Here is a 115,306-nt window from a genome sequence, read left to right on the forward strand (position 1 = left end):
CAATACAGTGTTTTGCCCTGAATGCCAGAAAGATTAAAGCCCGCAAACGCGGGCTTTAATCTTTAAATAGCGACAGCACTTATTTTTTTAGGCGTGATTTCAGCGCTTCCAGCACCTTCGGGTGCACAAAGCCACTGGTGTCACCGCCGTGCAGGGCGACTTCTTTCACCAGCGTGGAAGAGATAAAGGAGTTCTCTTCTGACGGGGTCAGGAACACGCTTTCCAGCTCCGGCATCAGGCGGCGGTTCATGTTCGCCAGCTGAAATTCGTATTCAAAGTCTGACACCGCGCGCAGGCCACGCACCAGAATATTTGCCTGGTACTGTTTGGCAAAGTCCACCAGAAGGCCGGAAAAACCCACCACTTTCACGTTATCCAGATGGGCTGTGACGGCATTTGCCAGCTCTACACGTTCATCGAGGTCAAACAACGGCTTCTTGCTCGGACTTGCCGCAATACCGACAATCACTTCATCAAACATGGCGGCGGCGCGCTCAACCAGGTCAACATGGCCGTTGGTGATAGGGTCGAAGGTACCCGGATAAATCACACGGGTCAGGGATTTTCTGCTCACAGTCTTATCCTGCAAATTTCTAAACTGGCGACATGCTATCAAAAACTCACTGAATTTGATTCCCTGCCTTGAGTCGGGGTGATGAAAATATCTGCCTGTCCGACACTTTTTCTTTTTATCCAAGGCTTAGCGGATGAAGGTGCATCAGGTATGATCGGCCAGAACGTCGGAATCAGGTATCCACCATGAAAAAAATCCTTGTCATCAGAAACGATAAAATCGGCGACTTTATGCTGGCGTGGCCGGCTTTTGCCATGCTCAAGCAATCGATGCCGGACGCAGAAATTACGGCATTGGTGCCTTCGTATACCAAGGCGCTGGCTGATCTTTGCCCCTCGATTGATAAGGTGCTGGTGGATTGCGGAAAAAAAGCCGACAAGCAAAGCAAAAAGCAGCTGGTTGCTGACATTAAGGCGCAGGGGTTTGATGCCTCAATCTGTCTATTTTCCGACAGCTACAACGCCACCTTGGTGTGGAAAGCGGGGATCCCGTTTCGTCTGGCGCCAGCGACCAAGATTTCCCAGTTCCTGTATAACCACCGCATTACCCAGCGCCGCTCGCAATCTGCCAAGCCGGAGTTTGAATATAACCTCGACCTTATCCGCGCATTTTTGGCGAAACAGTCGGTACCCGTCAAAGAGCCTTGTGCACCTTACCTGACATTCAGTTCTGAAGTACTGAGCGAGCAGAAAACCAAACTGGCCGGGACGTTGGGTCTGGATGAGCAAAAGCCATGGCTTTATGTGCATGCAGGCAGCGGCGGCTCGGCAAACAACCTGTCGCTTGAGCAGTATTGCGCGTTGGTGGCGGGTGTCTGCGAAAAGAATGCCATTGAAGTGGTGCTGACGGCTGGCCCGGGTGAAGCAGAGAAAGCGGCCGAGTTGCAAGCCTTGCTGGCACAAAACGGCGTTAAGGCGGTGGTGTATGACAAGAACAACGGGTTAGAGGATTTCACCCGCTCGATTGCCTGTGCCAGCGCGTTTATCGCGGGCTCTACGGGGCCATTGCATATTGCCGCTACCGTGGATGTGCCGACCATCGGCTTCTTCCCGGCCAAACGCAGCGCGACGCCATTGCGTTGGCAGCCAATTAACAGCGAAGGGCGACATATGGCTTTCGCGCCGCCGACGGCTAAAGACAAAGAAGAAGCGGCAGATATGTCAAAGATTGCAGTCGATGACATTCTGCCGGATGTGAATGGGTTCCTGGCGCGCGTTATTTAGCGGCGCGGCTGTCCGTGTTGCGGATCCAAAGGTCAGCGTATTTCACAAAGGTGGAGTGCGCTGACAATACCGCAATCAAAAAGCCCTGTTTGCCATCGAGAAAACCGCGTTTCAGTACATACATCTTCAAAAAGCAGCCCAATGCGTGGAGCAAGCCCTGGCTGATGCTGCTTTTCTTGCCTCTGGCTTCACGGCCGTCTGCCCAGGCTTTGGCGTAGTGGGCTGATTTCACCAGATAGTGGGTCAGATCGCGGTAGGAGTAATGCAGCAGGTCGCCGTCCAATACCTGGGTTTTCGCGCCTTCCGGGCGGATGATTTTCTCGTGCACCAGCGCATCGTCATACTGGGTGTATAAACGCGGATAAACGCGCACATGACTGTAGTACCAGCCTGAATGGCGAAGGAAACGGCCAAAGACCCAGGTCAGTTCATTCACTTCAACCAGAGTGTCTGCTGGTGGGTTTTCCAGCAGCTTTAGCAGGCTTTGTTTAAGTTCAGGAGAAACCACTTCGTCAGCGTCAATCGCGATGATCCAGTCTTTGGTGGCATAGCTTTGCGCCAGCTGCTTTTGTTTGCCAAACCCCGGCCACTCGGCATTCACATAGACTTTCGCGCCCGCAGCTTCTGCAATGGCTACTGTGTTGTCAGTGCTGCCTGAATCCACGACAACAATTTCATCGACCCAGTCGAGCGACGCCAGACATTCCGACAGGATCTGCTCTTCGTTTTTGGTGATGATAATGGCGCTGATGGTGGCGCGTGTTGTCTGGCTCATAGCAGTTCCTCTTTTTCAGTGACTTCGTCGAAACGGGCAATCACTGATTCAATCGTAATTCGTTGCATGGCGTTTTCGTCTTTGACGCGGGTACGCCAGGAAACCTCATCCACAGATTTTCCGGTTTCCGCTTTAATCGCTTCTTCGTACACACTCACCACATACTGGCGCCAGTTATAAGGGCCGGTGCGGGCAGGGTTGTGGTGGGCGTAAAGGCCAATCACCGGAGTGTTTACCGCGTTGGCAAGATGCGCAGGGCCGCTGTCTGGGGCTAAAACCAGTGCCGCGGCTTTTTCCAGTGCCAGCAATTGCAGCAGGCTGGTTTTGCCAATCAGGTTTTTGACCGGGCGGGAAAGTTGGCGCTCAATGGCCTGACCGAGTTCAATTTCGATTTTCCCCGGGCCGCCAGCCAAAATAACGTCAAAACCTTTGTGCAGCGCGTGTTCGATCACCGCGGCATAGCCTTCCGCCGTCCAGTTCTTGAAGGCTTTACTGGCCGCGGGCGCTACAACCAGCAGTGGTTTGTCGGTGAGCTGCCCGGCTGCCCATTGGGTGTCCGCGTCCGATACCGGCAGTGTCCATGATGGGGTTTGTGCTTTCAAACCCAAGGTTTCAGTGAACGCCATAAAGCCATCCAATACATGCAGCGATGTTGGCGACGGCACCTTGGTATTGGTGAACCAGGATTGCAGGTCGCTGGCGCGCACTTTGTCGAACCCGAGTTTGTACTTGGCTTTAATGCCGACAGAAAGCAGGCTGGCGCGGATAGCAGATTGCATGTGCAGCAGGGCATCAAAGCGCTTGCCATTCAGTGCGTTCCATACCGCTTGCATGCCTTTCCAGCCCTGTTTCTTGTCAAAGGCAATCACCTTCACTGAGGGGAGCAAAGGCGTCAGCAGGGCAGCTTCCGCTTTGCCTGCAATCCAGGTGATGTCGGTGTCGGGCCACTGTGACTGGATAGCCTGTACGGCGGCGATTGCGTTACAGACGTCGCCAATCGCTGAAAGACGAAGCACGCACAGTGACTGTGGAGGCGTGGAAAATAAGGCCATGGGTATGCTTATGTGGTTATGATGGCTGAAATTATGCAGTTGCCGATCCGCAATGTAAAATGCAACCGCCGTTTACGGCCAATCGACAACACGCCCAATCCCATAAAAGGAGCTTCCGTGGAGCGACTAAGCCTCAACAATACCCATATCTGGTTTGACGAAACCTTGCTGAAAGAGAAGCCGGAGCTTTGCTTTGATATTGCCTTCTGGCAGCAAAAGGATGCGGTGTTGGGCTCTGCCACAGGAAGAGGCATCACCTGGTTTGTGCAGACGGACACTGTGCCTGCTGCGCTCAGGCATTACCGCCGTGGCGGTCTGTTCGGCAAACTGGTGAAAGACAGCTATCTGTTTGCCGGCTGGGAGAGCACCCGTGCCGCTGAAGAGTTTAACCTGCTGCATTATTTGCGGGATGCGGGCATTGCCGTGCCGCGTCCACTGGCGGCGAGAGCCGTTCGCGAAGGGTTGACCTATCAGGCCGATATCCTGGTGGAAAAAATCGATGGTGCGCGGGATTTGGTTGGTATCCTGACAGAAGAAACGCTAACTACGGCGCAATACCGGGCGGTTGGCCGTCTGGTGCGCCAGTTGCACGATGCCGGGGTGTGCCATACCGACCTCAATATCCACAATATTCTGCTCGATAATGAAGGCCTGTTCTGGCTGATTGATTTTGACAAGTGTGGCCGCCGCGATGGCGACAGCTGGAAAGCGGCAAACCTGAGTCGTTTACAGCGTTCATTCAATAAGGAAGTGGGACGGTTTCAGATCCGTTGGCAGCCAGCGGATTGGGATGCCCTGATGCAAGGCTATCAGGGCCAATAAAACGGACTTAGTTTTTCAGCCAGACGCCGACAGTCTCAAGGGTTTTCGCTACCGCGCCGCGGTTTTTTTCCACAATCGCCAGCGCCGCAGCGCCTGCCTTTTCCCGCTTGCCACTGTCATTCAGCAGCGCGGTAATGTGCGCGGCAATATCTTCACTTTCCTGGCAGACTTCACAGGCACCGGCTTCAATCAGCTGCTCGGCAATCACCTGAAAGTTGAAGTAGCTTGGCCCTGTCACCAGCGGTTTGGCCAAGGATGCAGGCTCCAACAGATTGTGCCCGCCAACCTTATCCCCAATCAGGCTGCCGGCCATAAAGGTGACATCTGAAGCCGCAAACAGCTTCATCATTTCGCCCATGGTATCACCAAGGTAGACCTGGGTTTGCGGCGTGATGGCCTCCTCTTTGCTGCGTCTTGCCAGCGTAAAGCCCTTTTCCCTGACCAGTTCGGCCACGGCGCTGAAGCGCTCTGGGTGTCTTGGCACCAGCATCATCAGCGCATCTGGCGTTGTTGAAAGCAGATGACGATGGGCATCGAGCAGGATCTCATCTTCCCCCGGATGGGTGCTGGCGGCAACCCAGACCGGGCGTTCACCACATTGTGCTTTGAGTGCGGTTACCGCTTCATCGCTGGCATCAAAGGGCGGTAAATCGAATTTCACTGAGCCGGATACGGATACTTTGCTCTGCGGCACGCCAAGGGTGACAAAGCGCTGCGCATCTTCCTCAAACTGACACAGTACATGGTCGATATTTTTCGACAGCAGATTAAACAGCGGCTGGATGCGCTGATAGCCCTTCATGGATTTTTCCGACAGGCGCGCATTCATCACCACAACTGGAACAGAGACTTTCTTTACCGTCGCCAGTGTGTTTGTCCACAGCTCGGTTTCCATGATCAGCAGGATTTTGGGGTTGAGTCGACGAAGAAAGCCGCGCACGGCAAAGGCAAAATCAATCGGCATGTAGCGGTGTTCGATGCCTGCGATTTTCGAGGCAATGTCAGCCCCTGTGGCTGTGGTGGTCGTCACCAGTATGGTGTCGTCCGGATGGGCTTTTTGCAGTGCAGCGATGACGGGTTTGGCGGCAATCACTTCCCCAACCGACACCGCATGGATCCAGATTGGGCGCTTATCACTGGCGAGTGTTGGCGTGAAGCCAAAATGTTCTACCCAGCGTTTACCAACTTTAGGTTTGCCGTCTTTGGCCCGGTACAGACCGAGAAGAAGAAAGGGAGCGGCGAGGGCCAGCAACAGGGTGTAGAGAATGCGCACAATCAAGCCTTATCAGTGAATCTGACGCTAGTGTACAACAAAGGGCGCCTTGCGGAGCCCTTTCGATGTGGTTGTAAATCCGGTTTTAGCGGGTGAGCCCCTGATCACTCAGGTATTGCTGTACCTGCTCTACATAGTCGACTTTGTAGGAGTATTTATTGCTGTCGTGGGATGCCACGAGATTGACCACCAGGAAGAAAGCCGCAAGGGCAAGCACACCTTTGGCGAAACGTTCTGGCATGGTTTGCGTCCAGGACTCTGCTTTCACCAGCAGCGGGATCAGCGCCAGCGGGAAGGTCAGGATCAGGTGCCAGTACGAGAAAGTTATCGGTGACAGCATGGCGTTCACTATGATGGCCAACACGGTCGCCACGGCAAACAACAGCAGCCACTGCTGGTTGTTCTCAATCGCTGTATCGCGCTTGATGCGAGGCTTGATGGCTTTCCATGATGCCCAGTTGATGCGTGCCGACAACACAACTGTCGCTGCGCCAACAAGGTAAAGCACTGCTTGCCACAGATACTGCAAGACTGTCTGAAGCCAGCTGATGGTGGTGACCCAGTCAAAAGTCACATCCGTAATGATGCGGTTTGAGAACAGGGTAGAGCTGTACCTGAACCAGTAAAGCACAGCTTTCAGCACCGGATAAACATGCACGGCGCCGTAACCGATATAGCGGTCACTCTCACGGCTGATCTCTTCGTTAACGGCGTATTCCTGAAAATAAGGGATCAGGGAAACCAGCAATACAACACCAGCAGTGATGACACCTGCCCAGTTCGGGTGTGCCATTTTGCGGTACAGCAGATAGCAGGAAATGACTGCAAGAACCGGCCAGGAGTAGTGGAATTGCATGGCGCCGCCAATGGCCAGAACATGCAGGAAGCTGTAGCCAAATGCCGGTTTGTCACGCAGGTTAAACGCCGACCAAAAATGAAGTGCAGTAAAAAAGCAAAGGTAAGCCGGGTTATAGATAGTGCTGTCGTACAAAAGCCAAGGGTTCAGCCAGTAAGCCACCATAAACAGGACACGCACTGGCATACTGAACACGGCTTTGATTACTGCATCAAACAGCAGATAAGAGATCACGCGCAGCGCGATGATGGCCACCATCGGAGACCATGGGCTGTCCCACAGCATAATGGGGAAGCCGACAATCCAGGCTGACAGGGAGCCGGGAACATTGCCGACGGCGCTGGCCGCGTTACCAAAAGCCAGCCAGGTATCCTGATAAGCACCTAGGTAGCCTTTGTAGAGCATTTGGGTCTGGTCGCCGGTGATGATCTGGTTACTGGCATACAGCACGGCCAGAAGGAGTCCCGCAAAGAAGCCGGCGCTTTGCATCCATGTGGCATGGCGGGAAAATGAATTCAGGTTCATGGTTTGTCCGTAAAGTTAACCCTGGGAAGGGGGATTCTCGTTATAAGTCCAAAAGCGATGGATAAAATAAGTGACCAGCGGGATCATAAACACGACCAAGAGCACACGCAGGTAGCTGTTTGTGCCCTGGAACAGCTCGCTGATCAATTGTGAGATGATGAGCGCAGAAAACTGCACGGCAAAAAAGCGCGCTGCATTTTTTAATGACAGCGACTTTTGAAAGACAAACAGCGACTGCATCAAATAAGACAATCCAAACGCACAACCAAAGCCAACCAGATTAGCGATGAACACACTGGTGGTTAGAAAGCGAAGCAGAGCAAAGGCAACCACTATGTGGGTCAGTGTTGCCAGGCCGCCTGTCAGCCCAAAACGCACGAAGCGGTGAGCCAACAGTTTCTCAGTCAAGGACGCCATTATTGCGCTTCACCCTGTTTATCTGCGGAGTCGCTTTCGATGATGTAGACGGGCCGTCGTTTGGATTCCATATACAGCCTGCCAATGTATTCGCCCATCACCCCAAGCCCAATCAGTTGTATTCCTCCAAAGAAGAGAATCACAGTGATCATGGATGCATAACCTGGCAGGTCAACGCCAAAAAACAGGGTTTTCAAAATGATGGCGCTGCCGTACAGGAAAGCGATACCGGAAAAGAAGATCCCCAGGTAAAGCCAGATCCGAAGTGGTGCAGTACTGAAACTGGTGATGCCTTCAAGGGCAAAGTTCCAAAGGCGCCAGCCATTAAAGCTGGTTTCACCGGCGGCACGGGGCTGGCGAACGTATTCAACCACTGAGGTTTTAAAGCCCACCCAGGAGAAAATGCCCTTCATAAAGCGCTGGTTTTCAGGCAATAGCTGAATGGCATCGACCACGCGGCGGCTGATCAGACGGAAGTCTCCGACGTTGTCAGGAATTTCTATCTTCGCAATCTTGTTGTGGAATTTGTAGAACAGGTTCGCGGTGACTTTCTTCGCCCAGGTGTCACTGCTGCGGTCGATACGCTTTGCGACCACCACGTCATAACCCTTTTGCCACTCGCGGATAAAGTCGTGGATAAGCTCTGGCGGGTCTTGCAGGTCAGCATCAATCGGAATGATTGCTTCCCCTCTTGCATGATCAAGTCCAGCCGTCAGTGCCGCTTCCTTACCGAAATTACGGGACAGGTTGATTACACGAACGGAGCGGTTTTTTTCGGCCAGTTCATGCAGGACTTCGAGTGTTTTGTCTTTGCTTCCATCATTCACAAACAGCAATTCATAGGAAAGCCCTGTTAATTGCAAAATATCTGTGATTTTGTCGGTAAAAGTGGAGAGAACCTCCTGCTCGTTATAGCACGGGCAGATGATAGAAATGGAAGGCTTGTTATGACTGTCCATAATCTTAAAAAAGCGCCTGTTTATAGTGGAAATATGTCGCGCAAGCGAGAAAGCGCTAGATTAACAAAAAACAGGGGAGGCCACTCTAAAAATGAAAACTTGAGCCATCAAATCGTTTGATGGCTCAAGTTTTACCCCATTTATGTTCTATTCACGCCAATAGGTATTTGAACGGACAACGCGGGCGGGATTACCTGCCAGGCAGGTGTTCTCTTCCGAAAAAGGTTTTGTCACGACACTGGCTGTGCCTACAACGGTATTGTTGGGTAATACCGTACCTTTCATGAGATTTGCTCTGGCCCCTATCCAGCAATCACTGCCTATCGTGACTTTTTTATTTGGGTTTAAATGCAGCTGCGTCTGATTGTCGAAAACGGCATGATGGTCAGTATCAGTAATCAAGGTCTCCCACGAGATAAGTACATTAGAGCCAAATGTTATTTCGTCTCTACAGATAATTTTTCCTGCGGCAGAGATATGAAACTTATCTCCAAACGTTACGTTACCTGTAATGGATAAACGAGAGCCCTTACCAATTTTCGCCTTACCTTTAAAATGCATATGACCGGAGACGTAAATCACTGTGCGTTCATATTGATAGTCAACGGTTTCAACGCTGCCAAATCCAATTCTGACAATACCAGGACGGACTTTTTCAAAAGTGGCCTTTCCTTTTAAAGAAGCCAGTTTTACTTTGCGTGAAACCACAATCGGCAATTTGATAGCATCAATCGGTCGACACAAACGGAAGTTTATGAACAGGGTTTTAGGTAGACCCAATAAATAATCGACAATCTTGTTCATCTTAAGGGCTCAGACCTTGTAATCGTTATTGCTCGCTTGGCTCGAGGGACTTTCGTGTCACTTTTAGCGTTAAAACGTCTGCTACACCTTGCAAGATATCTTCCGTTGACGGAATGGTGGTATCCGCATGCATCACAATCACGTGACCCGGTTCATAACGGGGTGTGTACCGGAACGGTACCGTGGCATAGAAAATGCCGACTGTCGGTGTGTGTGTGGAAATAGCAACGTTCCGGACACCGGTATCCGGCGCAACAACCACCTGAGCCTTCGCGCAATATGTTAAAAGCTCATCCAATGGCAAGCTTGGCTGGATTTTGAAATTATCATTTTCGAGCAGGTGCGACAGGTAGTCGCCTTTTTCGTTGTCTTTTACCCCTTCCAGAAACACATGCTGGTGGTCAGGGTAGGCTTTAATTGCGTGCTTAAGCAGGTCTTCCATTTGAGCATTGTTTAATACTTTTCGTGGCTGAGAGGCGCCATTGAAGTAAACAATGTAAGGATTGACGTTATCGACCAAATCTCTGTGGTCAGGGTAAGCAAAGTCCAGGCGATGCGCTGGGTTATGGCCAAGCAGGCGCAGCATATCCAGCATAACTTCCACTTCAGGGGTGAAGTCAGAACGCCACACCGCAGCATTGTATAAGGTGCCTCGCAGCCAGCCTTTATAAGGAAAACCAACTTTCAGTTTGGCTTTGTTGAGTAAATTCACCCAATAGGAGCGATTGGTTCCCGCAAGGTCAAAAATAATATCCTGATCGCCGACTTCCTTAAAATTGGCCATTTTCTCGGAGAAGGAAATTTGTCCTTTTCTATCCCGGCCATGCAACACAACCGTGCGGTCGGCGAGATCCGACGGCATACCATATTGATAAGTCGATAATGCAACCAACGTGATTTCAGCGTTCGGAAAAAACTTCCTCGCTTCAACCAGAAAAGGACGGGTAATGACTTGATCGCCAAGCGCTGCGTGTCGAATAACCGCGATGTTTTTGATTTTGGCAGGGTCAAAATCGTTATTAAGGTAATTTTTTGCCGATTTAGACAGGTACGCGCCTTTTTCAAAACAAGCGTACTTAGACGAAATTGGGGCTTTGCTGAATTTCATTGATTATCCGGTTGAACGCTTTGCGAAGGATGTTGATAAAGATTTAATACAGTTTGTGGCGCCAGGTCTTTCAGGCACTTCAAATGTCCAAATGGGCATTCCCGTTTAAAGCAAGGGCGGCACTCAATATCGGTATTCACCACCTGGACTTTGTCCGTCAATGGAGGCGTATATTGCGGGGAACTGGAGCCGTAAATCGCGACAATGTTTGCGCCTACCGATGCTGCTACGTGCATTAACCCTGAATCGTTGGTAAAAACGGTATGACAAGCTGCAAGCATGTCTACAGCATCAATGAGTGATGTTTTACCTGCGAGATCAAAGCAGTTACGCTGCAAATCCTCGGGGATAAGGTCAACAATGCTCTGGGTAACAGAGGTATCTTTTGGTCCACCAAACAGGCAGATCTGGTTACCCGCTTCAATCAGTTTGGTGGCAACGTCAGCATAGTGGTTTTCGGGCCAGCGTTTGGCTGGACCAAATTCCGCACCGGGACAAATACCGATAAGCCGCTTGCCAGTATCAATGCCGAATTTTTCCAAACACGCCTGTTGGTTAGCTAAATCTACAGTCAGTTTAGGAAAAGGCGTATCGGCCAACGAGACTTCGGAAAGCATGTCAGATTTGCTGTGCGCCAGCGCCACATAGCGTTCAACCATGTACTGGAAGACTTTTCGGTCTGGACGCAGATCATTCAAAAGCCCGTAGCGCATTTCTCCCTTCCAGCCCGTTCGCTTGGGTATTTTTGCAAACAGTGGGATAAGCGCTGACTTGGCTGAATTTGGCAAAATATAGGCGTGGGTGTAACCATTGCTACGAAGGTTTTTCCCAAGTGTCCAGCGGGTCGCCAAATCAAACTGGCCATGTCCCACTGGCATCTCAATAGCATTGCGAACTTCTGGCATACGCTCAAGAATTGGCTTACACCAAGCCGGAGCCAGTACATCAATTTTCGCGTTGGGATGTTTTTCAAGCAGCCTCTTATAAAGGCTCTGGGACATCACCATATCCCCCACCCAAGAGGGACCGATAATCAAAATATTCATATTAGTAGGTCAGTTTTTCGTCCCAATGAATGTCGTTGCGAACCACCTTTGCCGGGGTTCCGGCTGCGATGCAACCTTCAGGAATGCTTTTCGTGACAGTGCTGTTGATACCAACTACTGAGCCATTGCCAACGGTCGCACCTTTAAGCACGACTACGCCATCGGCAAGCCAGACGCGATCACCAATAGAGATGTCTTTGGCTTGGTTTAGGCGTTCGCCTGTCGATTTGTCAGTAATGTCGTGGCCATCACTGGTCATCAGTTTGACGTTACGTGAAAACATGCAGTCGTTGCCAATGGTGAGGGTTGTGCCATTTTCCCGTGCCGAGAAATAGCATCCTTCGCCAATTACGCAGCGCTCACCAATGATCAGGGTGCAGTTGTTTCCATCTAACTCAATGTGAACGCCTTTCAGGTTCGCACCATCTTTAAAGACGAGTTTGTTTCCCGAGCCATGTATAGCGACGGTACATTTACGGATACGGTTTTTGGTGCCAAATTCCACCCGGTTGCCTTTACGAATTTTTACCTCGTTGCGGGCAAGGAACTTCCATTTGGCGAACTTGTCTTTTTTAGGACTGAGTTTCCTAAACAAATACCCGCCCGTGATTTTCCGTGCCAGGGACATCACCCCGGTACGCGGGAAAATACCGATGCGGCGAATCAAATACGGGTCTTCATGTACCGCCAGTGGCCCGCTGTTAGTGGCCACGGCGAAGGTGTAACCCAATTCTTTGGCGATGGCTTTGCTGTCTTCGTTCCAGTCACCGTAAGGGTAGGCGAATGACACCAGTTCATGGCCGAGCAATGCTTCCAGTTGGGCTTTGTTTTCCGCAATTTCCCTGAACTGCTCTTCGCGGCTGAGGGTATCGAGATGCGGGTGGGTCAGGGTGTGACCGCCGAATTCGATATGCCCGGAATCAGCCATGGCTTTGATTTCTTCTGCTGTCATCAGATCAAAGCGCTTTTCCGGGGTTTGCGGGTGTTCAACATCCCAACGGTTGAAGTCCACCCCTGTCACTGTGTAAACCACGGCTTTGAAGTTGTACTTCTTCAGCAGCGGCAGCATCAGGGTGAAGTTGTCTTTAAATCCATCATCTACCGTCAGCATACAGTAACGCTTTCCGGCTTCGAGACGCGAGATGAGATTCTTCTCTTTGAGATCTGAGAAGGTCAGCGTTTCAAAACCCAGACGTTTTAGCAGCTTGAGGTGATTTTCAAACATCTTGATGTCGAGGTAAGGGCCAATGCTGCCTTTGCCTGCGTCATTGTCGATAAAGCGGTGGTACATCAGCACCGGGATGTCTTTACGCTTGGTATAGACATAAACCGACTGATAGATGGTTTCAATATGGGTGACGATGTTTTGCAGATCGTAGCTTTGCTTGACCGTTTCCGTTGCGGCTGGGTCGCAATGCGGCGCAGCCAGCGCCTGCTCAATCTGTGCAGGAATTTCGGAAAAGTCGATATCCAGCTCTTTCTTACCGATGTCACCGAAGTTGGTTGCCATGGCCTGGCGGATGTTGTCGCCATTGACCGGGCCGATGTTGATGGCTTCACCGATAGCCAGGGTAGGGCGGCCGCACAATAGTGATTCCATCGCCACGCGGCCTGCGCCAACGACCAGGTCGGCATTGGCCATCATGGCGGGAACGTCGTCGACGTAACCCACGAAATCGGCTTTGCCTTTGAACTTGTCAAAGCGTGCATCCGGCGTCGTACCGGTAACGATTTTGACGTCGTATTTTTCGAGATCGACGCATTCATCCAGCAAGCGGTAGCAAAGGTCGCCTTTGGGGCCGCTCAGGCGGCCGATGATAGCAATGACTTTGCGCTTGTTCTGCGGTGCGTCCACCCATTGGTAGCGCGCAGTATCGATACCGTTGCGGCTGACTTCCAGCGTTTCTGCCGGTACGTTCAGATCGTCAATCAACTGGTGGTAAATGGCTTCACACACTGGCATCGCCTTGTTGCCCATGGCGTGAAATTTCTTACGCGAGGCATGCACAGGCTGGCGGCCGTGAACGGTGGTCACCATCGGTGTGCCGGTCAGCTTACAGGCGACGTGGCAGCTCCAGCTTGATGCGCGGGAGTGGGCGTGCACCATCTGGATATTGTGCTTTTTGATAAGATAAACCAGATAGGCCACGTGCCAGAAACGGCGCGGAATACTGCGCTTGTTAAAGCGCAGTTTGAAAAACGGGCCGTCGTGTGGCTTGGTCAGCGTGTCGGAGACATAAAACACATTGTGTCCGCGCTTGGTCAGCTCATTGCCCACTGTGGTCGCGTATACCTCGGCTCCGGTCACTTCCAACTGGGAGAGGGCCATCAAAATATTCATCGAATTCCTTTCCTAGTAAAGCTGGGTGCCATCCGGACGCGAGCGCAGCAGGTTCATGATCCACATGTATTGCCCCGGGTCTTGCGCCAAAAATTGCTCGATACGCTCATTCATCATGCGGGCATCGGTTTCTTCGCTGCCGGATGGGAATGGGTCAAGTGGCGGCTGCACAATCACTTCAAAGTTACCGGTTTCGCGGTTGTACACTGGCATCAGCGGTACAATCTTGGCGCGGCTGAGTGTGGCCAGTTTACCCAAGCCTGAAAGCGTGGCTTTCTGGGTAGCGAAGAAAGGCACGAACACACTGTGCTCCGGGCCGTGGTCTTCATCCGGCAGGTAGTAACCCAGGTAACCTTCACGAATTGATTTGATAAAGGGCTTAATACCGTCTGCGCGCTCGTGGGTACGGCCGCCGTATTTCAGGCGCTGCACGTTCATCAACCAGTCGGCGACTCTGTTCTTTTGCTTTTTAATCATGGCTGCCACCGGCAGTCCACGGGAAGCGAGTTGCACCGCAGGGTAATCAATCGCCCAGCTGTGAGGCACCAGGAGGATCACTTTCTCGCCTTTGTCGACCAGTTCAGTGAGGATTTCCTCATTGCGGAACAGGGTGCGTTTTTCCAGGTAGCGCTTGCTGCGCATCATGATGGTGGCAAACCCCAGCATGACGCAGCCGGCGTTGATGTAGCTTTGCTCGAGGATTGCGAAACGCTCTTCCTCGGTTTTCTCCGGGAAGCAATGTTCAAGGTTGGTTACCGCACGCTTTTTAGCGCGGTTATTCATTCTCACCAGGCGTTTGGCGAGAAACTCAGCCAGTTTGTCACGCAGGCGGAAAGGGATGAATGCCAGGATGCCGGCAAACAGAATGCCCAGCCAGGTACCCCAATAGCGTGGGTGCACAAAGGCCCACTCAAAAGTTGGCAGGTAAGAGCTGGTGGTTGAATCTTTGCTCATAGGGAAACTTGTCAGTGTGCCTGTCAGAAGAGAAAACGGGCCGGGGCGCGCTGGCCAGGGCCCGTTTTTGCCCATTACTTATTAAGTAGGGTCATGTACTCAGCGACGCCTTCCGCTACAGTTTTGAACTCATGCGGGTAACCGGCTGCGCGGACTTTGGTCAGGTCAGCCTGAGTGTAAGCCTGGTAGCGGCCTTTCAGGTGATCCGGGAATGGAATTTCTTCTACCTGGCCCTTGCCGTGGTGCTTGATCACCGCGTCTGCTACTGCGCGGAATGGTTCTGCGCGGCCGGTACCACAGTTGAAGATGCCGGATTTACCGTTTTGCCAGAACCACAGGTTCATCTTGCACACATCGCCAACGTAAACGAAATCGCGCTTGAAGGTATCGCTGCCTTCAAACAGTTTCGGGTTGTGGCCGTCTTTGATTTGGTTGTTCAGGTGGAATGCCACCGACGCCATGCTGCCTTTGTGGCTTTCGCGTGGGCCGTAGACGTTGAAGTAACGGAAGCCGGTGATTTGCGACAGGGTTTCGCCGTGTGCTTCAGCATCTGCCCAAATGCGGCGTACGTAGTTGTCGAACAGCTGCTTCGAGTAACCGTAAACGTTGAGCGCGCCTTCGTATTGTGGCTCTTCGATAAAGTCATGGTCACGGCCGCCGTAAGTTGCCGCAGAAGATGCGTACAGGAACGGGATTTCGCGCTCCAGACAGTAATGCAGCAGCTCCTTTGAGTACTCATAGTTGTTGAGCATCATGTACTTGCCGTCCCACTCTGTGGTCGCAGAACATGCACCTTCGTGGAATACTGCTTCGATAGGACCGAAGTCGTCACCCGCCATGATCTGGGTGATGAAGTCTTCTTTATCCATGTAATCAGCAATGTCCAGATCAACCAGGTTGATGAACTTGGTACCGTCTTTCAGGTTGTCGACAACCAGAATGTCGTTGTAGCCCTGTTCATTCAGCGCTTTAACCAGATTGCTGCCGATCATGCCGGCGCCGCCAGTCACTATAATCATATCTTTACCTAAATTCTGTTGACCTGAATTATGAGAAGACCCGCCATTACATTGTTGGCGGCTGTGATACTATTTCCCTTTCTGGGCTTGAGGATAGCAGTTTTACCATGAAAACCCGTGATCGCATTATTCATTCTGCGCTGGCGCTCTTTAACGAGCAGGGTGAGCCAAACGTCACCACCAATCACATCGCTGCCGATCTCGGAATAAGCCCGGGAAACCTGTATTACCACTTCCGTAATAAGGAAGAGATTATACACAGTATTTTTGATCAATACGCGCGCGATCTTTCCATGGGTTTCCAGCCGGAAGTGCCTGCGGAATCTGATGAACAGCGCCTGTTGGCATACCTTGATGCCACTTTCCAGTTGATGTGGCGGTACCGCTTTTTCTACGCCAACCTACCCGATATTTTAAGCCGCGATGCCGAGCTGCAGCAGAAATACCTGGCTGCTCAGCAGGCACTGAAAGCGAACCTGTTTACCATGTTGAGCCGATTCCGAGATACCGGCTGGCTGGATATGGATAACAAAGAGCTCGAGTCCTTGTGCAGTACCCTGAAACTGGTGGCATCAAGCTGGATTTTCTACCAAAGTGCTCAGGCTCCGGCTGCCAAAGTCACCCCGCTGGTGATCTACCAGGGCGTGCTGCAAATCCTCAATATGGTGTCGCCAATGACCACCGAAAAAGGGCGTGCCGTGGTTGCAGAGCTTGTCAGCCATTACCGCACCCGTATGGAAAGCAGCCAGACGATAAGCGGGCAGGCGTGATCCAGTGCAATAAGATGTACTAATTACATAGACGCAACCTTTCACACAACTCTATCATCGACCTTCATACTGATATGTCATACTGTAAGCTGATTCTGTTTTAGACGAATCGGCTTTTCGGTGTCACATTGCTGATAGTGTTATCAGCAAAATGCGATAATGCCCAACCTGTTCCTGTTTCCATTGATGGAGTGAGCGATGACTGCCGCTTTTTACCAGCAAATCCGCCAGCAGCTTGAAGAAGTCAAAGCTGAAGGCCTATACAAAGATGAACGCGTGATCACGTCTGCCCAGCAGGCGAACATTTCAGTGACCTCCGGTGACGAAGTCCTGAACTTCTGTGCCAACAACTACCTGGGCCTGGCAAACCACCCTGCGCTGATTGAAGCGGCGAAAGCAGGCATGGACGAGCACGGTTTTGGTATGGCCTCTGTGCGCTTTATCTGCGGCACCCAGGATTCACACAAAGTGCTGGAGCAGAAACTTTCTGCTTTCCTTGGCATGGAAGACACCATTCTGTACTCCTCCTGTTTTGATGCCAACGCCGGCCTGTTTGAAACCATTCTGGGGGCGGAAGATGCGATCATTTCCGATGCGCTGAACCATGCGTCAATCATCGACGGCGTGCGCCTGTGTAAAGCGATGCGTTTCCGCTATTCCAACAACAACATGGAAGAGCTGGAGCAGCAACTGATCGCGGCTAAAGAAGCCGGTGCGCGCAACACCCTGGTGGTGACTGACGGCGTATTCTCCATGGACGGCGTGGTGGCGAACCTGCCTGCGATTTGCGATCTGGCGGAAAAATACGGCGCGCTGGTGATGGTCGATGACTCTCACGCCGTGGGCTTTATGGGCGCAAACGGCCGTGGTACCCACGAATACCATGACGTGATTGACCGCATCGACATCATCACCGGTACCCTGGGCAAAGCCATGGGCGGTGCGTCAGGCGGTTACACCTCGGGCAAGAAAGAAGTGATCGACTGGCTGCGTCAGCGTTCGCGTCCATACCTGTTCTCCAACTCACTGGCACCGGCTATCGTGTCTGCCTCAATCCGCGTGATTGATCTGCTGGCAGAAAGCGGCGCGCTGCGTGACCAACTTTGGGACAACGCCAACCACTTCCGTGCACGCATGAGCGAAGCGGGTTTTACCCTAGCAGGTGCTGATCACGCGATCATCCCTGTGATGCTGGGCGATGCCAAAGTGGCAGCAGAATTTTCTGAGCGCATGATGAAAGAAGGTATCTACGTAGTGGGCTTCTCCTTCCCGGTCGTACCAAAAGGTCAGGCGCGTATCCGTACACAAATGTCCGCTGCGCACAGCCGTGAGCAACTGGACAAGGCCATCGACGCCTTTATCAAAGTCGGTAAAGAAATGAACCTGATTGGGTAAGTAAGACGATGACGAACAAAATGAAAGCGCTGGCAAAACTGAAAGCAGAACCTGGGATCTGGATGACAGAGACCGAGTTGCCAGAGCTGGGTCACAATGACCTGCTGATCAAAATCCGCAAGACCGCGATTTGCGGCACTGACGTTCATATCTACAACTGGGACGAGTGGTCACAAAAAACCATTCCTGTGCCTATGGTTGTCGGTCACGAATACGTGGGCGAAGTGGTGGGTATCGGTCAGGAAGTGCGTGGTTTTGCCATTGGTGACCGCGTTTCAGGCGAAGGCCACATCACCTGTGGTCACTGCCGCAACTGCCGTGCTGGCCGCACCCACCTGTGCCGTAACACTATCGGTGTGGGTGTAAACCGTGAAGGCGCGTTTGCTGAATACCTGGTGATCCCAGCGTTCAACGCGTTCAAGATCCCGGAAGATATTTCTGACGATCTGGCGTCAATCTTCGACCCGTTCGGTAACGCGGTGCACACTGCGCTGTCGTTCGACCTGGTGGGTGAAGATGTGCTGATCACCGGTGCCGGCCCAATCGGTATCATGGCCGCAGCGGTAGCAAAACACGTTGGCGCGCGCCACGTGGTGATCACGGATGTGAACGAATACCGTCTGGAACTGGCACGTAAAATGGGCGTCACCCGCGCAGTGAACGTGGCAGAAGAGAAACTGGAAGACGTGATGGCCGAGCTTGGCATGCGTGAAGGTTTCGACGTGGGTCTGGAAATGTCTGGCAACCCGTCAGCGTTTAACTCCATGCTGAAAACCATGAACCATGGTGGCCGTATTGCGCTGCTGGGTATTCCGCCATCAGACATGGGTATCGACTGGAACCAGGTGATCTTCAAAGGTCTGGTTATCAAGGGTATCTACGGCCGTGAAATGTTCGAAACCTGGTACAAGATGGCGAGCCTGATCCAGTCTGGTCTGGACCTGAGCCCAATCATCACTCACCACTACAGCGTGGATGAGTTCCAGGAAGGCTTCGACGTGATGCGTTCGGGTCAGTCGGGCAAGGTAATCCTCGACTGGACCAAATAGCTTTGTCATATGGGCATTTATACGGCGTTTTCGTTCGACTCACATAGTGGAACTATGCATCGCGAACTCTGCCTTGTCTAAACGCCCACTTGACTGCAGCTCAAGATAGAAAACCCGCTTCGGCGGGTTTTTTTAATGCTTGAGCGCCAGTGAAACCGGTACGAGTTCGACTTCATCCTGCAGATGTGGCAACGCCTCCTGCAAGGTTTGCAGCGTGACCGGAAAAGGGTGGGCGATCACCACGGCAATGCCCCGGCGCTTGGCCTGGCGGACGGCAAGGCTGATCTGTTGGTCGATGAAAGCGCGGGTCTGGATATGGTCGAGAAACACGTGACGGCGGTTGGTGGCAAGGCCGTGTGCTTTGGCGATGCGTTGGGCGACGGTTTTCGGGGTGGTGCGGCTGTCGATAAACCCCAGTTGATGGGCTTTCAGCTCGGCCATCACCCAGTGCATGGGCTGCTCTTTTTCTGTAAGCAAACTGCCCATATGGTTGTTCACCGCCACCGCCTGAGGCACCCGGTACAGGGCTTCGCGGATCGCGTGGGAGATGTCATCCTGCGTCATGGCAAGGGTGAGCGCTCCCGGCTCCTGCGGTGTACCGTCAGGACTTTGCATCGGCAAATGCAGCAGCACTTCGCGGTGCTGACTGAGGGCGGAGAGAGCAACTGCGGTGTCGAATTCGGTAAAGGGAATAACGGAAACACTGACTTGCGGCGGCAATGCAGCCACTTCGCGCGGCATCATGTCATAGCCCAGATCGTCAATGATAATGGCAAGCTTTGGCTTGGCCTGCGCCAAGGCAGACCAAGAGAGAAGGAGCAGGGCGGTGACAGTGACAATCCTTTGCATCTGTGACCTTCTTGACGCTACCGCGTCAGCCAGGGGCTGGGGTTGGTGGCGTTGCCTTTGCGCCGGATCTCGAAATAGAGCGCGGAGTCATCCTGACCGCCACTGTTGCCCACCAGAGCAATAGGGTCGCCGGCTTTTACCGTGTCACCGACGTTTTTCAGCAGCGCCTGGTTGTAGCCATAAAAGCTCATGTCACCTTTGCCGTGGTCAACCACCACCATCAAGCCGTAGCCGCGCAGCCAGTTGGACAACACCACAGTGCCGTCGTGCGCTGCTTTTACTTCGCTGCCTTCTTTGGCGGCGATCACCATGCCGTTCCAGCGCAGCTGTCCGCTTTGTGCACTGCCGTAGCTATGTAGCACTTTGCCTTTTACCGGCCATTGCATGCGGCCTTTGTATTTGGCCAGGCCATCCATTTTGACTCTGGCTTTTTCGGCGGCGATGCGTGCCTGCTCTGCTGCTCGTTCCAGCTCCTTGGTCAGGCGTTGCTGGTTGTCTTTCAGCTCAGCAAGGTAGCCTTTGTCACTGTTAATCTGGCGGCGGATAGCGCTGGCGGTTTTCTTCTGGGCGCTTTGCTCTTTTTCCAGCTTGGCTTTATCAGCAGCCAGACTGGCGATCAGCGCCTTTTGTTTGGCCGTTTGCGCTTCCAACGCATGGCGTTTGAGCTGCAATTCGGTGTCAGTGGCAGACAGTTCATTGATGGCTTCGGTACGCGCTTTGGACAGGCGCTCTGCGTAGACGGTCATCCGATCCATCTTGGCGGTGTCCTTGCCACTTAAAAGGGCATTGAGCTGGCTGTGCTCACCTTGACGGTACTGGCTGTTTAAAAGCTCCTTTAGCAGCTCCATCTGGCCAAGCTTGAGTTGTTCGAGACGCTGGCTTTCACGGTTCAGCACCTGAATTTCTTTGTCAGTGACAGCGAGGCTGGCATTGGCTTCACGCATCTGTTTGGCAATGGAAGCAATAGACTGCTCCTGCGACTTAAGCTCTGCCTGCAGTGAGTTGAGCTTCTTTGCATTGGCATTCAACTGTTGCTGCTGACGGGAGATTTCACTTTTCATCCCGGAAAGCTGCTCGTCGCTGGCTTGTATCGCTGGGCTTGCCAGCAGGCACAGCAAAACGCCAGCGCATAATGCTGCACTGGCGCGAAAAGAAGGGAGGTGACGCAGGGTTCTTTGCTTCATGTCCGGAGTATATCAATCCGCTTTTGGCTGTGCACCACTGATGGCGCGCCAGCTTCGCAAGTTAAACATTTAATTCGCCGTCTATTTTAGAAAGAAACCGGCAGGGTTTGTCAGACAGGGATAAAAAAACGCGCCCCGGAGAGCGCGTTTCTGGCTGTTTTCAGAAGCGAAGATTATTTCGCAACGAACAGAGGCTTACCAGTCATGTCTGCTGGTGCTTCAACGCCAGTCAGAGCCAGCATGGTCGGAGCCAGGTCAGACAGTTTACCGCCTTCAACCAGTTCGATCTCTTTGCTGCCCACGTAAACCAGTGGTACTGGCAGGTTGGTGTGTGCAGTGTGGATACCGCCGGTTTCCGGGTCAACCATCATTTCTGCGTTACCGTGGTCTGCAGTGATCAGCAGTTGGCCGTCAACTTCTTTGATGGCTTCAACAACACGGCCGATGCAGTGGTCGATCGCTTCAACGGCTTTTACTGCTGCATCGTATACGCCAGTGTGGCCAACCATGTCACAGTTCGGGTAGTTACAGATGATTTGGTCGAACTTGCCGCTCTTAATTGCCTCTACCAGCTTGTCAGTCAGCTCTTCTGAGCTCATTTCTGGTTGCAGGTCGTACGTCGCCACTTTCGGTGAGGCAACCAGTGCACGCTCTTCGCCTTCGAATACAGACTCAACGCCGCCGTTGAAGAAGAAAGTCACGTGCGCGTATTTCTCGGTTTCAGAGATACGCAGCTGGGTTTTGCCTTGCTTGGACAGCCATTCACCCAGGGTGTTTACCAGGTTATCTGAAGGGTATGCACATGCAGTTTTGATGTCTGCTGCATATTCAGTCAGCATGACGAAGTCAGCCAGGTCAGCCACTTTCTTACGTGCAAAACCGTCAAACTCAGGCATGAATGTGCGGGTGATTTGACGCGCACGGTCAGCACGGAAGTTCATGAAGATCACAGCGTCGCCGTCGTTGAACGATGCAACAGGCTGGCCTTCTGCACGGATTTCAGACGCTTGAACAAACTCGTCGTTCTCGTCACGTGCGTAAGCCGCTTCCAGCGCTTCAACAGCAGAGCCGTAAGTGAATGCACCTTTTGCTTCAACCAGCAGGTCGTAGGCTTTTTCTACGCGATCCCAGTTGTTGTCACGGTCCATCGCGTAGTAACGGCCAACGATTGACGCTGTGCGGCCTTTACCCAGTTTCGCGAACAGTTCGTCGAAACGTACCAGAGAGTTCTTCGCGCTGCGTGGTGGCGTATCACGGCCATCCAGGAAGCAGTGCAGGTACACTTCTTCAGCGCCGCGCTGAACCGCCATTTCCACCGCTGCTGCAATGTGGTCTTCGTGGCTGTGAACACCGCCTGGAGACATCAGGCCCATGATGTGAACCGCTTTGCCTGCTTTTGCTGCTTTGTCGACAGCACCTGTCAGTACAGGGTTATCGAAAAACTCACCATCCTGGATAGCTTTGGTGATTTTTGTCAGGTCCTGGTAAACGATGCGGCCTGCACCAATGTTGGTGTGACCGACTTCTGAGTTACCCATTTGACCGTCTGGCAGACCAACATCCATACCTGATGCAGAGATCAGGGTGCTGGTGCCCGCCATCAAGCCATCAAGAACAGGCGTTTTCGCGTTCGCAACTGCGTTGTTGCTGTTGTCTTCGCGGTAACCCCATCCGTCCAGAATAACGAGTGCCAAAGGCTTCTTAGCAGACATACGGTGTCCTCTTTATGTCAATTTCAATGTTCGTGAATTAGCGTAACTTTACTACATTTTGTTGGTTAAGCAGTAGGCAAACTTTTTCGCTAAAACTTCAACAAAATTTGCAATGAAGCCGCTCAGGCCTTGCTGTCTCTCGTGTTTCGGGGTGTCTTACCTTTTCGAAACAATCTCAGCTATGGAGAAGGCGTGACAAATTTTTGTAGTAAGTAAACAGTTCAGAGACTTACACCGCGAAAAAAGCCGTTTACGCCCGGTATAGAAGATACCTTGGGGCGAATGTGACCGAATTCAACCTTTTTGACTCTGCTGTCAGTGAGCGGGGGCATGGAAATCCAAGCCCATGCTGTATTTGCGAGATTGAGGGGTTATACTCGGGGTCGTTTTTTCTGCCGACACTAAATAGAAGCGAGCTATGCAGCAGTTTATTGAATTTGTTCAAGGCAACTTGATCCTGGCCCTGGTGTGGGCTGGTCTGGTTGTTGCACTGATTATGTCAGTCATCAAACAGAAAACCGCACCGTATAAAATCGTTACCCCAAGTGATGCAACCGTGTTGGTTAACCGCCAGAACGGTGTATTTGTTGATGTCCGTACCCGTGACGAATACCGTGCCGGCCATATTGCAGGCGCAGTTCACGTTTTGGCGAAAGAGATCAAAGCCAACAACGCCGCTGAGATTGAAAAGCACAAAAGCGACCCAATCATTCTGGTATGCAAGAGTGGCCAGACAGCAATTGAAAGTGCCAACGCTCTGGCGAAAGCCGGTTTTGAGAACGTGAACGTTCTGAAAGACGGCCTGATCTCGTGGAACGAAGCAAATCTGCCTCTGATCCGCAACAAGAAGAAAAAGTAACCACACGCGGGTAAACTCTTCTGAGGGCAGCTCGGTGAGCTGCCTGATTCATTTTAAAATGCGTGAAAGCATTTGTTCTTAATAACAAGGATTTATCACTATGGCTGAAGCAGCAAACAACCAACCAGCGCAACAGAACTTCGCTATTCAACGTATCTTCCTGAAAGATGTTTCTTTTGAAGCGCCAAACTCTCCGGAAATGTTTCAGCAAGAATGGAATCCAGATGTAAACCTGGATCTGGACACGCAAAGCCGCGAACTAGGCCAAGGTGTTTACGAAGTGGTTCTGCGTCTGACTGTGACCGTTAAAAACGGTGAAGACAATGCTTTCCTGTGTGAAGTACAGCAAGGCGGTATCTTTACCGTTGACGGTATGGAAGCGCCACAACTGGCTCACTGCCTGGGTGCATTCTGCCCGAACATCCTGTTCCCATACGCGCGCGAAACCATCTCAAGCCTGGTTGTTAAGGGTACTTTCCCACAACTGAACCTGGCACCAGTAAACTTTGATGCGCTGTTCATGAACTACCTGCAAAACCAAGCGCAGGCGAAAGACGGCGCAGACGCGTAATTAAGTAATTGATAGGTCGACACTGATGACAGAAATCGCTAAGGCCAATGTTGCCATGACCGTACTGGGCGCGGGCTCATACGGGACGTCCCTTGCCATTTCACTGGCGCGCAATGGTGCCAATGTGGTGCTGTGGGGACACGAGCCGGAGCATATGGCGCAGCTCGAAATTGATCGCTCTAACGAAGCGTTTCTGCCGGGTGTCGCATTCCCCGATTCATTGATCCTGAGTGCGGATTTACAAGAATCCGTGCAGGCCAGCCGTGACATCCTGGTGGTAGTGCCAAGCCATGTATTTGGTCTGGTGCTGGCACAGGTGAAACCTTTCCTGCGTGACGACCAGCGTATCTGCTGGGCGACCAAAGGTCTGGAGCCGGAAACTGGCCGTCTGCTGCAGGATGTGGCGCGTGAACAACTGGGCGAAGCTGTGCCGCTGGCGGTATTGTCTGGCCCAACGTTCGCCAAAGAGCTGGCTGCTGGCATGCCAACGGCCATTTCTGTCGCGTCGCCGGATGCAGCATTCTTGGCTGATCTGCAGGAGAAAATCCACTGTGCGCGTACATTCCGCGTTTACGCCAACAGCGACTTTATCGGTATGCAGTTAGGCGGCGCGGTGAAAAACGTGATTGCCATTGGCGCAGGTATGTCTGACGGCATTGGCTTCGGTGCCAATGCCCGTACGGCGCTTATTACCCGTGGCCTGGCTGAGCTGACCCGCCTTGGCGTGGCGCTTGGCGCAGAGCGTGAGACCTTTATGGGCATGGCAGGTTTGGGGGATCTGGTACTGACCTGTACCGATAACCAATCCCGCAACCGCCGTTTTGGTCTGGCGCTGGGGCAGGGTAAAGGCGTGGATGAGGCGCAGGACGAAATTGGTCAGGTGGTCGAAGGTTACCGCAATACCAAAGAAGTCCGGGCACTGGCAAAGCGCACAGGCGTGGAAATGCCGATTGTCGAGCAGATTTACCAGGTGCTTTATGAAGGTAAAGATGCCCGTCAGGCAGCGCAGGATCTGTTGGCGCGTCAGCGTACGTCTGAATAATTACCCTTGAATCGGGCGGGGCGGATTAACGTCCCCTGAAAGCGCGGGAGTCTCTCCCGCGCTTTTTATTTTTGCGACAAATGACGTGAAGCGCAGTGATCCGAGCAGTACGCCTGATCAGGAACATTGGGTTGTCCGCGCTTCTATGTCACACTAAAAAGTCTGGGTCATGTTTGCATGGGATGTGCGGCATGGCGCAAAGACAAATAAGATTAAAGTGAACCAGTGAAATAGGTACGAACAATGGTACGGACATGTGGCGAAGGCCGCGATAAGAAGTGTCAGCAAGACAAAGTGTGGAAAGCCATCAAGCAGGAAGCGAAGGAGCACTCCGAGCACGAGCCTATGCTGGCGAGCTTTTTCCATGCCACCATTATCAAGCATGATTCATTGGGCGGTGCGCTGAGCTATATTCTGGCCAACAAACTGGCCACGCCAAGTATGCCGGCAATGGCTGTGCGCGAGGTGATAGAAGAAGCCTATGCCGGAGACCCTGGTATTGTGGCCTCTGCGGCCTGTGATATCTGCGCGACGGTCGAACGAGATCCGGCGGTTGAGCTCTATTCCACACCTTTGCTTTACCTGAAAGGTTTCCATGCCCTGCAGGGATTCCGCGTCGCCAACTGGCTTTGGCACCGCGGACGCCGCGAGCTGGCGGTTTACCTGCAAAACCAGATTTCCGTTGCCTGTCAGGTAGATGTACATCCTGCTGCGAAAATTGGCCGTGGCATCATGTTTGACCATGCCACCGGTATCGTCGTTGGTGAGACAGCAGTGATTGAAGATGATGTTTCTATCCTGCAGGACGTCACCCTTGGTGGTACAGGTAAAGAGTGTGGCGACCGCCACCCGAAAATCCGCACCGGTGTCATGATTGGTGCAGGGGCGAAAATCCTCGGGAATATCGAAGTGGGTGAGGGCGCGAAAGTCGCCGCGTGTTCTGTGGTGCTGATCCCTGTGCCGCCACATACAACGGCAGCGGGTGTACCGGCCAAAATTGTGGGCACACCAAGCAGTGACAAGCCTTCGTTCGACATGGATCAGAAATTCAACGGTGGCAGCGAATTTATCGAAGGGGACGGGATCTAACCTGGACTTCCTGAATACAGTACAAACAAAAACGGAGCCGCAAGGCTCCGTTTTTTATGCAGACACAGGCTGGATTAGAACAGCTTGGTCGCGACATCGAACAGATCCTGACGGAACGGACGACGCATGTTGTCGATAGCATCAATGATGTCATGGTGAACCAGCTCTTCACGCTGGATACCCACACAACGGCCACCTTCGCCTTTCACCAGCAGTTCAACCGCGTAAGCACCCATACGTGACGCCAGGATACGGTCGAATGCGCGTGGTTGACCACCGCGCTGGATGTGACCCAGGATAGTTGCACGGGTTTCACGGCCGGTTTCTGCTTCGATGTATTTCGCCAGCTCGTTCACGTCAGTCATCAGCTCAGTGATCGCGATGATGGCGTGTTTCTTACCTTTGTAGATACCTTCTTTGATCTTCGCGATCAGGTTCTCTTTGTCCAGACCGATTTCCGGAGTGATGAAGTACTCACAGCCACCTGCGATAGAGGCCATCAGCGTCAGGTCACCACAGTGGCGGCCCATTACTTCAACGATAGAAATACGCTGGTGAGAAGAAGAGGTATCACGCAGACGGTCAATCGCTTCAACAACGGTATTCAGTGCCGTCAGGTAACCGATGGTGTAGTCAGTACCTGGGATGTCGTTGTCGATGGTGCCTGGCAGACCGATACATGGGAAGCCCATTTCAGTCAGCTTCTTCGCACCCATGTAAGAACCGTCACCGCCGATCACTACCAGTGCATCGATGCCATGCATCTTCATGTTCTGGATAGCTTGCTCGCGAACTTTCTCGTCTTTGAATTCTGGGAAGCGTGCAGAGCCCAGGAAGGTACCGCCTTTGTTGATGATGTCTGACACGCTGGTGCGGTTCAGTTTCTCAATGCGGTTCTGGTGCAGGCCCTGATAGCCGTCATATACACCGTAAACTTCCAGACCTTCGCTCAGTGCGGCGCGCACAACGCCACGAATCGCTGCATTCATACCCGGGGCGTCACCGCCACTGGTCAAAACACCAATTTTACTAACCATGGTTACCCTCTGACTTTGGGAATTGAAACTTCAAATCCATTAAGCGCATGTTGAGACAGGTTTCCTCACTCCCAGGCTTTCCCCAAGAAAAGTCTTATCGGGTAACGCGGGTTGTCTCTGCATGCGTTGACGTGCCAGTTTAGCTCGCTGACAACGTGTTTGAAACTGTAACTTTCCTACTTATGAAAGACTATTACAATTTTGCTAACGTTTTTCGTTGATAAATATCAGTAACGGTTGCAAATGTTGGCACCGTCTCGCAGATCAGACCTGCTCGCGTGGTGTTTTTCCAACGATTGAGACCGGGTCCTGATGGATCAAAATGTCGGCGCCGGGGTAAGCCACTTCCAGTCTGTCCTCGACAGCATCCGCAATCAGATGCGCATCAACCAGCTTAAGGTTGTCGTCCAACTCCAGATGCAACTGGATGAAGCGCGTTGCGCCTGCCTGACGTGTACGCAGGTCATGCACGCCCTCAACACCTGCCACTGTCGACGCCAGCATCATGATTTTTTCCTGATCTTCGAGCGGCAACTGGCGGTCAAGCAACGACTGAACCGCATCGTGCGCCATCTTCATGGCGCTGACGGTAATGAAAATACCGATGATGATAGCGAAAATGGCGTCTGCGACTGGGAAGCCATACCAGGAAATCCCCAGTGCCACGATGATGGCAATGTTCATCAACAGATCAGACTGGTAGTGCAGAGAGTCGGCGGCAATGGCCTGACTGCCGGTTTTGCGCACCACCCATTTCTGGAACAGTACCAGAACGGCAGTAATGGCCGTTGCGATAACACTGATCAGTACACCGGCTTCAGGATGGTTCAGCTCTGTAGGGTTGAACAGACGCTGTACACCGCTCAACAGCAGGAAACACGCCGAACCGACGATAAATGCCGACTGAGCCAGCGCGGCAAGAGATTCTGCTTTACCGTGACCAAATTTATGCTCTTCGTCCGCCGGTTGCAGGGCGTAACGCACCACCACCAGGTTGGTGACGGAGGCCAAGAGGTCAATGGTGGAGTCGACGAGAGAAGCGAGCAAACTGACGGAGCCGGTGTACCACCAGGTGACAAGCTTCATCAGCAAAAGGAAGGAGGCGGTGATTGTTGCGGCCCATGCGGCCGTCTGAACAAGTCGGGCGTATCTTTCTGTCATGAGAACCATCAGCGTAATTTAAGTACGGGCAGTATAACGTTTTTTTACGACGATTTAACGTGTGCTGTTGTCCGCAGGGCGAAAACGCAACATGCCGGCGGTGCGCCGGCATGGGGGGATGGTGAGGCTAACAATTAGTTATTACGGCAGTTTTTTCCGCGCTCCTGCATGCGTTCAGCCATACGCTCTGCGCGCTCCGCCATGTTCTCCTTCACCTGGGCTTTTTGCTCTGGTGTCAGAATGTTGTACATCGCGTGTTGTTGCTTCATCTTGGCGACACGGCGCTCAACCTGTTGGTCGACCATCTTCTCTGCCAGCGCGCGCACTGCGGCTTCATCGAAATTGTCAGCCAGCATCAGCTGTTGCATTTGCTGGCGCTCAGCCATCATTTCAGAGTGAAAGGCGTCTTTGTTGGCTTTCATCGCTTCGCGGTTTTGTTCACGCAGGGTTTGCAGTTCTTCTTTCTGTTCATCGGTCAGGTCGATGCCGCGCAGCATTTGTTTGCCCATCATACCGTGGTCACCGCGCATGCCTTCACCGTCGTGATGTTTGCCGCCGAACGCCATGGCGGACATTGAACCCAGCATCAGGGGAAGGGCGATAACGGTTGCTGCAATACGTTTTGACATTTTCATGGTGTTCTCTCCGGTTTGTTGTCTCGCTTGTTGTCAGTAACTTTACCCACTGGGATGTAAACCGGTGTGACTGTTACGTAAAGCAATGTAAAGGCGGGTAAAGCAGTCACTGACAGATAGCATCGCTGCGGCGAATGGCAGATACTAAAGCTAACGAAAAGGGCAAAGGCATACACCATGGCAAACATTCTTCTTATTGATGACGACACTGAACTGACCGGTCTTTTACAGGATCTTCTTGAGCTGGAAGGGTATCAGGTACGTATTGCCAACCACGGTCAGGAAGGGCTGGATAAAATCAATGAAGACACAGACATGGTATTGCTGGATGTCATGATGCCCGTGTTAAACGGGATGGAGACCCTGCGCCGCCTGCGTGAAAAATGGGAAACCCCGGTGTTGATGCTGACCGCAAAAGGCGAAGAGATAGACCGTGTGATGGGGCTGGAACTCGGCGCGGATGACTACCTGCCTAAACCGTTCAGTGACCGTGAGCTGCTGGCACGTATGCGCGCTATTTTGCGCCGTACCGCCAAAAGCAATGGTGAGGAGAAAGGCGGTGAAGAAGCGCAGGACAAACTCGAATACCAGGACATCATTATCTTCCCCGGCAAGATGGAAGTGTATTGCCAGTCCCAGTTGATTGAGCTGACCGGCACGGAAACGGCGCTGTTGGCGTATCTGGTCAAGCAGCCCGGCGTGATAGTCGCCAAAGCCGACATCAGCCTGAATGTGCTCGGTAAGCGCCTGGCACCTTTCGACCGCGCCATCGACATGCACATCTCCAATATCCGTAAAAAGCTGCCGGAACGTGCAGATGGTAAACCGCGGATTAAAACCCTGCGTGGCCGCGGTTACCTGTTGGTGGAGGCATAATGCGGCTGCCGACCATCAAAAGCCTCTATGGGCGCATCTTTGCCATTTTCTGGCTCACTCTGTTGCTGGTGCTGATTGCTGTATTGGTCGCGCAACACAGTGACCCGCGTGTGCAGCATGACGTTCCCCGATCCATGAAAGCGGAGCTGACAGCGGTTGCTGAGCGGGTTTCAACCCAGGTTGCCCATATGCCGGGTACGCTAAAGACCAAACTCACGCGGGTGCAGAAAGAGCAACCGGAGCGGGACAAAATGCGCCTGTATTTCACCTCGCTGGATGGTGAACTGTTGACGCGGGCTCATCATGGCGTGGGTCGGGCACTCAAGAATTTTGTCACCGTGGCGGATGACACCAATGACCCTTTGCAGCGCCTTTATGGACGCTGGATGTTGGCAGGCCCCTTTCTGATTGAGGATGGAAACGCCCAGGCGCTGATGTATGTCAGCACCGTCTGGCGCGATGAACCGCCAATTTTCGTGAAAATCCTGGATCGCCCGCTGCAGCTTTTGTTGGTCACTATGCTGGTCAGTACTCCGCTTTTACTCTGGTTGGCCTGGGCTGTAACCCGTCCTGCAAGACGGCTGCAGGCGGCGGCAGAGCGCGTGGCCAAAGGTAGCTTCGAAACAGACCCATCGCTGGAAAAAGGCCCAAGGGAGTTTCAGCAGGCAGGAGCGAGTTTCAATCAGATGGTGACGGCGCTGAACCAGATGATCAGTGGCCAGCAACGGCTGTTGTCGGACATCTCTCATGAGTTGCGCTCTCCTTTAACCCGTCTTCGGATGGCCAATGCCCTGGCTATCCGCAAGCAAGGGGAAAGCCCGAACCTGACGCGCATTGATACCGAAGCGGAACGCATGGAGCAGATGATTGCCGACCTGTTGTCGCTTTCACGAATGCAACTTAACAGCCATGCTGAGCGTGATGTGTATACCCTGTCAGAGTTGTGGGAAACCTTGATGGACGATGCCGAGTTTGAGGCCAGCCAACACCAGAAAAAACTGATCCATGACGTTTTGCCGAATGCCCATATCGAAGGCAATGGTAATCTCCTGTGCAGTGCGCTTGAGAATGTGGTGCGCAACGCCATCAAATATGCCCATCATGAAATCCGTGTGCAGTTCGATGTGAAAGGGCGCACCCTCAACGTATCCGTCAGTGATGATGGAGAAGGGGTACCGGAAGCCATGCTGGGAGATATTTTCCGCCCCTTCTACCGTGTATCAACGGCACGTGACAGGGAAAGCGGCGGTACCGGTCTGGGTCTTGCCATTACTGACAGTGCCATGCGTCAACACAGTGGGGAGGCCTCGGCCAGTCTGAATGAAACCGGTGGGCTGACGATCACTCTGACGTTCCGCCTGAGCGAGAAAAAAGGCAGCTGAATGTCGCCTAGTACTTTCTTCCATCTGAAAGTTAAGACAGGGGGAACAACCCGAGAGCAGTCGCAAAGGTAGCCGGCTGTTGACAGATGAAAACAAAATATCTGCGATAAACATCTCAAAAAAAAGACATTTTGCTAACCTTTGTATAAGTGCGTTTGCGGTGCGCGGGTGCACACGCAGCGAGGTTGATCACGCAGTTTTCAACGAGGTCATAGTATGTCATCCAAAAAAATGACGATTAAACAACGGCTAACGCTCTTTGTTGCCGTCGTTGTCTCCCTTCAGGTCGTGGTGGCGGCCTTCGTTTTCTTTAAGCTGTCGTCAACGGAAAACCACATCAAAGGTGTCGCCGAGCGCGACATCCCTGCGATCACTGCCCTTGCGCAGTCGGTGGAATATCAGTTGCAGCAGCGGATTGCTTACAACCGCGCATTCCGCTTTGCGATTGAAGCGCAGGCAGATCCCAAGTACACCGGCCGTTACGAAGCGCAAAAATCCGAATTCCTCTCGACCGGTGAGAAAGTGGGGCAGCAATTTCAGAACATAGAGCAGTTCTTGTCTGCCGCGGCTCTGAAAGGTTCGCCGGAAGAGCAGCAGATGTTCAAGCAGACCAATACAAAGCTGGGTGAGTTGGCACAGCGCCACAACCAATGGGAGGCGAAAGTGCAGGAAGCGTTTGTTGCCTTGAATGCAGGAAACATTGCGCAGGCTGAGGCGATAGACGAAACCATTGGTGAAGAAGGACAGTCATTAAGCCTTTATGCAGATCAGCTGCTGAGGGACATTGAGGTTTTTACTGAAGAGGCCGTCCACAGCATTGAAGCGCAGGCGGTGTTGCTTGAAGTCATCGTGGTTGCAGCTGCCTTTGTGGCTGCGCTGGTATCGATTGTCATCTCACGCATCATCCTCGCGCGCATCTACGACGGTCTCAACAAAGTGTCCGATGCGTTACATGTTCAGGCGGAAGGTGACTTTAGCCATGTCACCGTGATAGATGAGCCCGGGATCATCGGTGAATTGCAGAAAAACCTGGAAGGGACGCGACAGAGTACCAACAAGATGATCGCCAAAGTCGCGCAGGATGTGTCTGCCGCTATAGCTGTTCTTGAGCAGGCGGCCGATGCAGTGAAATTCAACAGCGACGCGCAAAGCGGTGAAATTATGCAGGTCGCGACGGCGGTCAACGAAATGTCGGCAACCGCGCAAGAGATTGCCAGTAATGCTTCGCAAACCCAGCAGGCAACGGAAGAAGCATCCGGTAAATCGTCAGAATGTCAGCGGGTGAACAGCGAAGCTGTCAGCCAGACCCAGCGTCTGATAGAGAGCCTGACCCTAAGCAGCGCCGCATTGACTGAGCTGGAGAAAAACAGTGCCAATATCACCTCGGTGCTGGATGTGATCAAAGGCATAGCCGAGCAAACCAATTTGCTGGCGCTCAATGCCGCCATTGAAGCCGCGCGAGCGGGTGAGCAGGGACGTGGCTTTGCAGTGGTGGCTGATGAAGTCCGTAGTCTGGCGCAGCGCACCCATGACTCCACCTCGGAAATTGAAACCATGATCACGCAGCTGACCGGTGTGACCAAAGAAGCGGTGGATACCATGCAGAAAAGCTGTGAGATGGGGGACAGGACAATTTCCTTGTCCCAACAATCTGCGGACTATCTGAACCAGGCCAGCCAGGCGACATCCGTTGTTACCGACATGAACTTGCTGGTGGCGAGTGCTGCGGAAGAGCAAAGCGGTGTGGTGGAAGAAATTAATATCAATGTTAACAAGATCAGCGAGATGGCAGAAGAAAGTGCCTCTCAGGTCGACAGCCTGTTGGCGGCAACCCACCGTCTGACCGATATCGCTCAAAACCTGCGGCAATCGGTGGGCTTGGCAGCCTGATAGCAAAAGAGCAGGAAAATCCTGCTCTTTCTTTTTATATCCCGCCTTCAAATCCCATCTGACGCCAGGCTTCATAGCAAATCACGGCTACCGAGTTGGCAATGTTCAGGCTGCGGCTGGCCGGCATCATAGGTACGCGGATGCGGTGATCCGGTGCAAAGGCATCACGCACAGAATCCGGCAGACCACAGCTTTCTGAACCGAACAGGAATACGTCATCGGCCTGATAGCTCACATCCGAGTGCGGGCGGCTGCCTTTGGTGGTGCAGGCAAAAATGCGGCGGTTGCCCATGGCTTCCAGAAACGTCGCGTAGTCCGGATAGCGGGTCACATTGGCAAGATCGTGATAATCCAGCCCGGCGCGGCGCAGTTTCTTCTCTTCAAAATCAAAACCGAGTGGTTCAATCAGGTGCAACTGGCAGCCGGTGTTGGCCGCAAGACGGATAATGTTGCCGGTGTTCGGCGCGATCTGGGGTTCGTGCAGTGCAATGTGAAACATGGTGCGAATTCGCCGTTGCTGGAAAAAGCGCAGTATAGCGAGCGGTGGGACAGGGATAAAGAAACAAAAAAGGAGAAGCCTAGGCTTCTCCTTCTCAGTGTCAGCGAGCGTTAAATTACGCTTTTGCTGCCGCTGCTGCTTTCGCGATGGCTGCGAAGCTAACTGCGTCCAGCGCTGCGCCACCAACCAGTGCACCGTCGATGTCTGGCTGTGCGAAGTATGCTTCTGCGTTTTCTGGCTTAACAGAACCGCCGTATTGAATAACAACGTTCTTCGCCACTTCTTCGCTTTTCGCTGCGATGTGTGCGCGGATTTCTGCATGGATGCGTTGTGCATCTTCTGCAGTTGCTGCTTTACCGGTACCGATTGCCCAGATTGGTTCGTACGCGATAACTGCGCCGTTCAGTGCTTCAACGCCTTGGGTGTTGATCACTGCGTCGATTTGACGTGCACATACTGCAACGGTTTCGCCCGCTTCGTTTTGCGCTTCAGATTCACCGATGCACAGAACTGGTACCAGGCCGTGCTCTTTCAGGAATGCAAATTTCTTCGCAACGAACTCATCTGACTCTTCGTGGTACTGACGACGCTCAGAGTGACCGATGATGATGTGGGTCGCACCGAAGTCTTTCAGCATTTCTGGAGAAATGTCACCGGTGAACGCGCCGCTTGCGTTAACGTCTACGTTTTGAGAGCCCAGCAGGATTTTGCTTTCCGCTTTGCCCAGCAGTTGCTCTGCCAGATCCAGGTACATCACTGGTGGTGCGATAGCAACGTCAACACCTTCAACGCCAGCAAGTTGTGCGTCCAGACCTTTGATCAGATCTGCTACCATGGCTTTACTGCCGTTCAGTTTCCAGTTACCCATTACCAATGGACGGCGCATAGGAATTCCTCCGTAATCCAATTATCGAAATTCAGTTTCGGCAACGATAACAGCGCGGCTGTCAGCGTTCCCTGTTCAAAATCATAAATGCCATCGTTTGTACTCGTTTTACGGTCAAATGTGAACCTTTGAGTAACAAAATTTCGTTATAAATTTTCGCTTCGGTACCTGACGCGAAACGTCGATGGGGTGTGATCGGGTGAGAATATTCACTGTCTCAGTAACCATCGTCTGAAATGCTGGGGTAAAGTGGCTCATTATCGTAACAAGGAGTCAGTTATGCCCCATATTGTGATGGAATACAGCGACCCGGTCACCGAGCGGGTGAACGTGGGTCAGCTATTGGAGGATTTACACCAGACAGCAGTCGGTAGTGGTATTTTTGATGCCTCGGACGTGAAATCCCGCGCCTATGCCTGCCATGACTGGCTGGTGGGAGAGCGGGAAGATGAGGTCAATTTTATCCATGTCACCCTGTGGCTGTTGGATGGCCGTGACGAAAGCCAGAAACACAACCTGAGCCATGCGTTGCTTGATGTTTTGCAACAGCATGCCCCGGAGCTGGCGAGCCTGAGTGTGGATGTCCGAGACATGGACAGGCGCTGGTACGCCAAGGTAAAACGCTAGTCGCGGCTAACCGCTGTTGGCGTGGAAGAAAGAGGGCGGCGGTGGTAAACCACCGCTCAAAAGTGTGGGTTAGCCTTCCACGGCCATATTTTGGGTTTCGCGGGGACGGAATGCCGTCACGGTCGCGGTGCGCTCTGTCAACGCCGCCGGGTTGTTCAGGGCAGTCGAGAAACGGTCAAACTGACGCATCAACTCTTTCATCAGCAGCGCATTAACGTGGTTAGGATTCTTCCCCGTGGCAATGACGCGGTTGATGTGAGTCATCTGAGCGCGCAGTTTCGGCTGCATCTGCTCACTGGCACTTTCAATCACTTCTTCGCTCAGCTTGATACGCAGTGCTTCCAAGGCCTGTGGATCCTTTTCCGCCAACGCTTTTAATTCGTCAAATGAAGGCAACGTTTTCATGGCAAATACTCCTGTGGTTGCGCATGGATTGCCTTTGACTATACGGTGGAAAAATGAGCACACAATCACGCTTTTGACTCATAAATGAGACGATAACTGTTGACTGGCAGGGTGTGTTTTTTCTTTGATACAGATAATTATCTGATTGAAACCAAAAAACATGGCGTACGGTTAATTGCGGTCTCAATATTAAGAAAAATGAAAATAGGGATTCACATTTCGCTGGAATGAAAAAAACGGAGCGAGGTGCTCCGTTTCAGGATTTGTAGACGCCCGGCTTACCAATACTGCTCGGTGGTAATGTGCCCCGGTTTCTTGCGCAGGTTTTTCTCAAGCCCTTTCTCCAGCAACAGCGCCCGCACGTCTTTCACCATCTGTGGGTTGCCACACAGCATGACCTGACTTTTTTCCGGCGTCAGTTTCAGCCCCACCGCACGCTCCAGCAAACCATCTTCCAGTGCATGGGTGATGCGGCCAGACAATGCGCCAATGGTCGGCTCCCGGCTGACAAAGGGCTGGACGATGATTTGGTCGCTGCGTTTTTGCTGCAGTTCATTGATTTCTGCCTGATAGCTGAGATCGGCGGAAAAGCGCACCGCGTGCACCAGCACGACTTTGCGGAAACGCTGCCAAACGGCTTCTTCACGCAGTATAGACAGGTAAGGGCCAATAGCAGTGCCGGTGGAAAGCAGCCAAAGGTGCTCGCTTTGTGGCACTTCGTCCAAGGTAAAAAAGCCGCTGGATTCTTTGGTGATCAGGACTGAATCGCCACCTTCCAACGCATGGAGCCGGGGGGACAACAACCCGTCCTGAACCCGGGTGGCATAAATTTCGAGGTGCTTGGCACCGGGAGGATTCACGAAAGAGTAGGCGCGCTGGATGATTTTGCCGTCAATCTCCACTCCGAGTTTAGTGAACTGGCCAGCGGTAAAGGGATCAACATCAGCGTGGAGAATGAGGCTGAACAAATCTTTGTTCCAGCGACGATTTTCAATGACTTCCGCTTTGATCCAGTTGGCCATATGTCCTCCTCAGAACAGTGGTGAATTACCTGCTACTCTCTCGCACGTACTTTGTAGGTACAGCGGCGCTGCCCTTGAATAATGTGTTCTTCACGTGTGACCGAATATTCATTACCCAGTACCGTGGTGAATATCTGCTTTTCAGAATTGCACAGTGATGGACAGCGCTTGGCGGCCTGACAAATCGGACAGTGGTTTTCAATCAGCAGGAAGCCATCATCGGTTTCCTGCAACTCCGCCATGTAGCCTTCTTTCTCTCTAAGATACGCCAAGGTTTCAAGTTTGGCCTTTAAATTATGGCAATCTTTGAGCATGTCGCGGTAATGCTGCAAGGTTTTTTCCTGGCGTTGCTGGATGACTTTTTCCAGCCCTTCGTCGCCAAACAGGGTTTGCACTGAATCAATCACTGACACGGCCAAATCGCCATGGCTGTCGGCAAAACGGCGGTGTCCTTCGGCAGTCAGTGACCAGTGACGGGTCGGACGGCCGACTTTGACGCGAATATCACTGAAGTCCACCAGTCCATCATCTTCCATGGCCTGCAAGTGTTGGCGGATCCCCATGGTCGTCATGCCCATTTCATCAGCCAACTGGCGAGCGGATACCGCACCTTCTCGCTTAATTCTTTGCAGGATTTTATCGACGGTTTTCATCGCGCTGTTGTCACTCCCTCTCTTTGGCTACCCGCCGTAATTGATTAAAACCGGCGTGTTTTCACTTCATTATGAGGGCGGGGTGGTAAATAAAGCAATGTCTTTACTTATTTATTTCGGTGTAAATATTCCGCTCATGCGGTGAAAATTACGCCGGATTCCATGCGTCACGCTGCATGTTGCTGTCATTAAAGTGAGAAGTAATGTTGCAACTTTAAAACTGGGTGATAAATGCAATCAGATCGCATAATGCGTTCCCCCTGATAAATATTCCCTGACTAGACTCTTTTCAGATCACACAGACAACGGGTCTGTCATAAGGAAAATCGCCGCACCCGCCGGGAGGATGCATGTCGAATAAAAAACCATTCCCTTTTCGCAATGTTGCCATTTTTGCTGCCGTATTGGCGGTGTTGGTGATTGCGGCTTTCTTCTACGTCCGTCACCAGGATCAATACCCAAGTACCGATGACGCTTATGTTCACGGCAATATTCTTTATGTCGCGCCACAGATCAGCGGCCAACTGACAGAAGTCAACGTGGTGGATTTCCAGCACGTGGATAAGGGCACTGTGATTGCCCGGATTAATGCGGCGCCGTATGAGGCGAGAATGCAGCAGGCAAAAGCAGCCTATGAAAACGCTTTGGCGGAAAACAAAGCCACGGGCGATGCGATTGTTGAAGCCAGCGCGCAAATCCAGTCTGCCTCGGCACAGCTTCTGGATACGCAGGAAAAATACACCCGTAACATGGCGCTGGTGGCGAAAGGTCTATTGCCGGCACAAACCGGTACGGATTTAAAAGCCGAGCTCGCTTCGGCACAGAACAATGTGAATGCCGCGCGGGCGCGCATGGCGCAATTGATCAGCCAGCAAGGCGCCATCGGCAGCCAGGCACCGGCCGTGAAACAGGCTGCCGCTGCGTTGTCTGAAGCCGCTATTAACCTTTCTTATACCAACATTGTGGCACCGACGTCTGGCACCCTCGGGGATGTGAATGTGCGCCCCGGCAGTGTGGTTTCTCCCGGCCTTTCCATGATGCCGCTGATTGAGGACAACTCTTTCTGGGTTGAGGCGAATTACAAGGAAGATGCGCTTGGCTATATCACGCCCGAAATGACGGCCAACATTGTTCTGGATATGTATCCGGACACGACCTACTCCGGCGTGGTGCAGGCGATCTCCCCGGCCAGTGGTTCGTCGTTTTCCCTGCTGCCGCCGGAAAATGCCACCGGTAACTGGGTGAAAGTGCCGCAGCGCTTCCCGGTCAGACTGAAAATCAATCCAGCGGACGCTGCCCACCCTTTGCGTGTGGGTGCTAGTGCGACAGTGACTATCGATACCCTGAGCAAGGTTAAAGCCGATGACAGCCAGTAAGGCCGCCGATGCACCACTGGCGATGGAGCCCGGCTCTGCGCGCCTGATGGTCACGCTGGCGGTGATGCTCTCCGCCATCATGGTGCTGCTGGATATGACCATCGCCAATGTCTCTTTGCCGCACATGATGGGGGCACTGGGCGTCACCTCCGAGCAAGTGACCTGGGTGCTGACCTCGTATTCCATGGCCGAAGCGATTTGTATTCCGCTGGCGAGTTATCTCAGCCTGAAATTCGGTGTGCGACGCTTGCTGCTGGTGTCAGTCGCGGGCTTTATTACCACTTCTGCACTGTGTGGTCAGGCCGATACGCTGACCGAAATGGTGACCTTCCGCATCATGCAGGGGGCGTTCGGTGCTTCGGTGATCCCGCTTTCCCAGTCGATCATGGTACAGATATACCCGAAGGAAGAGCGCGGTAAAGCCATGGCGCTCTTCTCTGTCGGGGTGCTGCTTGGCCCCATTCTTGGCCCGACCGTGGGTGGCCTTATTACCGAGAACATGGACTGGCGCTGGATATTCTATGTGAACGTCCCAGTGGGATTTTTGTGTCTGGCCCTGCTGTACTTTTTTGTCCACCTCGATGGTAAAGGCAAGGCGACCGTCGATTGGCCGCTGGTATTTGGCATGGCAATCGGGATTGGCCTGTTACAGATGGTGCTGGAGCGCGGGAACCAGGACGACTGGTTTGCTTCCAATACCATTTTGTTTGCGACGGTGATTTCCGCCATCGCCTGGGTCTTTTTCCTCACACGGTCGTTCCGTACCAAAGGCGATATTGCGCCGATGTGGCTGCTGAAAGACCGAAACCTCGCGCTGTCGTGCATTGTGATGACCGGCTTTTCTATGGGCATGTTCGGTATTGTCCAGCTGCAGCCGATGATGCTGGAGCAGTTGCTGAATTATCCGGTGGAAATCACGGGCTTTATGATGGCGCCGCGCGGGCTGACGTCGGCCATCGTGCTGCTATCGCTGTCGCGGATTATTGACCGGCTCGACCCGCGCATGTTGATTGTGGCGGGGCTGATCCTTAACGGCATCGGTAGCTTCCTGATGATGCGCTATTCGCTGGATATCGACATGTTCTGGGTGCTGATGCCGAGTATCGTGCAGGGCGCTGGTATGGGGCTGGTGTTTGCACCCTTGAGCCAGCTGGCTTACGCCACACTGGCACCGAACCAGGCGGTGGGCGGGGCAGTGATTTTCAACCTGTGCCGTACACTGGGTGGTTCGTTCGGGATTTCCATCGTGAACACCTATTTCAGCCAAATCCAGCAAAAAGAGTGGAATGCACTGGGCGGTGGACTGACACCGGATAACCCATTGGTTCAGCAGTACGCCGCCACACAGGGCACCAGCGTGACCAATCCGGACTTTATCGCCAACCTGACATCCATGCTTCAGCAGCAATCAACCCTGCTGGCCTTCGTCTACACCTTTGGTTTTATTATGGTGTCCTATTTCGTGCTCATTCCGTTACTGGCACTGTTCAAGCGGGTGAAAAAAGGTGAGCCTCCGGCGGCAGACAAAGCCTGACACTGTTGGCTGGGCACAAAAAAGCACGCCATTGGGCGTGCTTTCTTTATTCGTTCATCCGGCAAAATTACAGGATGATAGCCTTTACCGCGTCATCTTTACGATCCAGGTAGTGGGTCGATTTGATACGGCGGATGGTGCGGCATTTACCACGGATCAACAGGGTTTCTGTGGTGGCGATGTTGCCCTTGCGGGTGATGCCTTCCAGCAGATCACCTTTGGTAATACCGGTGGCAGAGAAAATCACGTTGTCGCTGCTCGCCATGTCTTCCATGGTCAGGCGGACATTGGTTTCAATGCCCATCTCTTTGCAGCGCTCGATTTCGATTTCACCCAGACGGCGGTTTTCTTCGCTGTCTTCTTTCACTTCGTGACGCGGGATTAGGCGGCCATTCATGTCACCACCCAGCGCGCGGATCACGGCCGCAGACACCACACCTTCCGGTGCGCCGCCGATACCGACCATCACGTCCACTTCGCTGTCTGGCATACAGGTCAGGATAGAGGCAGCTACGTCGCCGTCAGGAATCGCGAAAACTTTTACGCCCATTTCCTGCATTTCACGGATAGTGTCATCGTGGCGTGGCTTTGCCAGCGTGGTGACGACCAGTTCATCCAGCGATTTACCCAGTGCTTTGGCAATGTTGATCAGGTTGTCACGCAGTGGCAGTTCGATGTTGATAACGCCTTTGGCTTCCGGACCGACAACCAGTTTTTCCATGTACATGTCCGGTGCTTTCAGGAAAGTGCCTTTTTCACCTGCAGCCAGCACAGCCAGAGCATTTGACTGGCCCATTGCGGTCATGCGGGTGCCTTCGATTGGATCAACCGCGATATCTACGGCATCACCACCCAGACCCACTTTCTCACCGATGTAGAGCATAGGGGCTTCATCGATTTCGCCTTCGCCGATAACAATTTCACCTTCAATGTCGGTCTTGTTCAGCAGAATACGCATTACTTCAACGGCGGCACCGTCTGCTGCATTTTTGTCACCGCGGCCCAGCCACTTGTAACCCGCCAGTGCAGCGCCTTCCGTGACGCGTGAAAAAGCCATCGCCAAATCGCGTTTCATCCGATCTCCAGAGAATTTTTTTAGTGAAAATGGGGTGTTACACGCCACCACGGCGGGTAACTGAAAACTCGGCGCGGATTCTAACACAAGCAAAAAGGAAACGTTTGCGTTTTTGGGCGGGTAGCTGACGTCGGTCAGATACCCGCTGGTTTATCAGTGCTGTACCCAGCCTTTGGCACACTCAATCGCGCGCTGCCAGCCACGGTGACGGCGTTCGCGTTTGCCGTCGTCATCACACGGGGTGAAGACGCGGTCTATCTGCGCTTTGTCTTTCAGTTCATCAATCGATGACCAGTAACCGACAGCCAGACCGGCGAGGTAGGCGGCGCCAAGGGCGGTGACTTCGGTAACCTGTGGACGCTGCACTTCGGTGTTGAGTACGTCAGACTGGAACTGCATCAGGAAGTTGTTGGCCACAGCGCCGCCGTCAACTTTGAGAAAGTCCAGCGTGATGCCGGAATCTGCTTCCATGGCGGTCAGCACATCAAGGGACTGGTAGGCAATGCTTTCCAGCGTGGCGCGGATGATGTGGTTGGCGTTCACGCCACGGGTAATACCTACGATGGTACCGCGGGCGTAAGGGTCCCAGTGTGGTGCGCCGAGGCCGGTGAAAGCCGGTACCACATACACGCCGTTGCTGCTGTCGACCTTGGTGGCGAAGTATTCGGAGTCCTTCGCATCGGTCAGCAGTTTCATTTCATCACGCAGCCACTGGATAGAGGCGCCGCCCATAAATACTGCGCCTTCCAGTGCATAGGCAACGTCGCCTTTGGGGCCGCAGGCGAGGGTAGTCAGAAGGCCATTGCGCGACGCGACCTTTTCCTTGCCAGTGTTCATCAGCAGGAAGCAGCCGGTGCCGTAGGTGTTTTTGGCCTGGCCTGCTTCCACACACATCTGGCCGAACAGGGCCGCCTGTTGATCCCCTGCGATCCCTGCGATCGGCACCCGGGTTCCGCCTTTACCCCCAAGGTTGGCCTTACCGTAGACTTCAGACGAGGCTTTCACTTCGGGCATCATGGACGCCGGAATGTTAAGCGCCTTGAGCAAGGTTTCATCCCATTCCAAGGTGTTGATGTTGAACAGCATGGTACGGCTGGCGTTGGTGTAGTCAGTGACATGGACGCGTCCCTGGGTCATTTTCCAGATAAGCCAGGTATCAATGGTGCCAAACAGCAGGTCGCCTTTTTCTGCCAGTTCATGCGCTCCCTCGACATGGTCGAGTATCCATTTGATTTTGGTGCCGGAAAAATAGGGGTCGACCACCAAGCCTGTAGTGTCGCGGATATAGTCTTCGTAGCCATCGTCTTTAAGCTGCTCGCAGATGGCGGCAGTACGGCGGCATTGCCAGACAATGGCGTTGTAAATCGGTTTGCCGGTGTGGCGGTTCCAGACCACTGTGGTTTCGCGTTGGTTGGTTATACCGATAGCGGCTACTTCGTCCGAACGGATACCGACTTTCCCCAGCGCCTCCACCAGTGTCGCCATCTGGGTGGCGTAAATTTCCAGCGGATCGTGTTCTACCCAGCCTGTGTGTGGGTATATCTGCGCAAATTCCCGTTGGGCAACCGTGACAATATTGGCGTCATGGTCAAGGACTACGGCGCGGGAGCTGGTGGTGCCCTGATCGAGTGCGACAATATATTTTGGCTCGGTGCTCATGGCGTCTCCTTGCAGTTTTCTTCTTAGCATAGCGTTGGTTGGTGGTGCCGGTAGCACCGGATGTTGGATCTTACTTTAAAGGGGAAACCTGTTTCGTGAAGACGCGAAAGCATAAAATGTGCGTTCGCTCATTAATTGAGCGTTTGATGAGCGTTTAAGGTTCAAAGTGATATGCAGCAGGGTGCGCTAAGGCACTTACATGGACAAAGTCAGTTGCATACGGGAAGGCAGAAAAGAAAAAGGCTGACACGCGATGGCGGTCAGCCCGGCCGATTCCGGCAAGTCTTGGTGTCAACCAAGAGAGATACGATCCTGATAACCCTATCATGACATGAGTGAATAGAAATTGAGTGATATCGCATTTTTAGTCATTTATTTGGCGTCAGGTGTCAAGCCCCGTCAAAACAAAGGGTTATTGATGCGAATAAATGCTGATTTTTTGCTCGTTTGTGTGAGAAATATTGATTCCAAAGGTGCGACCGGCGTCCTGCGCAGTTAGAATAGCCTTCTGGGACGCACAGGGTGCCAGAGCCTGCTACAGCAGGCCCAGCCTTACCGGGTAAGCCTTGGCGAATATTGCGCGTAGCGCTTGGATGTTGGAAAACATAGGTGGCCTTGATGTCATTGGAAATTTTAGAGCAGCTTGAAGCCAAAGTTCAGATGGCAGTAGATACCATTTCTCTGCTGCAGATGGAAATCGAAGAACTTAAAGAGAAAAACGAAACGCTGGGCCGTGAGTCGGACACCGTTCGTGAAAGCCGTGATGCGCTGGAGCAGGAAAATGCGCGTCTTAAAGCGGATCAGGAAGCGTGGCAACAACGCATCCGCAGTCTGCTTGGCAAGATTGAAGAAGTTGAATAACAAAAAACAGAGCCTTCAGGCTCTGTTTTTCTATCAGCGTTTTACTGTCACTCGATATCGATAGGTTCTTGCGACAGGATGACGCCTGTGGTGTCGGCGTAGAGATGATCTTCTGGAATAAAGGTGACGCCACCGAAATTCACCGGTACATCACTCTCTCCGATGCCGTGGCCATCTGCGCCAACCGGAATAGACGCTAGCGCCTGGATACCGATATCCAGCTCATCAATGGCATCCACGTCACGCACACAACCGTACACAACCAGACCTTCCCAATTATTCTCAGCCGCCAGTGACGCGATTTCTGCGTCCACCAGAGCACGGCGCAGTGAACCGCCGCCGTCAATCAGCATCACGCGACCTTCGCCGTCCTGCTCCGCCATCTGACGGATAAGGCCGTTGTCTTCAAAACACTTGATGGTAGTGATTTGGCCGCCAAACGAACTACGACCGCCATATGAGCTCATCATTGGCTCGAGAACATCAACCTGATCCAGGTACATGTCACACAGTTCAGAGGTATTGTATTCCATAGTCAGACTTCTCTTTTTGGCAGTAAGGGGCCGAAAGTTGGCAGGATCTGCAGTTGCGAGACGCTGCCTATTGCAAAAAAGTATACGACAAGCCGGGGCTTTGCAATGACTGACCACACAAATCCCCCGGGCGCCGGGTTTACTGTATTAGTTTATTAAGATGCCAGCCGCAAACAGGGCGTTGGTCAGCAGCGCCACTTTGACCATGTCTCCCATCATCGGACGCAGGGTTTCGCCATCCGCCGAGGTGAAAACCGCGATGCCATGCTTGATGGCCAGCGGCAGAGATAGCATAAATAGCCAGCCATATACGCCGCCCGGGTTGGTCAGAGTAAAGAGTGTCAGGCAAAGGTAGGCACTGCCAAGCAATACCAGATGATAAAAGCGTCCCCAGCGCGGGCCCATGCGCACCACCAGGGTGTGTTTGCCACAGGCGCGGTCGTTGTCGATATCACGAAGGTTGTTGATGTTGAGCACGCCAACGGCCAACAGGCCACAGGCCGTCGCTGGCAACCAGATGTCAGGGCTTATCATGCCGGTTTGCAGGTAGTAAGTTCCTGCCACACCCAGCCAGCCAAAAAAGATCAATACTGAAAGGTCACCGAGCCCTTTGTAGCCATAGGGTTTGTTGCCGACGGTGTAGCAAATAGCGGCAATGATGGCGAGGGCGCCGAGGCCAATAAAGCTCAGGATATCGGCGGCTTTGTCAAAAGCAGTCAAAACCAGTGCCGCACCGACGACGACAGTCAGTGCCACATTGAAAATCATGGCTTTTTTCATGGTATCGGGCGTGACCAGGCCTTGCTGGATAGCGCGCTTTGGGCCGAGACGGTTGTCGTTGTCCGTGCCTTTTACGGCATCGCCATAATCGTTGGCAAGGTTTGAAAGCACCTGCAACAGCAGGGCAGTGATCAACGCCAGCGCTGTCAGGGCAAAAGAGAAATGGGCAGACTTGGCCGCTACTGCGCTGCCGGAAAGAATGCAGGCCACAGCCAACGGCAGGGTTTTTGGACGCGCAGCGTCAAGCCAGGTTTTAAACGTGGAAGCAGACATAGCCTTGGCACTTAAAGTTGGAAGCAGGCGACATTATTGGTGTTTTTGCGATGCGGGGCAATGCCAAACCTGTATAGGGAGCATCCAGAAACGAGAAAGGGCAGCGATATGCTGCCCTTTTGATTTCAATAACCTGAACCGTTACAGAATAAAGCGGCTCAGATCTTCGTCGTCAACCAGCTCTTCAAGGTGACCACGCACGTAGGCGGCGTTAATCTCAAACGCATCGCCGTTACGCTCGCTGGCGTCGAAGGAAATTTCATCCATCAGACGTTCCATCACAGTGTGCAGACGGCGGGCACCGATGTTCTCTGTCTTCTCGTTCACACGCCACGCAGCGCTTGCAATCTCTTCGATACCGTCTTCGGTAAAGCTGAGGTTCACCTGCTCTGTGCCCATCAGTGCCATGTACTGCTCGGTCAGCGATGCATTTGGCTCGGTCAGGATGCGTTTGAAGTCTGAAGACGACAGTGCTTCCAGCTCAACGCGGATTGGCAGACGGCCCTGAAGCTCAGGGATCAGATCAGATGGTGCTGCCACCTGGAACGCACCGGAAGCAATAAACAGGATGTGGTCAGTTTTCACCATACCGTGTTTGGTTGACACTGTGCTGCCTTCAATCAGTGGCAGCAGGTCGCGCTGAACGCCTTCACGGGAAACGTCTGGGCCTGAACTTTCGCCGCGCTTACAGATCTTGTCGATCTCATCGATAAACACGATACCGTTGTTTTCTACCGCGAAGATGGCTTGTTCTTTCAGCTCTTCCTGATTCACCAGCTTAGCCGCTTCTTCTTCGGTGGCTGCTTTCAGGGCTTCTTTCAGCTTCATCTTGCGTTTTTTCGAGGTGTTACCACCACCCAGGTTCTGGAACATGCTTTGCAGCTGGCTGGTCATCTCTTCCATGCCAGGAGGCGCCATGATTTCCATGCTCATCTGGGGTGCAGCTACATCGATTTCGATTTCTTTGTCGTCCAGCTGACCTTCACGGATTTTCTTACGGAAGCTCTGGCGGGTCGCTGAGTCTGCTTTTGGCTCTTCGTTCTGGCCCCAGGCATCACGCGGTGGTGGCAGCAGCACATCCAGGATGCGCTCTTCCGCCAGCTCTTCTGCGCGGAATTTCACTTTTTCCATCGCCTGCTGGTGGGTCATTTTGATCGCCACGTCGGTCAGGTCGCGGATGATGCTTTCCACTTCTTTACCGACATAGCCCACTTCTGTGAATTTGGTCGCTTCTACCTTGATGAAAGGTGCGTTCGCCAGTTTTGCCAGACGGCGGGCGATTTCGGTTTTACCCACACCGGTAGGGCCGATCATCAGGATGTTTTTCGGGGTTACTTCCGCGCGCAGATCTTCATTTAGCTGCATGCGGCGCCAGCGGTTACGCAGGGCAATCGCCACCGCGCGCTTGGCTTTGTGTTGGCCGATAATGTGTTTGTCCAGCTCAGAGACAATTTCGCGTGGGGTCATTTCAGACATACTGTGAATCCTGCTTAGTAATCTAATTCTTCGATGGTGTGGAACTGGTTGGTGAACACACAAATGTTGCCAGCGATAGTCAGCGATTTTTCCGCAATCTCGCGTGCATCCAGTTCGGTGTTTTCCAGCAGTGCGGTTGCCGCTGCCTGGGCAAAGTTACCGCCTGAGCCAATGGCAATCAGGTCATGCTCAGGCTGAACCACATCACCGTTACCCGTGATGATAAGAGATGCCGTTTCATCCGCGACTGCCAGCAGGGCTTCCAGTCGGCGCAACGCGCGGTCTGTACGCCAGTCTTTCGCCAGCTCTACTGCCGCTTTGGTCAGGTGACCCTGGTGCATTTCCAGCTTGCGCTCAAAGCGTTCAAACAGGGTGAAGGCGTCAGCGGTACCACCGGCAAAACCTGCCAGTACCTTGTTGTTGTATAGGCGGCGGACTTTGCGGGCATTGCCTTTCATGACGGTATTACCCAGTGACACCTGGCCATCACCGGCGATCACTACTTTGCCGTTGCGGCGAACAGAAACGATAGTTGTCACGGAAGAACCTCTTTCTTTGCGATCTGGCGTTTTGCCAGAGTTGGGCTGTTACTCACAAAGGTGGGGGTAGGGAAAAGGAAAATCAAGGGCAATCCGCGGCAGAAAAGCGAGATCACCCTTCAAGTGGTTGGTTTGTTATCAGTTCCAGTACCAAATGGCGCATGGCTCGATGCCAGAGCGTTGCAACAGGTTACGGTCACGCTCTGCTTCGCGCTTCATGGTGTAAGGACCAAGCACGACACGGTACCAAATCCCTTTTTCACCCTGGCTGGTTTTGATATGACTTTCCAGTCCCTGGAATGCAATCATGGCCTTGCGTTCATCAGCCTGGCTTGCGCTGCGGTAAGCGCCGCATTGCATCAGGTAAGGGCGGCTGGAGACTTCCGGTGCGTTGGCTTCCACCACCACTTCCTTGTTTTCCAGCTCTTCAATGTAGGTCCACTTCTCTTCCGGTTTCGGCGGAATGTCTTTCTCGGCTTTTTTCACCGGCTTGGAAACAGGTTTCGCTGGCGCGACCACTTTTTCTTCCGCAGGGGGTTCACTGGTCGCCAGATAATAGAGGCCATAACCAAAGCCTGCGACCAAAGCGAGGGCGATCAGCGTCCATTTGAGGGGAAAGGCCGATTTTGGAGGCTGCTTTTTGGTATTGCGGGCGGGTTTACGTGGTGCTTTGCCGCGTTTGACGTAATCTCGGGTTGCCACTGAATTGAATGTCTTTTTCTGCTCAATAAAGCGTATATGGTACTGGCTTGCGCTTGCGCATGCCAGTACCTCTCAGTGCCGATTAGCGTGACGGTGGTGCCACACTTTCGCGGATGACCAGTTGGGCATCCAACAGGCGTGAACCTGCTTGCACATCATTGCCTTTCAGGATCTTCAACAACATTTGCATTGCCTGACGCCCGATGTCATAGCGTGGCTGCGACACCGTCGTCAGCGCCGGATCGCAGTATTCAGCGAACTGAATGTCATCAAAACCGACGATTGAAATGTCATGCGGTACTCGGAAGCCCAGGCGTTTTGCCTGTTGCATCGCACCAATCGCCATCACATCAGAGTGACAGAACACCGCGGTTGGCGGGGTTGGTAGCGACAACAAGCTGGTCATGGCGCGGGCACCACCGGCGAAGGTGAAGTCTGCAGTGACGGTATACGCGGGGTTGATGGTGACACCCCCACGGCGAAGCGCCTGCTGGTATCCCTGTGTACGGAACTGGGTCAGCGCCGCATCCGGCTCACCGGTGATCTGCGCAATCTGCTTGTGACCGACCTGGGTCAGGTAGTTCACGGCTTCAAATGCTGCGGTTAGGTTGTCGATATGCACGGTTGGCAGTTCGAGTTCCGGCGCATATTCGCACGCCATCACCAGCGGTGGCAGGTTCTTTTGTTCCGGTTTGCTGACGTCGAATGGAAGATCGGTACCTAAAAGAAGCATGCCGTCAGCTTGTTTGGTAAACACCAAATTCACGAAAGAACTTTCGCGGCTTTCCTGTTGTCCGCTGTCGCCCAGCAGCACCAGATAGCCATTTTCCATCGCCGCTTCTTCGATGCCGCGGATGATTTCGGTAAAGTAGGGATCGCAGATGTCCGGGACGATTGCCACGATGGTCTTTGATTCGTTACGGCGCAGGTTACGGGCCAGGGAGTTAGGGCTATAGCCTGCTTCCATTACGGCCTGTTCTACTTTCTTGCGGGTCGACGCTGAGACTTTTTCCGGGTTCATCAGCGCACGGGATACCGTCGCCGTGGAGACGCCGGCGAGATGGGCAACATCCTTCATTGTCGCCATAGTGTTAATCCTCTTGCTCGTTATTTAATGGCAATGCTTCCCAGACGGGACCTACAGCAGTGAGACATTTCTTGTCCAGTTGCCATATCTTAATCTGATGACGATGTATTAAACATGGTCATGTTAACAGTAATTGCAAGAATACTGTGATCTCAGTCGGCTTAACTGAATGAAATTTGCTCAGCTCATGTCCTGGGGTTCGATATCGACGGACCAGCGCACTTTTTTTGCCAGTGGAAGCTGGCGGATGGAGGGCAAAGCAACTGACAATCTCTGTTGCAAAATCCGTCGGTTAGGTGCCTGGAAGATCAACTGCCAGCGATACCGCCCGGCACGACGGTGCAGCGGTGCCGGTGCCGGTCCCATCACTGCGCAATCTTCATCATGGATGGGGAATGCCTCCAGTGCCGTTCGCGCCTGATGGAGGAACTGTTCTACTTCGTGGCTCTGGTGCGCTTCAGCCCGTAGCAGGGCAAAGTAGCTGTAAGGCGGCAGGTGAGCCTGCTGGCGCTCTTTCAGTGCATCGGCGGCAAAGGTGTCATAGCCTTTTCGGATCAGTGACTGCAGCAGGGCATGCTCCGGATGATGGGTTTGCAGCAATACGTACCCGGGTTTGCTGGCGCGTCCTGCACGTCCGGCGACTTGGATAAAGAGCTGCGCCAGGCGCTCCGGGGCGCGGAAGTCATTACTGAACAGCGCGCTGTCGACATCCACCAAGGCCACCAGGGTGACATCCGGGAAATGGTGGCCTTTGGCCAGCATCTGGGTGCCAATCAGTATCTGGTATTCCTTGTTGTGGATGGCATTGAGGTAAGCCTCAAGCGACCCTTTACGCCGCGTGTTGTCACGGTCGATACGGATAGTCTTGTATTCCGGAAACAGGGTGGAGAGCTGCGCTTCCAGTTGCTCGGTTCCGACGCCTACGCTGATGAGCTGGGTCGAGCCACAGCTTTCGCATTGGTGCGGAATAGGGCGTTGCGAACCGCAGTGGTGGCAACGCAATTCGTTGCTGCTCTGGTGCAGGGTATAGTAAGCATCGCAGCGTTTGCATTCGGCCAGCCAGCCACATTCATGACACATCAGCGCCGGTGAATAACCACGGCGATTCAGAAACAGCATCACCTGATTGCCCTGCGACAGGTGTTTGCGCATCTCAGCGATCAGCGGCGCTGAAAGCCCAGCCTCCAGATACAGCCCGCGGATATCCAATACGCCATTTTGGGTTTTCACTGCGTTGCCGGCACGGACCGAGAGCGTCAGGTGGTGGTACTTCCCGGTTTTGGCGTTGTGCAGGCTTTCAAGGCAGGGTGTCGCTGAGCCCAGCACTACGGGGATATTTTCTTCGTGCCCGCGCATCACTGCCAGATCGCGGGCGTGATAACGGAAGCTGTCCTGCTGTTTATAGGAGGCGTCGTGCTCTTCATCGACGATGATGATGCCAAGGGACTTGCAGGGCGAGAACAATGCCGAGCGGGTACCGATAATGATTGCCGCTTCGTTGTCGCGCGCAGCCAGCCAGGCATTTAGACGCTCGGTCTCATTCAATGCGGAATGCAGTACCACGACAGGCACATTAAAACGGCGCTTGAAGCGGTTGATGGTCTGTGGCGTCAGGCCGATTTCCGGTACCAGGATAAGCGCCTGCTGACCCCGCTTTAATACCGGTTCCAACAGGTTCAGGTACACTTCCGTTTTCCCTGAGCCCGTCACCCCTTCAATCAGGTAGCAGGCAAATTCCGGGTTGGCGTTGATGGTGGCTACCGACATAGCCTGTTCGTGGTTAAGCTTCGGTTTTTCCTCGACCACCGCATAGCCCTGCTGCCAGGGCTTCGCCGCTTTCTCTTCAACCGCTTCAATCCAGCCCTTTTCTTCCACGGTTTTTAATACGGTGCTGTTAAGCTCTTCTTCCAGCAGGGCACTGTGGCTCATTGCGCCGTGGCGTAATAAAGAGAGTACCCGTGCCTGCTTGGGCGCGCGGGTAAGGGCGGCGAGCGGTTGCGTTTTGCCGGACTCGGTTAGTTGCCAGCATTTTTCCCGTTCACGGTGTGCAGGCTTGCCTTTGCGAAGGGCTCCCGGCATCACAGTGGCCAGTGCATCACCGAGTGGATACTGATAGTAGCGGCTGGCCCAGTTGAGCACCTTATATAAAGGAGGCGTCCAAAGGGGAGCTGTGTCCAACACAGCATTGATAGGCTTGAGTTGCTCTAGGGGAAACTCTGAGGTGTTACCCAGACCTGAGACAATGCCCACTTTATATTGCTTACCAAAAGGCACACGCACCCGCCCGCCTACCACCGGCATGTCATGGGCAACAAGGTAGTCGAAGGTTTTGTGCAGCGGCACGGGCAGCGCGACGTGGGCAATGGTTGGCGTCATGGGTATTTTCAGGGTAACCGTTGAGTAGTTTGGCTGGCCACAGTGTACCTAGGGCAGGGCAAAGCGGAAAGGCGAGGTTGAATTTTCTTTGCAGGCAGACGGTTAGATAACGGCGAAAAAGAATTGAACAAAAAAGTTGCGATCACAGGTCTCCTTGATTAGAATTTCGCGCCTTACAAATGTTTGTTAACCACGTGTGGTGCCCGATAGCCTCGGGAGAGCGACACGGCCTTTAAATTGAGGTTATCCCTATGAAAGCTGGTATCCATCCAGAATACAAAGCAGTAACTGCTAAGTGCTCTTGCGGCAACACTTTTGAATTCAACACTACTCTGGGTCGCGACATCAACCTGGACGTATGTGACAAATGCCACCCATTCTACACCGGTACTCAGCGTGTAGTTGACACTGGCGGCCGTGTTGATCGCTTCACTAAACGTTTCGGCGTTCTTAGCAGCAAGTAATTGCGGTTTTATGAAAAAAGGGTGCGAAAGCACCCTTTTTTTGTTGCCTGATACAGCTTGTAAGACCTTTTACAACCTCAGTATAGGTAGACTATTACAGTTTATCCAAGTGAATAGCTGGTTCTGCTATTCACGCTGCGTTACCATTTTGTAGTCTTTGTTTCGCCAGTGTTGACTCCATTGCGTCATACTGAATTGCTACACTCGTTAAGACAGGGTGGAAAGCCAAATAGGGAAGCAATGCAGGCTATGCCCTGAGCAAAGACTATCTGCATGAAGATGCCGTTTGAGCATCCACGTGGGAATGCGCAATGCCGTACCTTGTTGATTGTTTTTACCTCTGCTTGCGGGGCAATCAAACACAAGGGTATTCAGCCAATAACAATTACAGTCAGGAACATATTCATGTCTGAAGACAAACGCCAACAGGCGCTGGACTATCATGCGTATCCAGTACCGGGCAAAATCTCTGTAGAACTTACCAAACCGGCAGACACCGTTGAAGATTTGGCATTGGCTTACAGCCCGGGCGTGGCTGAGCCGGTGCGTGAGATCGCGCAGGACGCTGACAATGTTTATAAATACACTGCAAAAGGCAACATGGTTGCAGTGATCTCGAACGGTACCGCAATCCTGGGTCTGGGTAACCTTGGCCCGCTGGCGTCCAAGCCGGTAATGGAAGGTAAGGCGCTGCTGTTCAAACGCTTCGCAGGTCTCGATTCTATCGACATCGAAGTGAAACACCGCACCATCGAAGAGTTTGTTGATACGGTTGCCAACATTTCTGACACCTTTGGTGGTATCAACCTTGAAGACATCAAAGCGCCTGACTGTTTTGAAATTGAAAAACAGCTGATTGAGCGCTGTCATGTACCTGTTTTCCACGATGATCAGCACGGCACGGCGATCGTTACGGCGGCAGGTATGCTGAACGCACTGGAGCTTCAGGGCAAAGATATCAACGAAGCCGTGATCGTATGTCTGGGTGCAGGCGCTGCGGCTGTGGCGTGTATGGAGCTGCTGATCAAGTGTGGTGCACAGCGTGAGAAGATCTACATGCTGGACCGTAAAGGTGTTATCCACACCCGTCGTGACGACATTAACGAATACAAGCAACTGTTCGCCAACAACACCGATAAGCGTACGCTGGAAGATGTGATTGAAGGTGCGGATATTTTCCTGGGTGTGTCTGGCCCGGATCTGCTGCCGCCTGACGCGCTGAAGCTGATGGCTGACAAGCCTATCGTGTTTGCGTGTTCAAACCCGGATCCGGAAATCAAACCGGAACTGGCTCACGCGGTGCGCGATGATCTGATCATGGGTACCGGCCGTTCGGATTACCCGAACCAGGTGAACAACGTGCTGTGTTTCCCATTCATTTTCCGTGGTGCACTGGACGTACGTGCAAGCCGCATCAACGATGAAATGAAACTGGCAGCGGTAGAAGCTATCCGTGCGCTGGCGAAAGAGCCTGTGCCTGCATCAGTACTGGCGGCGGCGCGCGTTGACAAGCTGGAATTCGGTCGAGAATACATCATTCCAAAACCGATGGACCCACGCCTGCTGCCACGTGTAGCTAAAGCGGTTGCGGTCGCTGCGGTGGAGTCGGGCGTTGCGCGCATCGAGATGCCAGAAAATTATATGGCTGACAACGAAGCGTAATTCGCCGCGTTTCTTCAAGCACAAAAAAACCAGCCAATTGGCTGGTTTTTTGTTGGTATTCTGTCTCGGCGCTAACGAAATCAATACTCTTCTTCGTTAAACTCAATGCCGAGTTCTTTCATAATCCGCTTCACTTCAGCAGGGACACTGTCGGCTTTGTCTTTACGGATATCATCATCCGTTGGCAGGGGCTGACCGGTGTAAGCGTGTAAAAAAGCTTCGCACAGCAGTTCACTGTTGGTGGCATGGCGCAGATTGTTCACCTGACGGCGGGTACGCTCATCAGTCAGGATTTTCAGCACTTTCAGCGGGATAGAAACGGTGATCTTCTTGACCTGCTCTTTCTTTTTACCGTGCTCGGCGTAAGGGTTAATATATTCGCCATTCCAGTCTGCCATTGTTCACCTTCTTAGCAGTATAGGGTCTAAATCGCTGCCAACGCCGGAGACAACGCGCCCAGGTTGGATGAAAACCAAATTCTAGCGATGTTAACCGCTATATGTAAAGACATATAGACGTCTAGAGGGATTGACGTCTTGGTCTTGAGTGGTTAAGGTTGAACAAATTGTCATCAGAGCGCGCTCAATAAAACGCCGCGCCATACGATCAAATTCAGACAGGGAAGCACACCATGAGCGACAAGAAGTCCGCGACCATCGCCGTCCGTACCGGCATCACCACTGATTCACAGCATCACGCCGTTGTGCCTCCACTTTACCTTTCCACCAACTACGAGTTCCCAGAATTTGGGGCGGTGCCGAAATACGATTATGCCCGCGGCGGCAACCCAACCAGGGCGTTGCTTGAAAGCGCACTGGCGGATCTGGAAAACGGCGCAGGCGCTGTCGTTACCAACTGTGGCATGTCTGCTATCAACCTTTTACTCGCGCTATTGTCTCCTGACGACCTGATCGTGGCGCCGCACGATTGCTACGGTGGTACCTACCGACTGTTTGATTCACGCGCCAAAAAAGGGGCATTCAAGGTGTTGTTTGTTGACCAGAATGATGCCCAGGCGCTTGAAGCAGCCTTACTGCAAAAGCCCAAACTGGTGTGGGTGGAAACGCCTTCCAACCCGCTGCTGCGTGTGGTTGATGTGGCGGCAATTTGCAAACAGGCCCATGCTGCCGATGCTTGGGTAGGCGTGGACAATACTTTCCTGTCACCGGTGCTGCAGCAACCCCTGAATCTTGGTGCGGATTTTGTCGTGCACTCGACCACCAAATTTATCAACGGTCATTCCGACACCGTCGGCGGCGTTGTCGTTGCCAAAGAAGTGGAGCTGTATGAAGAATTGAAGTGGTGGGGGAATTGTATCGGGGCAACCGGCAATGCCTTTGACAGCTATATGACACTGCGTGGACTGCGTACCCTGGGAGCCAGAATGCGCATGCATGAAGAGAACAGTGGCGCAATCCTTGAGTTCCTGAAACAGGAGCCTTTGGTCAGTGTTATCTATCATCCGTCGCTGCCAGCCCACCCGGGTCATGAGATTGCGAAGAAACAACAAGCAGGTTTTGGCGGAATGTTGAGCTTTGAACTCAAAGGTGACGAAAGTGAGCTGAAACTTTTCCTCGCCTCACTTAAGCTGTTCACTTTGGCCGAATCATTGGGCGGCGTGGAAAGCTTAGTCACGCACCCAGGCTCAATGACCCACCGAGCCATGTCGGACGAAGCGCAAGCAGAAGCGGGCATTGCAGCGACCTTGCTGCGCCTGTCCATCGGTCTGGAAGACAAGGCCGATTTGATCGCCGACCTGAAACAAGCATTCGATATAGTAAGAGAGAGCCAGCAATGAGTGCGGTTGAAGTAGTATCCCCTCAGCAGTCGCCATCCCGTCAGTTACATAAGTTCGGTGGCAGCAGCCTTGCCGATCCTGACTGTTTTCGCCGTGTTGCCCGTATCCTGGGTCAATACAGTGGCGACACAGACATCATAGTGGTGTCTGCGGCCGGAAAAACCACCAACCACCTGATTGAGTGGATTGGCCTGTTGGGCAAAGATGGCCGCCTGGCACATGAAAGCCTGCAAAGCTTGCGTAAATACCAGCAGGACTTGATTGAAAACCTGATTGAAGGCGAGCAAAAGCAGGTGCTGGTGGATGCGCTTTATAAAGATTTCAGCGCTTTGGCTCAAGCGGGCGAAAACCCGCTGACGGAAGCGCAGCGTGCGTGGAGCCAGGGTTTTGGTGAAGTCTGGTCTGCGCGCCTGTTGTCTGCGTTGCTCAGCCAAAGCGAGTTACCGGCAGTACAGCTCGATTCACGCCGCTTCCTGCGCGCTGAACGTGGCGCACAGCCGGAAGTAGACCGCGCAAGCTCCTGGCCTCTTCTGAAAGAACAACTGGTTCAGCACACCAAACGCCGCATCGTGATCACCGGATTTATGGCGCAAAACAGCGCCGGTGAAACCGTCCTGCTTGGCCGTAACGGTTCGGATTACTCCGCCACCATTATCGGTGCCTTGGCTGATGTCAGCCGTGTGACTATCTGGAGTGACGTTGCCGGTGTCTACAGCGCGGATCCGCGCACAGTGGGTGATGCCTGCCTGTTGCCTTTGCTGCGTCTTGATGAAGCGGCAGAGCTTGCCCGTCTGGCAGCGCCTGTGCTGCATACCCGCACACTCCAGCCGGTGGCACAAAGCTGTATCGATTTGAACCTGCGCTGCAGTTACGACCCGGAATCCGGTTCTACCCGTATTGAGCGGGTACTGGCATCTGGTCGCGGCGCAAAAATTATCACCTCACTGGGTGAGGTTTGCCTGTTGCAGCTGGATGTACCGAAATCCCATGACTTCGGTGTAGCCCGTCAGGACATCGAACGTTTGCTGGTACGCAACCAAATTCTGCCTTTGGCTTCTTCTTACAGCGCCGATCAGCACCGTATCCAACTGGCCTATACGGCTGAGGTGGTCAACAGTGTGCTCGAACAGTTGCAGGATGCCGGTGTGCCCGCAGATATCCGTCTGCGCGAAGGCTACAGCATGGTTGCCGCCGTGGGAGCAGGGGTGACGGCTAACCCGGTGCATTGCCACGGTTTCTACCAGCAGCTTCGCAGTCAGCCCATTGAGTTTATTTCTGAATCTGCCAGTGGCCTGAGCATTGCGGCAATCCTGCGCAAAACCAATACCGCAGCGCTGGTGTCGGACATTCACCGCGCCCTGTTTCAAGCGCAGCGGAGCATTGGTCTGGTACTGCTTGGCAAAGGTAATATCGGCAGCCGCTGGTTGTCGCTGTTTGCCGAGCAAAAAGCGGCGTTGGAAAAGCGACATGGCATGAGTTTTGAGCTGATATCTGTCCTCGACAGCGACAGCCTGTGGGTGGACTTTAACGGCATAGATGCAGAAAGCGTGATGACACGCTTTGATGAAATGGCTACCCCATACCAAGGTGGCGAGTGGCTGACACACCTGCTCAACCATCCTTACGATGAAATTGTGGTGTTGGATGTGACGGCGAGTGCATCGCTGTCACTGCAATATCCGGATTTGGCAGAACACGGCTATCACCTGATTTCTGCCAATAAGTTTGCTGGCTCTGCGCATGGCGATTTGTACCACCAAGTGCAGGATGCATTTGCGAAAACCGGACGTTTCTGGCTCTACAATGCAACCGTCGGAGCTGGTCTGCCGGTTAACCACGCGGTGCGTGATCTTCGTGAAAGTGGCGATCAGATAACGGCAATCTCCGGCATTTTCTCCGGCACCCTGTCTTGGCTGTTCCAGCAGTACAACAGTGAAATCCCATTCAGTGAGCTGTTGGAGCAGGCCTGGCAACAGGGGCTGACAGAGCCGGATCCGCGTGAAGATTTAAGCGGCGCGGATGTCATGCGAAAATTGGTTATCCTGGCACGTGAATCAGGTCTGGATTTAGAGCCAGAGCAGGTACAGGTGCAATCCCTGGTGCCGGAATCCCTCAGCCAACTGTCACTCGATGCCTTTTTGGATCACAGCAGCGAACTCGACGATGTGCTGGAGGAGTGGTGGAACAAAGCACGTAAAGAGCACGGGGTGCTGCGCTACGTGGCACGGCTGTCACGCAAAGGCAAAGCACGCGTGGGAATCGAAGTGTTGCCTGAAGAGCATCCGCTGGCCAATCTCCTGCCTTGCGACAATATCTTTGCGATTGAAAGCCAGTGGTATCGTGAGAATCCGCTGGTGATCCGCGGGCCCGGAGCCGGGCGGGATGTAACCGCCGGGGCACTGCTGTCCGATCTCAATCGCATAGCGGCACTCCTTAAATAGGAATGTGAAAAAAAGCGGAGGGAAACCTCCGCTTTTTTTATATGCTGAAGACGATGCATGATCATCATGAATAAATTTCAATTTAAGTCAGTTGACTTTAAATTGACCGCAAGACAATATCTAGACATATAGACGTCCAAATGGATGTCGACATTGAAAAGGATTTCTCGGCGCGGAATGCCGAAGTAGGGAGACGTTATGGGTTACTCACACGCCAGCCACCTGGATGCGCTGAATCAGAATTTGTCCGACTTGAACGGCGACATCAATGTCTCCTTCGAATTTTTCCCCCCAAGCTCTGAAGCGATGGAGCAGACGCTCTGGGCATCAGTACAACGCCTGAAAAACCTCAAGCCAAAGTTTGTGTCCGTGACATATGGCGCCAACTCCGGTGAGCGTGACCGTACCCATGGCATCGTCAAAAGTATCAAACAGGAAACGGGCATCGAAGCGGCACCGCACCTGACCTGTATCGATGCAAGCCGTGATGAGCTGCGTGAAATCGCCCGCGATTACTGGAACAGCGGTATCCGCCATATCGTGGCGTTGCGTGGTGATTTGCCTGAGAAAAGTCAGAAGCCGGATATGTATGCCGCGGATTTGGTTGAATTGCTCAAAGGTGAAGCTGACTTTGATATTTCTGTGGCGGCGTATCCGGAAGTGCACCCAGAAGCCAAAAGTGCACAGGCTGATCTTATCAACCTGAAACGCAAGGTGGATGCCGGTGCCAACCGCGCCATCACCCAGTTCTTTTTTGACGTGGAAAGCTACCTGCGTTTTCGTGACCGCTGCGCAGCAGCAGGGATTGATGTCGAAATCATTCCAGGCATTTTGCCGGTATCCAACTTCAAGCAGGCGTCACGATTTGCCACGATGACCAACGTGCGTATTCCTGCCTGGATGCACAAGCAGTTTGAAGGGTTAGATGATGACCCGGTTACCCGTCAGATGGTGGGTGTCAGCAACGCCATTGATATGGTGCGCGTGCTGAGCCGTGAAGGCGTGAAAGATTTCCACTTCTACACCTTGAACCGCGCAGAGCTGACGTATGCGCTTTGCCACACTCTGGGTGTCAGACCTCAGGGTTAACTGAAATAACGTGGCTCTGCAGACATAAAAAAACCGTCGTTTCAGCGACGGTTTTTTTCGGTTAACCCCAGTAAACATCTGGGATCAGTTGTGGGCGGCAATCTTGTGGTTTGCCACCATGGTTTCCATGGCGCTGAGCTCGATCAGTACTTCTTCAGCCCAGGTCAGCCACGCTTCCTGACGCAGTATATTCCTGCGCAGTGTCAGTCTTTCTAACCGGCCTTCACGGGAAAGCAGGGAAAGATCGGCATAGTGGTGGCGTTCCATATCGCGATACTGGCTGAGTTTTAAGCGTGCCTCCTCCATCAGGGCATTGATGTGCTCGATCATAGGAGCCGGGTCAAAGATGCTGCAGGTCAGCAATTTGGCGGACACCTCGTCGCGGTCAGTCGGGTGCTTGGCCGGGATCAGAAACCATTCATACAGGCTTTGTTTGCCGATATCTGTAATGGAATAGACCTTGCGATCCGGTTTGCCATCCTGAGGTTCGAGACGACAACTTACCGCGCCCATATCGGCGAGCTTGTTGAGTTCACGGTAGACCTGTTGGTGGCTGGCTTTCCAGAAGTGGCCGATAGCGTTAGAAAACTCTTTGGTTATATCATAACCTGTTGCGTCACGGTGGCTGAGCACCGTTAGAATTACATGCGGTAGTGACATCTCTTCTATCCAAAATATCAAAAAAGGCGATCCTCGCCCTGGGATGTCGCTCTTTGGCGATGTGTTTATCTTCCCAACACTGGGTGGATCGTCGCGTTTTTCTATGTCTGTAGAGGGCGTATGTTGCCAACAGGTCACCCAAAAAGAAGGGTGAAAAATGCGCTCTATCAAACACCAAAACGGCAATTTAATTGTCGGTATTACCAGTAAGTACTTGGTCGAGGCGACTTTGCACACTGGCTACTCAACATACTAATAACATTATCAATGCAACAACAAACGAAAAAGGCTTACCAAAAATAAAAAAGGCTGCAACTTGGCAGCCTTTCTTAATTTTGAATCGATTTCTCATTTATCCGGTGTTGCGCATGCCCGCAGCGATACCGGCAATGGTCACCATCAATGCTTCGTCCAGATCGCTGTGCTCGCCTTCTGCCGCGCGGGTACGGCATAGAAGCTCAGCCTGCAGCATGTTAAGTGGCTCAACATAGATGCTTCGCAAGCGGATGGACTCGGCGCCCCATGGGTTTTGTTCCATCAGGTGGTCACTGTTTTCTACCATCAGCACGGCTTTGATGTCCTGTGCCAGGCGGTCGCGCAATTGCTCGCCCAAAGACCACAGGGATGGGTCAACCAGCTTCTCGTCGTAGTATTTGGAAATCGACGGATCCGTTTTGGTGAACACCATTTCCAGCATACCCAGACGGGTTGAGAAGAATGGCCATTCGCGGCACATTTCTTCCAGCTGGTTGAGGTGGCCATGGTCAACGGAAAACTGGATCGCCTGACCGGCACCCAGCCATGCCGGCAGCAGAAGACGGTTCTGGCTCCAGGCGAAAATCCATGGAATAGCACGCAGGCTTTCTACGCCCCCGTTCGGGTTACGTTTCGATGGGCGAGAACCCAACGGCAGTTTGCCCAATTCCATTTCAGGGGTGGCGGCGCGGAAGTACGGCACAAAGTCTTTGTGGCCGCGCACGACATCACGGTAGGCTTCGCAGGAAACCTCACTCAGGGTTTCCATCAGGTCACGCCACTCTTGCTTCGGCTCTGGTGGAGGCAGCAGGTTGGCTTCCAAAATCGCGCTGGCGTAGAGGTTGAGGCTCTGGATAGCGACATCTGGCAGGCCAAGTTTAAAACGAATCATCTCGCCCTGCTCAGTCACGCGCAGGCCGCCTTTCAGGCTGCGAGGTGGCTGTGAAAGCAGTGCTGCATGAGCAGGCGCACCGCCACGACCGATGGAACCGCCACGGCCGTGGAACAGCACCAGATCGACACCGGCGTCTTCACACAGCGCGACCAGTTGTTCCATCGCTTTGTACTGGGCCCAGCCTGCGGCCATCACACCGGCATCTTTGGCCGAATCGGAGTAGCCGATCATGACCATCTGGAAGTTCTGGATAAAGCCGCGGTACCAGTCGATGCTCAGCAACTGGCTGATGACGGATTTGGCGTTGTTGAGGTCATCCAGGGTTTCGAACAGCGGGCAAACGTCCATACGGAATGGGCAGCCAGCTTCTTTGAGCAGCAGATGCACAGCCAGCACGTCAGAGGCGGTGCGCGCCATCGATATCACATAGGCGCCTAGGGCTTCGCGTGGCTGTTGCGCCACGATACGGCAGGTATCAAGCACTTCCTGTACGTTGTCAGACGGCTCCCAGTCACGTGGCAGCAATGGACGTTTTGAACTCAGTTCGCGGATAAGGAATGCTTGCTTGTCCTGCTCGCTCCACTGACTGTAATCGCCCATGCCGAGACAACGGGTCACTTCAGAAATAGCGTCTGCGTGGCGGGTGCTCTCCTGGCGAATATCCAGCTTGATGAGATTCACACCGAAGGTGCGGATACGGCGCAGGGTATCGAGCAATAAGCCATCGGCAATAATGCCCATGCCACACTCATGCAGAGACTGGTAGCAGGCATGCAGTGGTGTCCACAGCTGGTCGACGTTGGTAAGAATATCCTTCTCGTCGTTACGGCGACCATGGATTTGTGCATCCAGATATTCCAAGGTGTTGTTCAGTGTTGTGCGCAGCGATTTCAGGATAGCGCGGTACGGTTCATGCTCGTCACCGGCCATGGCACGGACCACGTCATTGCAGCGGGTCATTGAAAGCTCGCTGATGAGTTCCTGAATATCGCCCAGATACAGGTCTGCGGCTTTCCAGCGTGACAGCAACAGCACTTCACGGGTGACTTCAGCGGTGACAAACGGGTTACCGTCCCGGTCGCCGCCCATCCAGCTTGAGATCTGGATAGGGGAGGACTCTACGGCCAGGCTGCGGCCAAGGTGGCGCTTCATCTTTTGGTCAAATTGACGTAAGAATTCCGGCACGGCCTGCCAAAGGCTGTTTTCGATGACGGCATAACCCCATTTGGCTTCATCCAACGGGGTCGGGCGCTGCTTGCGGATAACATCCGAATGCCAGGCCTGAGCGATAAGTTGTTCCAGACGCAGTTCAGCTTTGTCGCGCTCGCTGGAAGAAAGATCGCCAAGTTCCAGCTTGGACAGGCACTTGTTGATCTGCACCAGTTTATGAATGGTGGTACGACGCGCAATCTCGGTCGGGTGGGCAGTCAGGACCAGCTCAATTTTCAGGTCATCAACCGCTTTTTGCTTGTCACTGTCGGTCACATCAGCGTTTTGCAGACGCATGAATAGGTCGTCCAGGCTATCTGGATTACAGACCGCTTCTTCGCAGTGACGGGAGACAGAGTGATATTGTTCGGCGATGTTGGTGAGATTGAGGAACTGGCTGAATGCGCGCGCTACGGGCAGCAATTGGTCATTGGGCAGGTTTTGCAGGACATCGATCAGTTTGGCGTGATCGTCACTGTTTCCTGATGAGGCAGACTTAGAGAGTTGTCGTATCTCTTCTACCTTGGCCAGCAATTCTTCACCGTGAGCACCTTTAATGGTGTTGCCCAGCAGGTGACCCAGCATGCTGACATTGCTTTTTAGAGCGTCGTACTTGTCATTCATAAGGCATCCGTTTCGTAACTTTGTTACATCCAAATTGCAATCGTAATGGCTCAATCTAGCCAATCAGCCTACCCAAGGTCAATCATAGTCATATTAATTATGTTCATTTTTACCGCAAAGCCCGTAAATACAGGGGCTTTGGGAGATGTAAAAAAATTACACATGACATACAGCGAACCGGGGTGAATGTGGCTGTTTTGTTCCCGTTGGGTTTATTTTGTCCAAGGTGTTGACATGGCGCTTCGTTCACGTTAAAAATCACATATAAATTCATTATAAATGAATAAAAAATTATAAAAAGCTTGTGAAAGCGCATGGATGCAACAAAAAGGTACGATACTAAGATGGAAAAACTTTTCACACCCCTTCTCCAGCGACGACGCCGACGTTAAACCGTTGGGCGTGCCTGCCCCCTTGCAGCTGAACAAGCTGAATGTGTCATCATTCAATCGTTTATAAAAATGGAACTTTCATGCTAAAGACAGTGATTGTCGGCGCCAGTGGATATACCGGTGCTGAGCTGACCAAAATGGTACACCTGCATCCGTCGCTGGCCTTGACCGGCCTGTATGTCTCTGAAAACAGTTCGGATGCCAACAAACCTATCAGTGCTTTGCACGGTAACTTGAAAGGCCTGGTTGACCTGCCGCTTTTGCCGTTGGTTGATGTGGATGCCGTAGCCGAAGAGGCTGATGTCGTCCTGTTGGCGACAGCCCATGAGGTGAGTCACGATATTGCGCCGCTGTTCCTCGCAAAAGGCTGCAAAGTCTTTGACTTATCAGGGGCTTTTCGCGTGCAATCAGACAGCTTCTATACCGATTTCTATGGTTTTACCCATCAGTTCAATGATTGGCTGGACAAAGCGGTTTATGGTCTTGCTGAGTGGAATGAAGCGGCAATTGCCAATGCCGATTTGGTTGCTGTTCCGGGTTGTTATCCAACGGCATCCCAGCTGGCGCTGAAACCTTTGGTAGAGGCTGGGTTGCTGGATTTGGCGCAGTGGCCTGTGATCAATGCGGTCAGTGGTGTTTCCGGTGCAGGCCGCAAAGCGTCCATGACTAACAGTTTTTGTGAAGTGAGCCTGCATGCGTATGGGGTGTTTACTCACCGCCATCAACCTGAAATTGCTGCCCACCTGGGATGCGATGTCATTTTCACCCCGCACCTTGGCAATTTTAAGCGTGGCATTCTGGCGACTATCACCGCCAAACTCGCAGACGGAGTCAGTGAGGCTGATGTTTCCAAAGCGATTGAAAATGCATATCAAAATACACCGCTGGTTCGTCCATTGGGCGCCGGTGAAAGCGCGAAGCTGCAATCTGTTCAAAATACCGGATTTTGTGATATTGGCTGGTCGGTGAAAGGCCAGCACGTGATTCTGACATCTGCTATCGATAACTTGCTCAAAGGTGCTGCAAGTCAGGCAATGCAGTGCATAAACATTCGCTTTGGATTCTCGCCACTCACGGCGATTGTGTAGGAGAGTTGCAATGAGTTTACGTCCGTTAGTAGTAAAGCTGGGTGGTGCGGCACTGTCTTGCACAGAAACCTTGGATAAGCTGTTTGCTGCCATTAGCCAGTATCAGCAATCTGCCGCACGCGATCTGGTGATTGTTCACGGTGGCGGTTATCTGGTGGATGACTTGATGAAAGCACTGAACCTGAAGGTGGAAAAAAAGCAGGGTTTGCGAGTCACGCCAAAAGATCAGATCAATGTGGTCGCGGGTGCGCTAGCGGGTACATCAAATAAACTGCTGCAAGCAGAAGCGATTAAATGTGGCATCAATGCGGTTGGATTGAGTCTTGCCGATGGTGGCCTTTGTAAGGTGACTCAGCTTGACCCTGAGCTTGGCAATGTGGGTAATGCAGCGCCGGGTGACTCTGCTGTGCTGCAAGCGGTATTGTCGACTGGCGCAGTGCCTATCATCAGCTCTATCGGAATCGATGCTGAAGGCGAGTTGATGAACGTCAATGCCGATCAGGCAGCGGTAGCGGTAGCAGCGGCACTGGATGCCGAGTTGGTTCTGCTGTCTGATGTCAGTGGGGTACTGAATGGTAAAGGCAAGCTGATGCCAAGCCTGGATGAGAAATCTGCCAATGAATTAATAGAAAGCGGCGTTATCACTGACGGCATGATTGTCAAAGTGAAAGCGGCTTTCGAAGCGGCAAAAGCGCTGGGACGTCCTATTCAGGTCGCCAGCTGGCGCTATCCCGACAAGCTGGCCGAATTGTTCGGCGGCAGCAACATCGGCACCCGTTTCACAGTTTAACTACACAATATTTATTAGTCGTTACCGCCTGTACTGACCGTCAGAGCGGTGAACAAGGAGAAGTTGAAATGAGCGATATCAAAAAGGTAGTACTTGCATATTCTGGCGGTCTGGATACGTCGGCAATCATTCCATGGCTGAAAGAAAACTATGACTGTGAAGTGGTGGCATTCGTTGCGGATGTGGGTCAGGGCGAAGAAGAGCTGGTGGGCATTGAAGAGAAAGCCATCGCATCTGGCGCATCAGCGTGTTACATCGCTGACCTGAAAGAAGAGATGGTGGCGGACTACATTTACCCAAGCCTGAAAACCGGTGCTATGTACGAAGGCAAATACCTGCTGGGTACCTCCATGGCGCGCCCAATCATCGCCAAAGCGCAGGTTGAATGTGCTCTGGAAGTGGGTGCAGATGCCTTGTGTCACGGCTGTACCGGCAAGGGTAATGACCAGGTGCGTTTTGAAAGTGCCTTTGCAGCACTGGCGCCGCACCTGAAAGTGATTGCCCCTTGGCGTGAGTGGAACCTGCGCTCACGTGAAGCACTGCTGGACTACCTGGCGGAGCGCAATATTCCGTGTACTGCATCACTGGAAAAAATCTACAGCCGTGACGCCAATGCCTGGCACATCTCCACCGAAGGTGGCGTACTGGAAGATACCTGGAACGCACCTAACGAGCACTGCTGGGTGTGGACGGTCGATCCAGAGCAGGCTCCAGATCAGGCCGAAACGGTTTCACTGCTGGTAGAAAAAGGTGAAGTGGTTGCGGTTGATGGTGAACGCCTGAGCCCTTATCAGGTGCTGACGACCCTGAACGAGAAAGGTTCGCGTCACGGTGTCGGCCGTATTGATATCGTCGAGAACCGTCTGGTTGGCATGAAGTCCCGTGGCTGCTACGAAACCCCGGGAGGCACCATCATGATGGAAGCGCTGCGTGGCGTTGAACAACTGGTACTGGACAAAGACTGCTTTGAATTCCGTGAAGAGCTGGGCTTGAAAGCATCCCACCTGATTTACGATGGCCGTTGGTTCACCCCGCTGTGTAAATCGATTCTGTCGGCAGCAGATTCCCTGGCGGAAGCTGTGACCGGTGAAGTGGTAGTGAAACTCTACAAAGGACAGGCTACAGTAGTGCAGAAGCGCTCGCTCAACAGCCTGTATTCGGAAGAATTTGCCACCTTTGGTGAGGATGACGTTTACGATCACAGCCATGCTGGCGGCTTTATCCGTCTCTACTCGCTGTCGAGCCGTATCCGTGCGCTGAACGAACAAAAGAAAAAATAGCAGCTGGAAGCAATCGAGTTTAAGGAGAAGTAAGTATGGCGTTATGGGGCGGAAGGTTTAGTCAGGCGGCCGACACACGGTTTAAGCAGTTCAACGATTCGTTGCGTTTTGACTATCGCCTCGCAGAGCAGGATATCGTTGGGTCGATTGCCTGGTCGAAGGCACTGCGCTCGGTAGGCGTGCTGTCAGAGATTGAGCAACAGCGCCTTGAGCTTGCGCTCAACGAGATCAAGCTGGCGGTGATGGAAGATCCCGAGCAAATCCTGCAATCTGACGCCGAAGACATCCACAGCTGGGTGGAGCAGCAACTGATCGCCAAAGTGGGCGATTTGGGGAAAAAGCTGCACACCGGCCGTTCCCGTAACGACCAGGTCGCCACTGACCTCAAGCTGTGGTGTCGCCAGCAGGGACAGCAACTGCTTCTCGCTCTCGACAAGCTGCAAAACCAGATGGTGAAAGTCGCGGCAGAAAACCAGACTACGGTTCTGCCGGGCTATACCCACCTGCAACGTGCCCAGCCAGTGACATTTGCTCACTGGTGTCTTGCCTACGTGGAAATGTTTGAGCGTGATTACTCGCGCCTGAGCGATGCCATGAGCCGCCTCGACACCTGCCCATTGGGCTCAGGTGCATTGGCGGGCACGGCTTACCCGATTGACCGTGAATCCCTGGCGCACAGCCTGGGTTTTCGTCGCGCCACCCGTAACAGTCTGGATTCGGTTTCTGACCGCGACCACGTGATGGAGCTGATGTCAGTGGCGTCTATTTCCATGTTGCACCTGTCGCGCATGGCCGAAGACCTGATTTTCTACAACTCCGGCGAGTCCGGTTTTGTGGAGCTGGCTGATGCGGTCACTTCCGGTTCATCACTGATGCCACAGAAGAAAAACCCGGACGCACTGGAGCTTATCCGTGGTAAGACCGGCCGCGTCTATGGCGCCATGTCAGCCATGATGATGACGGTGAAAGCCCTGCCACTGGCCTACAACAAAGATATGCAAGAAGACAAGGAAGGGCTGTTTGACGCGCTCGACACCTGGTTTGATTGTATTGAAATGGCAGCGCTTTGCTTTGACGGCATCAAAATCAACAAAGCCCGTACGCTGGAAGCGGCGATGCAGGGGTATTCCAATGCCACCGAGCTGGCGGACTATTTGGTTGCCAAGGGTATTCCGTTCCGTGAAGCGCACCATATCGTTGGGGTAGCCGTTGTTGCCGCGATTGAAAAAGGCTGTGCATTGGAAGAGCTTTCGCTGGAAGAGATGAAGCAGTTCTCACCGGTGATTGATGAAGATGTTTACCCCATCCTGACTATTGATTCCTGTCTGGAGAAACGCTGCGCCCTGGGTGGTGTGGCACCGAATCAGGTGGAATACGCTATCAGCCAGGCAGAAAAACGTCTGGAAAAACGTTACTCACCGCAGGTAAAAGTGCGCGGTGCCCGTCTCACCGATCTCGATGCCATTGAAGGTATGGTGGCCTACTGGGCGGGGCTGGGTGAAAACCTGCCGCGTGAGCGCAATGAACTGGTGCGTGATATTGGCTCTTTTGCTGTGGCAGAACATCAGGGCGAAGTGACCGGTTGTGCCTCATTGTATGTTTATGACTCCGGACTGGCTGAAGTGCGCTCTCTTGGCGTGGAAGCCGGCTGGCAGCATCAGGGGCAGGGCAGTGCCATCGTCCAGAACCTGCTGAAAAAAGCCAAGAACATGGCGATCAAAAAAGTGTTTGTTTTGACCCGTGTTCCCGAGTTCTTTATGCGTCAGGGCTTTATTCCAACATCAAAATCTCTGCTGCCGGAAAAAGTCATGAAAGATTGCGAACGTTGTCCACGCCTGCACGCGTGTGATGAAGTGGCGCTTGAGTTTACCTTTGATCAGGACAGGCTGATTGCTAAAGCCAATGTAGCTTGATCCTGGTTGCATCCTTTCACCGGCCCCAGTGGCCGGTTTTTTTATTCTGTCGTCCGGCTAGGAGGCTGTTGTCTGGGTTGCCGTGTGTGGCTTATGGCTTGGGGTCTGGCGCTTTGCGAAAAGGCATCAGAATCAGGTGTGCTGCCAGCAGTATGGCGCTGGCACCTGCGGCAAACAGTAGGGAAATCGATTCTACCGACGTTGGCGTGTCACTGAATCCGAAAAACCAACATGGCCAGAGGATCAGGTTCATGATGGCGAGCTGGATCATGCAGCGCTTACAGCGCCCGAGTTTGGCGCGGATGGAGTGGGATGCGTCTTTGCAAAAGCGACAACTCATGATGGATCAGGCAATTAGTCAGGACTGCCAGCAGACTACAAACAAAAAGACCCGCCGTAAAGGCGGGCGAATGAGATACCCAATCCCACTCAGGGATGTTGGGATATCTACCGACTCTTGGGGAGAGTGCGGTGTCAAAGTTGCAGTGCGTGCAACGTAAGGGGATGAAAAGGCGTTTTTTTAATTAGCAGCCCGGACCGCAATCCAGGCAGTGCTTAATCATTTCAGGGCCAAGGTGCAGCTTGGCGTTCAGGTCACGCAGTGCAGTGCGGACGCCTTCTTCAATCACCGGATGATAGAACGGCATGTCCAGCATCTGCGAAATCGTCATCTGATTCTGGTGTGCCCATGCCAGCAGGTGGGCAAGGTGCTCAGCATTTGGCCCCATCATTTCCGCGCCGAGGAAGCGGCCGGTGCCTTGCTCGCCATAGACATGCAGGATGCCTTTGTTGCGCAGCATGACACGTGAGCGTCCCTGGTTTTCAAACGACACCACACCGGTTTCAAAACATCCGCATTTACCCAGACGTTCAGTGATTTCTTTGTAGCTTTCACCCACCATGGCGATTTGTGGATCAGAAAACACGGCAGCTATTTTGCTGCGGCGAAGTCCGGCCCGGATATCCGGGAAGCGGCCTGCGTTGTCACCGGCAATGCGTCCCTGATCTGCCGCTTCGTGCAGCAGAGGGACTTGGTTGCTTGCATCACCCGAGATGAAAATCGAAGGCACACTGGTCTGCATGGTGTACGGGTCTGCGGTTGGTACGCCACGCGCATCAAGTTCGATATTGGTATTTTCAATATCCAGCTTATCCACGTTTGGACGGCGGCCGGTTGCAGCGAGTACATAGTCCACTTCCATTCGCTGAGGTTGACCTTGTTTGTCGAGGTAGCGGATATGGACCTTGTCACCTTCGCGTACCATTTCCTCTACCTTGGCATCCGCATCAAGATAAAATTCTTCGCTGAATGCTTTGTCGGCGTATGCCATGACTGTCGGGTCAGTCAATGGGCCTACCTGACCACCGACACCGAACACTTTCACATCGACACCAAGGCGGTGCAGAGACTGACCCAGCTCCAGACCTATAACACCTGGGCCAAACACAGCGACAGATCCTGGTAAGTCATTCCACTCAAAGACGTCGTCGTTCACAATCAGGCGATCACCCAAATCATTCCAGGGTGCTGGCCAGGTTGGGCGCGAGCCAGTGGCAATCACAATGCGCTTGGCTTCAACGCGGATGTGGCCATCTACCACCAGGGTGTTGTTGTCGATGAACTTGGCATAGCCTGCGACTTTGTCTTGCGCCGGGATTTCATCCACGCCTTCGAGGACAAATCCGACAAAGCGATCACGCTCTCGCTTAACGCGATCCATCACTTCACGGCCGTTGATTTTGATCTCACCCTGAGGGTAGACACCGAAGCCCGGTGCTTTTTCAATGTGGTGAACGGCCTCCGCAGCAGCGATGAGCAGTTTTGACGGCATGCAGCCAACCCGGGCACAGGTGGTGCCATAAGGACCGCCTTCGATAATCACGACACTGTCAGTGTGCGCTTTCGCAGCGCGGTATGCGCCCAGACCTGCGGTACCACCACCAATCACTGCTACGTCGACATTCAAGGTTTTCATTGTTGTTCTCCAATTCAATCCAGTTACCCACAACCTCAGGAAAAGTAAGGGCAGCCAACGCTGCCCTGTTCGGTGTTATGCGAAGTATGCTTCCAAGTCGTCGCTGCCACCGATGTGCTTACCGCCAATGAATACCTGAGGAACGGTGTCGCGACCGCTGACTGCACGCAGGCTCACCGTGGTTGCATCCTGACCCAGTACAATTTCTTCAAACTGTAGCTTGTTGTCGATCAGCAGCTGTTTTGCTTTTGAACAGTATGGACAACCTGGTTTGGTGAATACCGTAATTGATTCTTGCAGTTTGTGCTGTGGTGCTACATAAGCCAGCATGGTATCTGCATCCGACACTTTGAACGGGTCGCCTGGCTCGTTTGGTTCGATAAACATCTTCTGCACTACGCCGTCTTTCACCAGCATGCTGTAGCGCCATGAACGCTCACCAAAGCCCAAATCATCTTTCGCAACCGCCATCCCCATGCCGCGGGTAAACTCTGCGTTACCATCTGGAATGAAAGTGATGTTTTCTGCTTCCTGATCGGCTTTCCAGGCGTTCATCACGAAGGTGTCGTTGACTGATACACAAAGGATGTCATCAACACCGTGCTCTTTGAACACTGAATACAGCTCGTTGTAGCGAGGCAGGTGGGTTGAAGAACAAGTTGGGGTGAAAGCACCTGGCAGACTGAAAACAACCACCGTTTTGCCTGCAAACAGTTCGTCGGTAGTCACGTTAACCCACGCATCGCCCTGACGGGTTGGGAAGGTAACGTTTGGTACTTTCTGACCTTCTTTGTTGATAAATTCCATGGTAATACCCCTTAAGATTGATTGATTTATTAATTTTTTAACCCGGTGTTCCCGGTCGATGTGTGTATATTAGAGGGATTGGGGTGGATAGATCTAATTGATTGGGTTTATCATTTTGATAAGTAATTCCTATCAAAGGGGGCGGTGTGAATATTCGCGATCTCGAATACCTGGTGGCTTTGTCTGAGCATCAGCATTTTCGCAAGGCGGCTGAGGCGTGCTTTGTCAGTCAGCCGACACTCAGTGGGCAAATCCGGAAACTGGAAGATGAACTGGGCGTGGTGCTTTTGGAGCGCACCAGCCGCAAGGTACTCTTTACCGATGCCGGGATGCAACTGGTGCATCAGGCGCAAAAGATCCTGATGGAAGTGAAAGTGCTGGAAGAGATGGCAAGCCAGCAGGGTGAGGATATGTCTGGACCGCTGCATATCGGGTTTATCCCGACAGTGGGCCCTTATCTCCTGCCTCACATTGTGCCTGCAATTAAAAAGGCGTTTCCTGATTTGGAACTCTTCCTGCACGAGGCGCAAACCCACCAGTTGGTTCAGCAATTGGAAGAAGGGAAGCTGGATTGCATTGTGTTGGCCTCGGTGAAAGAAACCGAACACTTTAAAGAGATCCCGCTTTACCTTGAGCCTATGCTGCTGGCGTTGCCGGAAGGGCACAAATGGGCGAAAGCCGAGTCGGTGCCGATGGAAGATCTCCACGGCGAGACCCTGTTGATGCTGGCGGATGGCCATTGCCTCCGTGACCAGGCCATGGGCTTTTGTTTTGCTGCCGGGGCCAACGAGGATACCCGGTTCCGGGCGACCAGCCTGGAAACCCTGCGTAACATGGTGGCTGCTCAAACCGGGATCACCTTGCTGCCGAAACTTTCCGTTCCCAAAAGCATGCACCGTGATGGCGTGGTGTATGTGAAAGCCGTCGATCCTGAGCCGCAACGTCTGGTGACACTTGATTACCGCCCCGGTTCACCGCTGCGTGCTCGCTACGAAAAACTGGCTGGCGTAATCGCCGAAGCAATGCAGGGCACCTGCAACCCCGCCGCGGCTTAAAGGTAAAAGAAAGGCGCCATCCGGCGCCTTTGTTCATTTCAGGACAATCAGAACAGCTCTTCGCCTTCTGATTCATAGATATTCCCGCTGGTGGCAGCGGATGAAACGTATTCTGTCGGCTCCGTGCCTTTCACGAAATACTCAAACATCGAGCTGGCATCGTCTTTACGGGTCAGCAGGCCTGTCGCTCTGTCGATACGTACCTTCACGATATCAGCCGGGACGTCTTTACGTTGCTCTGGTACATCCACCAAGGCGTCGACCATAAAGTCTATCCAGGCTGGTTGCGCGGTTTTCGCGCCCGCTTCCGCGCCGGATACCTGTTCTTTATCCAGGTTGGCGTTGTAGGAGGTTCTGCCAAGCTCGCGTGAGTGGTCGTCAAAACCGACCCACACCGTGGCAACCAGACCCGGCGCAAAACCACTGTACCAGGTGTCCTTGGAGTCATTGGTTGTACCGGTTTTGCCGCCAATGTCACGACGGTTCAATGGTTTCTGTGCACGCCAGCCTGTACCGTTCCAGCCTGTACCCTGACGCCAGTCGCCACCACCCCAGATATTCGCTTCCATCATCTCGCGCACCAGAAACGCATTTTGTGCACTGATCACCTGTGGGGCAAACTCGGGTTCGTTTTCCATGTCGGCCGTTTGATCCAGCAGGTTTTCTTCTTCCTTCAGGTTGTCTGAATGCAGCTTGGAGCTGTTGTCGCAGTCGCTGCGACAGATAGTCTGCGGATGCGCGGTGTAAAGCGCCTCACCGAATGGGTTTTCAACCTTGCCTATGTAATAAGGCTTGAGGTAGTACCCGCCGTTAGCAAACACGCTGAAGCCCTGCGCCATTTCCATCGGGGTCAGGCTACCCGCACCCAGTGCAAGGGTTTCAGAGCGCGGAAGCTCGTCATTTTTAAATCCGAAACGGGTCAGGAAGTCGATGGTTTCATCCAGACCAACACGGCGCAACACGCGCACCGCCATCACGTTTTTGGACTGCGCCAGACCGATACGGGCGCGGGTTGGACCACTGTATGTCGGTGGTGAGTTCTTCGGACGCCACGCGGTGCCTTGGCTGGAATCCCACTTGTTGATCGGGGCATCGTTAACCAGAGTTGCCAATGTCATGCCCTGATCCAGCGCTGCCGAGTAGATAAATGGCTTGATGCTGGAGCCGACCTGACGCACAGACTGGGTTGCACGGTTGAATTTGCTGTGAATGAAGTTAAACCCACCTACCAGCGCTTTAATCGCTCCGTTTTCCGGCGACATTGCCACCATGGCAGTGTTGGCATCCGGTACCTGGCTCAGGTGCCATGCTTCATTAACCTGGCGTACCCAAATTTGCTCGCCTGCAGCCAGAATATCTGCCGCCTGTTTAGGTGCAGGCCCCTGGCGGGTATCGGTTTTATAACGACGTGCCCATTTCATGCCATCCCACGGTAGGGTAGCAATCTGTCCGTCCTGAAGCTCAACCTCTGCCGTTTTGGCGTCCACTTTGATGACTACCGCTGGTTTCAGTTCACCATAGGTCGGTTGGTTGTCCAGATGCTTTTGAATTTTCTCAGCGTCCCATGGTGCAGCGCCATCCTTCCATAGGGTCGCCACTGCGCCACGGTAACCGTGTCGCTCGTCGTAACCCAGCAGGTTGTTGATCGCGGCTTTTTCCGCGGCCACCTGCAGCTGTGAATCAACAGTGGTGTATACCTTAATGCCTGACTCGTAGACATCTTCGCCGTAATGCTCCACAGCCCATGCGCGCGCCATTTCGGCGATGTAAGGGGCGTTGAGCTCAATTTCCGCGCCGTGGTAGCGGGCAACGATGGGCTCAGCTTTGGCTTGCTCGTATTCAGAGCGGGTGATGTATCCCTCATCCAACATACGCTTCAGCACCACGTTACGGCGGTTAGTGGCGCGTTCTAGCGAATAGATAGGGTTCATGGTCGAGGGTGCTTTTGGCATACCGGCCAGGGTGGCGATTTCGCTTAAGGTCAGATCCTGCAAGTTCTTACCAAAATACACCTGCGCGGCAGCGCCGAAACCATAGGAGCGGTAACCCAGGAAAATCTTATTGACGTAAAGCGTCATGATTTCCTGTTTTGACAGCAGTTGCTCAATGTGGATAGCGATGAAAATCTCTTTGATTTTTCGCATGATCTTCTTCTCGTTGGAGAGGAAGAAGTTACGCGCCAACTGCTGGGTGATGGTGCTTGCACCCTGCTTGGCACTGCCCGACAGGGCAACAACGACCGCTGCACGGGTGATACCGATTGGGTCAATACCCGGGTGGTCGTAAAAACGGCTGTCTTCTGTTGCGATCAGCGCGTCGATCAAATCCTGCGGGATCTCTTCATAAGTCACCGGAATACGGCGCTTTTCACCGAACTGGGAAATCAGTTTGCCATCGGCGCTATACACCTGCATGGGGGTCTGCAGTTTCACGTCTTTCAGTGTGGCTACATCCGGCAATTCTGGTTTCACATACATGTAGAAACCAAAAATTGTACCCACTCCAAGTAATATGCAAATTAATGCAAGAATAAGCAGTCGCTTAATGAACTTCACTTGATGTTTCCCGTAATTTTTATATCGCGTCGTTTCAACCTTTAGTGTCCGTAGTATAAAGAGAACTGAACAAAAAATAACGAATCTGCGGAGAGAACTTTCAAAAAAGTTACTTGATGCTGACTTTTTAGATGGTGGCATTTTTGATGTTCGGTGGAACAACGGCCATGGGGATCGACGTGGGCACGAAAACGGTGCGAGCGGCAATGATCCAAAGGCGTGGTAAAGCTTTAAAACTCCAGGCGTTGGTTGCTGCTCCCCGCGGCAACGGCTCGCTTGATGATGCGCTCAAGTCGGTAAAAAAACAGCTGCGAAAAGCCTGCAAGGCACCCTGGCAGTGGCCCAAGCATCAAATTATGGGCGTGCCGCAAAGCAACGTCGCTGTGAAACGTTTTCCGGCGTCTTTGGATATCCCGGAGCACGAGCAGTATGTGCAGGTTGGGCTTCAACTCTCTGAAAGTCTTGGCATCTCAATGGATGAGCTGCTGTATGACTACCGGGCGTTACCCGAAACCGAAGGCGTGGAGGTGTATGCCTGCCGTAAGCCGCTTATCGCCGACACCCTCAAAGGGTTGTCAGAAAACGGTTATAAGCTTTCGGTGATTGAGCTGCAGACACATGCATTGATGCGCCTCTACAGCCAGCATTCAGCATCGCGGCATAGCGGTGAAGTTTCCATGATGATCGATATTGGCGCAGAGCGCCTGCAGATCTGCCTTGGAAATGGTGAAGGTGGACAGTTCTACCGGGAGCTGGCTGCACCTTTTGATGGCATGGGACTGGTCACCGATGAAGCAAGGGAGAGGTATACGGAAACCCTGGCCGATACGGTGCAGCGTCAATATCAGTTAGCTGCCACCCAGGTTCAAGGTGCGCCGGTCTCCTCTGTCTGGCTGTCGGGAGACAGCGCAGGAAAAATTGATATTTTCCAGCTTGAAAAGCTGCTGAACTGGCGTGTCAGGGCGCTGAATCCGCTTCAAGGACTGAGTTACTCCCCCAAACTGATAGATAAGCTTTCTGAGTCTACAGCGGCTTGGTCCACGTCCATTGGCCTCGCATTGAGGGGAGTAGAAAGTGATCACTAATATCAACTTGCTTCCCTGGCGCGAAATGTCACGCCAGGCGACGCGTCAGCGGTTTTTTAACAAAGCCGGTTTTGCTCTGGTTCTGGTGATGCTGGCGACTGGCGGTGCCTATTCGTTTGTTGATTGGCAACTGAGCAAGCAAGAAGCACGGAATGCCCGGATTCAACAGGAAATAGATGCGTTAAACGTCACCTTGAAAGATTTTGCCCGCCGCGAAGTCGAGCGGGACGAGCTTCATCGCCGTCTCATGCTGGTGAACTCACTGCAGAAACAACGCAATAACTCCACGTTGTTGTTCAACCTGTTGCCTCAAGTGACACCGGACGGTGTGGTGTTGGACAGAGTGACATTGACCAAAGGCAAGGTCGCTATCGAAGGGCGCAGTCGTGACAATGCCAAGCTGGCCAGCCTACTGGCCTTGCTGGAAGGCGACAACGGAGCCTCGAATGTGCAAATCCATTCCATTATCAATGATGCAGGCAGCCCTGCGATGGTCGCCAAGAGTTTCCGGGCTACGTTCGACTTAAACGGTTATATCGTTCCCGAATTGCCGAAGGAGCAAGAAAATGGCCGCTGATTGGCGTGACTGGGAGATTGATGAAATACCTGAATGGCAGGCTGCTGCACAAAACGTGCTGCTGTTTGTTATTGGCTCGCTGGTGTTAGTGGGGATGTTGTTTCTGCTGATATTACCGTTGAAACAGGATGTGGATTTGGCCAAACAGGAAGAAAGTCTGCTTCGCACCCAGTTCCGGATCAAGGCGGAGCAGGTTGCCGCGCTGCCCGATGTCGATGAACAGGTCGAGGAGCTGAAACGTTTCTATGCTCACCTGACCCAGCAACTCCCTGCGGAGGATGAACTGGCGTTGCTTCTGGCTGGCATTAACGATACGGGCCTTCAATACAATCTGAACTTTGAAAAATTGAACTGGAAGAAAGGCCAGAATATTGGCTGGTTGCATCAGGTTCCGCTGGATATTGAACTGACTGGAGCATATGGAGACATGGGGCAGTTTTCAGCGGCTTTGGCGAGAATGCCCCGTATCGTGACCCTGCAGGATTTCACCTTACAGCGCAAAACCGATGACAGCGATACCTTGCGCCTGGCCGTTGAAGCGCACACTTACCGCTATGAAAAACCGCAGGAGGTGACGCAATGAACCTGTGGCGGATTTTGCCTTTCACCCTGCTGTTGAGTGGGTGTTGGCAGCACGGCCAACAGCAGGATTTGGAGCGTTTTATTGTCCAGACCTATGCTGCGGCAAAAGTGACGGCGACACCATTGCCTCCTGAACCGACGTATTTCCCGATGGCATTTTCACCGAGCCTTGACACCGATCCTTTTGTGTTGCCGGTGGCGACCGAAACGGAACAACTTGCGCAAGGGGATTGTTGGCAGCCGGAAAACTTGCCGGGTAAAGATCTGTTGGAAAGCTATGAGCTCTCCTCTTTGGCTTTCAAGGGTGTTATCGGTCTGCCAGGCAGCTATTGGGCACTGGTTGAAGCGCCGGACACTTCTATTCACCGTGTGGGCGTTGGACGCGTTCTGGGTAACAACCGAGGACGGGTAGACAGCATCAGTCAACACACACTCTCTATCACTGAACATTTGCCGGACGGTTTGGGTTGCTGGCAGGTGCGAAACGTCAGATTGGCTCTGAATAACAACTAAAAAGGAAACATCATGATCAGCCGGAGGAAAGGAAGCCGAGGAGTATCCCGTCGGTTTATGCCGTGGGTTTTTGCAGCGTTGATGCTGTCACCCTTGGCGATGGCAGCCAACCAGTTGCACCATGTAGAGGTAACGGCCGGAGAGAACGGCAAAGCCTTGTTGTCTCTGACGTTGGAAGACAAATCTGTTGTCACCAACTTCAACAAAAAAGACGGTGTACTTGAAATTGTACTGAAAGGCACTGAGGTTGAAGACAACCTGATTGGCTCCCGCAGTCTGCTGGAGCTGAAAAAGGCGGTGCAGAGACTGGATGTATCTTCCCGAGACGACGATGTTCTTCTGAAACTAGTCACCAAAGACCCCTTTGGCTATGACTACTACCAGAACAATAATGTCCTGACCGTCGAGGTGTTTCCTTTTACCTCATTACCGTCTGGGGAAAGTGCTTCGATTAAGCAAAGTCGTCAGGGTAAGAATATTTCCATCAACTTCCAGGATATCCCGGTTCGCTCTGTGCTGCAGATGGTGGCTGAGCACAATGGCTTTAACCTGGTCGTCTCCGACACGGTGCAGGGCAGCCTGACGTTGCGACTGGACGATGTGCACTGGCAAAAAGCACTGGATACCATCCTTAAGGTAAAAGGGCTGGATAAGCGCCAGACGGGCAATATTTTGCTGGTGGCACCCAAAGCAGAACTGGATGAGCAGGAGCGACTGGTACTGGAGAAACGCCGCCAGGAGCGCGAACTGGCGTCCCTGCGCTCGGAAGTAATCCAAATCAAATATGCCAACGCTGAGGTTCTCGAAGAGATGCTGGGCGGCGGCAGCAACAGCGATGACGACGATGAAGGGATTTCCCTGTTGTCAGAACGTGGCAGTATCGCGGTGGATCCACGCACCAACTCGCTGGTGATTAAAGATCTGGCCGACAATATTGAAGTGATTAAATCGATGATTCAGGCGCTTGATGTGCCGGTTGATCAGGTTGAAATCGAAGCGCGTATCGTGACGGTCGATGAGGGTACACTGGATGAAATCGGTGTACGCTGGGGGATTGCAAACACCAACGGTGACTTCACTGTCGGTGGTTCGATTGAAGGCAATATGGGTTGGGATGACAGCCTGGACTTCAATGCAGACGGAGAGTCTGATGGTATCTCTGTTGACGACTTCCTCAACGTGAACCTGGCTGCGACCAGCCCAAATGCCGCCAGTATTGCGTTCCAGGTCGCCAACCTTGGCAAGGATTTACTGCTGGATCTTGAACTCTCCGCGCTTCAGGCCGAATCCCGAGCGGAAATTATCTCCAGCCCACGCCTGCTGACCACCAACAAGCGTGCAGCCTATATTGAGCAAGGTACGGAGCTGCCTTATCTTGAGGCATCTTCCAGTGGTGCGGCAGCGGTGTCGTTCAAAAAAGCGGTACTGAGCCTGTCAGTAACGCCACAAATTACCCCGGACAGTAAACTGGTGCTGGACTTGCAGGTAACCCAGGACAAACCAGCGGGGACTGTTAAAGCGGGCACTGGCGAAGCGATGGCGATTAACACCCAGCGTATTGGAACTCAGGTTCTTGTGAATGATGGCGAAACTGTCGTTCTGGGTGGCATATTCCAGCATGAGATGATGGAAGGCGTGGATAAAATCCCATTGCTTGGTGATATTCCCGGTCTGGGTCAGTTGTTCCGCCGGAACTACGAAACTATGGGTAAAAGGGAACTGCTTATCTTCGTGACACCGCGAATCATTACGCAGTAATCGTTTGCCTTTCATGGTGTTATCGTTCAACAGTTAGATTGTTTCTGCAGGGGCAGGAAGTCACACTAAAGGTGAGTTTCTGCCCCTTTTGTTTGTTCTTTCCCAGCAAACTCGAATTTAAACCTGCCTTCTGGCGCATTTAGAGTTGCCAAAAGACCAGTTGACCTGAGATAATTTTTGGTCTGATCACGAAATATCTGTGAGGAAATTGGCGCCTCGGGCTTTCGAATTACGAGCCTGCGGGCGGTGTTGTTTTCATTTAACCGCGCGTAAACTGCTAAAAATGGCTGAAAAACGAAATATCTTTCTTGTAGGTCCAATGGGGGCTGGCAAAAGCACAATTGGTCGACACCTGGCACAGCAACTACACATGGAATTTTTCGACTCTGACACTGTGATCGAAGAGCGCACAGGTGCAGACATTGCATGGGTTTTCGATGTTGAAGGTGAAGAGGGGTTCCGCGTTCGCGAAGAGAACGTCATCAACGACCTGACTGAAAAACAAGGTATCGTTCTGGCAACCGGTGGTGGTTCCATTAAGAGCCGTGAGAGCCGTAACCGTCTGTCTGCACGCGGTATCGTGGTTTACCTTGAAACCACCATTGAGAAACAACTGGCGCGTACCCAGCGCGACAAAAAACGTCCTCTGCTGCAAACCGAACAACCTCGTGAAGTGCTGGAAGCGCTGGCAGAAGAGCGCAATCCACTGTACGAAGAGATTGCGGACTACGTTGTGCGTACTGATGATCAAAGTGCCAAAGTTGTGGCAAACCAGATCATTGAATTGCTGGAAAATCACTAATTACTGAAGGGAATCCATGGAACGGATCAATGTAAGTCTGGGCGACAGAAGTTACCCCATCTCAATTGGCGCAGGGTTGCTTTCCGACCCTGCCTATTTCTCTGATGCCAACGGGCGTCGTGTGGTGGTGGTGACCAATGATGTTGTGGCGCCTCTTTATGCTGATCGTTTAATGGATACCCTGAACAAAGCTGGCGGCATGCCAGCTTTGTTAACTCTGCCGGATGGCGAGCAATACAAAACGCTGGAAACATTCAACATCATCAATACCTTTTTGCTGGAAGGCAATTATGGCCGGGATGTGCTTATTGTGGCACTCGGTGGTGGGGTGATTGGGGATGTTGTCGGGTTTGCGGCCGCTTGCTACCAGCGGGGTGTTGATTTTATCCAGGTACCTACCACCTTGCTGTCTCAGGTAGACTCATCGGTTGGCGGTAAAACGGCAGTCAATCATCCGCTTGGCAAAAATATGATAGGGGCATTCTATCAGCCAAAAGCGGTAGTGATTGATATTGATGTCATGCAGACGCTTCCTGCCCGTGAATTCGCGGCCGGTATGGCGGAAGTGATTAAGTACGGCATTATTGCAGATCGCGACTTTTTCATTTGGCTGGAAGACAACTATCAGGCGCTCAATGCGTTGGAGCCGGAAGCACTTGTGACAGCCATAAAACGTTGCTGTCAAATTAAGGCGGACGTTGTCGCCGAAGATGAAAAAGAGTCCGGCGTACGTGCCCTGCTCAACCTTGGTCATACTTTTGGTCACGCGATTGAAGCGGAAATGGGGTATGGCGTCTGGTTACACGGTGAGGCAGTGTCAGCCGGTACTGTCATGGCGGCAGTGACAGCGATGCACCAACAACTGTTGGTGAAAGAAGATGTTAGCCGCATCACTTCCTTGCTCGAAAAAGCCAATCTTCCCGTGAAAGCTCCAACAAGCATGGGCTATGATGCCTTTATTAAGCACATGAAACGTGACAAAAAAGTGCTTTCCGGGCAACTACGCTTTGTGCTGCCAACGTCGATTGGTACGGCGGAAGTAGTTGCGAATGTGACACCCGAAACGCTTGCTGAGGTCATCAAGACACACTAAGCGGGTTTGTATATGACAGGCTCTCATGAAATGATCGCTTTGGATCTGGATAGTCAGATCCAACTCTTGTCGAGAATTCAGTTTCTTACCCGATTCAGCTCGAATCTTGTTCAAGTTACCGGCGAGCCCGGTGCGGGCAAGACCTGGCTGAGCGAGCGTTACCTTGAAAACTGGGCCAATGAACCGGTTCAGTCACTCCTCTTATGTAATCCCAGTCAGCAAGACGCACAGCACCGTGCGATCATTCTGCGTCAGATCGTGCGCGATGGCGTCTTCAACGAACAAGATCCTATGCTGCAAAGCCTTGACTATATGCTCGAAGGCCGCAGTGTCCACGCCCTGATTGTGATTGATGATGCACAGCGCCTAAGCGCCAATCTCATTGCCGAACTATGGGCTTTGGTGACTGAAGCTCAACGCCGTGATAATTGGCAAATCAACATATTGCTGTTCAGCCTGCGGGGCAAACTGAATAAGTGGCTGCACAAAGTCTCTTACGGTCAGGGCGTCAAACCGCTGGAGCTTGAGATAAGCCCGCTGTCTGACAGTGAACGCGAGATGTTCATTGAAGTCATGATGGTGAGCCGACAGTTGGATGCCGCCCAGCGACGCGCCCTCAAAGAAAAAGCCGCATCGCTACCTTCCTTACCCGGAGCCCTTAAAGGGCTGGAACAGCAGGAGACCGCTTCCATGGAAGAAAAGAAACGCCGCTCCCCCTTACCGCTGATTTTGCTGGTTCTGTTGTTATTGCTGGTTGGTGGCGGACTGGTCTGGTGGTCAATGTCACCCAACCTGACCGGTAACAGTGAGAATATCGCTGAGACTATGCCGGATGGTGTCAAAGAACTGGCCGCTATTTTGGAAGAACACGAAAAGCCGTCAGCGACAGCAAGTGATGGCGGTACGGGTGAAGAAAATGGCGATAACCCATCCACGCTAGAAGTGGCAGAGGATACCATCCAGTTGCCGCTGACACCGGCTGTAGAGGGCTTGACCGTCGGCCGTCGCGATGAAAACCGCCGCATCGTCGTGCCGGATAAAGTTGTCGATGCCATTATTGATGAACAGGAAGTGGGTGGTGATGGTACCGGTGCCGTTGAAGAGCCGCTCATTCCGGAGCTGGTTCAGGTTAACCCTGAGCCTCTGGTGCAAGAAACCGTCAACATTGGGCCTGAACCTGTTTCTGCACCTGCTGCACCAGCGGCGGCCGCAACAGAAGTGCCAATGGCAAACCAGATGCTTTTGACTGTGCCAACATCCCGCTACGCGTTGCAACTGGCCGCGCTACAATCTAAGCCCGCGGCCGTCGAATTCCTGCAGCAGTACGGCATTGAAGACAGCGCTTTGGTGTATGAAACCCGACGGAACGGTGAGCCATGGTTTATGGTGTTGCTGGGGGACTATCCTTCTGTTGCCGAAGCGCGCCGCGCAGAATTGCAGCTGCCGGCAAACATTCAGGCGTTGGGACCGTGGGCGAAGTCATTCGTCCAGATCCACAAAGAGATAGCATTGGTTAACTAACCCGCTTGCGCACGCGCCAGGCACGAAATTACGCTGATTGATGGTTAAAAATAAGATACAATCCGCCACCTTTCGAACAGCTGTGGTGGTGGATACACATTCATGAAAAAGCATCGTGCCTTTCTTAAGTGGGCCGGGGGAAAATATTCCCTGGTTGATGATATCCGCAAACACCTGCCGGAAGGCAAAAAGCTGATTGAACCTTTCGTTGGCGCTGGGTCGGTATTTCTCAATACCGACTTCGAACAGTACCGCCTTGCGGATATCAACCCGGATCTGATTAACCTCTACAATCTGCTAAAGCAGGAACCTGAGCGTTACATCGAAGACGCCAGAAAACTGTTCACGCCGGAATATAACCAGAAACCGGCGTACCTGTCAGTGCGCGAAGAATTCAACCAAAGCAAAGACCCTTATCTGCGCTCGTTGTATTTCCTGTACATGAACCGTCATGGTTTTAACGGCCTTTGCCGTTACAACAAAAAGGGGGGGTTCAACGTCCCGTTTGGTTCGTACAAGAAGCCTTACTTCCCGCAGGCAGAGCTGGAGTTCTTTGCTGAAAAAGCCAAGAAAGCCACCTTTGTGTGTGAAGGCTATCAGCAGAGTTTCAAAAATGCCCGTCGCGGCAGTGTGATTTACTGCGATCCTCCGTACGCGCCGCTGTCGACCACGGCGAATTTCACCACTTATGCCAGTGGTGGTTTCAGCCTCGATGACCAGGCTTTGCTTGGCGAATGGGCACGTAAGGTGAGTATTGAGAAAAACATCCCGGTGTTAATTTCAAACCATGACACTGCGCTGACCCGAAGCCTTTATCACGGGTCGCATTTCAACATGGTGAAAGTGAAGCGCACTATCAGCCGCAATGGCGGTGGGCGCAATAAAGTCGACGAACTGTTGGCACTGTTCGCCCCGGAACTGGTTGAGTTGCCTTAACTGGGCGCAACCAGTGACACCAGACCGATAAGTGCCACCACGAACAACACCACAAATACAAAACCGACCAGCAGATAGGGCACCATACTGGTTTGCCTGAAATCCCGCTGGCGGTTTTTGTCTGACTGCACGCCGAACATGGCTGCCACCACACTTTTCACTACGCCGAGCAAGCCGACTTTTTCTTCCTGTTGCTCCTTATCCTGCATCCCGTATCCCGTTTTGTTTGTTCTCTCCGAAGCTTAGTCCAGCCCAGTGGCATCAGCCTACAGGGGCGTCAATTTTCTCCGGTTATGGTTTGAATCAAAGGATCTGATAAGACAGGGGCGAGCCAATCGGGTAGAATTGCGCCGAATTTTCGGGTAATGACGATACCCCAATCACCGGCCGGTCGTTTGGGCATATCTACAGTGAGGCTATAGGATGAAGGATTTTCTCATTGCACCGTCGATCCTCTCGGCGGATTTCGCACGTTTAGGTGAAGACGTAGAAAAAGTACTGGCAGCAGGCGCTGATGTGGTGCACTTCGATGTCATGGACAACCACTATGTACCTAACCTCACGTTCGGTGCGCCTATCTGTAAAGCGCTGCGTGATTACGGCATTACTGCGCCGATCGATGTCCACCTGATGGTGAAGCCGGTTGACCGTACCATTCCGGATTTTGCCAAAGCCGGTGCAACCATGATCACCTTCCACGCGGAAGCCAGTGAGCACATCGACCGCAGCTTGCAACTGATCAAAGAGCATGGCTGTCAGGCGGGTTTGGTCTTTAACCCAGCGACCCCGCTGCACTACTTAGATCATGTGATGGACAAGCTGGACATGATCCTTTTGATGTCCGTTAACCCGGGCTTTGGTGGTCAATCGTTCATTCCTGAAACCCTGAATAAACTGCGTGAAGTGCGTCGTCGTATTGACGAGAGCGGCCGCAATATCCGCCTTGAAATCGATGGCGGCGTAAAAGTTGATAACATCCGTGAAATCGCAGAAGCGGGCGCTGACATGTTTGTGGCAGGCTCGGCTATCTTCGGTCAGCCTGACTACAAAGCAGTGATCGACGAAATGCGTGCGGAACTGAGCAAAGTAGGTAAATAAGCCGTGACGGTAAACTTTGAAGCGATCAAATACATCGCGTTTGATTTGGACGGTACCCTGGTAGACAGCGTACCGGATCTAGCAGAAGGCATTCGCATGGCGCTGGCCGACAATAACCTGCACACAGTGACTGACGACGAAGTGCGTCACTGGATTGGTAACGGCGCAGAAATCATGCTGAAACGCGCCCTGAGCCAGAGTGTCACCATCAAGGCGGATATCGACCAAGCGCTGTACGAAAACGTGCGCGAGCGTTTTGATTTCCACTATGCCAACAACGGCCATGGCAAGACCATCGTTTACCCTGGCGTAAAAGAAACCCTGGCAACGCTGAAAGCAGCGGGTTACACCCTGGGTATCGTGACCAACAAGCCGTATCAGTTTGTCCCGGAAATCCTGGCGGATCTCAATCTGGCACAGTACTTCACTGACGTGATTGGCGGCGATTCGCTGCCAACCAACAAGCCACATCCGGAAGGTCTGTTCAGCCTGCGTGACAAGCACGGCCTGAGCAACGAAAACATGCTGATGGTGGGGGATTCGAAAAACGATATCCTTGCCGCGAAAAATGCAGGTTTTGCTTCAGTAGGCCTGACATACGGATATAACTATGGTGAGCCAATCAGCGACAGCGCACCGGAGTTTGTGGCTGACCACTTCAACCAGCTATTAACGGTTCTCAGCACCGAAAAAACAGCGTAAATTAAAGCTTCGATTTTTCTCGATATTACAGCCAGCGTATCCCGCTGGCTGACTTAACTGACAGGAACGGAAAGAACATGAGTAATCCTTCGACCAAACCCATTGTACTCAGCGGTGTTCAGCCATCAGGCGAACTCAGTATCGGCAACTACATTGGAGCTTTGCGTCAGTGGGAACAGATGCAGGACGATTACGATTGCCAGTACTGCATCGTAGACCTGCATGCGATCACCGTCCGTCAGCAAGCAGAAAAACTGCGTGAAGCGACTCTGGACTCACTGGCACTGTGTCTGGCCGTGGGTGTAACCCCTGAGAAAAGTAACCTGTTCATCCAGTCTCACGTGCCAGAACATGCACAACTGGGTTGGGTACTGAACTGCTACGCGCAAATGGGCGAGCTGAACCGCATGACCCAGTTCAAGGATAAATCCCAGCGCCACGCAGAAAATATCAACGCTGGCCTGTTTGGCTATCCGGTACTGATGGCGGCGGACATCCTGCTGTATCAGGCAAACCAGGTACCAGTGGGCAACGACCAGAAGCAACACCTTGAGCTGGCGCGTGATATCGCGACCCGTTTCAACAACATCTACGGTGATGTGTTCACTGTGCCAGAGCCTTACATCCCACAAGTGGGTGCGCGTGTGATGAGCCTGCAGGATCCGACCAAGAAGATGTCGAAGTCGGATGACAACCGCAACAACGTAATTGGCCTGCTGGAAGACCCGAAATCCATCGCCAAGAAAATCAAACGTGCAGTGACCGACTCCGAAGAGCCGCCACGTGTGATCTTTGATATCGAAACCAAACCGGGCGTTGCGAACCTGATGGGTCTGATGTCTGTTGCAACCGGCAAGTCTTTCGCGGAAATCGAAGCGGAATATGAAGGCAAAATGTACGGCCACCTGAAAGTGGATACCGCAGATGCCGTGGTTGCGATGCTGGAGCCGGTTCAGACCCGTTACCAGGAATTCCGCGCTGACCGTGCGTACTTGGATCAGGTAATGAAAGCCGGTGCGGAAAAAGCCTCTGCACGTGCGGCTGTGACACTGAAGAAAGTGTACGAAGCCGTGGGTTTTGTGGCGCGTCCATAAGTCCTCTCTGAATTTCCCCAAAAAGCAGCGATGTGTCGCTGCTTTTTTTTCGTCTGTCTATTGGGTCAATAGACGATTCCTGAATGTGTTGAAGAGCTGATCTGGCGCTGGTTTTTGCTTTACACCGGCTGTCCAGAAATGGCGAATTCACTGAATTATCACGGAATTGACATCCCTGTTTCTGGAGGGTTTGTAAGGTTTAAGTCTTCACTTGCAAATTTTCTATTCCGCACCAGTAAACAAGGACAGCACATGAAGACCCTAACATGGAGCCCGGTGGCTCTTGCACTTGCCATGGCACTGCCTGCAAGCGCAGATATTTTGATCACCGAATATGTTGAAGGCTCGTCTAACAACAAAGCCATAGAACTGACTAACACTGGCACCTCATCAGTATCGCTGGATGACCTCTCGCTCAAGATCTCTTTTAATTCCAACACAACCTACGGCGCGACGATTCCACTGTCTGGCTCACTGGCTGCCGGTGAAAGTTATGTCCTCGCCAACAGCAATTCCCCGCAGCTCTCGGCCATTGCCCAGCAGACATCAAGTTCGCTGACCTTCAACGGCAATGATGCGGTTGCCTTGGTCGATAGCAGTGACAATGTGCTCGACAGCTTGGGGCAATTGGGCAACAACAGCAATTTTGCGCAGAACGTTACTTTGCGCCGAATCGACGGCAGCACAGGCCGCACCGACCCAACCACTGACTTTGATGCGTCTGCCGAGTGGCAATCTTTTGCGACAGATACCTTTGATGGCCTCGGCTGCAGTGGCGTAGAAGCCTGTGACGGCAATGGCGGTGGGGGTAACACCTTCAGCTGTGAGGGTGAAACACTCACGCCTACCTACGCGATTCAGGGCAGTGGTGAGCGCAGTCCACTGGTACCGGAAGGCAGCTTTGAAGCTGATGGCACCTACTACACAGAGGGCGTAGTTACCGCCGTTACCACCAGTCTCTACAAAGGCTTCTGGCTGCAAGACGCAACCGGTGATGGCGATACATCAACCTCTGACGGCCTGTTTGTTTACACCGGCAGTGCGCCGGATGGCATTGAGCCCGGCATGCAGGTTTGTGTCGCCGGGACAGTGAAAGAGTATTTCAACCTGACTGAACTTGATGCTTCCGCCAAACAGTGGGAAGTCATTGATACCGTCGGTGAGCTTGCCGCGACGGAGCTAGAGGTTGAAGAGGGCGAAACCCTGGATGATGCCCTTGAGCGTTATGAGGGCATGAAAGTGCGCCTGACCCAGGACAGTGCGCTGGTAGTGACCCGCAACTTCGGCTTTGACTACGATGCCTTCCGCAACAACATGGTGTTGTCGCACCAGGCGCCAAACGTCAAACCTACCCAGCTGTATATCGCAGGTTCTGATGAAGCGGCCGCGTTGGCCTCCGCAAATGATGCCAATCAGCTCTTTATCGAAACAGACCAAAAAGCGCCGGATGGCGTGGTGCCATACTTCCCTGGGCTGGATGCCGATCAGGGTTACATCCGCATCGGCGATACCGTTACCAATATGGAAGGCGTGATAGGTTACAGCTTCAGTGATTACCGTCTGGTGGTGACCAACGAGCTGGTGGCGAGCGACTTTGTCCGCGAAGAAGATCGCACCGCAGCGCCACAGGATTTTGCGGGCACCAACCTTAAAGTCGCCAGCTTCAATGTGCTCAATTACTTCACCAGCGCCAGCGCGATTGGCGGTGATCTCAATATTACGTGTCAGGATCAGGCGGATGCAGATGCCTCCCGCGGTTGTAACCGTGGTACCAAAGATGCTGCGGAGTTTGCATTGCAGCAGGCGAAAATCGTCAATGCACTGACGGCCATCGATGCCGACATCGTGGGCCTGATGGAAATCGAAAACAACGGCTTTGGTGAAAACGGCGCGTTGGCCAATCTGGTGACAGAATTGAACGCCCAGTTTGCGGATGAAGCGGATCACTACACCTATATCACCCCAGCAGTGGCAGATTTGGCAGAAGGCGCATTCCTTGGCACTGACGCGATACAAGTGGCATTGATCTACCGTCCTGCACGGGTTGGGCTGAAAGGGGAGGCGGTCGTTGTCCGCATGCCTGAGCAGCACATCAGTGGTGACAGCCCTGGTGGTGAGACCCGACAGTTGGACAAATACCAGCGGGACAGCCTGATGCAGACCTTTAGTCTGGCTCGCGGAGAAGCGCTGACAGTGGCCGTCAGCCACTTCAAATCCAAAGGCTCAGGTTGCTATGAAGACTGGGTTGCCGGTGAGTTTGATGATGATCCGGCAGACTTGCAGGGACGCTGCAATGAATTCCGTGTCTCCGCCGCTGAAACCCTCGGCAATGCCCTGGCTGACGTAAAAGGCGATGTGATTGCACTGGGGGATTTCAATGCCTACGCACAGGAAGACCCAATGCGTGTATTAACCGATTACGACGCAGCGAGTGCTGAGCGCAAGATTGTGACTGCGGCGGGCACCTCAATTGCGGGCGTGACCTTGGATGATACCGCTCGGGAGGTTGGCAATGGCTTTGGCTACATTAACCTTGCGGGTTTCGCGCTGGGTGACGATGCCTTCTCATACTCCTTCGACGGTGAGCTTGGCAGTCTCGACCATGCAGTCGGTAATACCAGTGTGCTGGAGAAAGTCACGGGCGTGGAAGATTGGCATATCAATGCGGTGGAAAGCACTTTGTTTGAATATTCCAGCCGCTTTACTGGCGATCTGGTGAAATCCACCAACCCGTATTCATCGTCGGATCACGATCCTGTGGTCATCAGCCTCAACTATCCGGACAAACCGCAGAAATTCAAACTGCGCTTTAAAAACAAAACCTTCTTCTGGGTGCAGCCGACGGTGAACGGCTATGCGGATAAATTCCGCCCTTGGCTGAGAGGCTTTGGCAACCGTAAATACGATCAGGACAGTGGCTTCTTCTCACGACTTGGCGTCCAGTACGGAGATTCCGTGGAAGTCGGGTACCGGATTTGGGGGCTGTTTGAGATCCCTTGTGGCACCACAACCCTGGATACCAATACCCGGGCGGTGCTGCGTGGCTGGCAATGCAAGTTGAAATAATGCTGTAAGCGCCCACACTTTATCTTCTTATTCACCCCGGACAGGCTTCCCAGGAAGCCTGTTTTTTTGTGCCCGTTTAATGGGTTGCCTGCAAATTCTCGACTAAGCTTTATGAATATCTCAACACTGAATCAAAGTGTTGATTTTGCGAATGTGCGGCGGTTTCTCGTCGCCTGATAAAGTTTCGGAAAGGTGCATGTCGATAATCGAGTCACTCTCGCTGTTTATTCTGCCTCCGGTCACTACCCAGCCTTTGCTGGACGGATATACCGATCCCTGGCTGCTGTTGTTGGCGGGTTTGGCAACGTTTATCGTCACCACGCTGGCCTTTTTGAACCGGCCTTTGCAACAGCAGAAAATCGGGGTGCTTGAAGCGTCACCGACGCCGGTTAATGCGTTCACGCTTTCCATTGGCATGGCCATCATGGCTATGGCCAATGTTGTCTCTTCAACGTCGTATCAGGCACTGGGTTTCCATCCCGGGTTCATTGCTATTTCTTTGTTGATTACCTTCGCCCTTAATTTCTTTGCCCTGCGCATGGTGGCTTTTGAAGTCAATCCACCAGTTAAAATTTTTATCACAAGCACTTTGGTGTCGGTTGCCTTGCTGCTGCAGACCCTGTTTGCCTTTGCCAGCATCAACAAAGTCGCGATTGTTGAGTTTGATGCCGCATTGTTCTCTCTCACCGTCGGCGGAATTGCTTTGCTGGTGACGTTGGCCGTGTGGACCCGCTTTTCCGATAAGAAGCGGGCCAGCTGGGAGCGTAACGTTTCCGGCGCCTTGATCAGCGGGTTAAGCATTGCCCTGGCACTGTTGCTCAGTGCGCTGATGGCAAGAAATTCGCTGATGCTGACGCTGCAACCTGCCCGCGAAAGTGATTTCTTTTTTGCCGCCCATGATGTTCTCCTGACGCTAATCTATGCGTTCGTTTTTACCGTCGCTTTCAGCCAACTGGCGAATGGCCTGCTGCGGATGCGGGTCAGAAACCAGGAGCTGTTGGAGGGGGAGAGAAAGCTGAGCCTGATCCTGCACACCTCAACAGAAGCCATTGTCGCCATTGATTCCAAAGGCACCATCACTTTCTTCAACCGGGCAGCCGAAGAGATGTTTGGATGGGACGCTTCAGAGGCGATGGGAAAAAATGTCCGCATCCTTGTGACAGACGAGCACCAGCACCGCCACGACATGTACATCCACAACTACATTGAACGCCGTGCGACATCTGTGGTGGACACTGTGCGGGAAGTAACGGGGAAGCGGAAAGATGGCACCTATCTTCCCGTCCGGCTCTCGATTGGTCACCATGATAATTCGGGCGAGCACGAGTTTGTCGGCATCATCTCTGACATTTCAGAGCAGCGGAATATGGCCTGGGCACTGCGTGAAAATGCCAAACAATACCGTTCTCTGGTAGCAAACCTGCCGTGTATGGCATTTCGTGAGATGACCGGTGCGACCCGGCATATTGTCTATATCAGTGATGCGGCAAAATTTATGACCGGATACAGCGCCTCGGTGCTGACCGGTGAAAATGGCGTCTCCCACTTCACAGACCGCATCCACAAGGCTGATACTTCTCAATACCGACAGGTGCGTGAAGTGGCATCCCGGCGAAACGGGCGTTACGACTGTGAGTACCGTTTTATGACCCGGGATGATGAGCAGAAGTGGTTTTGGGAAATCGGCCATACCTACCGGGCGGAGGATGGTAGTACTTGGATAGACGGCATCATTCTGGATATCACCGAAAAACGTGAAGCTGAAGAGGATCTGGAGGAGAAAATACGCCTGGCAGAAAAGGCCTCCCAGTCAAAAGCCTCTTTCCTTGCCAACATGAGTTACGAATTCCGCTCGCCCATGAACTCGATTCTTGGCCTGACGGAAGTGCTGATCAGCGATGAAGTGGACGCATCACGCCGCCATCATCTGGAAGTGATCCGTGAATCAGGTAACAGCCTGCTCAAGCTTATCAACGATATCCTCGACACTTCCAAACTGGAAAGCCAGTCACTGCCGCTGGATGTGTCTGAATTTTCATTGGTACAGCTTTGTCGCCAGATTGAGTTTGTATCCCGTGAAACCGTCCAGACGCGGGATTTGCACGTCAGCCTCAACTATGACGACACCCTTTGGGAACAATATGTCGGGGATTCCCGGCGCATAAAGCAGCTTTTGCAGAACATGATGCGCAGTGCGTTGACCAAAACTGAAAGCGGCTATGTTGCACTTCATGTGCTGCCGATGAATGACATGGTGCGGTTTGCGGTGGCGAGTTTTTCCACGGTCGCGCGCGATGAGGACGATGAAGCGGGCGCAAAAACCGGGCAGACATTGTCAGCGACGCTTATCACCCAGCTTATCGAACTGATGAGCGGTCACCTGTGGTTTGACGGTGAAACGGTCAACAATTCGGTGGTCTACGCCGACCTTCCCCTGATCCCAGCCCAAAGTACCAATAAAATCCGTGAAGACAGGGTGGTTCATTATGCCTTGCCCCCCCTTGAAGTGCTGGTGATCGATGATGTGCAGCGCAACCAGCAGGAGCTGAGGGATATGCTGCTGCGTCAGGGCGTTAAAGTGCTCACCTTTACCAACATCGAATCGGCGGAGGATGTACTGAAAACCCAGCCGGTGGATGTGGTATTCCTGGATGCTTACCTGGATGAGAAGCTGTATCCGTCACCCGACACATTGCGTAACTGGGCAGCTCAATGCCGCGACGATCCGTTGACCGTCGTTGCCATGAAGCTCACTGCGGATCCCAAACCTGAAGATGATTGGCTCAGACAGGGATTCAACCAGGTTATCGACAAGCCCTTTGTACGTGACGATGTGTTCAGCATGCTGGCACGATCCTGTTGTGGTGAAGAAAATCCGCGGGTCACTGTCATGCCAACACCGAGTAATGAGAAAGAATATTTCGATGATGCCTGGGCATTCCAGCACTGGCCGACGACGGAAATCCTGCTCAGCGTGATCCGGGAGTTCAGGGTGAACTATCTCGACTTACCCCAAGCGGTAGGCCGCATGCTGCTGGAGCAGCCAGAAGCGCTTGGCTATGAACTTAAATCGGCAGCAGATGCGGCGCACAGCATCGGCTTCCAATGCATCGAGCTGGAGCTGCTGAAAATTCTGGGGTATGTCGAAGCCGGTGACGTTGTCAAGGCGGAGTCGCGTTTGTCTGAGCTGGAAAAATGCCTGCAGGCGACATTCGATTGTGCGCTGGCTTACCTTGGGGTCAGGGAGCATGAGCTGGAAGAGGAAGCACAGGCTATCCAGCTTCCGCCTGACGTGTTTGAACGTAAAACCGAGTTGTTTGTCAGCAAGCTATCTGACGGACAGTACGACGATAAACTCTACCGCGAACTGGTACCGATGATGGCGCGTTTTGTCGCGCCACCTCTGTTGGGTGAGTTTGTGGAAGCGGTGGAAAACTTTGATCTCGATGAAGCATATCGACTGATTCTTACTGTGATGGAGCAGATGCCCACATCACAGAATACGGGAGTGCAAGGCTATGGCGTATAAAGTGTTGGTGGTGGATGATGAACCGAGCAACCTGCATGTCATGCGGACGATTTTGCAGGACCAGTACACCCTGATCTTTGCCAAAAATGGCGAACGTGCTATTGAGCTGGCTTCGCAGCAACGTCCTGATCTTATCTTGCTGGATATTATGATGCCGGGCATGAACGGCTATGAAGTGTGTCGCGCACTGAAAAATGAAAAAGGGCTGTCCCACATCCCGGTGATCATTGTCTCGGCACTTGATGAATACCAGAGTGAAGTGGAAGGGCTGAAAAGCGGGGCGGCAGATTTTCTCATCAAACCCGTTTCACCTGAGCTGGTGAAAAGCCGGGTCGCTAACCTGCTGGGCGAAGCCCGTGCCAACATCATGCGTGAAAACTACCAGATGGTGATGAACCAGATTTCGGCGGTCGCGGCGTTGAAGAACAATGACGTAGAGGTCGCGACGCCGCGCATAGCAGAGCTTTGCGAGTGGCTGTCGTTGAAATACGGCCTGACCAGAAGTAAATCAGAGGACATTTGTCTGGCCTATCCGCTCTGCAGTATTGGGCAACTCTGGGAAGATGAAGAGGACAAGACCAGTGCAGAAAGCCGCAGCCTTTTGCTGCTTTCTGAGGCCACCAAAGGGTTTGCCAGTGTCGCTGTGACCTTGCTGACCTACAAAAACACCCGTTGGGACGGTTCTGGTTTTCCCGAAATCCAGGGGGATAAAATTCCTGAAGAGTGCCGGGTGGTGACCTTGGCGGAGGCGCTGGACAGTGAAATAGAGCAGCGCACAGGCAGTATCGAAGAGCGCGTGCTGGCTGCGATAGAAGCCTTGACCCTGACGGCAGGTACATTGGCCGACCCACGCCTAATACACATCATCGACGAAAACAGTGAAGAGCTTTGCCAGCGTTACTTTGAGTGGCTGGGCTCCCCCTGGCCTACGCCTATCCTGCCTACCAGTGACTACTGATGCAGCCATAGTCACCCTGTGGTAGCATTTGCGCCCAGTCCCGCTGTTGCTGTGCGGGAAGGACGCTATGGGACCGACAGTGCTGCTAATTATCGATAACTACGACTCGTTCACGTACAACCTGTACCAGTATTTTTGTCAGTTGGGCGCAGAGGTTGAAGTGCATCGCAACGATGCCATTACCATCGCCGACATTGAAGCGATGGCCCCCAGCCACCTGGTGATTTCGCCGGGGCCCTGTACCCCGGATGATGCGGGGATCTCCCTTGAGGTTATCGAACATTTCGCGGGAAAACTGCCTATCCTCGGTGTTTGTCTCGGCCATCAGGCGATGGCACAGGTGTTCGGTGCGAATGTGGTTCGTGCGAGGCAAGTGATGCACGGCAAAACCAGTCCGGTGATACACAAAGACACGGGTGTATTTCGTGGGCTCAACAATCCACTGACGGTGACCCGTTATCATTCGCTGGTGGTAGAAGCCGCCTCATTACCTGATTGTTTTGAAGTCACAGCCTGGACAGAGCGTGACGGACAGTTTGACGAAATCATGGGTATCCGCCATAAAACGCTGGCACTTGAAGGGGTGCAGTTCCATCCGGAAAGTATCCTTACCGAGCAGGGTCATGCACTGCTGAATAACTTTCTGACCGCCTGAATCCCCGCTTTGTCATTCCGGCTCTCACCGTATTTCCCAGCGGTGAAAGCCGATCTGTATCACTCTTTTTACATTTTCAACATCTCTCAAACCCTCATCCCACAGTGAAAGCTTATTCACTCGAATCAGCCCGCCAAAGTTTTATTTCCCTCCAGGAAAGACACTCTTACCGCTTGTAGTATTAATAAGTTGGGCGTAATTGCGCATAACTATGGCATGCGGGTGAATTTCCCTGATGCAAACAGATTGGGATTTAAAATTTTCTGCTATTGATGTGGTTAATGAAATGTAAATACTATGCTTATAGCAGGATCGACAGAAGGATATGAGCGATGACGGCTGGAAATAAAGTGGAACGTAAACTCTTCGATGAAGTCATGGTGCCGTGTTACGCACCGATGGCGATGATCCCTGACAGGGGACAGGGCTCCCGGATCTGGGATCAGGATGATCGCGAATATATCGACTTTGCCGGCGGGATTGCGGTGAGCTGTCTCGGTCACTGCCATCCGGTGATGGTAGATGCGCTGAAAGCGCAGGCAGACAAACTGTGGCACCTGAGCAACGTAATGACCAATGCTCCGGCACTGCGTCTGGCGAAGAAACTGACGGAAGTGAGCTTTGCCGAGCGCGTCTTTTTTGCCAACTCGGGCGCGGAAGCCAACGAAGCGGCACTGAAACTGGCACGTCGCTGGGCTGTAGATGAATTTGGCCCGGAGAAAAGCGAAATCATCGCTTTTACCCAGGGTTTCCATGGCCGCACCTTTTTCACCGTCACTGTGGGTGGGCAGGCGGCATACTCTGACGGCTTCGGGCCTAAACCGGGCAACGTCACCCACCTGCCATACAATGATTTGGACGCTCTGGCAGCTGCCATGTCAGATAAAACCTGCGCCATCATGATGGAACCTCTGCAAGGTGAGGGCGGTATTGTGTCTCCGGATGCTGCATTCCTGCAGGGTGTCCGTGAACTGTGTGACAAGCACAATGCGCTGCTGATCTTCGATGAAGTCCAGACCGGCAATGGCCGTACCGGCACTTTCTATGCCTACCAGCAAACTGGCGTCACGCCGGATATCCTGAGCACGGCAAAATCCCTGGGCGGCGGCTTTCCTATCGGCGCCATGCTGACGACGGAAAAACTGGCGGCGCACATGAAAGTGGGCGTTCACGGTTCAACTTACGGCGGTAACCCGCTGGCTTGTGCTGTTGCAGAAGCGGTGGTCAACGAAATCAGCAAGCCTGAAGTGCTGGCCGGTGTCAAAGAGCGTGAGGGCTGGTTCCGTGAAGGGCTGGAAGCGCTGAATGCCAAATACGATATGTTCAGTGAAGTGCGCGGCAAAGGCTTGTTGATCGGTGCTGCGCTGAACGAGAAATGGCAGGGTCGTGCCCGTGATGTGCTGGTGGCTGCCGGGGAAGAAGGCCTGCTGGTGCTGGTCGCGGGTACCAATGTGGTGCGTATGACCCCATCACTGGTCATCACCAAAGAAGAAGTTGAAGAAGGAATGGCGCGACTGGATCGCGCACTGGCCAAACTGGCGGCGGCGTAATCGCCGCCCCTCAGGCCGGATAACGCATCAGGAGGATGTAGGATGCTGGTAGTTCGCCCAATCAGGGACACGGATTATGATGCCTTGATGCTGTGTGCCGAAGAGTCTGGCCACGGTTTTACTTCACTGCCGGTGGATGAAACCCTCATCCGCGGCAGAATTGATCATTCACTGGAAAGCTTTGCCCATGATGCGGTCTGGCCGGGGCCGGAAGGGTATCTGATGGTGGCAGAAGACACCGAAACCGGGGAAGTTGCCGGTACCACAGGTATCGAAGCGGCCATTGGGACTGACACGCCGTTTTACAGTTACCACATCAGTAAAATCGTCCACCACTCCCGCCGCCTCAATGTGCACAACGTGGTGGAAGTGCTGACCTTTGGCAACAATTACACTGGGGCGACAGAAATCTGCACCCTGTTTTTGCGCCCGGAGTTCCGTGGTGGCCTGAATGGGAAGCTGCTTTCGAAATGCCGCTTTTTGATGCTGGCGCAGTTTCCGGAAAAATTTTCCGACGTGATTTTTGCCGAGATGCGTGGCGTGTCCGATGAAGCAGGTAATTCTCCCTTCTGGGCATGGCTCAAAGAGCACTTTTTCTCGATTGATTTCACACTGGCCGATTACCTGACCGGTACCGGACAAAAAGGCTTTATTGCCGATCTGATGCCCAAACTGCCGATTTACGTCAGTCTGCTCAGTGACGAAGCGCGCGCCGTGATAGGGCAGGTACACGAAAAAACCCGTCCCGCACTTAACTTGCTGCAGAAAGAGGGGTTCACCTGTCGTGGCTATGTCGACATTTTTGATGCCGGCCCAACGGTTGAGTGTCTGCGTCAGAATATTGATTCTATCCGCCGCTCTTTCACCGCGAGGGCGCGTATCACCACCCATAGCAGCGCCCAGGATTACCTGATCTGCAACAGCGACTTCCAGAATTTCCGAGCGACGGCCGCCAAGATTGGTGTGGATGAAGAGCGCAACGAAGCCCTGATGAGTAAAGAGGTGGCTGAAGCCCTGATGGTAAATGACGGTGATACTGTGCGACTGGTGTCGGTGTAGGAGAATAGAGAATGACACAATGGATTGATAACAAAGCCATTGAAGGGCTGGGCGAGGAATTTGAATCGCTCAACCCCTTTAACAGCGAAACCGTCTGGTCTGGCAAGGCAGCCACACCGGAGCAGGTTGAGGCGGCGGTGACTTCTGCCCGCACTGCTTTCATCAGTTGGAAAAACACCCCTTTCGCTGAGCGTCAGGCGCTGGTGGAACGTTTCGCCGAAAAAGTAAAAGAGAACAGTGAGCACATCGCGACCGTGATTGCCGAAGAGACCGGTAAGCCGTTGTGGGAGACCCGTACCGAAGCTGCCGCGATGGTCGGCAAAATCGGCATTTCCCTGCGCGCCTATGCGGAGCGCACCGGCGAGCGCAGCAAAGATGTTGCAGGCACACAGGCGGTGCTGCGTCACCGTCCTTTGGGTGTCATGGCGGTGTTTGGCCCTTATAACTTCCCCGGGCATCTGCCCAACGGACATATTGTTCCAGCCTTGCTCGCAGGCAACACCGTGGTGTTCAAGCCGTCAGACATGACGCCGAAAACGGCCGAAGAAACCTTAAAGCTCTGGATTGAAGCCGGTTTACCTCAAGGGGTGATCAACCTGGTTCAGGGCGGACGTGAAACCGGTGAAGCGCTGGCTCAGTCCAAAGGCATTGATGGTCTGCTGTTTACCGGCAGTGCCAACACCGGTCATATCCTGCACCGTCAATTTGCCGGTCAGCCGGGTAAGATGCTGGCGCTGGAAATGGGCGGCAATAACCCTATGGTGATTTCTGAACACTTCGGCGAGGTGGATGCGACGGCTTACACCATTATCCAGTCTGCGTTTATCAGCGCTGGACAGCGCTGCACCTGCGCCCGTCGCCTCTACCTGCCTAAAGGCGGGAAAGGCGATGCACTGCTGACCCGTTTGGTGGACATGACCCGAAATATCCGTGTCGGTGGCCAGTTTGACGAGCCTGCTCCGTTTATGGGTGCACAGGTGTCTGTACGTGCGGCAGAAGGCATTCTCGCGGCACAGGCAAACCTTGAGTCCCTCGGCGGAGAGCCTTTGCTGAAGGCGGAGCTGTTGCACGATGCGGTCGTGACGCCGGGGATCATTGAAGTCAGCAAGATTGCCGAGTTGCCGGATGAAGAATACTTCGGCCCATTGCTGCAGGTTGTCCGTTACGACACGCTGGAGCAAGCCGTTGCGCTTGCCAACGACACCCGGTACGGGCTTTCCGCCGGGCTGGTGACAAAGGATGATGCTGAGTGGGAATACTTCCTCGACCATATCCGTGCCGGGATTGTAAACCGCAACCGCCAACTTACCGGTGCCAGTGGTGATGCGCCATTCGGTGGTCCCGGTGCATCCGGGAATCTGCGTCCGAGTGCTTACTATGCGGCCGATTACTGCGCATACCCCATGGCCTCCATGGAAGGGGAAGACGTGTCGTTGCCCGCACAACTGAGCCCAGGGCTCTCGCTATAAGTTAACCGCTCACACCGTTCAGGAGGATGTGATGGAACGCGTTCAGGCTTTATTTGATGAGTTATGGAAAGACTATACTGCGCGGCTTTGCCCTTCGGCGGCAAAAGTTCACGCGCTGCTTGAAGAAGGCGCGCCGCTTTTAAACGACCATATTGCGCTGCGAACCTTTGCCCTGCCGAAAGTCGGCCTGGATCGTCTCGCCGCGCCTTTTATTGCTCTTGGTTATGAGCCCAAGGGTGAGTACCTGTTTAAAGCCAAAAAGCTGTTTGCGCGCCATTTTGAGCACCCGAATCCCGAGGCTCCGAAGGTGTTCATCAGTGAGTTGCTGGTGGGGCAGTGTTCAACGCCACTGCAGCAGACTGTGCGCGGTCTGGTCGATCAGGTCGAGGACAGTGCGCTGAACAATCCGGCTTTTCTCAGTGGCGGGCGTTTGTGGGAGGTGGATTTTGCCACCTACCAGATGTTGTCAGCGGAAAGTGAGTACGCCGGCTGGTTGGCGGCACATGGCTTTGGCGCGAACCATTTCACGGTAAGCGTCAATCAGCTCAGTTCGCTGGAATCGGTGAAAGCGGTGAATGATGTATTGCGTCAGGCCGGTTTCGCTATCAATGAATCTGGTGGGGAAGTAAAAGGCAGCCCGGAGGTATACCTGGAGCAGTCGTCAACCATGGCAGATAAGGTGCCGGTTGCGTTCAGTGACGGACAACAAACGGTACCCGGTGGTTTCTACGAGTTTGCCAAGCGCTATGAATTGTCCGACGGTACGCTGTACCAGGGCTTTGTCGAAGCGTCAGCAGACAAGATTTTCGAAAGTACCGACCAGTAGGCTTTGAAAGTGGCTCTCTTACGAAGGCAGTGAGAAGGGCCATTCATCCCCGGCGGTGGCGATATCCAAACGGCGGGCTTCCTCTCCCAGCAAACGCTGCATTTGGTAATGGGAGGGGTCTGAAAAGCCGGTGATTTCAGTACTGACCTGACCCCAAGGGGCCATTTTCGGTGTTTGTCTGGCGTTGCTGGTGACGATGTGGTGTTCCATATCCATGTCGGTGATCCTGCGCGCAATTGCATGCAAAGGTATACATTCCTGAAATGAAAATTAGCACCGAAATATGAAATGGAAAGGAAAATCCGCGCGATCACGATCACGCTATAAATAGAAAAGCCATCGCAAATGCGATGGCTTTTTATTTGGGACAGATTCGCGTTAGCGAGTGCCGTATACCACGATAGTTTTGCCGTGTGCAGAAATCAGGTTCTGCTCTTCCAGCATCTTCAGAATGCGGCCTACGGTTTCACGGGAACAACCCACGATTTGACCGATTTCCTGACGGGTGATCTTAATTTGCATACCGTCTGGGTGAGTCATTGCATCTGGTTGTTTCGCCAGGTTCAACAGCGTTTGTGCGATGCGACCGGTTACGTCCAAGAACGCCAGGTCACCCACTTTTTGGCTGGTCACTTGAAGGCGACGAGCCATTTGGGAAGACAAACGCATCAGGATGTCAGGGTTAACCTGGATCAGCTGACGGAATTTCTTGAAAGAGATCTCTGCAACTTCACAAGGTGATTTTGCACGAACCCAGGCAGTACGCTCTTGGTCTTCTTCGAAAAGACCCAGTTCGCCAATGAAATCGCCCTGATTCAGGTAAGAGAGGATCATCTCTTTGCCTTCTTCGTCCTTGATCAGTACTGCAACAGAACCCTTAACGATGTAGTACAACGTCTCTGCTTTCTCACCAGCGTGGATCAGCGTACTTTTTGATGGGTATTTGTGAATGTGGCAGTGTGAAAGAAACCACTCTAGTGTTGGGTCTGTTTGAGGTTTTCCTGGAACCATAATTTCTCATTTCCTCTGCAGTTGTTGCCTGATGAGTCTTCCTTAGCCCACCGTCCTGCGGCAAGTTTCCACTCGATAGCATAAAGTGTCGGCAGTCAGGCTACAAGCTCTCTGTTTGAGTCATTGAGTTTATCCTTTTTCCAGCACGATTTCTTGATTTTGATATGGACTTAATGCCCTATTAAAGGCTAAAAACGTGGACAAGATCACGACCCTGAAAGTAAGTGGAGGAAAGCGATGCAAGCAAGCGTCAAGTGGTGCGGAGATAAGACATTTTTAGGTCTGTCCAATTCGGGCCATAACATTGTAATGGACGGTAATGGCGGTGCGCACGCCCCAAGCCCAATGGAAATGGTGTTGATGGGAGCGGGCGGTTGCAGCTCGGTGGATGTGGTTGCTGCGCTCGAAGAAGGAAAGCAACAGGTTGTCGGCTGTGAAGCGCAGCTTTCTGCAGAGCGACGCGAGAAGGCGCCGCGCCTGTTTACCCGCATCCACATCCATTTTGTGGTGAAAGGAACGGCACTGGACGAAGCGCTGGTGGCATCAGCCGTGAAAGACAGTCTGGAGAAATACTGTTCTGTATGCCTGATGCTGGGCGCAGGCATTGAGATGACACATTCCTACGAAATCATTGCGGCCTGACAGTGATACAACGCCGGTCGAGCACCGGATAAATGAGAAGGAGGGATAAGTCCCTCCTTTTGCTCGCTATTTTTAGTTCATCGGCGGCATGTCAAGATCTTCAGACAGTGCCAGCTGCACCGCCGTGTCGACAGGTTGGCTGACATTCATCGCCGGATGATCGACGCCTGCATAGAGGGCTTCGCCCTTTTTAAGCGCCGCTATCATAGGGGGTGTTAGTTCAAACCGCAGGAAGTGCACACTGGAGGTTTTTTCCTCGTTGTCACGCTCCAGATCCTCATCACAGATGGGATAAACCTTTTCGTCATCGCCCACCTGAAGCCACACTTTGTTTTCCACGCCAATGAGTTTTGCCAGCGCCACTTTGCGCACATCGGGATCCGCGTATTCCAGCATCAGGGTGGCTTTCAGATTGCTGCCATCAGGGATCAGCGGGTTGTAGGCACTGAGTTCTTCTTCGATGCCTTCAGGTTCAAAAATGCGTTCGATGCGCAGCATTTCCTGGATCTGGTATTGGATGGTCTGGCGGTTTTCAAACAACAGGCGCGCATGAGCCCCGAGGGCGATAAAGCGGTGCTTTTTTTGCTGCATCACAGTGTGGCGAAACTGGGCTCGGGCACGGGCATAATCTTCCAGCGACATCAGATCGTTGACGGTCAGTTTTTGCATAACGGGCTCCTGTCAGTTAAAGGCCATAGGCCTTTCTCAGCAATGTCATCGGATGAATGGGCTTATCGACGTCCGCCAGCTTGGCGATGTGTGAAGCCGCCATCGGGCAATCACTGGCAAAGTGATCGGCATTGGCTTGCTTCACTTTTTTGGCGACTGGACGGCCTATTTTCACCGCTTTGTCATGGGTTTCGACTTTTACCGCATAGGTGCCGTCATGACCCGAGCAACGCTGCTCCGGCGCGACGTTGGTGTCCGGTACCAGCCTTAACAGCTCGGCAGTTTTCAGGCCAATGTTCTGCACCCGCAAATGGCAGGCGACGTGATAACTGATATCGCCAAGCGGCTGGGTAAAATCGGTGTTCAGTTTGCCTGCCTTGTGTCGCAACATCAGGTATTCGAACGGGTCATAGAAAGCGTCCCGCACTTTGGCGACATCCGGATCGTCGGGAAACAGCAGAGGCAACTCCTGTTTGAACATCAATACACAGGAAGGTACCGGAGCGATGAGGTCAAAACCTTGCTCCACCATCGCCAGCAACTGGGGAATATTTTCCTCTTTGGCGCGCCTGACACTGTCGAGATCGCCCAGCTCCATTTTCGGCATGCCGCAGCAACGCTCTTTGCCAACCACCTCGATATGAATGCCATTTTTCTGGAACACGTGAAAGAAATCTTCGCCCAGCTCGGGGCTGTTGTAGTTGCCGTAGCAAGTGGTGAAAAGTGCCACCTTGCCTGTGGTGCCATTGGCTGGCTCCGGGGAAAGGTTACGCGCCAGCGGAGCAACGCGCTTTCGCATGGTTTTACTGTCGTAGGTGGGCACAATGGCGTCTTTATGGATACCGGCTTTTTCCATTATTCCCCGGACAGTAGCGTTGCGGTTCAGGGCATTGACAGTGATATCCACCACCGGAATGGTGGCCAGCCCACCGACCAAATCGGTGTTGGACAGCAGTTTGTCGCGCGGAGAGGCGCCGTTTTCACGAAACTTCACGGCTTTGGCGCGCAGCATCAGGTGGGGGAAGTCTATCTCCCACTCATGGGGCGGCACATACGGGCATTTGGTCATGTAGCACATGTCGCACAGGTAACATTGGTCGGCGACTTTCTGGTAATCCTTCTTGTCGACACCGTCGACTTCCATGGTTTCCGACTCGTCGATAAGGTCAAACAGGGTCGGAAACGAATCACACAGGCTGACACAGCGACGGCACCCGTGACAGACATCGAACACCCGCTCAAGCTCGGCATTAAGCTTGTCGCGATCGTAAAAATCGGGGGATTGCCAATCAATGGCATGGCGAGTGGGGGCTTCAATTCCGCCTTCACGTTTTTCTTTCATCACAGCTCCTTGGCGTCGCAGCGTTGAGGGTGAAACGTTGTCGGGGTGGACGCAGGGCGGCAGTGTGCCGCCCGTTCAGGTTCAGCTGTCGAGGTTGTCGAGTGCTTTCTGGAAGCGGTTGGCGTGGCTTCGCTCCGCTTTTGCCAGTGTTTCGAACCAGTCGGCAATTTCGTCAAACCCTTCGTCACGGGCAGTCGCAGCCATTCCCGGGTACATGTCGGTGTACTCGTGGGTTTCACCGGCGATGGAGGCTTTCAGGTTCTCTACCGTGTTCCCCATGGGTAGACCGGTTGCCGGATCGCCCACTTCCTCCAGGTATTCCAGGTGCCCGTGAGCGTGACCGGTTTCCCCTTCGGCCGTTGAGCGGAAGACGGCGGCAACATCGTTGTAGCCTTCGATGTCAGCTTTTGATGCGAAGTAGAGGTAACGGCGGTTGGCCTGGCTTTCTCCGGAAAAGGCGTCTTTCAGATTTTGCTCGGTTTTAGATCCTTTCAGTGACATGGCTCTGTCCTCTTTGGTGACATTGCTTTCTGAATAAGTGTGGCGACGGAATAACAGCCGCCTTATCAAGTAAAGGACAGGATCGGTTATCGGGCTAATGAGTAAAAACGTAACCTGTCATCGTGTTTTTCGATGACAGGCTTGGGCGGGTGGACGGTGGCTTAACTGATCTTCCCTGTTTCAATCAGTTGCTGGATCAGCGGGCGGATAATCAGCTCCATGGCAAAACTCATTTTGCCGCCGGGCACCACCAGGGTGTCATGGCGGGACATAAATGAGCCTTGGATCATCGCCAGCAAATACGGGAAATCGACCTTCTTGATGCCACGGAAACGGATCACCACAAAGCTCTCATCGAGGCTTGGAATACCCTTGGCATTGAGCGGATTGGAGGTGTCCACCGTCGGTACGCGCTGGAAGTTGATATGGGAGCGGCTGAACTGGGGCGTGATGTAATTGAGGTAGTCATCCATGGAGCGGACAATGGAATCCATGACTGCTTCACGAGAGTGGCCCCGGTCGCGGGTGTCGCGGACAAATTTCTGGATCCATTCCAGGTTGACGATGGGCACCATGCCGATCAACAGGTCGACATGCTGGGAGACGTTGATATCACCGTCAACAACGCCACCGTGCAGCCCTTCGTAGAACATCAGATCGGTGCTGTCCGGCAAATCCTGCCATGCAGTAAAGGTACCGGGCATCTGGTTGTAAGGCACAGCTTCATCAAAAGTGTGCAGATAGCGGCGGAATTTCCCCGTGCCTTGCTGACCATATTCTTTGAAAAAGGATTCCAGGCGTGGAAAGTCATTCGCCTGTGGCCCGAAGTAGCTGATGTGGCGGCCTTGTTCGCGCGCCTTGCGGATTTCCACATCCATTTCTGGACGGGTAAAACGGTGAAAGCTGTCACCCTCCACCCAGGCTGCGCTGATATCCATCATGTTGAATATTTTGCGAAAGGCATCTGAGGTGGTGGTCGTTCCTGCGCCGGATGAACCGGTGACTGCAATAATGGGGTGCTTTGCAGACATGACAAACCCTGTCAATTTAGAAAGATGCAATCAGTTAACAGGGTCTTGGTGGCTTGGTCAAGAAGGGGGTATTAACCGAGTGATCGCGTCGGTTTGATATCCACGGTTTCGTGCAGTTCTGAGTAGACGACGACGGCCTCACGGTTTTTCAGCAGGGTATAGACCTGCTCTACCTTTTCCTCAAAACTCGCTTCCTGCTCACCGTAATCGGTGCCCTCGCGCAGCACAAAGTGCTCGATGAGGTTTCGCAGTGTTTCTTCAGGAATCTCCTGCCAGGGAATAATCATCAGCCAGCCCTACTACTTAAATTGACTATAAAAACCGGTGTCGGAAGGTCGCGCTAAACACGATATCCGTGCTGTTATCGTGATTGAACATATTCTCGAGCGCGACCAATTCTAGCGCACTGTTGCCAAAAAGGTAGCGGTAGCCATAGGCAAACTCATGTACCGGCTTGGTCAGGTCGCTGAGCTGGGGATTTTTCGCCTTACCCTGTGACAACAGGTATTCACCGACAAGTTCATGATGTTTAAACAACCGGTACCGGTAGCTCACACCCGCACTGATCCCCCACGGTTCGACCTGGACAAAATGCTGGGGTTTATCGGGGCGGTGGGTAAGCGAGACACTGGCAGTTAACCGGTGTTTCTCTTGCTGATAACCATAATTGGCCTGCAGTGCCTGTTCAAAAGAGGTGTGGGTGAACACGCCATGGTTGACGCGATTGAAGAAAAGCGTCACGCCAAGGCTGAGTGCATGGTGGGCGTTTTGGAAAAGTTGCTGCTCGCCATAAAGGTTGATGGCACTGAGCAGCGCGTCTCCGACAAAATCCGTCGCAGGCTTGCCGTTAAGTTGTGGCGCATCGATATAGAACCTGTCTTCTTCAACGTCAGTCCGGCCATTTTGCTCGATGCCGAAAATGTTGTGGAATTTCTTGGTGACGCCATCAAGTCGGTTGTTGGCGGCGTAGCGGTATTGTAGCCAGACACCATAACGCTGTGTGGAAGAATGGGCGCGGATAAACCCGGCCAAGAACTGGTTATGGTAATAATCAAAGGTGTACTCCGGTGTGGAGGCCCAGACACTGCCGAACGTCGCGCTGGCGAACAGATCAGTCTGGCCTTCCTGGAGAGAAAAAGGGTCGTGCAGCATGGGGGTGAGCCCCGTCGTTTGCAGCGGGGCCTGGGACTGTATAACCAGAGGCCCGAAATCTGTGGTCGGGTTTTCGTCAGGTGCCACAGCCGCTGCAGCGGCCAACGGGAGCAGGAAAGCGCCGAGTGATATGGTCATTATCCACCTCTCTCACCCCACGCTTTGGATTATCGGGCAGTTATGCCTTTTTTAGGTGTGGGGCCAACCAACGCGGTACTTCACGTTCCAGCCAGAGTTCAGGGGCGTGAAGTGTTCCGGTGACAAAGCCGACGTGACCGCCATACTCCGTCAGATGGTACTCAATATTGTCAGGAAGCACTGTCTTGGGGATCACCGCTTCCGTCATAAAGGGATCATCTTTAGCATGGATCACTTTGAGTGGTGTCGCAATTTCCTGCAACACATCTAACCCACTGCATTGTCGGTAATAATCTTCAGCATCCTCAAAACCGTGCAGGGGGGCCGTGACGGTTTGGTCAAACTGATAGAGTGTTGAGATAGCGACTTTCTCACCACTTTTCCACTGACCGATCTGCGGATGGCGCGCCAGTTTGTTGCTGAGTGTGCGGTTCATGGAGCGCAGCAGATACGCCTGATAAACCTTGGAAAACCCTTGCTGGATACGGCTGGAGCAGGCCGCAAGATTGAGCGGAGGGCTTACCACACACGCTGCTTTGACGATGGGGTCATGGTTGAACTCGGCCAGATAACGTACCAGCATGTTTCCGCCCAGGGAGACACCTGCTGCAGCGATCGGCGTATCAGGAAATTGCTGGCGCAGACGTTCCAGGAAAAAGCGTGCGTCGCCGGTTTCACCGGAGTGATAACTGCGTGGTTGTTTATTCAGCGAACCGCTGCAACCGCGGAAATGCATTAGCACACCCAGCCAGCCTTGCTGCTTAAATGCGTTTAGCAGGCCATTGGCGTAAGGACTGTAAAAGCAACCTGCCAGACCATGAAACAGCACCGCCACTGGCTTACCCGAAGCGTTGGCAGGGGGCTCAGTCCAGCTTAAATCCAGAAAATCCCCATCCGGCGTTTCAATACGTTCCCATACTGGCTCAAAGACCGCTTTTCGGCGTAAAAAACGTGGCAACAGAGTTTGCAGATGCGGGTTCTTACCCCATGCCATGGGTTTGAAGTCGTGGCTCATGTTTCTCTCTTACAGGGAAAATTCCGTTAATGGCGGGTTGGCAAGCAATGCGGCCAACTGGCGACAACCTTGTTGCAGGGTATCACGTGTGGGGGGCGCACTCACTGCCAGCCTGACCGCCGGTGGCGCGGCGTACCCCGGTGGTATAAAGAGCTCCGAGGATTTCACTTCCAGACCTTGTTCCTTGGCAGCAACGAGGAATTCACTGAGTGCCCAGCCATCAGGCAGCGTCAGCCAGCCATGAAAGCCATTAGGATGATAGCGAAGTGTTTCAGTGCCCAACAATTCAGTGACAAGTTGCCAGCGCGCTTCCATTTCGCAGCGGATAGTTTCCAGTACCTGATTGGCGGCGCCATTCTCCAGCAAGATGGACGCCATGGCGGTCAACAGCGGGCTGATCATCCAGCTGTAGTTTTGCAGGGCATTGACGAAATGAGGATAGAAGCGGTCAGGCAGGTGCAGGAACCCAAGGCGCAGGCCAGGCGCCAGGGTTTTTGCCAGCCCGCCTATGTAGATAACGCTGTCCGGCGCAAGGTTAACCATAGGCTCCGGGCGCTTGCGGGGCAGAAGTCCGTTAACGTCATCTTCGACAATGGTGATCTGTGCCTTCTGACAAAGGGCAATGATCTCTTTTCGCCGCTCTGTGCCCATGATGGCAGTCGTCGGGTTTTGCAGTGTCGGGGTGAGATAGACCAAGCGCGGCTGGTATTGCTGACAGGCCGATTTCAACGACGCCGGTGTTATCCCTTCATCGTCCATTTCCACCGGTTTGACCGTCAGTTGCAGTTGGCGGGCAAGACTCATCAGGCCGGGGTAGGTGAGTTTGTCAGCTAGGATAGTGTCGCCAGCACGGCAAAGAGTGAGTAGGCAAAGCTGCATGGCGTTCTGTGCCCCGGAGCAAAACAGTAACCGCTCAGGTGAAGCGATCACCTGATGCCCGGCAAGCCAGGACGCCAGGATTTCCCGGTGCCTGACAATCCCCGAGGGCGGCTGGTAGAGCATGAGATTGTTGAGCTCATTCGGGTGTGCCGCCAGTTGTTGCAGCGCTTCGGAAAACAGATCGGCGCGGTTGATGGCGGGGGGCACGTTGTAGCCAAAGCTCAACACACCCGGACGCTCGGGGGCGGCAAAGGTCCAGAGTGGTTTATCGCTTTGGGTGATATAGGTGCCAGCCCCAACACGGGCTTCCACAATGCCGCGGCGCTCGGCTTCGGCATAGGCGCGGGTAACGGTACCCACAGTGACCGACAGTGCATCGGCCAGGGCCCGGTGAGTGGGCAGCTTGGTGCCAGGCATCAGTTCCTGCAACTGCACTTTCTGCGCAATTGCATCTGCTATCTGGCGGTAGAGCGGCGCGCCCTGTTTATCCAGTGTCATCGTCATAATTGTCATGGTGACAATAAACCTTTTGATCCATTTTTCGATCCCTGTTAGCGTGAATTTTGAGCAGTAATGGCGATTAATTCAACGTTTTTATGTGAATTGTATCGATACAATGTGAGCAGGGAGACAATTCATGATGGAGCTTTCATTTCTGGCAACACTGGCTGTGTTTGCCGCGACCATGACGGGCACGCCGGGGCCTAACAATATGATGCTGACAGCATCCGGTGCGAATTTCGGTTACCGAAGGACGGTACCTCATCTGGTAGGGATCACTCTGGGTGTTGCGTCATTGATTGCCGTCGTGGCGGCAGGGCTTGGCGTGGTATTCAAACTCTACCCCTGGGTGCAGGAAGGCATGAAAATGGTCGCCAGTGGCTATCTTTTGTATCTGGCGTGGCGTATTGCCAATGCCGGTGCGCCTTCTGAAAAATCGTCACCGGACAGACGGCCGATGACCCTGTTGGAAGGAGCATTGTTCCAATATGTGAACCCAAAGGCATGGGCGATGGCCGTGAGTGCTGTGGGTACCTTTACCCTGGCGGGGGGCGATTACTGGTGGTCAGCCCTGGTGATTGTACTGACCTTTATGGCGGTAGGTTTTCCGTTGACGTCCCTTTGGGCGGGGTTTGGTGTTTGGGTCGGCAGGGTGCTGTCGAGCGATAAAAGTTGGGTGCGGTTTAACCGTGTGATGGGTACCTTGACGGCTTCCTGCCTGTTCTTTATCTGGTTTTAGCGCAGCCCTTTGACCAGTGTGGGATAAAGGGAGCGGGCGGCAGGGTCAAGCTGGGTGCAATAAAGCTCCAGTGCTGACGGCGCTTGCTCTTCCCAAGGCAAATGGTTGATGCAAGCGATGAGCGCCTGTTGCTGGAACTTCTCCAGTGTCAATTCGTAATTGAGCATCTTCTGATAAGCCCCGCGGGAGAGTTGGGGTTTGAGTTCGCGGCGCATCAGGCGATACCGGCTGAGCAGGGTTTCTGATGGTGCCAGAGCCTGCCGCAGGGTGGCCAAGGAGGAGGGCGACAAGGTAAAGCCGGCGCTTTCCACCCACACCAATAATAGGGCAAGGTTTACATTGCCCTTAAACGCATCCTGCAGCTTCAGGCAGGCGTGTTTGATCTCCTGGTTACCGTAGTGGTGCAGGCAAAACTGCCACAGCCCGTCGGCTGTGGCATGTTGTTTCAGCGGGCTTGGAACTCCGCTTCCATTTGCTCCAGTTGTTCCTGAAGATCCATCCATTCCAGTTCGACCTCTTCGAGCGATGATTTTGCGTCTGCCTGTCTGCGCAGTAGCTCGGTCAGTTTTTCTTTATTGGCGGCTTCATAGAGAGAAGGCTCTGCCAGTTGAGACTCTACGTCGGCGATTGTGGCAGAAAAATTTTCGAGCTGTGTGTCCAGCGCGTCAATTTTCTTACGAAGCGGTGCGGTCTGGCGGCGGAACTCCGCTTCCAGACGCTTTTGCTCTTTGCGCGCAGCCTGGGTGTTGGCACCTGCCGGTTTGGCGGTTTCTGCCTGCTCCTGACGACGCTCGGAGCGTTGCAGTTCGTTCAACCACTGATGATAGTCATTCAGGTCGCCATTGAATTGTTCGACCTTGCGATCGTGCACCAGATAGAGGTCATCCGTGGTGGCGCGCAGCAGGTAACGGTCGTGGCTGACGATAACCATCGCGCCTTCGAACGATTGCAGAGCGATTGTCAGTGCCGCACGCATGTCGAGGTCAAGGTGGTTGGTCGGTTCGTCGAGCAGCAGCAGGTTCGGTTTTTGCCATACGATCAGAGCCAGTACCAGACGGGCTTTCTCGCCACCGGAGAACGGGGCAATCACATCCAGCGCTTTGTCGCCATGAAAGCCAAAGCTGCCAAGGTAATCGCGGAGCTGTTGTTCGGTTGCCTCTGGCGCCAGACGCATCAGGTGTTGCAGTGCGGTTTCGTCGTCACGCAGGGTTTCCAGCTGGTGCTGGGCAAAGTAACCGATCTTCACGCCTTGAGAGTAACGCAGTTCTCCCGCCTGCGCAGGCACAGTGCCGGAAAGGAGTTTGATCAGGGTAGATTTACCCGCGCCGTTGCGGCCAAGCAGACCAATGCGGCTGCCGGGAACCAGGTTGAGGAAGATTTTCTCCAGGATCAGTGTGTCGCCGTAGCCTGCGCAAACATCCTCCATCATCAGGATAGGGTTAGGCAGGGCGGACGGCTCGCGGAACTCAAAGCTGAACGGGTTATCAAACTGCGCCGGCAGCATTTTCTCCATGCGTTCCAGTGCCTTAATACGGCTCTGCGCCTGACGCGCTTTACTCGCCTTGTAGCGGAAGCGGTCAATGTAGGACTGCATGTGTGCCATCTGCTTTTGCTGCTTCTGGAACATAGCCTGTTGCAGGGTCAGCTTTTCTGCGCGCATCACCTCGAACGCCGAATAGTTACCGGTGTATTCGTTCAGGGTTTCGTTTTCGATGTGGATGATGCGGTTAACAACCGGGTCAAGGAAGTCACGGTCATGGGAGATCAGGACCAGGGTTCCTCGGTAATTCTGCAGCCATTTTTCCAGCCACATCACGGCATCCAAATCCAGGTGGTTGGTTGGTTCATCGAGCAGCAGCAGATCGGAGCGGCAGATCAACGCCTGCGCCAGGTTAAGGCGCATACGCCAGCCACCGGAGAACTGGGTCAGGTTCCAGCTCATCTGTTCCTGGCGAAAACCCAGGCCGTCCAGCAATTCTGCTGCGCGGGCGCGGATACTGTAACCGCCGACAGCATCGATCTTATCGTGCAGCATCGCCACCTTGTTGCCATCATCGGCTTCTTCTGCGGCGCGCAGTGCCTGCTCCAGTGCGCGGTACTCGCGGTCACCGTCAATCACATATTCAATGGCCTGGCGTTCCAGCGCCGGGGTTTCCTGTGCCACCCACGCCATCTGCCAGCCGCTCGGGAAGTTGCAACTGCCGGCATCCAGGGTCAATTCGCCTTTAAGCAGGGCAAACAGCGAGGATTTCCCGCAACCGTTTTTGCCTACAAGACCTACTTTATCACCGGGATGGATAGTGGCAGAGGCCTGGTTCAGCAGCGGTTTACCGCCGCGCAGAAGCTGTATATCAGAAATCGTGATCATGACTCGAGGCGGCTCCGGCCGCAGAAATAGGAGGTCGAAAAACTGGCGCTGTTATATCACACGACAGCCATTTACTTAAGAGAGGCGCAAAAATGTGCCGCCGTCAGACGGTGAAAAATTGCGGCTTTTACCGTATGGTGGAAGGTGTACACCGGATACCGCAAGAGCCGGTGTTTTGTGTCATGCTAAGAAGACAATAAAAAAGACGGACTTATCGCGAATAGACACAATCATTCGCGCCAAATTGTACAAAAGGATTTTGCTGCCAGATGGGAACCCCGACAACGTCGCTTTTCCGCTCCAAGGTATTGGTTATCTTCGCCCACCCCGATCCACAGGAATCGGTGGCAAACAAACGCATGCTTGATGCTGTGCGTCCGCTCGAACACGTCAGGATCCACGATCTTTACGCCACCTACCCAGACTTTATGATTGATGTGCATCATGAACGCCAGTTGTTGATGGAGCATGATGTGATCGTCTTCCAGCACCCGCTTCAAATGTATTCCTGCCCGTCACTGCTCAAAGAGTGGATTGATGTCGTGCTGGGTAAAGGCTTTGCCCACGGTGGCGGCAATGCGCTGGCGGGAAAAACCTGCCGTTTTGTTATCACCACCGGTGGTGCGGCCGAAGCTTTCAGCAAAACCGGTTATAACAAATACAGCATGGAAGAGTTGCTGCAGCCTTTTGAGCTGACGGCGCTTCTGTGCCAAATGCGCTGGGTAGAACCCATGGTATTGCACTGGGCGCGCAGGGTCACTGATGATGATCGCGCTGCCCACGCTGAGCTTTATGTGGACTGGCTGTGTAACCCTGTTTCGGAGGTGGTGTGATGGAAGGTCATAACTATCTCCTTGATGCGGTCATTTTCCTGGCTGCGGCAGTGGTCGCGGTTCCTTTTGCCCAGCGTCTCGGATTCGGTTCCGTGCTCGGTTATCTCATCGCCGGTATCGCGATTGGCCCCTGGGGGCTCGGTCTTATCAGTGACGTAGAAGCCATCCTGCATTTTGCCGAGCTTGGTGTGGTGTTGCTGCTGTTTCTGATTGGCCTTGAACTTAATCCGAAAAAGCTAATGCAGATGCGAAAGCCTATTCTGGGTCTGGGTGGCAGTCAGGTCTTGATCAGCGCCGTGGTTATCGGTCTCGTCGTACTGGGATTTGGGGTCAGCAATACCGATGCTGTGGTGGTTGGGATGGGGCTGGCTCTCTCTTCAACGGCCATTGCGATGCGCATTATTGAAGAACAGCGTTTGATGCGCACAGAGACCGGACAATCCGGTTTTGCGGTACTGCTGTTTCAAGATATTGCTGTGATCCCCATGCTGGCAGTGCTGCCAGCACTTTCCGGCGGTGCCAGTGGCAGTTGGCTGGATGTGGCAATGATGTTGGGTGCCATTGCGCTGCTCTTGGTCAGTGGCCATTACCTTCTGCGCCCGTTACTGCGCTGGGTAGTGATGAGCCGGGTCAAGGAGATGTTTACAGTGACCGCGCTGCTGGTGGTGGTGGGGATTGCCCTTGGCATGCAATCGCTTGGCCTTTCCATGGCGCTGGGTACTTTCCTTGCGGGGGTGTTACTGGCAGAAAGTGAATACCGCCACGAGCTTGAAATTGCTATCGAGCCCTTCAAAGGGTTGCTACTGGGGCTCTTCTTTATCGCGGTCGGTATGGCGGTAGATTTGGGGCTGCTGGCGCAATATCCGCTGCAAATTCTCGGCGCGGTACTGGCCTTGATTTTGGTGAAAGCCGCCATCATATATGGCTTGGTTCGCCTGTTTGGCGGAACAGCGAAATCCCGGAGTCAGGTCGCTTTACTGCTCAGTCAGGGCGGCGAATTTGCCTTTGTTCTTTTTACAGCGGCGCGCACGGAAGGGTTGCTGGAACCTTCACTGAATGCTTTTTTGCTGGTGGTGGTCAGTTTGTCGATGATGACGACGCCATTGCTGTTGATAGCCCAGGCGAAGTGGTTTGCCCGCACGATCAATGCGGACAGTGCCATACCAGAAAACGAACAGTTTGATGAAGACAGTGCCCGCGTGATCATCACCGGCTTTGGCCGTTTCGGTCAGGTTGTGGGTAGGCTGCTGTTTGCCAATAAAATCAAGCTGACGATTTTAGAGCGGGATCCGTCGCAAATCGCCTTTCTACGCAAGTTTGGCTACAAGGTGTATTACGGCGATGCCACGCAGCTTGATTTGTTGCGTGCGGCGGGAGCGGCGAGCGCGGAGGCCATCATTGTGTGTGCCGACTCGCCGGAAGAGGTCATGGAAATCGTTGAGCTTTGCCAACACCATTTCCCGAACCTGAAAGTGCTGGCACGCGCACGAAGCCGGGTAGAAGCGAACCAGCTGCTGGGGCGCAATGTGGATGGGTTTGCCCGGGAGACGTTTTTAAGTGCGCTGGATTTAGGGCGGCAAACATTGATCGCCCTGGGTATGCACCCGTACAAAGCCAAGCGGGCAGAAGCTTTTTTCCGCAAGCTGGATGAAATGCGCCTGCATGAATTGCAACCTCAGCATACCGATGATGTCACTGCCGTGACCCGTACCAAGGAGGCGCGGCTGGAATTGGAAGAGTTGTTCGATCTGGAAATGAAAGGCGATTCAGAACGCCACCAGAGTTGGAACAGAGACAGTTAGGCAAGGAAGTTATGGCCAAAAAAAGATTTATTGCCGGTGCGACGTGTCCCTCCTGTAAAGAAGGAGACACACTGCGTTGGTGGCAGGAACACCACGTGGAAGTGGTGGAATGTGTGAAATGTGGTCATACAGACCGCCGTTCTCCGACAACTTCGGAAGCGGACGTGCCAGTGGAACCGGCGCGTGACGCACAGGTGATAGGGATATTTAAACCAGAGTAATAGTCGTTAGGCAGAGTTTTCTGTATTATCGGCGCCGAAATAAGCAGGTGCCGCTTTGCCTGATTGCATTCAGCGACACCCAGACTTAAATAACCGCTTCCGGAGCTAAGATGAAAATCACTAAAGACGTGGTCGTAAGCATTGCTTACCAAGTAAAAAATGAAGACGGCATTGTGGTTGATGAATCAACCAAAGAGATGCCACTGCAATACCTGCAGGGTCACGACAACCTGATCGTGGGTCTGGAAAACGCACTGGAAGGCCGCGAAGTCGGTGATGCGTTTGAAGTGACTGTAGCGCCGGAAGAGGCATACGGTGAGTACCTGGACGCAATGGTTCAGCGCGTACCTGCGGAAGTATTCCAGGGCGTTGATGAGATCGTTGTGGGCATGCGCTTCCTGGCGGACACCGACATGGGTCCAATCCCAGTTGAAGTCACTGAAGTAGACGGCGACGAAGTGGTTGTTGATGGTAACCACATGCTGGCTGGCCAGACCCTGACGTTCAACGTGGAAGTTGTTGCAGTGCGTGAAGCGACTGAAGAAGAGATCTCGCACGGTCACATTCACCAGGCGGGCGGCTGCTGTGGTGGTCACGACCATGACCACGACCACGAAGGCGGTTGCTGCGGTGGCGAAGACAAAGGCGACGACCACGTATGTTGTGGTGGCGGTGGTTGCGGCTCTCACTAATCGCCCAGCCTTAAAGCATCTCGCTTTTGATTGATAAAAACGCCATCCGGGAAACTGGGTGGCGTTTTTGTTTTTTTAAGATGGGGCCTAGGTTCTGGGGAAAGAAGGTCCTGGGAAGAGCGAAGAGCGGAGAGCGGTCCTGGGAATTTAAAAAGCGGTCCTAGGACCTTGGAAGAGCAAAGAGCTTGACTCTATAGTGGCACCATCCAAAATCTTGCAGTACCCAGTACCCAGTACCCAGTACCCAGTACCCAGTACCCAGTACCCAGTACCCAGTACCCAGTACCCAGTACCCAGTACCCAGTACCCAGTACCCAGTACCCAGTACCCAG

At 53.1% G+C, this 115,306-nt stretch carries 106 protein-coding genes and 1 pseudogene (1 of these 107 cut by a window edge); 53 read left to right on the forward strand and 54 right to left on the reverse strand.

Annotated elements, in window-relative coordinates; translation table 11 throughout:
- On the forward strand, positions 1-37 hold the 3' portion of the coding sequence (gene mutM, locus KU854_RS12625) for a bifunctional DNA-formamidopyrimidine glycosylase/DNA-(apurinic or apyrimidinic site) lyase (protein ID WP_218358882.1). The gene continues 776 nt to the left of window position 1, outside the view; the window shows 37 of its 813 coding nt (coding positions 777-813); the start codon falls outside the window, past its left edge; it ends in the stop codon at positions 35-37.
- 42 nt (positions 38-79) lie between these two features.
- Here the strand turns inward: mutM and coaD are convergent, their stop codons facing one another.
- The gene (gene coaD / locus KU854_RS12630; RefSeq protein WP_218358883.1) at positions 80-574 is read right to left on the reverse strand and encodes a pantetheine-phosphate adenylyltransferase; all 495 of its coding nucleotides are present in this window, start codon (positions 572-574) and stop codon (positions 80-82) included.
- A gap of 185 nt (positions 575-759) precedes the next feature.
- Between coaD and KU854_RS12635 the strand changes: the two genes are divergently transcribed.
- The gene (locus KU854_RS12635) at positions 760-1,797 is read left to right on the forward strand and encodes a glycosyltransferase family 9 protein (protein ID WP_218358884.1); all 1,038 of its coding nucleotides are present in this window, start codon (positions 760-762) and stop codon (positions 1,795-1,797) included.
- On the opposite strand, the gene KU854_RS12640 is transcribed toward KU854_RS12635, so the two are convergent.
- Together KU854_RS12640 and KU854_RS12645 are read right to left on the reverse strand one after the other, a co-directional pair.
- The gene (locus tag KU854_RS12640; RefSeq protein ID WP_218358885.1) at positions 1,790-2,572 is read right to left on the reverse strand and encodes a glycosyltransferase family 2 protein; all 783 of its coding nucleotides are present in this window, start codon (positions 2,570-2,572) and stop codon (positions 1,790-1,792) included. The two genes, KU854_RS12635 and KU854_RS12640, sit on opposite strands and share 8 nt — an antisense overlap.
- A complete protein-coding gene (locus KU854_RS12645; protein ID WP_218358886.1) occupies positions 2,569-3,624 on the reverse strand; it encodes a glycosyltransferase family 9 protein in 1,056 nt (351 codons plus the stop codon). The genes KU854_RS12640 and KU854_RS12645 overlap by 4 nt, the downstream gene beginning before the upstream one ends.
- Positions 3,625-3,741: 117 nt before the next feature.
- Between KU854_RS12645 and KU854_RS12650 the strand changes: the two genes are divergently transcribed.
- The gene (locus KU854_RS12650; RefSeq protein WP_218358887.1) at positions 3,742-4,446 is read left to right on the forward strand and encodes a 3-deoxy-D-manno-octulosonic acid kinase; all 705 of its coding nucleotides are present in this window, start codon (positions 3,742-3,744) and stop codon (positions 4,444-4,446) included.
- Between the two features lie 7 nt (positions 4,447-4,453).
- Here KU854_RS12650 and waaA read toward each other — a convergent pair whose 3' ends face one another.
- The 11 genes and pseudogenes from waaA to rfaD all read right to left on the reverse strand — a co-directional run bounded on the left by waaA (position 4,454) and on the right by rfaD (position 15,748).
- Complete coding sequence (waaA, locus tag KU854_RS12655) at positions 4,454-5,725, reverse strand: lipid IV(A) 3-deoxy-D-manno-octulosonic acid transferase (protein ID WP_218358888.1); 1,272 nt, start codon at positions 5,723-5,725, stop codon at positions 4,454-4,456.
- 79 nt (positions 5,726-5,804) lie between these two features.
- Positions 5,805-7,100, reverse strand: a complete 1,296-nt coding sequence (locus tag KU854_RS12660; protein WP_218358889.1) for a 3-deoxy-D-manno-octulosonic acid transferase — start codon at positions 7,098-7,100, stop codon at positions 5,805-5,807.
- Positions 7,101-7,115: 15 nt separating this feature from the next.
- Positions 7,116-7,517 carry a GtrA family protein gene (locus tag KU854_RS12665; RefSeq protein ID WP_218358890.1) on the reverse strand — a complete coding sequence of 134 codons (402 nt, stop codon included), beginning with the start codon at positions 7,515-7,517 and terminating at the stop codon, positions 7,116-7,118.
- Positions 7,517-8,476 (reverse strand): glycosyltransferase, encoded by a 960-nt coding sequence (locus KU854_RS12670; protein WP_218358891.1) that lies wholly within the window; start codon positions 8,474-8,476, stop codon positions 7,517-7,519. Before KU854_RS12670 ends, KU854_RS12665 begins: the two co-directional genes overlap by 1 nt.
- Before the next feature lie 147 nt (positions 8,477-8,623).
- On the reverse strand, positions 8,624-9,280 hold the full coding sequence (locus KU854_RS12675) for an acyltransferase (RefSeq protein WP_218358892.1): 657 nt from the start codon (positions 9,278-9,280) through the stop codon (positions 8,624-8,626).
- A 25-nt stretch (positions 9,281-9,305) separates the two neighbouring features.
- Positions 9,306-10,388, reverse strand: coding sequence for a glycosyltransferase family 9 protein (locus KU854_RS12680; protein ID WP_218358893.1), 1,083 nt, complete (start codon positions 10,386-10,388; stop codon positions 9,306-9,308).
- Positions 10,385-11,434 (reverse strand): lipopolysaccharide heptosyltransferase II, encoded by a 1,050-nt coding sequence (gene waaF / locus KU854_RS12685; protein ID WP_218358894.1) that lies wholly within the window; start codon positions 11,432-11,434, stop codon positions 10,385-10,387. The genes KU854_RS12680 and waaF overlap by 4 nt, the downstream gene beginning before the upstream one ends.
- A gap of 1 nt (position 11,435) precedes the next feature.
- Positions 11,436-12,029, reverse strand: a complete 594-nt coding sequence (locus KU854_RS24855; protein ID WP_336245247.1) for an acyltransferase — start codon at positions 12,027-12,029, stop codon at positions 11,436-11,438.
- Positions 12,018-13,775: pseudogene (locus KU854_RS12690) on the reverse strand (polysaccharide deacetylase family protein); the annotation flags it as partial. The gene KU854_RS24855 and the pseudogene KU854_RS12690, both read right to left, overlap by 12 nt.
- 12 nt (positions 13,776-13,787) lie before the next feature.
- Positions 13,788-14,729 carry a lauroyl-Kdo(2)-lipid IV(A) myristoyltransferase gene (lpxM, locus tag KU854_RS12695; protein WP_218358896.1) on the reverse strand — a complete coding sequence of 314 codons (942 nt, stop codon included), beginning with the start codon at positions 14,727-14,729 and terminating at the stop codon, positions 13,788-13,790.
- A gap of 74 nt (positions 14,730-14,803) precedes the next feature.
- Entirely contained in the window at positions 14,804-15,748 is a 945-nt protein-coding gene (rfaD, locus tag KU854_RS12700; protein ID WP_218358897.1) for an ADP-glyceromanno-heptose 6-epimerase, read from the reverse strand.
- Positions 15,749-15,855: 107 nt separating this feature from the next.
- On the opposite strand from rfaD, the gene KU854_RS12705 reads away from it, so the two are divergent.
- The 3 genes from KU854_RS12705 (at position 15,856) to tdh (ending at position 18,962) form a co-directional block, all read left to right on the forward strand.
- The gene (locus KU854_RS12705) at positions 15,856-16,518 is read left to right on the forward strand and encodes a TetR/AcrR family transcriptional regulator (protein ID WP_054779473.1); all 663 of its coding nucleotides are present in this window, start codon (positions 15,856-15,858) and stop codon (positions 16,516-16,518) included.
- Between the two features lie 198 nt (positions 16,519-16,716).
- Positions 16,717-17,913, forward strand: a complete 1,197-nt coding sequence (locus KU854_RS12710) for a glycine C-acetyltransferase (RefSeq protein WP_218358898.1) — start codon at positions 16,717-16,719, stop codon at positions 17,911-17,913.
- Between the two features lie 8 nt (positions 17,914-17,921).
- A complete protein-coding gene (gene tdh, locus KU854_RS12715; RefSeq protein WP_218358899.1) occupies positions 17,922-18,962 on the forward strand; it encodes an L-threonine 3-dehydrogenase in 1,041 nt (346 codons plus the stop codon).
- A 132-nt stretch (positions 18,963-19,094) separates the two neighbouring features.
- On the opposite strand, the gene KU854_RS12720 is transcribed toward tdh, so the two are convergent.
- From KU854_RS12720 to gpmM, 3 genes are all read right to left on the reverse strand, one after another.
- Entirely contained in the window at positions 19,095-19,811 is a 717-nt protein-coding gene (locus tag KU854_RS12720; RefSeq protein WP_218358900.1) for a divergent polysaccharide deacetylase family protein, read from the reverse strand.
- A gap of 17 nt (positions 19,812-19,828) precedes the next feature.
- Complete coding sequence (locus KU854_RS12725; RefSeq protein WP_218358901.1) at positions 19,829-20,995, reverse strand: peptidoglycan DD-metalloendopeptidase family protein; 1,167 nt, start codon at positions 20,993-20,995, stop codon at positions 19,829-19,831.
- Positions 20,996-21,168: 173 nt separating this feature from the next.
- The gene (gene gpmM, locus KU854_RS12730) at positions 21,169-22,707 is read right to left on the reverse strand and encodes a 2,3-bisphosphoglycerate-independent phosphoglycerate mutase (RefSeq protein ID WP_054779475.1); all 1,539 of its coding nucleotides are present in this window, start codon (positions 22,705-22,707) and stop codon (positions 21,169-21,171) included.
- A gap of 418 nt (positions 22,708-23,125) precedes the next feature.
- Here gpmM and KU854_RS12735 point away from each other — a divergent pair, with 418 nt between their 5' ends.
- The 4 genes from KU854_RS12735 to cysE all read left to right on the forward strand — a co-directional run bounded on the left by KU854_RS12735 (position 23,126) and on the right by cysE (position 26,268).
- Positions 23,126-23,566 (forward strand): rhodanese-like domain-containing protein, encoded by a 441-nt coding sequence (locus tag KU854_RS12735; protein ID WP_054779476.1) that lies wholly within the window; start codon positions 23,126-23,128, stop codon positions 23,564-23,566.
- A 100-nt stretch (positions 23,567-23,666) separates the two neighbouring features.
- Positions 23,667-24,137, forward strand: coding sequence for a protein-export chaperone SecB (gene secB, locus KU854_RS12740; RefSeq protein WP_218358902.1), 471 nt, complete (start codon positions 23,667-23,669; stop codon positions 24,135-24,137).
- Between the two features lie 25 nt (positions 24,138-24,162).
- On the forward strand, positions 24,163-25,179 hold the full coding sequence (gene gpsA, locus KU854_RS12745) for an NAD(P)H-dependent glycerol-3-phosphate dehydrogenase (protein ID WP_054779477.1): 1,017 nt from the start codon (positions 24,163-24,165) through the stop codon (positions 25,177-25,179).
- Positions 25,180-25,422: 243 nt separating this feature from the next.
- Positions 25,423-26,268 (forward strand): serine O-acetyltransferase, encoded by an 846-nt coding sequence (cysE, locus tag KU854_RS12750; protein WP_054779478.1) that lies wholly within the window; start codon positions 25,423-25,425, stop codon positions 26,266-26,268.
- A gap of 74 nt (positions 26,269-26,342) precedes the next feature.
- On the opposite strand, the gene pfkA is transcribed toward cysE, so the two are convergent.
- The 3 genes from pfkA to KU854_RS12765 all read right to left on the reverse strand — a co-directional run bounded on the left by pfkA (position 26,343) and on the right by KU854_RS12765 (position 29,101).
- Complete coding sequence (pfkA, locus tag KU854_RS12755) at positions 26,343-27,305, reverse strand: 6-phosphofructokinase (RefSeq protein ID WP_218358903.1); 963 nt, start codon at positions 27,303-27,305, stop codon at positions 26,343-26,345.
- A 264-nt stretch (positions 27,306-27,569) separates the two neighbouring features.
- A complete protein-coding gene (gene fieF, locus KU854_RS12760; RefSeq protein ID WP_054779479.1) occupies positions 27,570-28,466 on the reverse strand; it encodes a CDF family cation-efflux transporter FieF in 897 nt (298 codons plus the stop codon).
- A gap of 134 nt (positions 28,467-28,600) precedes the next feature.
- Positions 28,601-29,101 carry a CpxP family protein gene (locus tag KU854_RS12765; protein ID WP_218358904.1) on the reverse strand — a complete coding sequence of 167 codons (501 nt, stop codon included), beginning with the start codon at positions 29,099-29,101 and terminating at the stop codon, positions 28,601-28,603.
- Between the two features lie 177 nt (positions 29,102-29,278).
- Here KU854_RS12765 and KU854_RS12770 point away from each other — a divergent pair, with 177 nt between their 5' ends.
- The 3 genes from KU854_RS12770 to KU854_RS12780 all read left to right on the forward strand — a co-directional run bounded on the left by KU854_RS12770 (position 29,279) and on the right by KU854_RS12780 (position 33,249).
- Positions 29,279-29,977: a response regulator gene (locus tag KU854_RS12770; protein WP_218358905.1), complete on the forward strand. Its 699-nt coding sequence runs from the start codon at positions 29,279-29,281 to the stop codon at positions 29,975-29,977.
- Entirely contained in the window at positions 29,977-31,359 is a 1,383-nt protein-coding gene (gene cpxA, locus KU854_RS12775; RefSeq protein WP_218358906.1) for an envelope stress sensor histidine kinase CpxA, read from the forward strand. Before KU854_RS12770 ends, cpxA begins: the two co-directional genes overlap by 1 nt.
- 216 nt (positions 31,360-31,575) lie before the next feature.
- Positions 31,576-33,249, forward strand: coding sequence for a methyl-accepting chemotaxis protein (locus KU854_RS12780; RefSeq protein ID WP_255555546.1), 1,674 nt, complete (start codon positions 31,576-31,578; stop codon positions 33,247-33,249).
- Between the two features lie 34 nt (positions 33,250-33,283).
- Here the strand turns inward: KU854_RS12780 and KU854_RS12785 are convergent, their stop codons facing one another.
- Both KU854_RS12785 and tpiA read right to left on the reverse strand, forming a co-directional pair.
- A complete protein-coding gene (locus tag KU854_RS12785; RefSeq protein WP_054779482.1) occupies positions 33,284-33,748 on the reverse strand; it encodes a tRNA (cytidine(34)-2'-O)-methyltransferase in 465 nt (154 codons plus the stop codon).
- Positions 33,749-33,863: 115 nt separating this feature from the next.
- Entirely contained in the window at positions 33,864-34,634 is a 771-nt protein-coding gene (gene tpiA, locus KU854_RS12790) for a triose-phosphate isomerase (RefSeq protein ID WP_218358907.1), read from the reverse strand.
- Positions 34,635-34,913: 279 nt separating this feature from the next.
- Between tpiA and KU854_RS12795 the strand changes: the two genes are divergently transcribed.
- Positions 34,914-35,261 (forward strand): 5-carboxymethyl-2-hydroxymuconate Delta-isomerase, encoded by a 348-nt coding sequence (locus KU854_RS12795; RefSeq protein ID WP_218358908.1) that lies wholly within the window; start codon positions 34,914-34,916, stop codon positions 35,259-35,261.
- A 69-nt stretch (positions 35,262-35,330) separates the two neighbouring features.
- Here KU854_RS12795 and KU854_RS12800 read toward each other — a convergent pair whose 3' ends face one another.
- The 3 genes from KU854_RS12800 to KU854_RS12810 all read right to left on the reverse strand — a co-directional run bounded on the left by KU854_RS12800 (position 35,331) and on the right by KU854_RS12810 (position 37,341).
- Complete coding sequence (locus KU854_RS12800; RefSeq protein WP_054779484.1) at positions 35,331-35,666, reverse strand: DUF3135 domain-containing protein; 336 nt, start codon at positions 35,664-35,666, stop codon at positions 35,331-35,333.
- Positions 35,667-35,944: 278 nt separating this feature from the next.
- Positions 35,945-36,688 (reverse strand): ferredoxin--NADP reductase, encoded by a 744-nt coding sequence (locus tag KU854_RS12805; protein ID WP_218358909.1) that lies wholly within the window; start codon positions 36,686-36,688, stop codon positions 35,945-35,947.
- Positions 36,689-36,720: 32 nt separating this feature from the next.
- Positions 36,721-37,341, reverse strand: coding sequence for a helix-turn-helix transcriptional regulator (locus KU854_RS12810; protein WP_218358910.1), 621 nt, complete (start codon positions 37,339-37,341; stop codon positions 36,721-36,723).
- Positions 37,342-37,691: 350 nt separating this feature from the next.
- Between KU854_RS12810 and KU854_RS12815 the strand changes: the two genes are divergently transcribed.
- Both KU854_RS12815 and KU854_RS12820 read left to right on the forward strand, forming a co-directional pair.
- Positions 37,692-38,717: an HlyD family secretion protein gene (locus KU854_RS12815; RefSeq protein WP_218358911.1), complete on the forward strand. Its 1,026-nt coding sequence runs from the start codon at positions 37,692-37,694 to the stop codon at positions 38,715-38,717.
- Entirely contained in the window at positions 38,704-40,251 is a 1,548-nt protein-coding gene (locus KU854_RS12820; protein WP_218358912.1) for a DHA2 family efflux MFS transporter permease subunit, read from the forward strand. The genes KU854_RS12815 and KU854_RS12820 overlap by 14 nt, the downstream gene beginning before the upstream one ends.
- 67 nt (positions 40,252-40,318) lie before the next feature.
- Here KU854_RS12820 and glpX read toward each other — a convergent pair whose 3' ends face one another.
- A complete protein-coding gene (gene glpX / locus KU854_RS12825) occupies positions 40,319-41,326 on the reverse strand; it encodes a class II fructose-bisphosphatase (protein WP_218358913.1) in 1,008 nt (335 codons plus the stop codon).
- Between the two features lie 153 nt (positions 41,327-41,479).
- Positions 41,480-42,985, reverse strand: coding sequence for a glycerol kinase GlpK (gene glpK / locus KU854_RS12830; RefSeq protein WP_218358914.1), 1,506 nt, complete (start codon positions 42,983-42,985; stop codon positions 41,480-41,482).
- 618 nt (positions 42,986-43,603) lie between these two features.
- Between glpK and zapB the strand changes: the two genes are divergently transcribed.
- A complete protein-coding gene (zapB, locus tag KU854_RS12835; protein WP_218358915.1) occupies positions 43,604-43,846 on the forward strand; it encodes a cell division protein ZapB in 243 nt (80 codons plus the stop codon).
- Positions 43,847-43,893: 47 nt separating this feature from the next.
- On the opposite strand, the gene rraA is transcribed toward zapB, so the two are convergent.
- The 7 genes from rraA to priA form a co-directional block, all read right to left on the reverse strand.
- Complete coding sequence (gene rraA, locus KU854_RS12840; RefSeq protein WP_054779487.1) at positions 43,894-44,379, reverse strand: ribonuclease E activity regulator RraA; 486 nt, start codon at positions 44,377-44,379, stop codon at positions 43,894-43,896.
- A 147-nt stretch (positions 44,380-44,526) separates the two neighbouring features.
- On the reverse strand, positions 44,527-45,432 hold the full coding sequence (locus KU854_RS12845) for a 1,4-dihydroxy-2-naphthoate polyprenyltransferase (RefSeq protein ID WP_218358916.1): 906 nt from the start codon (positions 45,430-45,432) through the stop codon (positions 44,527-44,529).
- 141 nt (positions 45,433-45,573) lie between these two features.
- Positions 45,574-46,908: an HslU--HslV peptidase ATPase subunit gene (gene hslU, locus KU854_RS12850; protein ID WP_218358917.1), complete on the reverse strand. Its 1,335-nt coding sequence runs from the start codon at positions 46,906-46,908 to the stop codon at positions 45,574-45,576.
- Between the two features lie 14 nt (positions 46,909-46,922).
- The gene (hslV, locus tag KU854_RS12855) at positions 46,923-47,447 is read right to left on the reverse strand and encodes an ATP-dependent protease subunit HslV (RefSeq protein ID WP_054779488.1); all 525 of its coding nucleotides are present in this window, start codon (positions 47,445-47,447) and stop codon (positions 46,923-46,925) included.
- Positions 47,448-47,585: 138 nt separating this feature from the next.
- Positions 47,586-48,149 carry an SPOR domain-containing protein gene (locus KU854_RS12860; RefSeq protein WP_218358918.1) on the reverse strand — a complete coding sequence of 188 codons (564 nt, stop codon included), beginning with the start codon at positions 48,147-48,149 and terminating at the stop codon, positions 47,586-47,588.
- An 82-nt stretch (positions 48,150-48,231) separates the two neighbouring features.
- Positions 48,232-49,245 (reverse strand): DNA-binding transcriptional regulator CytR, encoded by a 1,014-nt coding sequence (cytR, locus tag KU854_RS12865; protein WP_336245248.1) that lies wholly within the window; start codon positions 49,243-49,245, stop codon positions 48,232-48,234.
- 171 nt (positions 49,246-49,416) lie between these two features.
- Positions 49,417-51,612, reverse strand: coding sequence for a primosomal protein N' (gene priA / locus KU854_RS12870; protein WP_218358920.1), 2,196 nt, complete (start codon positions 51,610-51,612; stop codon positions 49,417-49,419).
- A 251-nt stretch (positions 51,613-51,863) separates the two neighbouring features.
- On the opposite strand from priA, the gene rpmE reads away from it, so the two are divergent.
- On the forward strand, positions 51,864-52,076 hold the full coding sequence (gene rpmE / locus KU854_RS12875; RefSeq protein ID WP_218358921.1) for a 50S ribosomal protein L31: 213 nt from the start codon (positions 51,864-51,866) through the stop codon (positions 52,074-52,076).
- Positions 52,077-52,481: 405 nt separating this feature from the next.
- Entirely contained in the window at positions 52,482-53,738 is a 1,257-nt protein-coding gene (locus KU854_RS12880; RefSeq protein WP_218358922.1) for a malic enzyme-like NAD(P)-binding protein, read from the forward strand.
- Between the two features lie 80 nt (positions 53,739-53,818).
- Here KU854_RS12880 and metJ read toward each other — a convergent pair whose 3' ends face one another.
- Positions 53,819-54,136, reverse strand: a complete 318-nt coding sequence (metJ, locus tag KU854_RS12885) for a met regulon transcriptional regulator MetJ (protein WP_054779491.1) — start codon at positions 54,134-54,136, stop codon at positions 53,819-53,821.
- 233 nt (positions 54,137-54,369) lie between these two features.
- On the opposite strand from metJ, the gene KU854_RS12890 reads away from it, so the two are divergent.
- The 3 genes from KU854_RS12890 (at position 54,370) to metF (ending at position 59,066) form a co-directional block, all read left to right on the forward strand.
- On the forward strand, positions 54,370-55,536 hold the full coding sequence (locus KU854_RS12890; protein WP_218358923.1) for an O-succinylhomoserine (thiol)-lyase: 1,167 nt from the start codon (positions 54,370-54,372) through the stop codon (positions 55,534-55,536).
- Positions 55,533-57,977, forward strand: a complete 2,445-nt coding sequence (locus KU854_RS12895; RefSeq protein WP_218358924.1) for a bifunctional aspartate kinase/homoserine dehydrogenase II — start codon at positions 55,533-55,535, stop codon at positions 57,975-57,977. The genes KU854_RS12890 and KU854_RS12895 overlap by 4 nt, the downstream gene beginning before the upstream one ends.
- Positions 57,978-58,175: 198 nt before the next feature.
- Complete coding sequence (gene metF, locus KU854_RS12900) at positions 58,176-59,066, forward strand: methylenetetrahydrofolate reductase (RefSeq protein WP_218358925.1); 891 nt, start codon at positions 58,176-58,178, stop codon at positions 59,064-59,066.
- An 84-nt stretch (positions 59,067-59,150) separates the two neighbouring features.
- Here the strand turns inward: metF and KU854_RS12905 are convergent, their stop codons facing one another.
- Together KU854_RS12905 and ppc are read right to left on the reverse strand one after the other, a co-directional pair.
- Complete coding sequence (locus KU854_RS12905; protein ID WP_218358926.1) at positions 59,151-59,726, reverse strand: PadR family transcriptional regulator; 576 nt, start codon at positions 59,724-59,726, stop codon at positions 59,151-59,153.
- 352 nt (positions 59,727-60,078) lie between these two features.
- Positions 60,079-62,709: a phosphoenolpyruvate carboxylase gene (ppc, locus tag KU854_RS12910; RefSeq protein ID WP_218358927.1), complete on the reverse strand. Its 2,631-nt coding sequence runs from the start codon at positions 62,707-62,709 to the stop codon at positions 60,079-60,081.
- 472 nt (positions 62,710-63,181) lie between these two features.
- On the opposite strand from ppc, the gene argC reads away from it, so the two are divergent.
- The 4 genes from argC to argH all read left to right on the forward strand — a co-directional run bounded on the left by argC (position 63,182) and on the right by argH (position 68,172).
- Positions 63,182-64,189 carry an N-acetyl-gamma-glutamyl-phosphate reductase gene (gene argC / locus KU854_RS12915; protein WP_218358928.1) on the forward strand — a complete coding sequence of 336 codons (1,008 nt, stop codon included), beginning with the start codon at positions 63,182-63,184 and terminating at the stop codon, positions 64,187-64,189.
- A 10-nt stretch (positions 64,190-64,199) separates the two neighbouring features.
- Complete coding sequence (argB, locus tag KU854_RS12920) at positions 64,200-64,979, forward strand: acetylglutamate kinase (protein WP_054779493.1); 780 nt, start codon at positions 64,200-64,202, stop codon at positions 64,977-64,979.
- A 68-nt stretch (positions 64,980-65,047) separates the two neighbouring features.
- Positions 65,048-66,259, forward strand: a complete 1,212-nt coding sequence (locus tag KU854_RS12925) for an argininosuccinate synthase (RefSeq protein WP_218358929.1) — start codon at positions 65,048-65,050, stop codon at positions 66,257-66,259.
- Between the two features lie 35 nt (positions 66,260-66,294).
- The gene (gene argH / locus KU854_RS12930) at positions 66,295-68,172 is read left to right on the forward strand and encodes an argininosuccinate lyase (RefSeq protein WP_054779495.1); all 1,878 of its coding nucleotides are present in this window, start codon (positions 66,295-66,297) and stop codon (positions 68,170-68,172) included.
- Between the two features lie 91 nt (positions 68,173-68,263).
- On the opposite strand, the gene KU854_RS12935 is transcribed toward argH, so the two are convergent.
- The 3 genes from KU854_RS12935 to KU854_RS12945 all read right to left on the reverse strand — a co-directional run bounded on the left by KU854_RS12935 (position 68,264) and on the right by KU854_RS12945 (position 70,955).
- Entirely contained in the window at positions 68,264-68,512 is a 249-nt protein-coding gene (locus KU854_RS12935; RefSeq protein ID WP_218358930.1) for a DUF3624 domain-containing protein, read from the reverse strand.
- Positions 68,513-68,696: 184 nt separating this feature from the next.
- Positions 68,697-70,148, reverse strand: a complete 1,452-nt coding sequence (locus KU854_RS12940; RefSeq protein WP_218358931.1) for a dihydrolipoyl dehydrogenase — start codon at positions 70,146-70,148, stop codon at positions 68,697-68,699.
- 75 nt (positions 70,149-70,223) lie between these two features.
- Positions 70,224-70,955 carry a glutathione peroxidase gene (locus KU854_RS12945; RefSeq protein WP_218358932.1) on the reverse strand — a complete coding sequence of 244 codons (732 nt, stop codon included), beginning with the start codon at positions 70,953-70,955 and terminating at the stop codon, positions 70,224-70,226.
- A 146-nt stretch (positions 70,956-71,101) separates the two neighbouring features.
- On the opposite strand from KU854_RS12945, the gene oxyR reads away from it, so the two are divergent.
- Complete coding sequence (gene oxyR, locus KU854_RS12950; RefSeq protein WP_218358933.1) at positions 71,102-72,010, forward strand: DNA-binding transcriptional regulator OxyR; 909 nt, start codon at positions 71,102-71,104, stop codon at positions 72,008-72,010.
- 47 nt (positions 72,011-72,057) lie between these two features.
- Here the strand turns inward: oxyR and KU854_RS12955 are convergent, their stop codons facing one another.
- Positions 72,058-74,565: a penicillin-binding protein 1A gene (locus KU854_RS12955; RefSeq protein WP_218358934.1), complete on the reverse strand. Its 2,508-nt coding sequence runs from the start codon at positions 74,563-74,565 to the stop codon at positions 72,058-72,060.
- Positions 74,566-74,711: 146 nt separating this feature from the next.
- Here KU854_RS12955 and pilM point away from each other — a divergent pair, with 146 nt between their 5' ends.
- The 9 genes from pilM (at position 74,712) to dam (ending at position 83,432) form a co-directional block, all read left to right on the forward strand.
- Entirely contained in the window at positions 74,712-75,650 is a 939-nt protein-coding gene (gene pilM, locus KU854_RS12960) for a type IV pilus biogenesis protein PilM (protein WP_218358935.1), read from the forward strand.
- Entirely contained in the window at positions 75,640-76,227 is a 588-nt protein-coding gene (locus KU854_RS12965; protein ID WP_218358936.1) for a PilN domain-containing protein, read from the forward strand. The genes pilM and KU854_RS12965 overlap by 11 nt, the downstream gene beginning before the upstream one ends.
- Complete coding sequence (locus KU854_RS12970; RefSeq protein ID WP_054779500.1) at positions 76,217-76,810, forward strand: type IV pilus inner membrane component PilO; 594 nt, start codon at positions 76,217-76,219, stop codon at positions 76,808-76,810. The genes KU854_RS12965 and KU854_RS12970 overlap by 11 nt, the downstream gene beginning before the upstream one ends.
- Positions 76,807-77,322 (forward strand): pilus assembly protein PilP, encoded by a 516-nt coding sequence (locus tag KU854_RS12975; RefSeq protein WP_218358937.1) that lies wholly within the window; start codon positions 76,807-76,809, stop codon positions 77,320-77,322. The genes KU854_RS12970 and KU854_RS12975 overlap by 4 nt, the downstream gene beginning before the upstream one ends.
- 57 nt (positions 77,323-77,379) lie before the next feature.
- The gene (locus tag KU854_RS12980; protein ID WP_218358938.1) at positions 77,380-79,080 is read left to right on the forward strand and encodes a type IV pilus secretin PilQ; all 1,701 of its coding nucleotides are present in this window, start codon (positions 77,380-77,382) and stop codon (positions 79,078-79,080) included.
- 283 nt (positions 79,081-79,363) lie between these two features.
- On the forward strand, positions 79,364-79,882 hold the full coding sequence (gene aroK, locus KU854_RS12985; RefSeq protein WP_054779502.1) for a shikimate kinase AroK: 519 nt from the start codon (positions 79,364-79,366) through the stop codon (positions 79,880-79,882).
- 16 nt (positions 79,883-79,898) lie between these two features.
- Entirely contained in the window at positions 79,899-80,975 is a 1,077-nt protein-coding gene (gene aroB, locus KU854_RS12990; protein WP_218358939.1) for a 3-dehydroquinate synthase, read from the forward strand.
- A gap of 30 nt (positions 80,976-81,005) precedes the next feature.
- Positions 81,006-82,496: an AAA family ATPase gene (locus tag KU854_RS12995; RefSeq protein ID WP_218358966.1), complete on the forward strand. Its 1,491-nt coding sequence runs from the start codon at positions 81,006-81,008 to the stop codon at positions 82,494-82,496.
- A 102-nt stretch (positions 82,497-82,598) separates the two neighbouring features.
- On the forward strand, positions 82,599-83,432 hold the full coding sequence (gene dam / locus KU854_RS13000) for an adenine-specific DNA-methyltransferase (RefSeq protein WP_054779503.1): 834 nt from the start codon (positions 82,599-82,601) through the stop codon (positions 83,430-83,432).
- Here the strand turns inward: dam and KU854_RS13005 are convergent.
- Positions 83,429-83,641, reverse strand: a complete 213-nt coding sequence (locus KU854_RS13005) for a DUF2970 domain-containing protein (protein WP_218358940.1) — start codon at positions 83,639-83,641, stop codon at positions 83,429-83,431. The two genes, dam and KU854_RS13005, sit on opposite strands and share 4 nt — an antisense overlap.
- Positions 83,642-83,855: 214 nt before the next feature.
- Here KU854_RS13005 and rpe point away from each other — a divergent pair, with 214 nt between their 5' ends.
- The 11 genes from rpe (at position 83,856) to KU854_RS13060 (ending at position 99,438) form a co-directional block, all read left to right on the forward strand.
- Positions 83,856-84,530: a ribulose-phosphate 3-epimerase gene (rpe, locus tag KU854_RS13010; protein WP_218358941.1), complete on the forward strand. Its 675-nt coding sequence runs from the start codon at positions 83,856-83,858 to the stop codon at positions 84,528-84,530.
- A 3-nt stretch (positions 84,531-84,533) separates the two neighbouring features.
- On the forward strand, positions 84,534-85,232 hold the full coding sequence (locus KU854_RS13015) for a phosphoglycolate phosphatase (protein ID WP_218358942.1): 699 nt from the start codon (positions 84,534-84,536) through the stop codon (positions 85,230-85,232).
- Between the two features lie 77 nt (positions 85,233-85,309).
- On the forward strand, positions 85,310-86,326 hold the full coding sequence (trpS, locus tag KU854_RS13020; RefSeq protein ID WP_218358943.1) for a tryptophan--tRNA ligase: 1,017 nt from the start codon (positions 85,310-85,312) through the stop codon (positions 86,324-86,326).
- A 252-nt stretch (positions 86,327-86,578) separates the two neighbouring features.
- Positions 86,579-89,392, forward strand: coding sequence for an ExeM/NucH family extracellular endonuclease (locus tag KU854_RS13025; RefSeq protein ID WP_218358944.1), 2,814 nt, complete (start codon positions 86,579-86,581; stop codon positions 89,390-89,392).
- A 196-nt stretch (positions 89,393-89,588) separates the two neighbouring features.
- Positions 89,589-92,921 carry a PAS domain S-box protein gene (locus tag KU854_RS13030; RefSeq protein WP_218358945.1) on the forward strand — a complete coding sequence of 1,111 codons (3,333 nt, stop codon included), beginning with the start codon at positions 89,589-89,591 and terminating at the stop codon, positions 92,919-92,921.
- Complete coding sequence (locus tag KU854_RS13035) at positions 92,911-93,879, forward strand: response regulator (protein ID WP_218358946.1); 969 nt, start codon at positions 92,911-92,913, stop codon at positions 93,877-93,879. The genes KU854_RS13030 and KU854_RS13035 overlap by 11 nt, the downstream gene beginning before the upstream one ends.
- Before the next feature lie 79 nt (positions 93,880-93,958).
- The gene (locus tag KU854_RS13040) at positions 93,959-94,534 is read left to right on the forward strand and encodes an aminodeoxychorismate synthase component II (protein ID WP_218358967.1); all 576 of its coding nucleotides are present in this window, start codon (positions 93,959-93,961) and stop codon (positions 94,532-94,534) included.
- Between the two features lie 332 nt (positions 94,535-94,866).
- Entirely contained in the window at positions 94,867-96,084 is a 1,218-nt protein-coding gene (locus KU854_RS13045; protein ID WP_218358947.1) for an aspartate aminotransferase family protein, read from the forward strand.
- 42 nt (positions 96,085-96,126) lie between these two features.
- Positions 96,127-97,143, forward strand: a complete 1,017-nt coding sequence (astA, locus tag KU854_RS13050; RefSeq protein WP_218358948.1) for an arginine N-succinyltransferase — start codon at positions 96,127-96,129, stop codon at positions 97,141-97,143.
- Positions 97,144-97,154: 11 nt separating this feature from the next.
- Positions 97,155-98,612, forward strand: coding sequence for a succinylglutamate-semialdehyde dehydrogenase (gene astD / locus KU854_RS13055; protein ID WP_218358949.1), 1,458 nt, complete (start codon positions 97,155-97,157; stop codon positions 98,610-98,612).
- A 31-nt stretch (positions 98,613-98,643) separates the two neighbouring features.
- A complete protein-coding gene (locus KU854_RS13060; RefSeq protein ID WP_218358950.1) occupies positions 98,644-99,438 on the forward strand; it encodes a DUF1338 domain-containing protein in 795 nt (264 codons plus the stop codon).
- 18 nt (positions 99,439-99,456) lie between these two features.
- Here KU854_RS13060 and KU854_RS13065 read toward each other — a convergent pair whose 3' ends face one another.
- Together KU854_RS13065 and crp are read right to left on the reverse strand one after the other, a co-directional pair.
- Positions 99,457-99,654: a hypothetical protein gene (locus KU854_RS13065; protein ID WP_054779517.1), complete on the reverse strand. Its 198-nt coding sequence runs from the start codon at positions 99,652-99,654 to the stop codon at positions 99,457-99,459.
- A 162-nt stretch (positions 99,655-99,816) separates the two neighbouring features.
- Positions 99,817-100,449 (reverse strand): cAMP-activated global transcriptional regulator CRP, encoded by a 633-nt coding sequence (gene crp, locus KU854_RS13070; protein WP_002535199.1) that lies wholly within the window; start codon positions 100,447-100,449, stop codon positions 99,817-99,819.
- Between the two features lie 237 nt (positions 100,450-100,686).
- Between crp and KU854_RS13075 the strand changes: the two genes are divergently transcribed.
- Positions 100,687-101,091, forward strand: a complete 405-nt coding sequence (locus KU854_RS13075; protein WP_218358951.1) for an OsmC family protein — start codon at positions 100,687-100,689, stop codon at positions 101,089-101,091.
- Between the two features lie 72 nt (positions 101,092-101,163).
- Here KU854_RS13075 and KU854_RS13080 read toward each other — a convergent pair whose 3' ends face one another.
- From KU854_RS13080 to KU854_RS13115, 8 genes are all read right to left on the reverse strand, one after another.
- On the reverse strand, positions 101,164-101,760 hold the full coding sequence (locus KU854_RS13080) for a DUF3501 family protein (protein ID WP_218358952.1): 597 nt from the start codon (positions 101,758-101,760) through the stop codon (positions 101,164-101,166).
- Positions 101,761-101,776: 16 nt separating this feature from the next.
- Complete coding sequence (locus KU854_RS13085; RefSeq protein ID WP_218358953.1) at positions 101,777-103,102, reverse strand: heterodisulfide reductase-related iron-sulfur binding cluster; 1,326 nt, start codon at positions 103,100-103,102, stop codon at positions 101,777-101,779.
- An 81-nt stretch (positions 103,103-103,183) separates the two neighbouring features.
- Positions 103,184-103,603, reverse strand: a complete 420-nt coding sequence (locus KU854_RS13090; RefSeq protein ID WP_054779508.1) for a rubrerythrin family protein — start codon at positions 103,601-103,603, stop codon at positions 103,184-103,186.
- 161 nt (positions 103,604-103,764) lie between these two features.
- Positions 103,765-104,634: a phosphoribulokinase gene (locus tag KU854_RS13095; RefSeq protein ID WP_218358954.1), complete on the reverse strand. Its 870-nt coding sequence runs from the start codon at positions 104,632-104,634 to the stop codon at positions 103,765-103,767.
- 71 nt (positions 104,635-104,705) lie between these two features.
- Positions 104,706-104,921: a YheU family protein gene (locus KU854_RS13100; protein ID WP_218358955.1), complete on the reverse strand. Its 216-nt coding sequence runs from the start codon at positions 104,919-104,921 to the stop codon at positions 104,706-104,708.
- Positions 104,922-104,946: 25 nt separating this feature from the next.
- A complete protein-coding gene (locus KU854_RS13105) occupies positions 104,947-105,924 on the reverse strand; it encodes a DUF3187 family protein (protein ID WP_218358956.1) in 978 nt (325 codons plus the stop codon).
- A 40-nt stretch (positions 105,925-105,964) separates the two neighbouring features.
- Complete coding sequence (locus KU854_RS13110; RefSeq protein WP_218358957.1) at positions 105,965-106,939, reverse strand: hydrolase; 975 nt, start codon at positions 106,937-106,939, stop codon at positions 105,965-105,967.
- 9 nt (positions 106,940-106,948) lie between these two features.
- The gene (locus tag KU854_RS13115) at positions 106,949-108,331 is read right to left on the reverse strand and encodes an aminotransferase-like domain-containing protein (RefSeq protein ID WP_218358958.1); all 1,383 of its coding nucleotides are present in this window, start codon (positions 108,329-108,331) and stop codon (positions 106,949-106,951) included.
- Positions 108,332-108,455: 124 nt separating this feature from the next.
- Between KU854_RS13115 and KU854_RS13120 the strand changes: the two genes are divergently transcribed.
- Entirely contained in the window at positions 108,456-109,058 is a 603-nt protein-coding gene (locus KU854_RS13120; protein ID WP_218358959.1) for a LysE family translocator, read from the forward strand.
- On the opposite strand, the gene KU854_RS13125 is transcribed toward KU854_RS13120, so the two are convergent.
- Together KU854_RS13125 and KU854_RS13130 are read right to left on the reverse strand one after the other, a co-directional pair.
- Entirely contained in the window at positions 109,055-109,561 is a 507-nt protein-coding gene (locus tag KU854_RS13125) for a TIGR02444 family protein (RefSeq protein ID WP_218358960.1), read from the reverse strand. The two genes, KU854_RS13120 and KU854_RS13125, sit on opposite strands and share 4 nt — an antisense overlap.
- Complete coding sequence (locus KU854_RS13130) at positions 109,504-111,426, reverse strand: ABC transporter ATP-binding protein (protein WP_218358961.1); 1,923 nt, start codon at positions 111,424-111,426, stop codon at positions 109,504-109,506. Before KU854_RS13130 ends, KU854_RS13125 begins: the two co-directional genes overlap by 58 nt.
- A gap of 269 nt (positions 111,427-111,695) precedes the next feature.
- On the opposite strand from KU854_RS13130, the gene kefG reads away from it, so the two are divergent.
- The 4 genes from kefG to slyD all read left to right on the forward strand — a co-directional run bounded on the left by kefG (position 111,696) and on the right by slyD (position 114,974).
- A complete protein-coding gene (gene kefG, locus KU854_RS13135) occupies positions 111,696-112,259 on the forward strand; it encodes a glutathione-regulated potassium-efflux system ancillary protein KefG (RefSeq protein WP_218358962.1) in 564 nt (187 codons plus the stop codon).
- Complete coding sequence (gene kefB / locus KU854_RS13140) at positions 112,259-114,061, forward strand: glutathione-regulated potassium-efflux system protein KefB (RefSeq protein WP_218358963.1); 1,803 nt, start codon at positions 112,259-112,261, stop codon at positions 114,059-114,061. Before kefG ends, kefB begins: the two co-directional genes overlap by 1 nt.
- Before the next feature lie 11 nt (positions 114,062-114,072).
- Positions 114,073-114,282 carry a YheV family putative zinc ribbon protein gene (locus tag KU854_RS13145; RefSeq protein ID WP_054779513.1) on the forward strand — a complete coding sequence of 70 codons (210 nt, stop codon included), beginning with the start codon at positions 114,073-114,075 and terminating at the stop codon, positions 114,280-114,282.
- Between the two features lie 110 nt (positions 114,283-114,392).
- Positions 114,393-114,974 (forward strand): peptidylprolyl isomerase, encoded by a 582-nt coding sequence (gene slyD, locus KU854_RS13150; protein ID WP_218358964.1) that lies wholly within the window; start codon positions 114,393-114,395, stop codon positions 114,972-114,974.
- Positions 114,975-115,306: the final 332 nt, after the last annotated feature.

Origin of the sequence: Enterovibrio paralichthyis, assembly GCF_019209835.1 — a bacterium.
Lineage (GTDB): Bacteria > Pseudomonadota > Gammaproteobacteria > Enterobacterales > Vibrionaceae > Enterovibrio > Enterovibrio paralichthyis.

What these genes read in the sequence shown, in the direction of transcription:
- KU854_RS12635 (WP_218358884.1), top strand. Translation starts at nt 760, where the DNA reads ATGAAAAAAATCCTTGTCATCAGAAACGATAAAATCGGCGACTTTATG.
- KU854_RS12640 (WP_218358885.1), bottom strand. Translation starts at nt 2,572, where the DNA reads ATGAGCCAGACAACACGCGCCACCATCAGCGCCATTATCATCACCAAA.
- KU854_RS12645 (WP_218358886.1), bottom strand. Translation starts at nt 3,624, where the DNA reads ATGGCCTTATTTTCCACGCCTCCACAGTCACTGTGCGTGCTTCGTCTT.
- KU854_RS12660 (WP_218358889.1), bottom strand. Translation starts at nt 7,100, where the DNA reads ATGAACCTGAATTCATTTTCCCGCCATGCCACATGGATGCAAAGCGCC.
- KU854_RS12665 (WP_218358890.1), bottom strand. Translation starts at nt 7,517, where the DNA reads ATGGCGTCCTTGACTGAGAAACTGTTGGCTCACCGCTTCGTGCGTTTT.
- KU854_RS12670 (WP_218358891.1), bottom strand. Translation starts at nt 8,476, where the DNA reads ATGGACAGTCATAACAAGCCTTCCATTTCTATCATCTGCCCGTGCTAT.
- KU854_RS12675 (WP_218358892.1), bottom strand. Translation starts at nt 9,280, where the DNA reads ATGAACAAGATTGTCGATTATTTATTGGGTCTACCTAAAACCCTGTTC.
- KU854_RS12680 (WP_218358893.1), bottom strand. Translation starts at nt 10,388, where the DNA reads ATGAAATTCAGCAAAGCCCCAATTTCGTCTAAGTACGCTTGTTTTGAA.
- waaF (WP_218358894.1), bottom strand. Translation starts at nt 11,434, where the DNA reads ATGAATATTTTGATTATCGGTCCCTCTTGGGTGGGGGATATGGTGATG.
- lpxM (WP_218358896.1), bottom strand. Translation starts at nt 14,729, where the DNA reads ATGAGCAAAGATTCAACCACCAGCTCTTACCTGCCAACTTTTGAGTGG.
- rfaD (WP_218358897.1), bottom strand. Translation starts at nt 15,748, where the DNA reads ATGATTATAGTGACTGGCGGCGCCGGCATGATCGGCAGCAATCTGGTT.
- KU854_RS12705 (WP_054779473.1), top strand. Translation starts at nt 15,856, where the DNA reads ATGAAAACCCGTGATCGCATTATTCATTCTGCGCTGGCGCTCTTTAAC.
- KU854_RS12710 (WP_218358898.1), top strand. Translation starts at nt 16,717, where the DNA reads ATGACTGCCGCTTTTTACCAGCAAATCCGCCAGCAGCTTGAAGAAGTC.
- tdh (WP_218358899.1), top strand. Translation starts at nt 17,922, where the DNA reads ATGACGAACAAAATGAAAGCGCTGGCAAAACTGAAAGCAGAACCTGGG.
- KU854_RS12720 (WP_218358900.1), bottom strand. Translation starts at nt 19,811, where the DNA reads ATGCAAAGGATTGTCACTGTCACCGCCCTGCTCCTTCTCTCTTGGTCT.
- KU854_RS12725 (WP_218358901.1), bottom strand. Translation starts at nt 20,995, where the DNA reads ATGAAGCAAAGAACCCTGCGTCACCTCCCTTCTTTTCGCGCCAGTGCA.
- gpmM (WP_054779475.1), bottom strand. Translation starts at nt 22,707, where the DNA reads ATGTCTGCTAAGAAGCCTTTGGCACTCGTTATTCTGGACGGATGGGGT.
- KU854_RS12735 (WP_054779476.1), top strand. Translation starts at nt 23,126, where the DNA reads ATGCAGCAGTTTATTGAATTTGTTCAAGGCAACTTGATCCTGGCCCTG.
- secB (WP_218358902.1), top strand. Translation starts at nt 23,667, where the DNA reads ATGGCTGAAGCAGCAAACAACCAACCAGCGCAACAGAACTTCGCTATT.
- gpsA (WP_054779477.1), top strand. Translation starts at nt 24,163, where the DNA reads ATGACAGAAATCGCTAAGGCCAATGTTGCCATGACCGTACTGGGCGCG.
- cysE (WP_054779478.1), top strand. Translation starts at nt 25,423, where the DNA reads ATGGTACGGACATGTGGCGAAGGCCGCGATAAGAAGTGTCAGCAAGAC.
- pfkA (WP_218358903.1), bottom strand. Translation starts at nt 27,305, where the DNA reads ATGGTTAGTAAAATTGGTGTTTTGACCAGTGGCGGTGACGCCCCGGGT.
- fieF (WP_054779479.1), bottom strand. Translation starts at nt 28,466, where the DNA reads ATGACAGAAAGATACGCCCGACTTGTTCAGACGGCCGCATGGGCCGCA.
- KU854_RS12765 (WP_218358904.1), bottom strand. Translation starts at nt 29,101, where the DNA reads ATGAAAATGTCAAAACGTATTGCAGCAACCGTTATCGCCCTTCCCCTG.
- KU854_RS12770 (WP_218358905.1), top strand. Translation starts at nt 29,279, where the DNA reads ATGGCAAACATTCTTCTTATTGATGACGACACTGAACTGACCGGTCTT.
- cpxA (WP_218358906.1), top strand. Translation starts at nt 29,977, where the DNA reads ATGCGGCTGCCGACCATCAAAAGCCTCTATGGGCGCATCTTTGCCATT.
- KU854_RS12780 (WP_255555546.1), top strand. Translation starts at nt 31,576, where the DNA reads ATGTCATCCAAAAAAATGACGATTAAACAACGGCTAACGCTCTTTGTT.
- KU854_RS12785 (WP_054779482.1), bottom strand. Translation starts at nt 33,748, where the DNA reads ATGTTTCACATTGCACTGCACGAACCCCAGATCGCGCCGAACACCGGC.
- tpiA (WP_218358907.1), bottom strand. Translation starts at nt 34,634, where the DNA reads ATGCGCCGTCCATTGGTAATGGGTAACTGGAAACTGAACGGCAGTAAA.
- KU854_RS12795 (WP_218358908.1), top strand. Translation starts at nt 34,914, where the DNA reads ATGCCCCATATTGTGATGGAATACAGCGACCCGGTCACCGAGCGGGTG.
- KU854_RS12800 (WP_054779484.1), bottom strand. Translation starts at nt 35,666, where the DNA reads ATGAAAACGTTGCCTTCATTTGACGAATTAAAAGCGTTGGCGGAAAAG.
- KU854_RS12805 (WP_218358909.1), bottom strand. Translation starts at nt 36,688, where the DNA reads ATGGCCAACTGGATCAAAGCGGAAGTCATTGAAAATCGTCGCTGGAAC.
- KU854_RS12810 (WP_218358910.1), bottom strand. Translation starts at nt 37,341, where the DNA reads ATGAAAACCGTCGATAAAATCCTGCAAAGAATTAAGCGAGAAGGTGCG.
- KU854_RS12815 (WP_218358911.1), top strand. Translation starts at nt 37,692, where the DNA reads ATGTCGAATAAAAAACCATTCCCTTTTCGCAATGTTGCCATTTTTGCT.
- KU854_RS12820 (WP_218358912.1), top strand. Translation starts at nt 38,704, where the DNA reads ATGACAGCCAGTAAGGCCGCCGATGCACCACTGGCGATGGAGCCCGGC.
- glpX (WP_218358913.1), bottom strand. Translation starts at nt 41,326, where the DNA reads ATGAAACGCGATTTGGCGATGGCTTTTTCACGCGTCACGGAAGGCGCT.
- glpK (WP_218358914.1), bottom strand. Translation starts at nt 42,985, where the DNA reads ATGAGCACCGAGCCAAAATATATTGTCGCACTCGATCAGGGCACCACC.
- zapB (WP_218358915.1), top strand. Translation starts at nt 43,604, where the DNA reads ATGTCATTGGAAATTTTAGAGCAGCTTGAAGCCAAAGTTCAGATGGCA.
- rraA (WP_054779487.1), bottom strand. Translation starts at nt 44,379, where the DNA reads ATGGAATACAATACCTCTGAACTGTGTGACATGTACCTGGATCAGGTT.
- KU854_RS12845 (WP_218358916.1), bottom strand. Translation starts at nt 45,432, where the DNA reads ATGTCTGCTTCCACGTTTAAAACCTGGCTTGACGCTGCGCGTCCAAAA.
- hslU (WP_218358917.1), bottom strand. Translation starts at nt 46,908, where the DNA reads ATGTCTGAAATGACCCCACGCGAAATTGTCTCTGAGCTGGACAAACAC.
- priA (WP_218358920.1), bottom strand. Translation starts at nt 51,612, where the DNA reads ATGACGCCAACCATTGCCCACGTCGCGCTGCCCGTGCCGCTGCACAAA.
- rpmE (WP_218358921.1), top strand. Translation starts at nt 51,864, where the DNA reads ATGAAAGCTGGTATCCATCCAGAATACAAAGCAGTAACTGCTAAGTGC.
- KU854_RS12880 (WP_218358922.1), top strand. Translation starts at nt 52,482, where the DNA reads ATGTCTGAAGACAAACGCCAACAGGCGCTGGACTATCATGCGTATCCA.
- metJ (WP_054779491.1), bottom strand. Translation starts at nt 54,136, where the DNA reads ATGGCAGACTGGAATGGCGAATATATTAACCCTTACGCCGAGCACGGT.
- KU854_RS12890 (WP_218358923.1), top strand. Translation starts at nt 54,370, where the DNA reads ATGAGCGACAAGAAGTCCGCGACCATCGCCGTCCGTACCGGCATCACC.
- KU854_RS12895 (WP_218358924.1), top strand. Translation starts at nt 55,533, where the DNA reads ATGAGTGCGGTTGAAGTAGTATCCCCTCAGCAGTCGCCATCCCGTCAG.
- metF (WP_218358925.1), top strand. Translation starts at nt 58,176, where the DNA reads ATGGGTTACTCACACGCCAGCCACCTGGATGCGCTGAATCAGAATTTG.
- KU854_RS12905 (WP_218358926.1), bottom strand. Translation starts at nt 59,726, where the DNA reads ATGTCACTACCGCATGTAATTCTAACGGTGCTCAGCCACCGTGACGCA.
- ppc (WP_218358927.1), bottom strand. Translation starts at nt 62,709, where the DNA reads ATGAATGACAAGTACGACGCTCTAAAAAGCAATGTCAGCATGCTGGGT.
- argC (WP_218358928.1), top strand. Translation starts at nt 63,182, where the DNA reads ATGCTAAAGACAGTGATTGTCGGCGCCAGTGGATATACCGGTGCTGAG.
- argB (WP_054779493.1), top strand. Translation starts at nt 64,200, where the DNA reads ATGAGTTTACGTCCGTTAGTAGTAAAGCTGGGTGGTGCGGCACTGTCT.
- KU854_RS12925 (WP_218358929.1), top strand. Translation starts at nt 65,048, where the DNA reads ATGAGCGATATCAAAAAGGTAGTACTTGCATATTCTGGCGGTCTGGAT.
- argH (WP_054779495.1), top strand. Translation starts at nt 66,295, where the DNA reads ATGGCGTTATGGGGCGGAAGGTTTAGTCAGGCGGCCGACACACGGTTT.
- KU854_RS12935 (WP_218358930.1), bottom strand. Translation starts at nt 68,512, where the DNA reads ATGAGTTGTCGCTTTTGCAAAGACGCATCCCACTCCATCCGCGCCAAA.
- KU854_RS12940 (WP_218358931.1), bottom strand. Translation starts at nt 70,148, where the DNA reads ATGAAAACCTTGAATGTCGACGTAGCAGTGATTGGTGGTGGTACCGCA.
- KU854_RS12945 (WP_218358932.1), bottom strand. Translation starts at nt 70,955, where the DNA reads ATGGAATTTATCAACAAAGAAGGTCAGAAAGTACCAAACGTTACCTTC.
- pilM (WP_218358935.1), top strand. Translation starts at nt 74,712, where the DNA reads ATGTTCGGTGGAACAACGGCCATGGGGATCGACGTGGGCACGAAAACG.
- KU854_RS12970 (WP_054779500.1), top strand. Translation starts at nt 76,217, where the DNA reads ATGGCCGCTGATTGGCGTGACTGGGAGATTGATGAAATACCTGAATGG.
- KU854_RS12975 (WP_218358937.1), top strand. Translation starts at nt 76,807, where the DNA reads ATGAACCTGTGGCGGATTTTGCCTTTCACCCTGCTGTTGAGTGGGTGT.
- KU854_RS12980 (WP_218358938.1), top strand. Translation starts at nt 77,380, where the DNA reads ATGCCGTGGGTTTTTGCAGCGTTGATGCTGTCACCCTTGGCGATGGCA.
- aroK (WP_054779502.1), top strand. Translation starts at nt 79,364, where the DNA reads ATGGCTGAAAAACGAAATATCTTTCTTGTAGGTCCAATGGGGGCTGGC.
- aroB (WP_218358939.1), top strand. Translation starts at nt 79,899, where the DNA reads ATGGAACGGATCAATGTAAGTCTGGGCGACAGAAGTTACCCCATCTCA.
- KU854_RS12995 (WP_218358966.1), top strand. Translation starts at nt 81,006, where the DNA reads ATGATCGCTTTGGATCTGGATAGTCAGATCCAACTCTTGTCGAGAATT.
- dam (WP_054779503.1), top strand. Translation starts at nt 82,599, where the DNA reads ATGAAAAAGCATCGTGCCTTTCTTAAGTGGGCCGGGGGAAAATATTCC.
- KU854_RS13005 (WP_218358940.1), bottom strand. Translation starts at nt 83,641, where the DNA reads ATGCAGGATAAGGAGCAACAGGAAGAAAAAGTCGGCTTGCTCGGCGTA.
- rpe (WP_218358941.1), top strand. Translation starts at nt 83,856, where the DNA reads ATGAAGGATTTTCTCATTGCACCGTCGATCCTCTCGGCGGATTTCGCA.
- trpS (WP_218358943.1), top strand. Translation starts at nt 85,310, where the DNA reads ATGAGTAATCCTTCGACCAAACCCATTGTACTCAGCGGTGTTCAGCCA.
- KU854_RS13025 (WP_218358944.1), top strand. Translation starts at nt 86,579, where the DNA reads ATGAAGACCCTAACATGGAGCCCGGTGGCTCTTGCACTTGCCATGGCA.
- KU854_RS13030 (WP_218358945.1), top strand. Translation starts at nt 89,589, where the DNA reads ATGTCGATAATCGAGTCACTCTCGCTGTTTATTCTGCCTCCGGTCACT.
- KU854_RS13035 (WP_218358946.1), top strand. Translation starts at nt 92,911, where the DNA reads ATGGCGTATAAAGTGTTGGTGGTGGATGATGAACCGAGCAACCTGCAT.
- KU854_RS13045 (WP_218358947.1), top strand. Translation starts at nt 94,867, where the DNA reads ATGACGGCTGGAAATAAAGTGGAACGTAAACTCTTCGATGAAGTCATG.
- astA (WP_218358948.1), top strand. Translation starts at nt 96,127, where the DNA reads ATGCTGGTAGTTCGCCCAATCAGGGACACGGATTATGATGCCTTGATG.
- astD (WP_218358949.1), top strand. Translation starts at nt 97,155, where the DNA reads ATGACACAATGGATTGATAACAAAGCCATTGAAGGGCTGGGCGAGGAA.
- KU854_RS13060 (WP_218358950.1), top strand. Translation starts at nt 98,644, where the DNA reads ATGGAACGCGTTCAGGCTTTATTTGATGAGTTATGGAAAGACTATACT.
- KU854_RS13065 (WP_054779517.1), bottom strand. Translation starts at nt 99,654, where the DNA reads ATGGATATGGAACACCACATCGTCACCAGCAACGCCAGACAAACACCG.
- crp (WP_002535199.1), bottom strand. Translation starts at nt 100,449, where the DNA reads ATGGTTCCAGGAAAACCTCAAACAGACCCAACACTAGAGTGGTTTCTT.
- KU854_RS13075 (WP_218358951.1), top strand. Translation starts at nt 100,687, where the DNA reads ATGCAAGCAAGCGTCAAGTGGTGCGGAGATAAGACATTTTTAGGTCTG.
- KU854_RS13080 (WP_218358952.1), bottom strand. Translation starts at nt 101,760, where the DNA reads ATGCAAAAACTGACCGTCAACGATCTGATGTCGCTGGAAGATTATGCC.
- KU854_RS13085 (WP_218358953.1), bottom strand. Translation starts at nt 103,102, where the DNA reads ATGAAAGAAAAACGTGAAGGCGGAATTGAAGCCCCCACTCGCCATGCC.
- KU854_RS13090 (WP_054779508.1), bottom strand. Translation starts at nt 103,603, where the DNA reads ATGTCACTGAAAGGATCTAAAACCGAGCAAAATCTGAAAGACGCCTTT.
- KU854_RS13095 (WP_218358954.1), bottom strand. Translation starts at nt 104,634, where the DNA reads ATGTCTGCAAAGCACCCCATTATTGCAGTCACCGGTTCATCCGGCGCA.
- KU854_RS13100 (WP_218358955.1), bottom strand. Translation starts at nt 104,921, where the DNA reads ATGATTATTCCCTGGCAGGAGATTCCTGAAGAAACACTGCGAAACCTC.
- KU854_RS13105 (WP_218358956.1), bottom strand. Translation starts at nt 105,924, where the DNA reads ATGACCATATCACTCGGCGCTTTCCTGCTCCCGTTGGCCGCTGCAGCG.
- KU854_RS13110 (WP_218358957.1), bottom strand. Translation starts at nt 106,939, where the DNA reads ATGAGCCACGACTTCAAACCCATGGCATGGGGTAAGAACCCGCATCTG.
- KU854_RS13115 (WP_218358958.1), bottom strand. Translation starts at nt 108,331, where the DNA reads ATGACAATTATGACGATGACACTGGATAAACAGGGCGCGCCGCTCTAC.
- KU854_RS13120 (WP_218358959.1), top strand. Translation starts at nt 108,456, where the DNA reads ATGATGGAGCTTTCATTTCTGGCAACACTGGCTGTGTTTGCCGCGACC.
- KU854_RS13125 (WP_218358960.1), bottom strand. Translation starts at nt 109,561, where the DNA reads ATGGATGGATCTTCAGGAACAACTGGAGCAAATGGAAGCGGAGTTCCA.
- KU854_RS13130 (WP_218358961.1), bottom strand. Translation starts at nt 111,426, where the DNA reads ATGATCACGATTTCTGATATACAGCTTCTGCGCGGCGGTAAACCGCTG.
- kefG (WP_218358962.1), top strand. Translation starts at nt 111,696, where the DNA reads ATGGGAACCCCGACAACGTCGCTTTTCCGCTCCAAGGTATTGGTTATC.
- kefB (WP_218358963.1), top strand. Translation starts at nt 112,259, where the DNA reads ATGGAAGGTCATAACTATCTCCTTGATGCGGTCATTTTCCTGGCTGCG.
- KU854_RS13145 (WP_054779513.1), top strand. Translation starts at nt 114,073, where the DNA reads ATGGCCAAAAAAAGATTTATTGCCGGTGCGACGTGTCCCTCCTGTAAA.
- slyD (WP_218358964.1), top strand. Translation starts at nt 114,393, where the DNA reads ATGAAAATCACTAAAGACGTGGTCGTAAGCATTGCTTACCAAGTAAAA.